General features: G+C 70.7%; 110 protein-coding genes, 4 tRNA genes and 1 pseudogene (1 of these 115 running past the window's edge). 64 read left to right on the forward strand and 51 right to left on the reverse strand.

Annotated elements, in window-relative coordinates:
• The 8 genes in view from ACIO6U_RS27865 to nuoN are tightly spaced (at most 13 nt apart) and all read left to right on the forward strand, a layout consistent with a single transcriptional unit that may run on beyond the window.
• On the forward strand, positions 1-449 hold the 3' end of the coding sequence (locus ACIO6U_RS27865) for an NADH-quinone oxidoreductase subunit G (RefSeq protein ID WP_401309068.1). 2,050 nt of this gene lie to the left of the window's left edge; only the last 449 of its 2,499 coding nucleotides appear in the window; its start codon lies off the left edge, out of view; it ends in the stop codon at positions 447-449.
• Entirely contained in the window at positions 446-1,870 is a 1,425-nt protein-coding gene (gene nuoH, locus ACIO6U_RS27870) for an NADH-quinone oxidoreductase subunit NuoH (RefSeq protein WP_355340441.1), read from the forward strand. The genes ACIO6U_RS27865 and nuoH overlap by 4 nt, the downstream gene beginning before the upstream one ends.
• The gene (gene nuoI / locus ACIO6U_RS27875) at positions 1,863-2,564 is read left to right on the forward strand and encodes an NADH-quinone oxidoreductase subunit NuoI (protein ID WP_355340438.1); all 702 of its coding nucleotides are present in this window, start codon (positions 1,863-1,865) and stop codon (positions 2,562-2,564) included. Before nuoH ends, nuoI begins: the two co-directional genes overlap by 8 nt.
• The gene (locus ACIO6U_RS27880; RefSeq protein WP_391050388.1) at positions 2,561-3,511 is read left to right on the forward strand and encodes an NADH-quinone oxidoreductase subunit J; all 951 of its coding nucleotides are present in this window, start codon (positions 2,561-2,563) and stop codon (positions 3,509-3,511) included. The genes nuoI and ACIO6U_RS27880 overlap by 4 nt, the downstream gene beginning before the upstream one ends.
• Positions 3,508-3,807 (forward strand): NADH-quinone oxidoreductase subunit NuoK, encoded by a 300-nt coding sequence (nuoK, locus tag ACIO6U_RS27885; RefSeq protein ID WP_355340432.1) that lies wholly within the window; start codon positions 3,508-3,510, stop codon positions 3,805-3,807. Before ACIO6U_RS27880 ends, nuoK (ACIO6U_RS27885) begins: the two co-directional genes overlap by 4 nt.
• 13 nt (positions 3,808-3,820) lie before the next feature.
• Positions 3,821-5,725: an NADH-quinone oxidoreductase subunit L gene (nuoL, locus tag ACIO6U_RS27890; RefSeq protein ID WP_355340429.1), complete on the forward strand. Its 1,905-nt coding sequence runs from the start codon at positions 3,821-3,823 to the stop codon at positions 5,723-5,725.
• Positions 5,726-5,731: 6 nt separating this feature from the next.
• Complete coding sequence (locus tag ACIO6U_RS27895; RefSeq protein ID WP_355340426.1) at positions 5,732-7,351, forward strand: NADH-quinone oxidoreductase subunit M; 1,620 nt, start codon at positions 5,732-5,734, stop codon at positions 7,349-7,351.
• Positions 7,348-9,018, forward strand: a complete 1,671-nt coding sequence (nuoN, locus tag ACIO6U_RS27900) for an NADH-quinone oxidoreductase subunit NuoN (protein WP_355340423.1) — start codon at positions 7,348-7,350, stop codon at positions 9,016-9,018. The genes ACIO6U_RS27895 and nuoN overlap by 4 nt, the downstream gene beginning before the upstream one ends.
• 118 nt (positions 9,019-9,136) lie before the next feature.
• Here nuoN and egtD read toward each other — a convergent pair whose 3' ends face one another.
• The 4 genes and pseudogenes from egtD to egtA all read right to left on the reverse strand — a co-directional run bounded on the left by egtD (position 9,137) and on the right by egtA (position 13,959).
• Positions 9,137-10,129: an L-histidine N(alpha)-methyltransferase gene (gene egtD / locus ACIO6U_RS27905; RefSeq protein WP_391050443.1), complete on the reverse strand. Its 993-nt coding sequence runs from the start codon at positions 10,127-10,129 to the stop codon at positions 9,137-9,139.
• A 108-nt stretch (positions 10,130-10,237) separates the two neighbouring features.
• Positions 10,238-11,011 (reverse strand): annotated as a pseudogene (gene egtC / locus ACIO6U_RS27910) (ergothioneine biosynthesis protein EgtC); the annotation flags it as partial.
• Positions 11,011-12,369 (reverse strand): ergothioneine biosynthesis protein EgtB, encoded by a 1,359-nt coding sequence (gene egtB / locus ACIO6U_RS27915; protein WP_401723269.1) that lies wholly within the window; start codon positions 12,367-12,369, stop codon positions 11,011-11,013. The gene egtB and the pseudogene egtC, both read right to left, overlap by 1 nt.
• Before the next feature lie 315 nt (positions 12,370-12,684).
• Complete coding sequence (egtA, locus tag ACIO6U_RS27920; protein WP_401723272.1) at positions 12,685-13,959, reverse strand: ergothioneine biosynthesis glutamate--cysteine ligase EgtA; 1,275 nt, start codon at positions 13,957-13,959, stop codon at positions 12,685-12,687.
• Between the two features lie 570 nt (positions 13,960-14,529).
• Here egtA and ACIO6U_RS27925 point away from each other — a divergent pair.
• The 6 genes from ACIO6U_RS27925 to ACIO6U_RS27950 all read left to right on the forward strand — a co-directional run bounded on the left by ACIO6U_RS27925 (position 14,530) and on the right by ACIO6U_RS27950 (position 20,736).
• On the forward strand, positions 14,530-15,549 hold the full coding sequence (locus ACIO6U_RS27925) for a polyprenyl synthetase family protein (RefSeq protein ID WP_355340417.1): 1,020 nt from the start codon (positions 14,530-14,532) through the stop codon (positions 15,547-15,549).
• A 296-nt stretch (positions 15,550-15,845) separates the two neighbouring features.
• On the forward strand, positions 15,846-17,165 hold the full coding sequence (locus ACIO6U_RS27930) for an outer membrane lipoprotein carrier protein LolA (protein WP_391050390.1): 1,320 nt from the start codon (positions 15,846-15,848) through the stop codon (positions 17,163-17,165).
• 158 nt (positions 17,166-17,323) lie between these two features.
• A complete protein-coding gene (locus ACIO6U_RS27935; RefSeq protein ID WP_401723276.1) occupies positions 17,324-18,334 on the forward strand; it encodes an ABC transporter ATP-binding protein in 1,011 nt (336 codons plus the stop codon).
• A 181-nt stretch (positions 18,335-18,515) separates the two neighbouring features.
• Positions 18,516-19,406 (forward strand): ABC transporter permease subunit, encoded by an 891-nt coding sequence (locus ACIO6U_RS27940; protein WP_355340408.1) that lies wholly within the window; start codon positions 18,516-18,518, stop codon positions 19,404-19,406.
• Between the two features lie 42 nt (positions 19,407-19,448).
• A complete protein-coding gene (locus tag ACIO6U_RS27945; protein ID WP_391050393.1) occupies positions 19,449-20,312 on the forward strand; it encodes an NAD-dependent protein deacetylase in 864 nt (287 codons plus the stop codon).
• A gap of 16 nt (positions 20,313-20,328) precedes the next feature.
• Positions 20,329-20,736: a DUF4259 domain-containing protein gene (locus ACIO6U_RS27950; protein ID WP_401723281.1), complete on the forward strand. Its 408-nt coding sequence runs from the start codon at positions 20,329-20,331 to the stop codon at positions 20,734-20,736.
• A 307-nt stretch (positions 20,737-21,043) separates the two neighbouring features.
• On the opposite strand, the gene ACIO6U_RS27955 is transcribed toward ACIO6U_RS27950, so the two are convergent.
• Positions 21,044-21,244: a DUF397 domain-containing protein gene (locus ACIO6U_RS27955; RefSeq protein WP_401723284.1), complete on the reverse strand. Its 201-nt coding sequence runs from the start codon at positions 21,242-21,244 to the stop codon at positions 21,044-21,046.
• The gene (locus ACIO6U_RS27960; RefSeq protein ID WP_355340399.1) at positions 21,241-22,116 is read right to left on the reverse strand and encodes a helix-turn-helix transcriptional regulator; all 876 of its coding nucleotides are present in this window, start codon (positions 22,114-22,116) and stop codon (positions 21,241-21,243) included. Before ACIO6U_RS27960 ends, ACIO6U_RS27955 begins: the two co-directional genes overlap by 4 nt.
• Before the next feature lie 356 nt (positions 22,117-22,472).
• On the opposite strand from ACIO6U_RS27960, the gene ACIO6U_RS27965 reads away from it, so the two are divergent.
• Positions 22,473-22,925 carry an ATP-binding protein gene (locus ACIO6U_RS27965; protein ID WP_355340396.1) on the forward strand — a complete coding sequence of 151 codons (453 nt, stop codon included), beginning with the start codon at positions 22,473-22,475 and terminating at the stop codon, positions 22,923-22,925.
• A gap of 72 nt (positions 22,926-22,997) precedes the next feature.
• Here ACIO6U_RS27965 and ACIO6U_RS27970 read toward each other — a convergent pair whose 3' ends face one another.
• From ACIO6U_RS27970 to ACIO6U_RS27985, 4 genes are all read right to left on the reverse strand, one after another.
• Positions 22,998-24,413 carry an Ig-like domain-containing protein gene (locus ACIO6U_RS27970; protein ID WP_391163483.1) on the reverse strand — a complete coding sequence of 472 codons (1,416 nt, stop codon included), beginning with the start codon at positions 24,411-24,413 and terminating at the stop codon, positions 22,998-23,000.
• Between the two features lie 145 nt (positions 24,414-24,558).
• Positions 24,559-25,515 carry an EamA family transporter RarD gene (rarD, locus tag ACIO6U_RS27975; RefSeq protein WP_401723288.1) on the reverse strand — a complete coding sequence of 319 codons (957 nt, stop codon included), beginning with the start codon at positions 25,513-25,515 and terminating at the stop codon, positions 24,559-24,561.
• Between the two features lie 145 nt (positions 25,516-25,660).
• Positions 25,661-27,790, reverse strand: coding sequence for an acyltransferase family protein (locus ACIO6U_RS27980; RefSeq protein ID WP_401723291.1), 2,130 nt, complete (start codon positions 27,788-27,790; stop codon positions 25,661-25,663).
• A 190-nt stretch (positions 27,791-27,980) separates the two neighbouring features.
• Positions 27,981-28,862, reverse strand: a complete 882-nt coding sequence (locus tag ACIO6U_RS27985; RefSeq protein ID WP_355340384.1) for an NAD(P)H-binding protein — start codon at positions 28,860-28,862, stop codon at positions 27,981-27,983.
• A 100-nt stretch (positions 28,863-28,962) separates the two neighbouring features.
• Here ACIO6U_RS27985 and ACIO6U_RS27990 point away from each other — a divergent pair, with 100 nt between their 5' ends.
• The 5 genes from ACIO6U_RS27990 to ACIO6U_RS28010 all read left to right on the forward strand — a co-directional run bounded on the left by ACIO6U_RS27990 (position 28,963) and on the right by ACIO6U_RS28010 (position 33,055).
• The gene (locus ACIO6U_RS27990; RefSeq protein ID WP_391163476.1) at positions 28,963-29,331 is read left to right on the forward strand and encodes a winged helix-turn-helix transcriptional regulator; all 369 of its coding nucleotides are present in this window, start codon (positions 28,963-28,965) and stop codon (positions 29,329-29,331) included.
• Positions 29,332-29,658: 327 nt separating this feature from the next.
• A complete protein-coding gene (locus ACIO6U_RS27995) occupies positions 29,659-30,177 on the forward strand; it encodes a toxin-antitoxin system HicB family antitoxin (protein ID WP_401309109.1) in 519 nt (172 codons plus the stop codon).
• 81 nt (positions 30,178-30,258) lie between these two features.
• A complete protein-coding gene (locus ACIO6U_RS28000) occupies positions 30,259-31,113 on the forward strand; it encodes a DUF4097 family beta strand repeat-containing protein (protein WP_355340375.1) in 855 nt (284 codons plus the stop codon).
• A gap of 167 nt (positions 31,114-31,280) precedes the next feature.
• Positions 31,281-32,267, forward strand: coding sequence for an ATP-binding cassette domain-containing protein (locus ACIO6U_RS28005; protein ID WP_401723491.1), 987 nt, complete (start codon positions 31,281-31,283; stop codon positions 32,265-32,267).
• Positions 32,264-33,055 (forward strand): ABC transporter permease, encoded by a 792-nt coding sequence (locus ACIO6U_RS28010; RefSeq protein WP_355340372.1) that lies wholly within the window; start codon positions 32,264-32,266, stop codon positions 33,053-33,055. Before ACIO6U_RS28005 ends, ACIO6U_RS28010 begins: the two co-directional genes overlap by 4 nt.
• Before the next feature lie 74 nt (positions 33,056-33,129).
• Here the strand turns inward: ACIO6U_RS28010 and ACIO6U_RS28015 are convergent, their stop codons facing one another.
• The 3 genes from ACIO6U_RS28015 to ACIO6U_RS28025 form a co-directional block, all read right to left on the reverse strand.
• Positions 33,130-34,194 carry a 2-oxoacid:ferredoxin oxidoreductase subunit beta gene (locus ACIO6U_RS28015; protein ID WP_355340369.1) on the reverse strand — a complete coding sequence of 355 codons (1,065 nt, stop codon included), beginning with the start codon at positions 34,192-34,194 and terminating at the stop codon, positions 33,130-33,132.
• On the reverse strand, positions 34,187-36,142 hold the full coding sequence (locus ACIO6U_RS28020) for a 2-oxoacid:acceptor oxidoreductase subunit alpha (protein ID WP_391050402.1): 1,956 nt from the start codon (positions 36,140-36,142) through the stop codon (positions 34,187-34,189). The genes ACIO6U_RS28015 and ACIO6U_RS28020 overlap by 8 nt, the downstream gene beginning before the upstream one ends.
• Before the next feature lie 206 nt (positions 36,143-36,348).
• Positions 36,349-37,008, reverse strand: a complete 660-nt coding sequence (locus tag ACIO6U_RS28025; protein WP_355340363.1) for a response regulator transcription factor — start codon at positions 37,006-37,008, stop codon at positions 36,349-36,351.
• 159 nt (positions 37,009-37,167) lie between these two features.
• Between ACIO6U_RS28025 and ACIO6U_RS28030 the strand changes: the two genes are divergently transcribed.
• Positions 37,168-38,136 (forward strand): zinc-binding dehydrogenase, encoded by a 969-nt coding sequence (locus ACIO6U_RS28030; RefSeq protein ID WP_355340360.1) that lies wholly within the window; start codon positions 37,168-37,170, stop codon positions 38,134-38,136.
• A gap of 258 nt (positions 38,137-38,394) precedes the next feature.
• Here the strand turns inward: ACIO6U_RS28030 and ACIO6U_RS28035 are convergent, their stop codons facing one another.
• On the reverse strand, positions 38,395-39,726 hold the full coding sequence (locus ACIO6U_RS28035) for a sensor histidine kinase (RefSeq protein ID WP_401723299.1): 1,332 nt from the start codon (positions 39,724-39,726) through the stop codon (positions 38,395-38,397).
• Between the two features lie 213 nt (positions 39,727-39,939).
• The gene (locus ACIO6U_RS28040) at positions 39,940-41,136 is read right to left on the reverse strand and encodes a sensor domain-containing protein (protein WP_355340354.1); all 1,197 of its coding nucleotides are present in this window, start codon (positions 41,134-41,136) and stop codon (positions 39,940-39,942) included.
• 227 nt (positions 41,137-41,363) lie between these two features.
• On the opposite strand from ACIO6U_RS28040, the gene ACIO6U_RS28045 reads away from it, so the two are divergent.
• From ACIO6U_RS28045 to ACIO6U_RS28120, 16 genes are all read left to right on the forward strand, one after another.
• Positions 41,364-41,753: an NADH-quinone oxidoreductase subunit A gene (locus ACIO6U_RS28045; RefSeq protein ID WP_188283994.1), complete on the forward strand. Its 390-nt coding sequence runs from the start codon at positions 41,364-41,366 to the stop codon at positions 41,751-41,753.
• The gene (locus tag ACIO6U_RS28050; RefSeq protein ID WP_355340351.1) at positions 41,744-42,352 is read left to right on the forward strand and encodes an NADH-quinone oxidoreductase subunit B family protein; all 609 of its coding nucleotides are present in this window, start codon (positions 41,744-41,746) and stop codon (positions 42,350-42,352) included. The genes ACIO6U_RS28045 and ACIO6U_RS28050 overlap by 10 nt, the downstream gene beginning before the upstream one ends.
• Positions 42,349-43,611 carry an NADH-quinone oxidoreductase subunit C gene (locus tag ACIO6U_RS28055; protein WP_401723302.1) on the forward strand — a complete coding sequence of 421 codons (1,263 nt, stop codon included), beginning with the start codon at positions 42,349-42,351 and terminating at the stop codon, positions 43,609-43,611. The genes ACIO6U_RS28050 and ACIO6U_RS28055 overlap by 4 nt, the downstream gene beginning before the upstream one ends.
• A complete protein-coding gene (locus ACIO6U_RS28060; RefSeq protein ID WP_401723305.1) occupies positions 43,559-44,566 on the forward strand; it encodes an NADH-quinone oxidoreductase subunit H in 1,008 nt (335 codons plus the stop codon). The genes ACIO6U_RS28055 and ACIO6U_RS28060 overlap by 53 nt, the downstream gene beginning before the upstream one ends.
• A 1-nt stretch (position 44,567) precedes the next feature.
• Positions 44,568-45,242 (forward strand): NuoI/complex I 23 kDa subunit family protein, encoded by a 675-nt coding sequence (locus tag ACIO6U_RS28065; protein ID WP_401723308.1) that lies wholly within the window; start codon positions 44,568-44,570, stop codon positions 45,240-45,242.
• Complete coding sequence (locus tag ACIO6U_RS28070) at positions 45,239-45,913, forward strand: NADH-quinone oxidoreductase subunit J (protein WP_401723311.1); 675 nt, start codon at positions 45,239-45,241, stop codon at positions 45,911-45,913. Before ACIO6U_RS28065 ends, ACIO6U_RS28070 begins: the two co-directional genes overlap by 4 nt.
• Positions 45,913-46,329, forward strand: a complete 417-nt coding sequence (gene nuoK, locus ACIO6U_RS28075) for an NADH-quinone oxidoreductase subunit NuoK (RefSeq protein WP_401723313.1) — start codon at positions 45,913-45,915, stop codon at positions 46,327-46,329. The genes ACIO6U_RS28070 and nuoK (ACIO6U_RS28075) overlap by 1 nt, the downstream gene beginning before the upstream one ends.
• A complete protein-coding gene (locus ACIO6U_RS28080; protein ID WP_355340333.1) occupies positions 46,326-48,320 on the forward strand; it encodes an NADH-quinone oxidoreductase subunit L in 1,995 nt (664 codons plus the stop codon). The genes nuoK (ACIO6U_RS28075) and ACIO6U_RS28080 overlap by 4 nt, the downstream gene beginning before the upstream one ends.
• A gap of 7 nt (positions 48,321-48,327) precedes the next feature.
• On the forward strand, positions 48,328-49,893 hold the full coding sequence (locus tag ACIO6U_RS28085) for an NADH-quinone oxidoreductase subunit M (protein ID WP_355340330.1): 1,566 nt from the start codon (positions 48,328-48,330) through the stop codon (positions 49,891-49,893).
• Positions 49,893-51,485, forward strand: coding sequence for an NADH-quinone oxidoreductase subunit N (locus ACIO6U_RS28090; protein WP_401723317.1), 1,593 nt, complete (start codon positions 49,893-49,895; stop codon positions 51,483-51,485). Before ACIO6U_RS28085 ends, ACIO6U_RS28090 begins: the two co-directional genes overlap by 1 nt.
• A 196-nt stretch (positions 51,486-51,681) precedes the next feature.
• Positions 51,682-52,539, forward strand: a complete 858-nt coding sequence (gene htpX / locus ACIO6U_RS28095) for a zinc metalloprotease HtpX (protein ID WP_188284004.1) — start codon at positions 51,682-51,684, stop codon at positions 52,537-52,539.
• Positions 52,536-52,928: a YccF domain-containing protein gene (locus ACIO6U_RS28100; protein WP_391163459.1), complete on the forward strand. Its 393-nt coding sequence runs from the start codon at positions 52,536-52,538 to the stop codon at positions 52,926-52,928. The genes htpX and ACIO6U_RS28100 overlap by 4 nt, the downstream gene beginning before the upstream one ends.
• A 161-nt stretch (positions 52,929-53,089) precedes the next feature.
• Complete coding sequence (locus tag ACIO6U_RS28105; RefSeq protein WP_355340319.1) at positions 53,090-53,995, forward strand: MarR family transcriptional regulator; 906 nt, start codon at positions 53,090-53,092, stop codon at positions 53,993-53,995.
• Positions 53,996-54,162: 167 nt separating this feature from the next.
• Positions 54,163-54,618 (forward strand): peroxiredoxin, encoded by a 456-nt coding sequence (locus ACIO6U_RS28110; protein ID WP_355340316.1) that lies wholly within the window; start codon positions 54,163-54,165, stop codon positions 54,616-54,618.
• A 134-nt stretch (positions 54,619-54,752) separates the two neighbouring features.
• Entirely contained in the window at positions 54,753-55,418 is a 666-nt protein-coding gene (locus tag ACIO6U_RS28115) for a hemerythrin domain-containing protein (RefSeq protein WP_355340313.1), read from the forward strand.
• Positions 55,419-55,600: 182 nt separating this feature from the next.
• A complete protein-coding gene (locus ACIO6U_RS28120) occupies positions 55,601-56,320 on the forward strand; it encodes a hypothetical protein (protein ID WP_401723322.1) in 720 nt (239 codons plus the stop codon).
• Between the two features lie 119 nt (positions 56,321-56,439).
• Here the strand turns inward: ACIO6U_RS28120 and ACIO6U_RS28125 are convergent, their stop codons facing one another.
• The 4 genes from ACIO6U_RS28125 to ACIO6U_RS28140 form a co-directional block, all read right to left on the reverse strand.
• Positions 56,440-57,921, reverse strand: coding sequence for a WXG100 family type VII secretion target (locus ACIO6U_RS28125; RefSeq protein WP_401723325.1), 1,482 nt, complete (start codon positions 57,919-57,921; stop codon positions 56,440-56,442).
• 3 nt (positions 57,922-57,924) lie between these two features.
• Positions 57,925-58,659: a hypothetical protein gene (locus tag ACIO6U_RS28130; protein WP_401723327.1), complete on the reverse strand. Its 735-nt coding sequence runs from the start codon at positions 58,657-58,659 to the stop codon at positions 57,925-57,927.
• Positions 58,656-58,970, reverse strand: a complete 315-nt coding sequence (locus ACIO6U_RS28135) for a hypothetical protein (protein ID WP_401723330.1) — start codon at positions 58,968-58,970, stop codon at positions 58,656-58,658. The genes ACIO6U_RS28130 and ACIO6U_RS28135 overlap by 4 nt, the downstream gene beginning before the upstream one ends.
• Before the next feature lie 174 nt (positions 58,971-59,144).
• Positions 59,145-59,633 (reverse strand): YajQ family cyclic di-GMP-binding protein, encoded by a 489-nt coding sequence (locus tag ACIO6U_RS28140; RefSeq protein ID WP_188284013.1) that lies wholly within the window; start codon positions 59,631-59,633, stop codon positions 59,145-59,147.
• Between the two features lie 248 nt (positions 59,634-59,881).
• On the opposite strand from ACIO6U_RS28140, the gene ACIO6U_RS28145 reads away from it, so the two are divergent.
• Together ACIO6U_RS28145 and ACIO6U_RS28150 are read left to right on the forward strand one after the other, a co-directional pair.
• Positions 59,882-59,963 (forward strand) — tRNA-Tyr (locus tag ACIO6U_RS28145).
• 204 nt (positions 59,964-60,167) lie between these two features.
• On the forward strand, positions 60,168-60,356 hold the full coding sequence (locus tag ACIO6U_RS28150; RefSeq protein WP_401723333.1) for a hypothetical protein: 189 nt from the start codon (positions 60,168-60,170) through the stop codon (positions 60,354-60,356).
• Between the two features lie 17 nt (positions 60,357-60,373).
• On the opposite strand, the gene ACIO6U_RS28155 is transcribed toward ACIO6U_RS28150, so the two are convergent.
• The 23 genes from ACIO6U_RS28155 to ACIO6U_RS28265 all read right to left on the reverse strand — a co-directional run bounded on the left by ACIO6U_RS28155 (position 60,374) and on the right by ACIO6U_RS28265 (position 73,816).
• Entirely contained in the window at positions 60,374-61,738 is a 1,365-nt protein-coding gene (locus ACIO6U_RS28155; protein WP_401723336.1) for a tyrosine-type recombinase/integrase, read from the reverse strand.
• A 69-nt stretch (positions 61,739-61,807) separates the two neighbouring features.
• Positions 61,808-61,981 carry a helix-turn-helix transcriptional regulator gene (locus ACIO6U_RS28160; RefSeq protein ID WP_401723494.1) on the reverse strand — a complete coding sequence of 58 codons (174 nt, stop codon included), beginning with the start codon at positions 61,979-61,981 and terminating at the stop codon, positions 61,808-61,810.
• 236 nt (positions 61,982-62,217) lie between these two features.
• The gene (locus ACIO6U_RS28165; RefSeq protein WP_401723339.1) at positions 62,218-63,540 is read right to left on the reverse strand and encodes a DUF3631 domain-containing protein; all 1,323 of its coding nucleotides are present in this window, start codon (positions 63,538-63,540) and stop codon (positions 62,218-62,220) included.
• Positions 63,537-64,442 (reverse strand): bifunctional DNA primase/polymerase, encoded by a 906-nt coding sequence (locus ACIO6U_RS28170; protein WP_401723342.1) that lies wholly within the window; start codon positions 64,440-64,442, stop codon positions 63,537-63,539. Before ACIO6U_RS28170 ends, ACIO6U_RS28165 begins: the two co-directional genes overlap by 4 nt.
• A 91-nt stretch (positions 64,443-64,533) precedes the next feature.
• On the reverse strand, positions 64,534-64,896 hold the full coding sequence (locus ACIO6U_RS28175; protein ID WP_401723344.1) for a hypothetical protein: 363 nt from the start codon (positions 64,894-64,896) through the stop codon (positions 64,534-64,536).
• A gap of 17 nt (positions 64,897-64,913) precedes the next feature.
• Positions 64,914-65,231, reverse strand: coding sequence for an RRQRL motif-containing zinc-binding protein (locus ACIO6U_RS28180; protein ID WP_401723347.1), 318 nt, complete (start codon positions 65,229-65,231; stop codon positions 64,914-64,916).
• Positions 65,232-65,233: 2 nt separating this feature from the next.
• Positions 65,234-65,428: a hypothetical protein gene (locus ACIO6U_RS28185; RefSeq protein WP_401723350.1), complete on the reverse strand. Its 195-nt coding sequence runs from the start codon at positions 65,426-65,428 to the stop codon at positions 65,234-65,236.
• A gap of 2 nt (positions 65,429-65,430) precedes the next feature.
• Entirely contained in the window at positions 65,431-65,664 is a 234-nt protein-coding gene (locus ACIO6U_RS28190; RefSeq protein WP_401723352.1) for a hypothetical protein, read from the reverse strand.
• Complete coding sequence (locus ACIO6U_RS28195) at positions 65,664-65,843, reverse strand: hypothetical protein (RefSeq protein ID WP_401723355.1); 180 nt, start codon at positions 65,841-65,843, stop codon at positions 65,664-65,666. Before ACIO6U_RS28195 ends, ACIO6U_RS28190 begins: the two co-directional genes overlap by 1 nt.
• Positions 65,840-66,139 (reverse strand): hypothetical protein, encoded by a 300-nt coding sequence (locus tag ACIO6U_RS28200; protein WP_401723357.1) that lies wholly within the window; start codon positions 66,137-66,139, stop codon positions 65,840-65,842. The genes ACIO6U_RS28195 and ACIO6U_RS28200 overlap by 4 nt, the downstream gene beginning before the upstream one ends.
• Positions 66,139-66,774, reverse strand: coding sequence for a hypothetical protein (locus ACIO6U_RS28205; RefSeq protein WP_401723360.1), 636 nt, complete (start codon positions 66,772-66,774; stop codon positions 66,139-66,141). Before ACIO6U_RS28205 ends, ACIO6U_RS28200 begins: the two co-directional genes overlap by 1 nt.
• An 89-nt stretch (positions 66,775-66,863) precedes the next feature.
• Positions 66,864-67,181 carry a hypothetical protein gene (locus ACIO6U_RS28210; RefSeq protein WP_401723363.1) on the reverse strand — a complete coding sequence of 106 codons (318 nt, stop codon included), beginning with the start codon at positions 67,179-67,181 and terminating at the stop codon, positions 66,864-66,866.
• Between the two features lie 18 nt (positions 67,182-67,199).
• Complete coding sequence (locus tag ACIO6U_RS28215) at positions 67,200-67,391, reverse strand: hypothetical protein (RefSeq protein ID WP_401314669.1); 192 nt, start codon at positions 67,389-67,391, stop codon at positions 67,200-67,202.
• Entirely contained in the window at positions 67,391-67,687 is a 297-nt protein-coding gene (locus tag ACIO6U_RS28220) for a hypothetical protein (protein WP_401723366.1), read from the reverse strand. The genes ACIO6U_RS28215 and ACIO6U_RS28220 overlap by 1 nt, the downstream gene beginning before the upstream one ends.
• Positions 67,687-67,908, reverse strand: coding sequence for a hypothetical protein (locus ACIO6U_RS28225; RefSeq protein WP_401314666.1), 222 nt, complete (start codon positions 67,906-67,908; stop codon positions 67,687-67,689). The genes ACIO6U_RS28220 and ACIO6U_RS28225 overlap by 1 nt, the downstream gene beginning before the upstream one ends.
• A 1-nt stretch (position 67,909) precedes the next feature.
• A complete protein-coding gene (locus ACIO6U_RS28230; RefSeq protein ID WP_401314664.1) occupies positions 67,910-68,275 on the reverse strand; it encodes a hypothetical protein in 366 nt (121 codons plus the stop codon).
• A 90-nt stretch (positions 68,276-68,365) separates the two neighbouring features.
• Positions 68,366-68,587: a hypothetical protein gene (locus ACIO6U_RS28235; RefSeq protein WP_401723369.1), complete on the reverse strand. Its 222-nt coding sequence runs from the start codon at positions 68,585-68,587 to the stop codon at positions 68,366-68,368.
• A gap of 56 nt (positions 68,588-68,643) precedes the next feature.
• A complete protein-coding gene (locus ACIO6U_RS28240) occupies positions 68,644-68,871 on the reverse strand; it encodes a hypothetical protein (protein WP_401314660.1) in 228 nt (75 codons plus the stop codon).
• Between the two features lie 211 nt (positions 68,872-69,082).
• Entirely contained in the window at positions 69,083-71,356 is a 2,274-nt protein-coding gene (locus tag ACIO6U_RS28245) for a hypothetical protein (protein WP_401723372.1), read from the reverse strand.
• A 62-nt stretch (positions 71,357-71,418) separates the two neighbouring features.
• A complete protein-coding gene (locus ACIO6U_RS28250) occupies positions 71,419-71,865 on the reverse strand; it encodes a hypothetical protein (RefSeq protein WP_401723375.1) in 447 nt (148 codons plus the stop codon).
• A gap of 207 nt (positions 71,866-72,072) precedes the next feature.
• Positions 72,073-73,203, reverse strand: a complete 1,131-nt coding sequence (locus ACIO6U_RS28255) for a hypothetical protein (RefSeq protein WP_401723377.1) — start codon at positions 73,201-73,203, stop codon at positions 72,073-72,075.
• The gene (locus tag ACIO6U_RS28260) at positions 73,200-73,430 is read right to left on the reverse strand and encodes a hypothetical protein (RefSeq protein ID WP_401723380.1); all 231 of its coding nucleotides are present in this window, start codon (positions 73,428-73,430) and stop codon (positions 73,200-73,202) included. Before ACIO6U_RS28260 ends, ACIO6U_RS28255 begins: the two co-directional genes overlap by 4 nt.
• Positions 73,427-73,816 carry an RNA polymerase sigma factor gene (locus ACIO6U_RS28265; protein WP_401723382.1) on the reverse strand — a complete coding sequence of 130 codons (390 nt, stop codon included), beginning with the start codon at positions 73,814-73,816 and terminating at the stop codon, positions 73,427-73,429. Before ACIO6U_RS28265 ends, ACIO6U_RS28260 begins: the two co-directional genes overlap by 4 nt.
• Before the next feature lie 790 nt (positions 73,817-74,606).
• Between ACIO6U_RS28265 and ACIO6U_RS28270 the strand changes: the two genes are divergently transcribed.
• Together ACIO6U_RS28270 and ACIO6U_RS28275 are read left to right on the forward strand one after the other, a co-directional pair.
• Positions 74,607-75,389, forward strand: coding sequence for a GntR family transcriptional regulator (locus ACIO6U_RS28270; RefSeq protein WP_401723384.1), 783 nt, complete (start codon positions 74,607-74,609; stop codon positions 75,387-75,389).
• The gene (locus ACIO6U_RS28275) at positions 75,386-75,898 is read left to right on the forward strand and encodes a GNAT family N-acetyltransferase (protein WP_401723387.1); all 513 of its coding nucleotides are present in this window, start codon (positions 75,386-75,388) and stop codon (positions 75,896-75,898) included. Before ACIO6U_RS28270 ends, ACIO6U_RS28275 begins: the two co-directional genes overlap by 4 nt.
• Here the strand turns inward: ACIO6U_RS28275 and ACIO6U_RS28280 are convergent.
• On the reverse strand, positions 75,895-76,107 hold the full coding sequence (locus ACIO6U_RS28280; RefSeq protein ID WP_401723390.1) for a hypothetical protein: 213 nt from the start codon (positions 76,105-76,107) through the stop codon (positions 75,895-75,897). The genes ACIO6U_RS28275 and ACIO6U_RS28280 overlap by 4 nt on opposite strands.
• A gap of 150 nt (positions 76,108-76,257) precedes the next feature.
• Here ACIO6U_RS28280 and ACIO6U_RS28285 point away from each other — a divergent pair, with 150 nt between their 5' ends.
• Positions 76,258-76,491, forward strand: a complete 234-nt coding sequence (locus ACIO6U_RS28285; RefSeq protein ID WP_401723393.1) for a GntR family transcriptional regulator — start codon at positions 76,258-76,260, stop codon at positions 76,489-76,491.
• 50 nt (positions 76,492-76,541) lie between these two features.
• Here ACIO6U_RS28285 and ACIO6U_RS28290 read toward each other — a convergent pair whose 3' ends face one another.
• The 3 genes from ACIO6U_RS28290 to ACIO6U_RS28300 form a co-directional block, all read right to left on the reverse strand.
• Positions 76,542-77,720: a hypothetical protein gene (locus ACIO6U_RS28290; protein ID WP_401723395.1), complete on the reverse strand. Its 1,179-nt coding sequence runs from the start codon at positions 77,718-77,720 to the stop codon at positions 76,542-76,544.
• Between the two features lie 447 nt (positions 77,721-78,167).
• A complete protein-coding gene (locus ACIO6U_RS28295) occupies positions 78,168-78,827 on the reverse strand; it encodes an NAD(P)H-binding protein (RefSeq protein WP_401309184.1) in 660 nt (219 codons plus the stop codon).
• 10 nt (positions 78,828-78,837) lie between these two features.
• Positions 78,838-80,115 (reverse strand): amidohydrolase family protein, encoded by a 1,278-nt coding sequence (locus ACIO6U_RS28300; protein ID WP_355340286.1) that lies wholly within the window; start codon positions 80,113-80,115, stop codon positions 78,838-78,840.
• A gap of 488 nt (positions 80,116-80,603) precedes the next feature.
• On the opposite strand from ACIO6U_RS28300, the gene ACIO6U_RS28305 reads away from it, so the two are divergent.
• The 8 genes from ACIO6U_RS28305 to ACIO6U_RS28340 all read left to right on the forward strand — a co-directional run bounded on the left by ACIO6U_RS28305 (position 80,604) and on the right by ACIO6U_RS28340 (position 86,367).
• Positions 80,604-80,676: transfer RNA gene (locus tag ACIO6U_RS28305), tRNA-Thr, on the forward strand.
• Positions 80,677-80,721: 45 nt separating this feature from the next.
• Positions 80,722-80,794: transfer RNA gene (locus ACIO6U_RS28310), tRNA-Met, on the forward strand.
• 86 nt (positions 80,795-80,880) lie between these two features.
• Positions 80,881-81,045 (forward strand): 50S ribosomal protein L33, encoded by a 165-nt coding sequence (gene rpmG / locus ACIO6U_RS28315; RefSeq protein ID WP_004571794.1) that lies wholly within the window; start codon positions 80,881-80,883, stop codon positions 81,043-81,045.
• 190 nt (positions 81,046-81,235) lie between these two features.
• Positions 81,236-81,748, forward strand: coding sequence for a MaoC family dehydratase N-terminal domain-containing protein (locus tag ACIO6U_RS28320; RefSeq protein WP_391163447.1), 513 nt, complete (start codon positions 81,236-81,238; stop codon positions 81,746-81,748).
• Positions 81,745-82,173, forward strand: coding sequence for a MaoC family dehydratase (locus tag ACIO6U_RS28325; protein ID WP_355340280.1), 429 nt, complete (start codon positions 81,745-81,747; stop codon positions 82,171-82,173). Before ACIO6U_RS28320 ends, ACIO6U_RS28325 begins: the two co-directional genes overlap by 4 nt.
• A gap of 110 nt (positions 82,174-82,283) precedes the next feature.
• Complete coding sequence (locus ACIO6U_RS28330) at positions 82,284-82,841, forward strand: helix-turn-helix domain-containing protein (RefSeq protein ID WP_355340277.1); 558 nt, start codon at positions 82,284-82,286, stop codon at positions 82,839-82,841.
• A 116-nt stretch (positions 82,842-82,957) separates the two neighbouring features.
• On the forward strand, positions 82,958-84,403 hold the full coding sequence (locus tag ACIO6U_RS28335) for an MFS transporter (RefSeq protein ID WP_355340274.1): 1,446 nt from the start codon (positions 82,958-82,960) through the stop codon (positions 84,401-84,403).
• 908 nt (positions 84,404-85,311) lie between these two features.
• Positions 85,312-86,367, forward strand: a complete 1,056-nt coding sequence (locus ACIO6U_RS28340; protein ID WP_391050447.1) for a UDP-N-acetylmuramate dehydrogenase — start codon at positions 85,312-85,314, stop codon at positions 86,365-86,367.
• Positions 86,368-86,397: 30 nt separating this feature from the next.
• Here the strand turns inward: ACIO6U_RS28340 and ACIO6U_RS28345 are convergent, their stop codons facing one another.
• Both ACIO6U_RS28345 and ACIO6U_RS28350 read right to left on the reverse strand, forming a co-directional pair.
• Entirely contained in the window at positions 86,398-87,519 is a 1,122-nt protein-coding gene (locus ACIO6U_RS28345) for an adenosine deaminase (protein WP_391050417.1), read from the reverse strand.
• 100 nt (positions 87,520-87,619) lie between these two features.
• The gene (locus tag ACIO6U_RS28350; protein WP_355340268.1) at positions 87,620-88,858 is read right to left on the reverse strand and encodes a pyridoxal phosphate-dependent aminotransferase; all 1,239 of its coding nucleotides are present in this window, start codon (positions 88,856-88,858) and stop codon (positions 87,620-87,622) included.
• Between the two features lie 333 nt (positions 88,859-89,191).
• Here ACIO6U_RS28350 and ACIO6U_RS28355 point away from each other — a divergent pair.
• From ACIO6U_RS28355 to tuf, 14 genes are all read left to right on the forward strand, one after another.
• Positions 89,192-89,264, forward strand: a tRNA-Trp gene (locus ACIO6U_RS28355).
• 106 nt (positions 89,265-89,370) lie between these two features.
• Entirely contained in the window at positions 89,371-89,649 is a 279-nt protein-coding gene (secE, locus tag ACIO6U_RS28360) for a preprotein translocase subunit SecE (RefSeq protein WP_355340710.1), read from the forward strand.
• A 74-nt stretch (positions 89,650-89,723) separates the two neighbouring features.
• Positions 89,724-90,647, forward strand: coding sequence for a transcription termination/antitermination protein NusG (gene nusG / locus ACIO6U_RS28365; RefSeq protein WP_401723403.1), 924 nt, complete (start codon positions 89,724-89,726; stop codon positions 90,645-90,647).
• Between the two features lie 160 nt (positions 90,648-90,807).
• Positions 90,808-91,242: a 50S ribosomal protein L11 gene (gene rplK, locus ACIO6U_RS28370; protein ID WP_355340262.1), complete on the forward strand. Its 435-nt coding sequence runs from the start codon at positions 90,808-90,810 to the stop codon at positions 91,240-91,242.
• Positions 91,243-91,343: 101 nt separating this feature from the next.
• Positions 91,344-92,069, forward strand: coding sequence for a 50S ribosomal protein L1 (gene rplA, locus ACIO6U_RS28375; protein WP_355340259.1), 726 nt, complete (start codon positions 91,344-91,346; stop codon positions 92,067-92,069).
• Positions 92,070-92,422: 353 nt separating this feature from the next.
• A complete protein-coding gene (rplJ, locus tag ACIO6U_RS28380; protein ID WP_355340256.1) occupies positions 92,423-92,989 on the forward strand; it encodes a 50S ribosomal protein L10 in 567 nt (188 codons plus the stop codon).
• A gap of 84 nt (positions 92,990-93,073) precedes the next feature.
• Positions 93,074-93,457: a 50S ribosomal protein L7/L12 gene (rplL, locus tag ACIO6U_RS28385; protein ID WP_355340253.1), complete on the forward strand. Its 384-nt coding sequence runs from the start codon at positions 93,074-93,076 to the stop codon at positions 93,455-93,457.
• A gap of 584 nt (positions 93,458-94,041) precedes the next feature.
• Entirely contained in the window at positions 94,042-97,527 is a 3,486-nt protein-coding gene (gene rpoB, locus ACIO6U_RS28390; RefSeq protein WP_355340250.1) for a DNA-directed RNA polymerase subunit beta, read from the forward strand.
• A 125-nt stretch (positions 97,528-97,652) separates the two neighbouring features.
• The gene (locus tag ACIO6U_RS28395; RefSeq protein ID WP_355340247.1) at positions 97,653-101,552 is read left to right on the forward strand and encodes a DNA-directed RNA polymerase subunit beta'; all 3,900 of its coding nucleotides are present in this window, start codon (positions 97,653-97,655) and stop codon (positions 101,550-101,552) included.
• 72 nt (positions 101,553-101,624) lie between these two features.
• The gene (locus ACIO6U_RS28400; RefSeq protein ID WP_366823801.1) at positions 101,625-102,089 is read left to right on the forward strand and encodes a DUF1707 and DUF4190 domain-containing protein; all 465 of its coding nucleotides are present in this window, start codon (positions 101,625-101,627) and stop codon (positions 102,087-102,089) included.
• A gap of 250 nt (positions 102,090-102,339) precedes the next feature.
• A complete protein-coding gene (gene rpsL / locus ACIO6U_RS28405) occupies positions 102,340-102,711 on the forward strand; it encodes a 30S ribosomal protein S12 (protein ID WP_014144289.1) in 372 nt (123 codons plus the stop codon).
• Between the two features lie 2 nt (positions 102,712-102,713).
• Positions 102,714-103,184 (forward strand): 30S ribosomal protein S7, encoded by a 471-nt coding sequence (rpsG, locus tag ACIO6U_RS28410; RefSeq protein ID WP_093713199.1) that lies wholly within the window; start codon positions 102,714-102,716, stop codon positions 103,182-103,184.
• A 38-nt stretch (positions 103,185-103,222) separates the two neighbouring features.
• Positions 103,223-105,352: an elongation factor G gene (fusA, locus tag ACIO6U_RS28415; protein WP_355340239.1), complete on the forward strand. Its 2,130-nt coding sequence runs from the start codon at positions 103,223-103,225 to the stop codon at positions 105,350-105,352.
• Positions 105,353-105,536: 184 nt separating this feature from the next.
• The gene (gene tuf, locus ACIO6U_RS28420; protein ID WP_355340236.1) at positions 105,537-106,730 is read left to right on the forward strand and encodes an elongation factor Tu; all 1,194 of its coding nucleotides are present in this window, start codon (positions 105,537-105,539) and stop codon (positions 106,728-106,730) included.
• Positions 106,731-106,817: 87 nt separating this feature from the next.
• Here tuf and ACIO6U_RS28425 read toward each other — a convergent pair whose 3' ends face one another.
• The 3 genes from ACIO6U_RS28425 to ACIO6U_RS28435 all read right to left on the reverse strand — a co-directional run bounded on the left by ACIO6U_RS28425 (position 106,818) and on the right by ACIO6U_RS28435 (position 111,827).
• On the reverse strand, positions 106,818-108,680 hold the full coding sequence (locus tag ACIO6U_RS28425) for a PIG-L family deacetylase (protein WP_401723413.1): 1,863 nt from the start codon (positions 108,678-108,680) through the stop codon (positions 106,818-106,820).
• A gap of 679 nt (positions 108,681-109,359) precedes the next feature.
• Complete coding sequence (locus ACIO6U_RS28430; RefSeq protein ID WP_401723415.1) at positions 109,360-111,126, reverse strand: hypothetical protein; 1,767 nt, start codon at positions 111,124-111,126, stop codon at positions 109,360-109,362.
• Positions 111,123-111,827, reverse strand: coding sequence for an ATP-binding cassette domain-containing protein (locus ACIO6U_RS28435; RefSeq protein WP_391163439.1), 705 nt, complete (start codon positions 111,825-111,827; stop codon positions 111,123-111,125). The genes ACIO6U_RS28430 and ACIO6U_RS28435 overlap by 4 nt, the downstream gene beginning before the upstream one ends.
• Between the last annotated feature and the right edge of the window lie 170 nt (positions 111,828-111,997).

Here is a 111,997-nt window from a genome sequence, read left to right on the forward strand (position 1 = left end):
TGGCCGACGTGCGGGGCGCGCGCTCCGAACTCGACCGGCTCGCCGGGTGGGACGGCCCCTGGGGCAGCTCGCCGCTGGAGTCCGCCGGATCGCTGCCCCGCCCCGAGGCGGGCCAGGCGCTGCTGGCCGGACACCGGCTGCTGCTCGACCAGGGCCGCCTCCAGGACGGGGACGACGCGCTGGCCGGCACCCGGCACGCGGCCGTCGCCCGGCTGTCGGCCGCCACCGCCGCCGAGGCCGGTGTCACCGACGGCGACCCGCTGACGGTGACCGGGCCCGCGGGCGCGGTCACGCTGCCGCTGGTCGTCACCGCGATGCCCGACCGGGTGGTGTGGCTGCCGCTGAACTCCGCGGGGAACGGCGTCGCCTCCGACACCGGTGCCCGTACGGGCCAGGTCGTCTCCGTCGGCGGCGCCGCCGCGGTCACGCAAGAGGAGGGCACCCGATGAGCGCGCCACTGACCCAGCTCGCCGCCACCACGGAGAATCTCTCCTGGTTCGGCAACGACATCTGGTGGCTGATCATCCTCAAGGCGGTCTTCTGCTTCGCCTTCGCGATGCTGACCGTGCTCGTCGCCATCGTGTGGGAGCGCAAGGTCGTCGCGTGGATGCAGTTGCGCATCGGCCCGAACCGGCACGGCCCCTGGGGCATGCTCCAGTCCCTCGCCGACGGCATCAAGCTGATGCTGAAGGAGGACATCGTCGTCAAGCGGGCCGACAAGGTGGTGTTCATCCTCGCGCCCGTCGTGGCGGCCATCCCGGCCTTCATGGCGTTCGCGGTGATCCCCTTCGGCCCGGCCGACAACGAGGTGTCGATCTTCGGCCAGCGCACCGCGCTCCAGCTCACCGACCTCCCGATCGGCCTGCTGTTCATCCTGGCCACCGCGTCGGTCGGCATCTACGGCATCGTGTTGGCGGGCTGGTCGTCCGGCTCGACGTACCCGCTGCTCGGCGGCCTGCGCGCGTCCGCGCAGATGATCTCGTACGAGATCGCGATGGGCCTGTCCTTCGCGGCGGTCTTCCTCTACTCCGGCTCCATGTCGACGTCGACGATCGTCGAGGCGCAGCACGACCGCTGGTACGCGATCCTGCTGCCCGTCTCGCTGATCATCTACATCATCGCGATGGTCGGCGAGACCAACCGCGCGCCGTTCGACATGCCGGAGTCCGAGGGCGACCTGGTCGGCGGCTTCAACACCGAGTACAGCTCGATCAAGTTCGCGCTGTTCATGCTCGCCGAGTACGTGAACATGGTGACGGTCTCCGCGGTCGCGACGACGCTCTTCCTCGGCGGCTGGCGCGCCCCCTGGCCGATCAGCACGGTCTGGATCGGCGCGAACCACGGCTGGTGGCCGATGCTCTGGTTCATCGTCAAGGTCCAGTTGCTGCTGTTCTTCTTCATCTGGCTGCGCGGCACCCTGCCCCGGGTCCGCTACGACCAGTTCATGAAGCTGGGCTGGAAGGTCCTCATCCCGGTCTCCATGGTCTGGCTGATGCTGGTCGCCGCGGTCCGCGCGATGCGCAACGAGGACTACGACTTCACGAAGATCGTCCTGTACATCGGCGGTGTGGTGATCGCGCTGCTGCTGATCTCGCTCATCGCGGACGTCTTCAGGGACCGCGAGGAGAAGAAGGCCGCCGTCCGCGGCGGCGGCGCGCTCGCGCCACCGGACCGCTTCGACCCGATGGCGGGCGGCTATCCCGTACCGCCGCTGCCGGGTCAGGAGGCGGAGCGGGTGCCGCGGCGCCCCAGCCGGGCGGCACAGCCCCAACTCGTGGGTGCCGCCAGCGCGTCCGGCGTGTCCGGCGCGGCGGAACCGGACGTCCAGGATGCCCCCGAGCAGGAGAAGAAGGAGGACGGCGATGCCTGAGTTCCTCGGCCCGGTCGCAGGCTTCGGCGTGACCTTCAAGGCCATGTTCAAGAAGCGGCTGACCGAGCAGTACCCCGAGTACAAGAAGCCCACCGCCCCGCGTTTCCACGGCCGCCACCAGCTCAACCGGCACCCGGACGGCCTGGAGAAGTGCGTCGGCTGCGAGCTGTGCGCGTGGGCCTGCCCGGCGGACGCCATCTACGTGGAAGGCGCGGACAACACCGAGGAGGAGCGCTACTCACCCGGTGAGCGCTACGGCCGCGTCTACCAGATCAACTACGCCCGCTGCATCCTGTGCGGCCTGTGCATCGAGGCGTGCCCGACGCGCGCGCTGACGATGACCAACGAGTACGAACTGGCCGACCGGACCCGCGAGTCGCTGATCTTCACCAAGGAACAGCTCCTGTCCGGGCTCGAGGAGGGCATGGTCGACTCGCCGCACTCGATCTTCCCCGGCATGGACGAGGGCGACTACTACCGCGGCGCGGTCACCGAGGCCGCGCCCGGCACCGTACGGCAGGTCGCGGTCTCCAAGGGCGAGAAGCCGGACGAGACGGTGCGGACCGACGGCGCCACCGCGGCGGACGCGCCCGACGCGCCCGAGACGGGCTTCACCAGGACCGACGCCGAGGGCGCCGCGGTCGCGCCCGCCCCCGGCGGCGGCACGCCCGCGGGAACGGGGGACGAGGCATGATCGCCGCGACCTCCCAGCTCGCCACCTCCCAGCTCGCCGCCGCCGCGTCGCAGACCTCCACCGGCGAGGCCGTCCAGTTCTGGATTCTGGGCACGGTCGCCGTGCTCGGCGCGCTCGGCACCGTCCTGATGAAGAAGTCCGTGCACAGCGCGCTGTCGCTGGCCGGGACGATGATCGTGCTCGCGATCTTCTACCTGGCGCAGGGCGCGTACTTCCTGGGCGTCGTGCAGATCGTCGTCTACACCGGCGCGATCATGATGCTCTTCCTCTTCGTCGTCATGCTGGTCGGCATCACCGCCGCCGACTCGCTGAAGGAGACGCTCAAGGGCCAGCGCTGGATGGCCGCGGCCTGCGGTCTCGGCTTCGGCATCCTGCTGATCGCCGGGATCGGCAACGCCTCGCTCGACACCTTCGCCGGTGTCGGCCAGGCCAACTCCGCGGGCAACGTGCCCGGTCTGGCCCGGCTGATCTTCACCAAGTACGTGTGGTCCTTCGAGATCACCGGCGCGCTGCTGATCACCGCGGCCATCGGCGCGATGGTGCTCACGCACCGCGAGCGCACCGAGGAGCGGCGCACCCAGCGCGAGCTGTCCGAGGCGCGCGTGCGCGGCGGCGTACAGGTCACCCCGCTGCCCGCGCCCGGCACCTACGCCCGGCACAACGCGGTGGACATCCCCGCGCTGCTGCCCGACGGTTCCATCTCGGAGCTGTCGGTCAGCGCCACGCTGCGGGCCCGCGGCCAGATCCGTGACGTGTCCGCCGACGCCCTGCACCGGCTCGCCGAGCTGGACCAGCGCACCGAGGAGTACCTGGAGCGCGAGCCGGAGCGTACGGCGGTGGAGCGCAAGGCCGAACGGGCCGAGCGCGAGACCGTACGCGAGGCCGACCGGGAAGCCGCACGAGAGGCCGACCGGGCTTCCGACCGGGCCGAGGAGGGTGCCAAGTGAATCCGGCCAACTACCTGTACCTGTCGGCGCTGCTGTTCACCATCGGCGCGGCGGGCGTACTGATCCGGCGCAACGCGATCGTGGTCTTCATGTGCATCGAGCTGATGCTGAACGCCTGCAACCTGGCGTTCGTCACCTTCTCGCGGCTGCACGGCAACCTCGACGGCCAGGTGATCGCGTTCTTCACGATGGTGGTCGCCGCCGCGGAAGTCGTGGTCGGCCTGGCGATCATCGTGTCGATCTTCCGCTCCCGCCACTCGGCTTCGGTCGACGACGCCAATCTCATGAAGCTGTAGAGGGGCTGCGACAGTGGAGAACCTGATCGGACTGCTCGTCGCGGCGCCGCTGCTGGGCGCGGGCATCCTGCTGACCGGAGGCCGGCGGCTCGACCGCTTCGGCCACCTGCTCGGCACGCTGCTCGCCCTGGCGTCGTTCGCGCTCGGCGTGGTGCTGTTCGCCAACATGCTGGGCAAGGACGCCGACGCGCGTGGCCTGCACTCGCACCTGTTCACCTGGGTGCCGGTCGGCGGTTTCCGCGCCGATGTCGGCTTCCAGCTCGACCAGTTGTCGATGACGTTCGTGCTGCTGATCACCGGTGTGGGCACGCTGATCCACATCTACTCGATCGGCTACATGGAGCACGACGAGCGCCGCCGCCGCTTCTTCGGCTACCTCAACCTGTTCCTCGCGGCGATGCTGCTGCTGGTGCTGGCCGACAACTACTTCCTGCTGTACGCCGGTTGGGAGGGCGTCGGCCTCGCCTCGTACCTGCTGATCGGTTTCTGGCAGCACAAGCCGAGCGCGGCGACCGCGGCGAAGAAGGCGTTCCTGGTCAACCGGGTCGGCGACATCGGCCTGTCGGTGGCCATCATGCTGATGTTCACCACCTTCGGCTCGTTCGCCTTCGCGGACATCCTGCCGCGGGCCGCGGACGCCTCGACCACGCAGCACGCCACGATCACCGGCATCGGCTTCATGCTGCTGCTGGCCGCGTGCGGCAAGTCGGCCCAGGTGCCGCTCCAGTCCTGGCTCGGCGACGCGATGGAGGGCCCGACCCCGGTCTCGGCCCTGATCCACGCCGCGACCATGGTGACCGCGGGCGTCTACCTGATCACCCGCTCCGGCGCGATCTTCAACGCGGCACCCGACGCGCAGACCGCCGTCGTCACCGTCGGCGCGGTCACGCTGCTGTTCGGTGCGATCGTCGGTTGCGCGAAGGACGACATCAAGAAGGCGCTCGCCGGATCGACGATGTCGCAGATCGGCTACATGATCATGGCGGCCGGGCTCGGCCCGATCGGTTACGTCTTCGCGATCATGCACCTGGTCACGCACGGCTTCTTCAAGGCCGGGCTGTTCCTGGGCGCCGGTTCGGTCATGCACGGCATGAACGACGAGGTCGACATGCGGCGTTACGGGGGCCTGCGCACGTACATGCCGGTCACCTTCGTCACCTTCGGTCTCGGCTACCTGGCGATCATCGGCTTCCCCGGCCTGTCCGGCTTCTTCTCCAAGGACAAGATCATCGAGGCGGCCTTCGCCAAGGGCGGCGCCGAGGGCTGGATTCTCGGCTGCTGCGCCCTGCTGGGCGCCGCGATCACGGCCTTCTACATGACGCGCGTGATGCTGATGACCTTCTTCGGCGAGAAGCGCTGGGTGCCGGACGCCGAGGGCCACGAGCCGCACCCGCACGAGTCGCCCAAGTCGATGACCATCCCGATGATCATCCTGGCCTTCGGCTCGGTCCTGGCCGGTGGGCTGTTCAGCATCAACTCCTCCTTCGTGAAGTGGCTGGAGCCGGTCACCGGGCACGCCGAGGGCGACTCGCCGATCAGCGCGGGCACCGTCACCGGCGGCACGATGGTGGCGCTGGTCATCGGCGTCGGCATCGCCTGGATGCTGTACGGCCGCAGGTCCGTCCCCGCCGTCGCGCCGCGCGGCTCGCTGCTGACCCGGGCGGCCCGCCGCGACCTGCTCCAGGACGACTTCAACCACGTCGTCCTCGTCCGCGGCGGCGAGCACCTCACCCGCTCGCTGGTCTACCTCGACCACTCCCTGGTCGACGGCGTCGTCAACGGCACGGCCGCCTCGGTCGGCGGCCTCTCCGGCCGCCTCCGCAAGCTCCAGAACGGCTACGTACGGTCGTACGCCGTCTCGATGCTCGGCGGCTCCGCGGTGCTGGTCGCCGCGACTCTTCTCATGAGGGCGGTCTGATAGCTCATGTCCTTTCCCCTCCTCACGGTCACCGCCGCGCTGCCCGCGGTAGGCGCTGTCGTCACCGCGGCCGTGCCCGCGGCGAAGAGGACCGCCGCCAAGTACACGGCGCTGGTCTTCTCGCTGGGCACGCTCGGTCTGGCCATCGCCGCGCTGGTCCGCTTCGATCCGGGCGGCGACCGCTATCAGCTCACCGAGTCGCACGCCTGGATCAAGAACTTCGGGCTCCGCTACGACCTGGGCGTGGACGGCATCGCCGTCGCCCTGATCGCCCTGACCGCGCTGCTGATCCCCTTCGTGATGCTGGCCGGCTGGCATGACGCCGAGCCTCTGGAGACCGCGGCTCCCAGCGGCTCCGCCGCGGGCAACCCCCACCTCAAGTGGCGTCCCACGCAGGGCTTCTTCGCGCTGATCCTGCTGGTCGAGGCCATGGTGGTGCTCTCCTTCGAGGCCACCGACGTCTTCCTCTTCTACATCTTCTTCGAAGCCATGCTCATCCCGATGTACTTCCTCATCGGCGGCTTCGGCGACCGGGCGCACGCGGCCGGTGAGGAAGAGGCGGCACGGCAGCGGTCGTACGCGGCGGTCAAGTTCCTGCTGTACAACCTGGCGGGCGGCCTGATCATGCTCGCCGCGGTGATCGGCCTGTACGCGGTCACCGCCAAGCAGCTCGGCACCGGCACCTTCTCGCTCCAGGAGATCCTGGCCGCGCGCGGTTCCGGGAAGCTGCACATCGAGACGTCCACCGAGCGCTGGCTGTTCCTCGGCTTCTTCTTCGCCTTCGCGGTGAAGGCGCCGCTGTGGCCGCTGCACACCTGGCTGCCGAACGCGATGGGCGAGTCCACCGCGCCGGTCGCCGTGCTGATCACCGCGGTCGTCGACAAGGTCGGCACCTTCGCGATGCTGCGCTACTGCCTCCAGCTCTTCCCCGAGGCGTCCAAGTGGGCGACCCCGGTGATCCTGGTCCTGGCCGTGATCGGCATCATCTACGGCGCGCTGCTCGCCGTCGGCCAGCGGGACATCAAGCGGCTGATCGCGTACGCCTCGATCTCGCACTTCGGCTTCATCATCCTGGGCATCTTCGCGATGACCACCCAGGGGCAGAGCGGCGCCGCGCTGTACATGGTCAACCACGGCATCTCGACGGCCGCGCTGATGCTGGTCGCGGGCTTCCTGATCACCCGGCGCGGCTCGCGGCTCATCGCCGACTTCGGCGGTGTGCAGAAGGTGGCGCCGGTACTGGCGGGCACCTTCCTGATCGGCGGCCTCGCCACCTTGTCGCTGCCGGGCCTGGCGCCCTTCGTCAGCGAATTCCTCGTACTGGTCGGCACGTTCAGCCGCTACCCGGTGCTCGGCATCATCGCCACGCTGGGCATCGTGCTCGCCGCGCTGTACGTGCTGGTGCTCTACCAGCGCACGATGACCGGCCCGGTCAAGGCCGGGATCGAGGGCATGTCCGACCTGAAGGTACGTGAACTGGTCGTCGTGGCACCGCTGATCGCGCTGCTGCTCTTCCTGGGCGTGTACCCGAAGCCGGTGACCGACATCCTCAACCCGTCGGTCAAGCACACGCTCTCCGACGTGCACAAGACCGATCCCAAGCCCGCGCTGGAGGCGAAGAAGTGAGCGCAGCAGACAAGGGAGCCGTAGGTGTGGGCGCCGTCCACAGCTTGTGGACGACGGCCGCTCCGGTCGCCGACAAGATCCCGAAGCCGGACATCGAGTACGCCCAGCTCTCGCCGGTGCTGATCGTCTTCGGCGTGGCGATGGTGGGCATCCTCCTTGAGGCGTTCCTGCCGCGCCGCTCCCGTTACACCGCGCAGCTCGTCCTCGCCGTGGTCGGTCTCGCGGCGGCCTTCGCCGCCGTGGTCGCGCTCGCCGAGAAGGGGTACGGCACCACGAAGGCGCATGTCGCCGCGATGGGCGCGGTCGCCGTGGACGGTCCCGCGCTCTTCCTCCAGGGCACGATCCTGCTGGTGGCGATCGTGGCCGTCTTCACCTTCGCCGAACGGCGCCTGGACCCGAAGGCGCACGGCAACAACGTCGACTCCTTCGCGGCCCAGGGTTCCGCCGTCCCCGGCGGCGAGCAGGAGAAGGCCGCGGTCAAGGCCGGTTTCACCACCACCGAGGTCTTCCCGCTGCTGCTCTTCGCGGTCGGCGGCATGCTGGTCTTCCCGGCGGCGAACGACCTGCTGACGCTCTTCGTCGCCCTCGAGGTCTTCTCGCTGCCGCTGTACATCCTGTGCGCGCTGGCCCGCCGCAACCGCCTGCTGTCGCAGGAAGCCGCCGTCAAGTACTTCCTGCTCGGCGCCTTCTCCTCGGCCTTCCTGCTCTTCGGGATCGCCCTGCTCTACGGCTACTCGGGCACGGTCACCTACGGCGGCATCGCCTCGGTCATCGACGGCACCGCCCCGATGACCCCGGCGCTCGCCAACAGCACCGGCAATGACGCGCTGCTCCTGATCGGCTTCGCGATGGTCGCGGTCGGCCTGCTCTTCAAGGTCGGCGCCGTCCCGTTCCACATGTGGACCCCGGACGTCTACCAGGGCGCGCCGACCCCGGTCACCGGCTTCATGGCCGCCGCCACCAAGGTCGCCGCCTTCGGCGCGCTGCTGCGGCTGCTGTACGTCGTCCTGCCCGGACTGCGCTGGGACTGGCGGCCCGTCATGTGGGGCGTCGCCATCCTCACGATGCTGGCGGGCGCGATCATCGCCGTCACCCAGACCGATGTGAAGCGGCTGCTGGCCTACTCCTCGGTCGCCCACGCCGGGTTCATCCTGGCGGGCGTGATCGCCACCGACAAGGAGGGCGTCTCCTCCGTCCTGTTCTACCTCGCCGCGTACTCCTTCGTGACCCTCGGCGCCTTCGCCGTCGTCACGCTGGTGCGCGACGCGGGCGGCGAGGCCACGCACCTGTCGCGGTGGGCCGGTCTCGGGCGGCGCTCGCCGCTGGTCGCGGCCGTCTTCGCCGTGTTCCTGCTGGCCTTCGCGGGCATCCCGCTGACGTCCGGTTTCGCGGGGAAGTTCGCGGTGTTCAAGGCCGCGGCGCAGGGCGGTGCGATGCCGCTGGTCATCGTCGGTGTCATCTCGTCGGCCATCGCGGCCTTCTTCTACATCCGCGTGATCGTGCTGATGTTCTTCAGCGAGCCGAAGGCGGACGGTCCGTCCGTCGCGGTGCCGAGCCCGCTGACGTCCACCGCCATCGCCATAGGGGTGGCCGTCACGATCGTGCTGGGTCTGGCCCCCCAGTACTTCCTGGATCTCGCCGACAAGGCGGGCGTGTTCGTCCGCTGACCGTCTCCTCGCCGCCGCCGCGCCCCCGGGTGCCCCCTCAAGGGGCCCCGGGGGCGCGGCGCGTGGGGGGCGTGCGGGCACCCGGCCACCGGCCGTTGCCCCGGGGGACGGGGCGGGGTCAGTTGGGGACGGCGAGGAGGAGGGCGAAGCGGGACTGGGGGTCGGTCCACCAGTGGCGGACGGTGAAGCCGCCTTCGTGGAGTTCGGCCGTGAGGGAGTCGCGGCGGAATTTGCAGGAGATCTCGGTGCGCAGGTGCTCGCCGGGGGTGAAGCCGGTGGTGAGGTCGAGGTCGGGGATCTTGACGGTCTGGGCGGTACGGGAGCGCAGGTGCATCTCGATCCGCTCGTGGTCGGTGTTCCACAGGGCGACGTGGTCGAAGGCGTCGGGGTCGAAGTCGGCGCCGAGCTCGCGGTTGAGCACGTGCAGGACGTTCTTGTTGAACTCGGCGGTGATGCCCTGCGAGTCGTCGTAGGCGCGGACCAGGACGTCCGGGTCCTTGACCAGGTCGGCGCCGAGGAGCAGGACGTCGTCGCTGGTGAGGGAGAGGGACAGCGTCCGGTAGAAGGCGCGGCGCTGGGCCGCGTCGAAGTTGCCGATGGTGCTGCCGAGGAAGGCCAGCAGGCGCGGGCCCGGCTCGTCGGACAGCGCGAGACCGCTCTCGAAGTCGGCGACGGTCGCGGCGACGCGCAGCCCCGGGTAGTCGCGGACGATCGCCTCACCGGCCTCTTCGAGGGCGGACGCGCTGACGTCCAGCGGCGCGTAGCGCGACAGCGTGCCGCCCGAGGTCAGCGCGTCGAGCAGCAGCCGCGTCTTGCGGGAGGAGCCCGAGCCCAGCTCGATCAGGGTCGCGGCCCGGGTGAGCTGCGCGATCTCGGGGGCCCTGCGGGTCAGGATCTCCTGCTCGGCGCGGGTCGGGTAGTACTCCGGCAGCCGCGTGATCTGCTCGAAGAGATCGCTGCCGCGCTTGTCGTAGAACCACTTGGGCGGCAGGGTGCGCGGCGCGGTGGTGAGCCCGCCGAGCACGTCGGCGCGCAGTGAGGTCGTGAAGTAGTCGGCGGGCAGCCGGTCGTCGAGGGTGAAGCGGCTGCCACCCGTGCGGCTCTCGTCCATGCTGCTCTCCTCCATAAGGGGCGGGTGCGGGTCCTCGCGTGTGCGGTCCTTGCCTCGGGCGTCCTCGCGGTCGGTACGGACAGGGGTCGGCGGGCGCAGCGGGATGATCCGTACGCCCTCGGTGGTCGCCAGCAGCAGCGACCGGTCCGGGACTTCGTGCCAGTCGCCCGGAGCGTCGTCCGGCTCCGAGGCGACGAGCACGGACCTCCCGGAGGCCACGGCCTCCGCGGACCCCGGCACATCGCGGCCGGTACGGAACCACAGCGTGTCCCCGTACGCCGTGGCCGCGATCGTCCGGCCGTCCGTGAGCAGCAGATTGAGCCGCGCGGTCGGCCGGGCGGCGGCGACCTCACGTACGACGGAGGCGAGCGCCCCGCCCGGCGGCTGGCCCTGCCGCAGCCGCCGGGTGAGCAGCGCCCACAACAGCGCCGAGTCGCTGTGGGACGCGAGGCCCAGCAGTTCGGCGGAGGTCAGATCGGTCGGCAGCCGCTCCCAGTCGGCGACGGCGCCGTTGTGGCTGAACAGCCAGCGGCCGTCACGGAAGGGCGCGGCGGCCGACTCGTCTTGGGTGGTGCCCGCGGTCGCGGACCGTACCGCCGCCAGGACGGCGCCGGCCCGGATCGTCCGGGCCAGCTCGGTGAAGTTGGCGTCCGACCACACGGGTACGGCCCGCCGGTAACGGGCGGGGAGCGGAAAGCCCTCGTCACCCTCCTCGGGCGAGGGCTCCAGCGGGTACCAACCCACGCCGAAACCATCCGCGTTCACCGTGCCGTGCCGTTGGAGCCGCGGCTGCCACGACTGCTCGTACAGTCCGCGCGACGGCTCGGTGAGCAGCCGGGCCAGCGTCAACGGCGGCCCGACGTACGCGAGATGACGGCACATCAGCCGCGCCCGGCTTCCGGGGACGGGGACGCGGACGGAGACGTGGACGCCGACCCGGACCCTGCCCCGGCCCCCGGCCCCGACGCGTCCCGCGCCGTCCTGAACCCGGAGAAGATCTGCCGCCGGATCGGATAGTCCCAGTTGCGGAACGTCCCGCGCGCCGCCACCTGGTCCGCGCCGAACGACCCGCCGCGCAGCACCTTGTAGTCGGGACCGAAGAAGACGTCGGAATACTCCTTGTACGGGAACGCCTCGAAGCCCGGGTACGGCGCGAAGTCCGAGGACGTCCACTCCCATACGTCGCCCAGGAGTTGACGCGCGCCGCAGGGCGCCGCACCGGCCGGGTAACTGCCCGCGGGCGCGGGCCGCAGGTGCGTCTGGCCGAGATTGGCGTGCTCGGGACCGGGATCGGCGTCACCCCACGGGTAGCGCAGCGAGCGCCCGGTCGCCGGGTCGTGCCGCGCCGCCTTCTCCCACTCCTCCTCGGTCGGCAGCCGCCGCCCGGCCCAGCGGGCGTACGCGTCGGCCTCGTACCAACACACGTGCACGACCGGCTCGTTGACCCGTACGGGCTCGGTCCGGCCGAAGACGCGCCGGGTCCAGACGGAGGCGCCGTCGTCGTACGACCAGAAGAGCGGCGCTTCGAGGCCCGCGTCCTGGACGTGCCGCCAGCCCTCCTCGGTCCACCAGCGGGCGTCCTGGTAGCCGCCCGCCGCGATGAAGGCGAGGTAGTCGCCGTTGGTGACCGGCACGGTGTCCAGCCAGAAGGCGGCGACGTCCACGGTGTGCTGGGGGCGCTCGTTGTCCAGCGCCCACGGCTCGGTGCTGGTGCCCATCGTGAACGGGCCGCCGGGGACCAAGACTTCGGCGGGCAGCACGGCCGCGTCCGCGGGCGCCTGCGGAGGCTCGGGGGCCTCCAGGACGGCCGGGCCGCTGCGGAGCTGATGGGTGGCGAGCATCGTCTCGTCGTGCTGCTGCTCGTGCTGGGCGAGCATCCCGAAGACGAAGCCGTCCGCGAGCAGCCGTTCCGCCCGCTCCCGCTTCAGGGACGGCGAGTCGTTGGGCGAGGTGTCGACGGCGTCCAGTACGCCGACGGTCTCGGCGCGTACCTCCGCCACGTACGCCCTGGCCTCGTCGGGGCCGAGCAGCGGCAGCGCGGGACGGTCGGCGCGCGGGTGCTGGAAGGCGTCGTAGAGCTGGTCGAGGTCCGGCCGCAGGCCCGGCCTGCCGCCGGCCTCACGGACCAGCCACAGCTCTTCCTGGTTGCCGATGTGCGCCAGGTCCCAGACCAGCGGGGACATCAGCGGCGAGTGCTGCGCGGCCAGATCCGCGTCGTCCACGCAGTCGGTGAGGGCCATGGTCCTGCGCCGGGCGGTCTCCAGCGCGGCGAGCGCCCGCGCCTTGACATCAAAGCCGCCGGAGCCGCCTGAGCCACCGGAAGCCCCGGACCCGTTGGAAGCCCCGGACCCGCCGGAAGCCCCGGACCCGCCGGACCCGTCAGCACCGCCCGAAGCACGCGAAGCGCCCGAAGCGCCCGATGCCGAGCCAGGCGTGGCGGAAGCGGCCGAAGTGCTGGATGCGCCAAAAGTGAGGGAAGTGCCGGGTGAGGCACTGTTTTCGGCCGTGTTCCGGCCGTCGGTACGAGGGTTTGTCACGACATGCCTTCCGGAGGGTCAGACGCGGCGCAGCGCGTCCAACTGGTCGTGGGCGGGACATCGTCCGCGTTCTGGATAGCGTTCGGCGAAGTCGGCGACGGCCAGCCGCAGGGCCGCCGGCGCGTCGGTACGCGCCAGCGCACCGGCAGCGGCGTCGAAACAGGCCCGTACGGCCTCGCCGATGACGGGGTCGGCGGGGCCGACCCGGGCGGCGCGCCGCCACATCTCCTCGGACGGCATCGGATCGCCGTCCTCGCAGAGCGGCTCGGTGGCCGCGTGGGCGGCCTCGGCGGCGACGGGGTCGTCCAGCAGTGTCGCCGTCAGCACGGTCGGGACGATCCAGTCGTCGCCGTCCTGCGCGTCGGTCATCCGCAGCTCCAGCCAGCCGCGCGGGCGGACCGGCGGGAAGAGCGTGCTGAGGTGGTAGTCGAGGTCGTCCACGGTCGGCGCCCGCACGCCCGGCGCGCCCCGCAGCCATGCGCGGAAGGTCAGGTCGCCCGGCACCGACCAGTCGGGCTGGGCGGCGTCCCAGACGCCGCTGCTGTCGGTGGGCCCCTCGCGTACGCACAGCAGGCGCGCGTCGAGGGCGTACCGCGTCCACGCGGCACGGGGGTCCTCGTCGTGCCCCGGCTGCCGGGTGCGGCTGGGGTCCATCCGGCTCCAGACCGCCTGCCGGGTGGAGACCCAGCCGGTCGGCGTACCGCCCTGGACCGGCGAATTCGCGAAGGCCGCGACCAGGACCGGGCCGATCCGGTGCGCCAGCTCCCAGCGGAAGCGGTAGCCGGAGGTGCCCGCGGAGTCGTCGCCCGCGTCGAGGTTCACCTGAAGGGCGGCGGTGCGCCGCATCATCGTGCGGCCCCACGGGCCGTCGCGGTCGAAGAAGCTCTCCATGGCCCGGTAGCGGGGATGGTCGAGCACGCGGGGAGGGTCGCGGAACGGGTCGAGCCCGCGTCCCACGAGGACGAGTCCCGCCTCGTCGGTCGCCTGTCGCAGTGCCGCGAGATCGGCGGCCATGGAGTCGACGCAGGCGGCGAGGGTGTCGGCGGGCCGGGAGCTGAGCTCCACCTGGCCGCCCGGCTCACGGGTGAGCCTGCTGCCGCTGGGCAGCCCGCCCGGCTGTTCGACGGGCGCGAGGGCCGCGTCCAGCCGGTCGACGGATATCAGGGACAGCGGATCGGAGCGGTCGTGGACCAGCCACTCCAATTCCACACCGGTGCGTGCGGGCGGACCCGTTTTGAAGCAGACCCCGCGCACGTGGGCCTCCGCCTCGTCTTCCCGCAGGTCGGCTGCCATCGATCCACCTCCTCTCTTTCCTTGGGGGGTTTCCCCGGGGATTACCCGTGGGGTCTACCCCGAAGCGAGGACATGTCACCTGTTGCTGCCGCGAGTGTAGTTGACCATGTTGCGGGACCGTCTTACGTAATGGTGAACGTTCTTCGGTCAACCGCCCGAATCGGCCATCATCCCTTCCGGGCGGTCTTTACGTCGCTAAAACCGGCATTACGGATCATAACCGGCCAGGTCGGAGACGGCCTGGTGTAGTGCCGGAGCGGGGGTAGCCGAGGGGCAGGGACGGGGATAGCCGAGAAGCAGGGGCGGGGGAAGCCGAGGGGCAGAGCGGGGGAAGCCGCGCCGCCGGAGTGGGGAATCGGTGCGGCCGGAGCGGGGAACCCGTGAGGAAGCCGCGGCGAATACGGGGCGAATCCGGGGGGAATTCCGGAACCTCGCTTCCGGTACGCCGCGACCCCGCTTCCAGGGCGATGCCCCGGCGGTGATCCACAGCCGACCGGCTACGCTGCCCGTGTAGACAGTGCCGCCCCTCAGACCCCGCCAGAAGCCAGATCAGCGACAGGAGTACCCCTCGTGACCGTCGTCGGGCCCTTCGGGCTGAGCGTGTGGGACGAGGCCCTCGAGGCCGACGTCCAGGCCGGTCTCTCGGCCGTCGAAGAGGGCCTGCTGGAGGCCACCAAGAGTGATGTCCCGTTCATCACCGACGCCGCGCGCCACCTCCTCAAGGCGGGAGGCAAGCGCTTCCGGCCACTCCTGGTGATGCTCGGGGCCCAGTTCGGCGACCCGCACGCGCCCCGGGTGGTCCCCGCGGCCGTCGTGGTCGAGCTGACCCACCTGGCCACGCTCTACCACGACGACATCATGGACGAGGCCGAGGTGCGCCGCGGCGTGCCCAGCGCCAACGCCCGCTGGGGCAACTCCGTCGCCATCCTGACCGGCGACTTCCTCTTCTCCCGCGCCTCGCACATCCTGGCCGACCTCGGCCCCGAGGCCGTACGCGTCCAGGCGGAGTCCTTCGAACGGCTGGTCACCGGCCAGATCCTGGAGACGGTCGGGCCGCGCGACGGCCGCGACCCGATCGACCACTACCTGGACGTCCTCGCGGGCAAGACCAGTTCGCTGATGGCCGTGTCCGGGCGGTTCGGCGCGATGATGTCCGGCGCGGACGAGACGGTCGTGCACACCCTCACCCAGTACGGCGAGCGGATCGGCCTGGCCTTCCAGCTCGCCGACGACCTCCTCGACATCACCAGCGACAGCCACGAGTCCGGCAAGACCCCGGGCACCGACCTGCGCGAGGGCATCGCCACGCTGCCGATCCTGCACGTACGCCGTCTGTACCAGCAGGCCGCGGGCGGCGTCTCGGCCACCGACCGCCGCCTCAACCAGCTCCTCGACGGCGACCTCACCGACGACGCCCTGCACGGCGAGGCCCTGAGCCTCCTGCGCGGCCACCCCGCGCTCGAACAGGCCCGCCGCGACACCCTCCGGTACGCCGACGAGGCGCGCGCCGCCCTCGCGCCGCTGCCGGAGTGCACGGCGAAGCTGGCGCTGGCGGCGCTGTGCGACATCGTGGTGCACCGGGCGGGCTAGCCCCCGCGTCGGGCTCCCGCGTCGGGCCCCGGCGTCGGGCTGCATCGGCGACGTGCACCGGCCGGTGAGGTCGGATCGCCGGCGTCCCCTAGGTGGCGCCCTGCGCCGACCCGAGTACGGCGTCGGGGTCTGTCATCCCGGGGACGTACACAGGGTTGCATCCGTCGGCTGATGTGGCGGGTTGGCCGTTTTGGTGTGATGGAGACGTCCACTTCACGGCGGACCGGGCGACAATGGCCCGGGGAGCGGACGAGTGCGAGGCAGTGAACCGCCGCGACGACGGAGGTAGAGACGCGATGGCACGGATCCAACCGGCACAGTTTCCGGAGCACCCGGAATCGGACGAGCCCGGCAGGGGGCGGGGACGCAAGGCCATGCGGTACGCGGTGCCCGTCGCGGTGGCGGGGGTGGCGGCGGCGACCATCAGCCTCGTACCCGCGCTCGCGGACACCGGCAGCCCGTCGCTGCCCACGCTGACGGCGGAGCAGTTGCTCACGAAGGTCGCGGCGTCCGACACCCAGACGGTGTCGGGCTCGGTGAAGGTCAGTACGGACCTCGGGCTGCCCGACGTCCTGTCCGGCGGCGCGGCGAGCAGCCTGTTCGGCGGCGCCGCGAGCGCCGCGGGCCCGTCCGGCAAGGACGGCAAGGGCTCGGCCGCGGCCCCGCAGGCCCAGCTCACCCAGCTCCTGGCCGGTTCGCACACCCTGCACGTGGCGGCGGACGGCCCCGACCGGCAGAAGGTCTCGATCATCGAGCCCACCGCCGAGTACAGCCTGATCCACAACGGCACCGAGGTCTGGGGCTACGACAGCGGGTCCAACGAGGCGTATCACGCGACCGCCCCGGCCGACGCCAAGGGCGGCGCCGACAGCAGGGCCCGGTCCCAGGACTTCCCGGCCACCCCGCAGGCCGCCGCCCAGCAGGTGCTCAAGGCCGCCGACGGTACGGCCTCGGTCACCGTGGACGGCACCGCGCGCGTCGCGGGCCACAGCGCGTACCAACTCCTGGTCACCCCGCAGCACGCGGACAAGACCACGGTCGGCGCGATCCGTATCGCCGTCGACTCCAAGACCGGCGTCCCGCTGAAGTTCACGCTCTCGCCCAAGGGCGGCGGCAAGGCCATCGTGGACATCGGCTTCACGAAGGTGAGCTTCGGCAAGCCGTCCGCGTCGACCTTCACCTTCACCCCGCCCAAGGGCACGAAGGTCACCGAGGCCGGCAAGGAGTCCGACGCCGTCACCAAGGGCCAGAAGGGGTTTGACGGTGTCACCGGCCTGCCCGGCTTCGACGGTGTCAACGGCACCGGTCACACCTCCGGCGGCGAGCCCACCGTCATCGGCAAGGGCTGGGACTCCATCGCCGTCATCACGTCGCCCGGCGGCCTGCCCTCCGGCGCCGACAAGAACGCGCACGGCAAGGGCGGCGGCGACGCCCAGTCCCTGCTCAACAGCTTCGGGCGGCACGTCACCGGTGACTTCGGCTCCGGCACCGTCTTCCACACCCGCCTGGTCAACGCCCTCCTGACCGACAAGGGCACCCTGTACGTGGGCGCGGTGACGCAGTCCGCGCTGATGGACGCGGCGAACGCGGCGAACGCGGCGAACGCGGCGAAGTAGCGTCGCTCGCACGCCAGTCGGCGGGTGCCCGTCCCCGTCCGGGGGGGCACCCACCGGGCGCGGGCGGAAGCGGGTCCGGGCCCAGGCCCGGAGCCGGGAGTTCCGGCCGGGCGCGGCGTGCGCCGTACACTTCCCAGTCCCCGTCGCAGAGGAGCGCGATGCAGCAGCCGCAGGCCGCCGGGCCGAACGGGCCGAGCGCGTACGACGCGGTGACCGTGCCCGCGGCGGACGCCGCCGACGTGGTGATCGAGACGCGCGGCCTCGCGAAGCGGTACCGCGGCACGCTCGCCGTGGACGGCCTGGACCTGCGGGTGCCGCGCGGCAGCGTCTTCGGTTTCCTGGGCCCCAACGGCTCGGGGAAGACGACGACGATCCGGATGCTGATGGGCCTGATCGCGCCGACGGCGGGCACGGCGCGGGTGCTGGGCCGCCCGATGCCGGGCGCACAGCGCACGGTGCTGCCCAAGGTGGGCGCGCTGATCGAGGGCCCGGCCCTCTACGGCTTCCTGTCCGGCCGGGACAATCTGCTGCGGTACGACGCGGCCGACCCGACGGCCGACCCGCGTACGCGCCGGGCCAGGGTGGGCTCCGCGCTGGACCGGGTCGGGCTCACGGCGGCGGGCCCGAAGAAGGCGAAGGCGTACTCGCTGGGCATGAAGCAGCGGCTCGGACTGGCCGCCGCCCTGCTCCAGCCGCGCGAGCTGCTGGTCCTCGACGAGCCCACGAACGGGCTCGATCCGCAGGGCATGCGCGAAATCCGCTCCCTGGTAAGGGAGCTGGCCGCCGACGGCACCACCGTCTTCCTCTCCTCGCACCTGCTGGACGAGATCGAGCAGGTCTGTACGCACGCGGCCGTCATGGCGCGCGGCCGGCTCCTCACGCAGGGGCCGGTGGCCGACCTCGCGGCCGGTACGCGCGGGCGGCTCGTCGTCACCACACCGGACCCGGCGGAGGCGGCCCGCGTGCTCACCGAACACGGCGTCGGCGCCCTCCTCACCGACGGTCAACGCGTCAGCGGCGAACTGCCCCCCGACCCGCCGGACCTCGCCGACCTCAACGCCGCGCTGGTCGCCGCGGGCGTCCGCGTCCGCGGCTTCGGCCTCGAACGCGCCTCCCTGGAGGACGCGTTCGTCGCCCTGACAGGAGAGGGCTTCGATGTCGCGGGCTGAAACGGAGCCGGCCGCTTCGAGCGCCGACCAGAACCGGCCTGCGACCGGCCCGCGACCTGAGCCGACCCGCGCCCCGGGCCCGGCCGGCCCGGAGCCCGCATCGCCCCCGGAGCCCGCCGCCCGGCCCTCCGGGCCCGCCACCGATCCCCCCGGGACCGAAGCCGGAGCCGCCGCGGGCACCGTGGCCACCGAGCCGCCGTCCGGGCCGCGTACGCCCCGGCTGCTCTGGAGCTTCGGGCTGTTCCGGTCGGAGCTGGTCACCGTGTTCCGGCGGTGGCGGACGCTGGCGCTGTTCGCGGTGCTGGCGGGGGTGCCGCTGCTGGTCGGCGTGGCGGTGCGGATCGAGACGCGTAACGGGGGGTCGCTCGGCGGGGGCGGGGGGCCGGACGGGAACGGCAACGGCCCGGCGTTCATCGAGCAGGTGAGCAACAACGGCCTGTTCCTGACGTTCGCCGCCCTGGCGGCCACGCTCCCGTTCTTCCTCCCGATGGCGATCGGGGTGATCGCGGGCGACTCGATCGCGGGCGAGGCCAGCGGCGGCACGCTGCGCTATCTGCTGGTGGCCCCGGCGGGCCGCACCCGCCTGCTGCTCGCCAAGTACGCGTCCGTGCTGGCCTTCTGCCTGGCGGCCACCCTGGTGGTCGCCGTCTCGGCGCTGATCGTCGGCTTCGCGCTCTTCCCGGTCGGAGACGTCACGCTGCTGTCGGGCACGACGATCTCCCTCTCGGACGGCATGCTGCGCTGCCTGCTGATCGCGGTCCTGGTCGCGGCCTCCCTGGTCGGCATCGGCGCGCTGGGCCTGTTCATCTCGACCCTCACCGACAGCGGCATCGGCGCCATGGCCGCCACCGTCGGCCTGCTCATCACCGTCCAGATCATCGACAACATCCCCCAGCTCCACGCCTTCCAGCCCTACCTCTTCCCCCACTACTGGCTCAGCTTCGCCGACATCCTCCGCGACCCCGTCACCTGGACCGGCATCGCCAAGAACCTCGGCCTCCAGGCCCTCTACGCCGCCGTCTTCGGCTCGGCCGCCTGGGCCCGCTTCACCACCCGCGACGTGACGGCCTAGGACAGGCCCCTAGCGCCCGTCAGGCGGGCGTACGCTGCCGGTATGGAGACCGGGGTCGGCAGGGGGCTGGGGGAAGGCGTGGACGTGCTGGCCGGGTTCCTGGCCGGGCGGCCGGCCGTGGTGCTCAGCGGGGCGGGGCTGTCGACGGAGTCGGGGATTCCGGACTACCGCGGGGTGACGGGGCGGCGGCGGACGTCGGCGCCGATGACGTATCAGGAGTTCGTCGGGGAAGAGGCGGCCAGGCGCCGGTACTGGGCGCGCAGCCACCTCGGGTGGCGGACGATCGCGCGGGCGCTGCCGAACGACGGGCACCGGGCGGTGGCGCGGCTCGTGCGGGCGGGCGCGGTGACCGGGGTGATCACGCAGAATGTGGACGGGCTGCACGCGGCGGCCGGTACGGCGGAGGCGATCGACCTGCACGGCAGGCTGGACCGGGTGGTGTGCCTGGACTGCGGCGACCTCAGCGACCGTACGCGGCTGGACGAGCGCCTGGACGAGGCGAACCCCGGCTTCCGCGCCACCGCCGTCGCCCACACCAACGCGGACGGCGACGCCGAACTCCCGGCGGGGAGCACCGAGCGGTTCCGGCTCGTGCCCTGCGAGGTCTGCGGCACCGGCACGCTCAAGCCGGACGTGGTCTTCTTCGGTGAGAACGTGCCGCCCGAGCGGGTCCACCGCGCCTTCGCCCTGGTCGACGCCGCCCCCGCCCTGCTCGTCCTGGGCTCGTCCCTCACCGTGATGTCGGGGCTGCGCTTCGTCCGCCGCGCCGCCCGCCAGGGCACCCCGGTGGCGATCGTCAACCAGGGCCCCACCAGGGGCGACGATCTGGCCGCGCTCACCCTCGACCTGCCCCTCGGCCCCACCCTCAGCGCCCTGACGGAGGCGCTGGGCGCGGCGGCCGTCTGAGCGGCGGGAGAAGGACATGGGCACCTGGCACGTCGGCCCCTTCGACAACGACACCGCGTGGGACCTCAGCGACACCCTCGACGAGGCGAGCCCCGACGCGCGCCCCGGCATCGTCCGCGACGCCCTCATCCGCGTGATCGACACGACGGGCGACCTCGACGCGGACATCTCCGAAGAGGCCGTGGCCGCCGCCGCGCTGGTCGCCGCCCAGTGCCCCGGCGGTGAGCCCATCGACCCCGACTACGGGCCGAAGCGGCCGCTCGCGGACCTCACACCGCTGCGCGCCACGGCCCTCAGGGCCCTGGACCGGGTCGTCACCGAACCCTCCGAGCTGCTGGAGCTCTGGGACGAGCCCCCTGACGGCCCCTGGCGGGCGACCGTCACCCGCCTCCAGCACACGCTCACCCCTCAAGCGCCCACCTGATGCCGTAACCCGGCCCGCTCAGCGGCCCCCAGTGCTCGTCATCGACACCGACGGCTCGGGCACCGACCCGGCCGACCGGGGCCACCGCCTCCTGGGAGCCCTGCCAGGGGAACAGCGGTGACCACCCATCTGCGGGCGCCCGCAGCCCCGTTGGTGACGGCGCACGCCAAACGCGTCGTCGCCGATACCGGGGTCCTGAACCATCCGTACTTCCGCACGCTGGTCGACGGCAGCATGCCGTTGGCCCGCCGACATGGCGAAGGCCCCCGGTGGCGACTCCGGGGGCCTTCGCGTGGCGCGTGGTGCCTTAGTGAGCGAACTCGCCGTTTCGCGTACTCGCGAGGAAGGCGGTCCACTCGGTGGGCGTGAAGTAGAGGCTCGGACCGGCCGGGTCCTTGCTGTCCCGCACGGCCCGCCCTCCGCCGGCCGTGGCGGCGACCTCCACGCAGTTGTTTTCCGCCCCGGAGTACGAGGACTTCCGGAAGGGCCCTATTACCTTAGGGGTCACTTTGTGTCGTCCTTGCTTCTCTGTAGTGCGCCTCGGATGAGCCGCGCGCTTGCATCCGGGGCCAGTGCTGCCGATCGTAGTTGATCAAATGCGAGAGCGTAAGCGGTCAAATCCTCGGCGGCTTCCAGGATGGAGGCCCCCCGGAGATTGTCCAACGTGACTGCCTCGACCACGGGTTCGCTGTCGAAGGAGAAGCTCGAAAACGCGGCGGGCATTGACGCCTTGACTCCGGCTGAAATCGATAGCACCTGTAGCGTCACGTTCTGCCTTTGGCCGACCTCAAGAATATGGGCCAATTGCTGTTGGTAGACCTCGGGTTTGACGATCGAGTGGATGATCACCGGTTCCCAGATGATGACCGTGTAGTTCGCCGAGCCCTCGACCTCGTCGATTTTTACCTGGCGGTCCTGCCGCACCTTGACGAGCTGCGAGACCCGCTCCGGGTCGATGAAGTGCGGAGCACTTGTGATCACCGCCTCCGCGTACGCGGGGACTTGGAGCAGTCCGGGGATCAGGTTGGGCTGCCACTCGCGGATGTACGTCGCGTCATCCTCAAGCGAGATGTGGTCCAAGTAGTCCGCGCGTAGGTGCGCAGCGTGCTCCAGCCACCAACCGCGCCGGTTCGACCCCTTGGCCAACTCTTCGAGCCGAGAACGCACTTCGGGATCGGTCACGCCGTACGCGTCGAGGAGCAGGCGCAGTTCGATGACGCGGGTGCTGATGTGGCCGGTTTCGATGCGGCTGATCTTGCTGGCGCTGACCGCGATCACCTCGGCGGCCTGTGGTTGATCGAGCTGAGCTGCGGTTCTGTACTTTTTCAGGGCCGACCCGAGTCGCCTGCTGCGCACGGTCGGCCGTCCCCCTGCGGGCATGGGTCGGCTCCCTCCTCGGCACGCCCGGTCACGTACCGGGCACAACTCTAGGGCCACGCGACGCCGTTGACGCACCGGATTGCACGCGTGCGCCTGTTCTGGTTGCGGCGCGGCCAATTCCGTGCCTACTCTCGTACTACGCGCTACTTCGCACCGCGATGCGGCGCGGTGCTTGGCGCTGCCAAGTACGTACCGATTCCCGTCGCGTGGGTGCCGCGCCCCGCGACGGGTGGCGAGGACCCCCGTGCGGCGCCACTCCCCGTGGGCGCCCGGGTGAGTCCTCCGTCGGGGCCCCCGACGTGGCGACAAGGGGGCCCCGACGTCAATGGGATTCGGCGACGAGGGAAGGCACGGCCATGCACCGAGAACCACCTGGACAGTCCGACGAATCGGCGGGCGAGCCGCCCGGTGCCGAATCCCGAACGGTCGCCCGGTTGTGGCCGCGTACGCCGCGTTCGGTGGGGCGGGCGCGGCACGAACTGGAAACGGCCCTCAAGGGCTGGGGACTGGAAGACCTCACGGATTCCGCCGTGTTGATCCTGTCGGAGTTATTCACGAACGCCGTCGTGCACGCGCGGGTCGCCGGGCGCGATGTGCAGACGCGGTACGTGCGGACGCCTGGCGGTGTGCGGATCGAGGTGCACGACGCGGGGGACGGGCGGCCCGAGCCACGGGTCGCGGCGGAGAGCGACGAGGACGGGCGCGGGCTCGCGCTGGTCAACGCGGTCGCGGGACCCGGGCATTGGGGCGTCGGGGAGCGGGACGGCGTCGGGAAGATGGTCTGGGCGGAGTGCGGCCTCGGGCGGTGACGCGCGGGTGAACGTGACCGCGCCCGCCGGGAACCGTACCGGCGGGCGCGGAGCCGTACACGAAGGCAGGGGTCAGCGGCGGCGCTTCCGCGCGCGGGTGGCGGTCACCGCGAGGGCCCCGGCGGCGACGAGGCCGCCCGCGACCATGGCGAGGGGACCGTCGGCGCCCGAGGCGGCCAGTTCGGGGCCGGTCTGCTGCGGCTGCGGGTGGTTGGCCGGGGGAGCGGGGTGCGGCTTGGGCGGCGTCGGCGTCGGCTTCGGCCTGGTGACGTCCACGCTCACCTTCACGAACTTCGGCTGCCCGTCCTTCGCCGTCACCTTGTAGATGAAGGAGTCCTTGCCCGCGTAGCCCTTGTCGGGCGTGTAGACGAGGTGGTCTCCCTCGACCGCGACCTTTCCGTGGTCCGGCGGCTCGGGGACGGTGACCGGGGTGTGGGGCGCGCGGTCGGGGGTGACCGGGACCCGGACCGGGCCGCCGTTCCCGGGGACGGTCACCGGCGGCGCGGGCTCGGGCGTACAGCCGATCCGGAAGTCGGCGCCGCGCACGTCACCGCCCGAGGTGTCGGCGGTCCGGCTGGTCGCGCCGGTCGCCGTGTACCCGGCGGGCACCGGCAGCACGACCCGGAAGCGGCCGGTGGCCACGCCGGAGAAGGAGTACGCGCCGTCGGCGTCGACGGCCGCCGCCACCGGCTGGCCCGCGCTGTCGAGCACGGCGGCGCCGGTCGCGGTGCGCAGCCGTACCGACGTGCCGGGCGGGATGCCGCAGTCCGAGGCGACCGTGCCGCTGATGTCGGCGTCCGGGGCGGCCATCCAGATCTGGTAGACCGGCGATCCGCTGAGCACGCTGTAGGTGAAGGAGACCGAGGTCACCGGGGCCGTGGGGCGGAACCAGCCGGAGGCGCCGTTGGTGTCGAGCACGTTGCCGCGCAGCGTCGAGGTCGCGGGGTCCCAGGTGGGCACGTCGGTGTTCGGGCCGGAGCCGCACGAGGACGGCTTCGGCGTGCCCACGCAGTAGTTGAAGGTCGACTGGAAGCCGAGCTGCGCCGCCGTCAGCCGTACACCGCCCGCGCCGGTCGCGCTGATCCGCACCTGGTCGGCGTCGATGTCGCCGAGGGTGAAGCCCCAGCCGACCGGGGTGGCGGCGGCGAAGGTGACGGTGGTGAGCGACGGCCGGCCGTTGGTGCCGCCGGTCGAGGGGCGCAGGGCGAGGTAGTTCTGCCCGCGCGAGCTGCCGTACTCGGCGCCGAAGGGGGTGGAGCCGTTGAGGAAGGTCGAGGTGCCGCCGGGGATGGACGGCGAGCTGCTGTCGGTGCTGAAGGTGGCGTCGGGGAAGCCGGTCACGGGCACGTGCAGCACCTCGGGACTCCAACTCCCGTAGGCGGAGCCCGCCGCCACGGCCGGGCTCGCGGCCAGCGGGATCATGACGGCGGCCGTGGCCGCCGCGGCCAGCCCCCGGGCCGTTCTCGTGGTGAGTCTGTTGGCCGGCATGCGCACGACGCGTTCTCCTGCACTTCGGGCGGCCCGGCGCCTGACCGCCGGACCAGTACGTCCTTCGCATGACCCATCGTCAGATCACCCAATCGGCGGCGGTGTCCGTGTCACCCGAGTGGATGTCGTCGCTCGCCCGTACGGCTCAGCCGGGCAGCGGGGAGTCGGTCGCCTCCGGGGACTCCACGACCTCCGGGGCCTGGCGCGCCGCGCGCGCTTCCGTACGCCCGCGGTGTGCGCCCCTGATCGCGTCCCAGGTGAGCAGGACGAGCGCCGCCCACACCATCAGGAAACCGGCCCAGCGCTCGGGGGGCATCTCCTCGTGGAAGTGGAGCACGCCGATCAGGAACTGGAAGACCGGCGTCAGATACTGCATGAGGCCGATGGTGGACAGCGGGAGCCGGGTCGCCGCCATGCCGAAACAGACCAGCGGCCCCGCCGTGACCAGACCGCAGGCGGCCAGCAGGGCGGCGTGGCCGGGGCCGTGGTGGGTGAAGGTCGAGTCGCCGCGCGCGCCGAGCACGACGAGGAAGACCAGCGCGGGCAGGAACTGCACCGAGGTCTCGGCGGCCAGCGACTCCAGGCCGCCCATGTTGATCTTCTTCTTCGCCAGGCCGTAGACGCCGAAGGAGAAGGCGAGCGAGAGGGCGATCCACGGCAGCCGCCCGTATCCGACGGTGAGGACGACGACGGCCAGCGCGCCGACGCCGACCGCCGCCCACTGCACCGGGCGCAGCCGCTCGTGCAGGACGAGGACGCCGAGCGCGATGGTGACCAGCGGGTTGATGAAGTAGCCGAGCGAAGCCTCCACCACATGGCCCGCGTTGACGGCCCAGATGTACAGGCCCCAGTTGACGGAGACGAAGACGGCGGCGACGGCGATCAGGCCGAGCCGCCCGGGCTGCCTGACCAGTTCGGATATCCACGCCCAGCGGCGCATCGCCAGCAGGATCACGGCGACCACCACCAGCGCCCACACCATCCGGTGGGCCAGGATCTCCAGCGCTCCCGCCGGTTCGAGCAGCGGCCAGAACAGCGGGAACAGGCCCCACATGCCGTAGGCCGCGAAGCCGTAGACCAGTCCCGCGCGCCGCTCGTTCATCCCGACCCCTTCCCGTACCGCCCCGGCCGTACGACCCGCCGTCGGCGCGCGACGTGACGACGGTAGCGGCAGCCGCCCCGGCCTGTCATGTCCGTTCCACTCCACGGTCATGACAGGCCGGTGGCCGGGGCCGGGCGGCACCGCCTTACGGCAGGAGGGCGGTGAGGCGGCGGCCGAGGACCGGGGCCAGCGCGTCGGCGTACGTCTCGGACATGTGGCTGTCGTCGCGGTAGACCAGGGTGTCGCCCGCGAGCACCGGGCAGGTGCCGTCCGTGGCGCACAGCCAGGGCGCGGGGTCGATCACGGCGGCCCCGGCCGCCGTCGCCGCCGCCCGTACCGCGCCCTGCCGCGCCGGGTCCCGGAGCGCGTCGGGCAGCCGGCTCGCGCAGTGGCCGAGCCGCAGCGGGTGGGCCGCCGCGCACTCGACGGCGTCGGAGGCGGGCCAGGGGGTGTCGAGCAGGGCGGCGACCCGCGCGCCCGAGGCCGCGAGCGCGGTGAAGGTGGCGCGGAAGCCGTCCGTCCACTGCCGTACGGGATCGGCGGCCGGGTGCAGCGGGCGGCCCGCGTCCGAGGACGAGACGAGGACGAGACCGGGGCGGAGCGCGGCGATCCGGGCGACCGCCGCGCGGCGCCAGGTGTCGCAGACGGCGGGGCCGCCCTGGTAAACGGTCGTCACCGTCGCGGCGTTGCACGACGCCTTCGTCAACGACACCAGTTTCCAGTGCCGTTCGCGCGCCAGCCGGTCGAGCGCGGGGAACCACTGGGCGGCGTGCGAGTCGCCGAAGAGGACGACGGTGGTGGCCGCGGACGGGTCGCCGTAGACGCACGGGGGTGTGCTCGTACGCGCGTAGCCCGCGTGGCAGCCGTCCCGGTAGACCGCCGAGCGCACCGGCTTGACCTCGGCCAGGGGCGGGGTGAGATTGCTCGGCAGGCTCGGACCCGAGGTCCGCAGGAGCTGCCCGAGCCGCAGCGCGGGGTCGCGTGCCGCCGTCAGCTCCCGCCGCAGGTCGGGCGCGGGTCTGCCGGAGTCGACCGCGGGCGGGAAGTGGGCGGCGGTCAGCACGGCCACCGCGGCACCCGCCGACAGCCCGCCGCCGAGCCGCAGCGCCAGGGCCGGACGGCGGCGGAAGGCGGCGTGGAACCGTATCGGGTTCTCCACCAGCCGCAGCGTCGCCCAGGCCAGCGCCAGCGCGACCGCGCACAGGGCCAGGGCGAGACCGGTGGAGGGCGCGGTGTTCAGCGCCGCGGGTCCGATGACCAGCAGGGGCCAGTGCCACAGATACCAGCCGTAGGAGAGGCCGCCGAGCCGGGCGACCGGCCGCCGGGCGAGCAGGAGTCGGGCGCCGTAGCGGGCGGGGGAGGGGGTGTGGGTCGGGGAGCGGCCGGGGGCGTGGGCCGGGGAGGAGCCGGGGGCGTGGGTCGGGGAGGGGCCGGGGGATCGGCCGCCCGCGAGGACGAGGAGGGTGCCGACGACCGGCAGGAGCGCGTAACGGCCGGGGAAGGGCGTGGCGTCGTCGTACGTCAGCGCGGCCACGACGATGCCGGTCAGGCCCGCCCAGCTCAGGGCCGCCGCGAGGGGGGCTCGGAGGGCCAGTCGGTGCGCGCCGAGGGCGAGCAGCGCGCCCGCGCCCAGCTCCCAGAAGCGGGCGGGGGAGCCGAAGTAGGCCCAGGAGGGGGAGGAGCGGGTGAGGGCGAGACTCAGCGCGAAGGAGGCCGCGCAGAGGGCGGTGAGGGCCAGGGCCGCCGGGAGCGCGGGGCGGCGGCGCCACCGCAGGCACAGGACGAGCAGCAGCGGCCAGAGCAGATAGAACTGCTCCTCCACCGCCAGCGACCAGAAGTGCTGGAAGGGGGAGGGCGGCTCGCTCGCGCCGAGGTAGTCCGTACCGGCTGCGGCCAGCCGGAAGTTGACGGCGTAGAGCGAGCTGCCGAGCGCGTCCCCCGCGTACTGCGCGAAGCGGATCTTCGACAGGAAGAGCCGGCAGCCCGCGAGCGTGCAGAGCACGACGAGGGTCGCGGCGGGCAGCAGGCGCACCGCGCGGCGGGCGTAGAAGTCCCTGACCGATATGCGGCCGGTGGCGCGGGACTCGCGGGTCAGCAGCGAGGTGATCAGGAAGCCCGAGACGACGAAGAAGACGTCGACGCCGACGTATCCGCCCGCGACCGCGCCGACGCCCGCGTGCGCGAGGACGACGAGGGTGACCGCGACGGCGCGCAGCCCCTGGATGTCCAGGCGCGGCGGGTCCCGCGGGTGCGGCGGTGCGGTGGCCGTGGTCACGGTGGGGTCCTCGGGGCGCTGCGTCGAGGCCGCCCCGCCGTCTGTCACGAGGACGCGCCGTCCCGCGAAGACAAGCAACGCTCCGGGGCGGGGGCGTGAACGGGGGAGGTCCCCGGCCGGAACAGCCGGGGACCTCTGTCGTGTGCGGGGGTGGTGCAGGCCGCCGGGGTCAGGCCGGGTCAGGCCGGGGTCACGCCTTGGGCGTGTCCTTGGGCGTGTCCTTGAGGGTGGCGGCCAGGGTCTCGCGGATCGGGGTCGTGGGGCGGCCGATCAGCCGGGACAGCTCGCCGTTGGTGCGCGCGAGCAGGCCGCGCTCGATGGCGTGGTCCACGTCGACCAGGATGGCCGCGAAGTCCGCCGGGACGCCCGCGCCTTCGAGGATCGACTGGCGCGTCTCGGCCGGGACGTTCTTGTACGTGATCTCCCTGCCGGTCAGCTCGGCGACCAGCGCCGCGTACTCGGCGAAGCTCCACGCCGTGTCGCCGCTCAGCTCGTACGCCGTGTTCTCGTGGCCCTCACCGGTCAGGACGGCGGCGGCCGCGGCGGCGTAGTCGGCGCGGGCCGCGCTCGCGACCCGGCCGTCGCCCGCGTTGCCGATGACGGCGCCGTGCTCCAGGACCGGGGCCAGATTCTCGGTCTGGACCTCGCTGTACCAGCCGTTGCGCAGGAACACGTAGGGCAGGCCCGAGGCCAGGATGTACGTCTCGGTCGCCTTGTGCTCGTCCGCCAGCTTCAGGTCGGCGTCCGGGCCGCCGAGGATGCCGGTGTACGCCAGCAGCGCCACGCCCGAGGCCGCCGCCGCGTCCACGACGGCGCTGTGCTGCGCGATGCGGCGGCCGACCTCGCTGCCCGAGATCAGCAGGACCTTGTCGCCCGCGTGGAAGGCGTCCTTCAGCGTCTCGGGGTGGTTGTAGTCCGCGATCCGCAGCTCCACGCCGCGCTCCGCCAGGTCGGCGGCCTTGGCCTCGTCCCGCACGACGGCGGCCACGTCCGTGGCCGGGACCTGCTTGAGCAGCTCGTCGATGACGAGGTGGCCGAGGTGCCCGGTGGCTCCTGTGACGACGATGCTCATGTCTTTTTGCTCCCTGTTTGCGGTGGTCCGGTGTCTTCGGCTCCACCGTACGCCGGGCACTAACTCTTGGAAAGTACCCACCTTGAAGTAAGGTACCGACATGGACGTAAGTTGCCCCGAGCGGCTCATTCTCGAACACGTCACCTCCCGGTGGGGGGTTCTTGTCCTGTGCGAGCTGCTCGACGGGGCGGCGCTGCGCTTCAGTGAGCTGCGGCGGGCCGTCGGCGGGGTCAGCGAGAAGATGCTCACCCAGACGCTGCGCACGCTGGAGCGGGACGGCTTCGTCCTTCGCCGGGCTCTGCCCGTCATCCCGCCGCACGTCACCTACTCCCTCACCCCTCTCGGCCGTGAGGCCGCCGGTCAGGTCCGCGCCCTCTCCGTCTGGACGGCTGCCGCCGTCCCCGCCGTCCTCTCCGCCCGCACCGCCTACGACGCCGCCCACCCCCCGGTCGGCTCGCCGACCCTCTAAGACTCGCCGCGCCCTACCCGGCCCGCCCCCCACCGGGCTTTCAGCCCGAACGCAACCGGGCCTGCCCGACTGGGGCCGGTTTTTTGGCGGTGCCATGGTCGTGGCTGGTCGCGCAGTTCCCCGCGCCCCTGAAGACGGGCCCTTGCGTGTGGTGAACGCGCCGGGGGGGGGTGGGCCGGTTTTTGGTGGTGCCATGGTCGTGGCTGGTCGCGCAGTTCCCCGCGCACCTGAAAGCAAGCCCTTGCGTGGGGGGTGGTGCCACGTGGTGCCAGGGTGGTGTCAGGGAGGGGGTTGCGGGTGGTGCCAGGGTGGTGCCACTATGGCGTCATGGACCTGACGCCGTATGTCGAGAATCTGCGCCGCGAGCTGGCGGTGGCCGCCGAAGCCGGAGGCGAAGAAGCGAGGGAGCTTGCGGAGCGCCTGACGGCACCGCTGGAGTCGGCGACGCGGTTGACGATGCTGAATGTGCTGTCGGCGGCGATGGACGAGATCACGCGGGACCTGGCACCGGGCTCGGTGGACGTGCGGCTCCGGGGCCTGGACCCGGACTTCGTGGTGACGCGGCCGTACGCGCAGGAGGAGGCCCCGGCACAGGCGCAGGCCCCGGCGCCGCCCGCACCGGTCGAGGGCGACGACAGCAGCACCGCCAGGGTGAATCTGCGACTGCCGGGCCACCTCAAGGCGCGGGCCGAGGAGGCCGCGACCAGGGAGGGCCTGTCGGTCAACGCCTGGCTGGTGCGAGCCGTCTCGGCGGCGGTCGGCGACGGCGGCGGCCAGCCGCGTACGACGGAGAAGACCCGTACCACCAGAACCGTCGGACAGAGCTTCAAGGGCTGGGTCCGCTAGCCGCGAAGCACGAGAAGCACGAGAAGCCCACCGCCTCCCACCTGCGGAGACGTCACAACGACCCAAGAGGACGGGACAACCATGCCTTCTTTCACCCCCTTCGACACCCCGGAACCCATCTCGGTGACGAGCACCGTGGAAGCCGGATCGATCCAGTTCACGGCCGAGGACCGCCTCGACACCCTCGTGGAGGTACGGCCCCGCGACCCGAAGCGGGACCAGGACGTCAAGGCGGCCGAGCAGACCGAAGTGCGCTACTCCGGCGGCCTGTTGACCATCAGGACCCCCAAGGGCCGCCGCCTCATCGGGCCTTCGGGCGCCGTGGACGTGGCGGTCGAACTGCCCACGGGCTCGGCGGTCGAGGTGACCGGCGCGTGGGCGCAGGTGCACGGCGAGGGCAGGCTCGGCGAGGTGCGGGTGAAGGTCTCGGTGGGCGACGTGCGGTTCGACACGACCGGGCCGCTCAATCTGGCCGTGTCGCACGGCAGCGTCACCGTGGACCGGGTCGAGGGCCCGGCCGAGATCGCCACCAGCTCCGGGAGCCTGCGGATCGGCACGGTCGACGGGACCGCCGTGCTGAAGAACTCCAACGGCACCACGACCCTCGCCGCCGTCACCGGCGAACTGCGGGTCAGCGGCACCAACGGCGGCATCGACATCGCCCGCGCCGAGGCGTCGGTCACCGGCACCACGTCCAACGGCCACCTGCGCGTCGCCGAAGTCGTACGCGGCGAGGTCCAGTTGGAGACCTCCAACGGCCCCATCGAGGTCGGCGTCCGCGAGGGCACCGCCGCCTGGCTCGACGTCAGCTCCAGCCACGGGCAGGTGCGCAACAGGCTCCCCGCCTCCGAGGCCCCCGGCCAGAGCGAGGACACCGTCTCGGTCCGCGCCAGGACCAACTGGGGCAACATCGAGATCCTCCGCGCGCGCGGCTGACCCGCCCGCCCTCCCTCGCCACGTACGGCCCGACGCACCGGGCCACTTCACCGCGCACCGCCGATCGCCCACCCTTCACCGCGCACCGCGCATCCTTCACCGCCCGCCCCCCACCCCGCTCCTCTCACCACGCCCCGAAACGGGAGAGCTCCATGCCTTCTTCTGTCATGCCCATGCCCAGAAATGCCCGGGGCGCCGACCCGCGCCCGCCCGCCGTCTCCACCGCCGACCTGCGCAAGTCCTACGGCGACAAGACCGTCCTCGACGGCATCGACCTGCGCATCCCGGCGGGCACCGTCTTCGCGCTGCTCGGCCCCAACGGCGCGGGCAAGACCACCACCGTGCAGATCCTGTCCACCCTCATCTCCGCCGACGGCGGCCACGCCCAGGTCGCGGGCCACGACGTGGCCGGCTCACCGGACGGCGTCCGCGCCGCGATCGGCGTCACCGGACAGTTCGCCGCGCTCGACAACCTGCTCACCGCCGAGGAGAACCTGCTCCTCATGGCCGACCTGCTGCACCTCGGCAAGGCCGAAGGGCGGGCGCGGGCCCAGGAGTTGCTGGCCCGCTTCGACATCGCCGACGTCGCCAAGCAGCGCGCCGCGCTCTTCTCCGGCGGTATGCGGCGCCGCCTGGACCTGGCCATGACGCTGGTCGGCGACCCGAAGGTGATCTTCCTGGACGAGCCGACGACCGGCCTCGACCCGCGCAGCCGCCGCACGATGTGGGACACCGTGCGGTCACTGGTCGCGAGCGGCGTCACCGTCTTCCTCACCACGCAGTACCTGGAGGAGGCCGACCAGTTGGCCGACCGTGTCGCCGTGCTCGACGGCGGCCGGATCGTCGCCGAGGGCACCGCCGACGAGCTGAAGGCGCGTATCCCCGGCAGCCACGTACGCCTGCGGTTCACCGACCCCGAGCAGTACGAACGGGCCGCCGCCGCCGTCCCCGGCGCGGTCCGCGACGACGGGGAGCTGGCCCTGCGCGTGGCGGGCGACGCCGGACTCGACGCGCTGCGCTCGCTGCTCGACCGGCTCGACGCCGCCGGCGTGCGTACCGCCGACTTCTCCGTGCACACCCCCGACCTGGACGACGTCTTCCTCGCCCTGACCGGCGACGGTTCCGCCCCTCACCCCAAGGAGACCTCGCGATGAGCAGCACCCTCACCTACGCCGTGCGCGACTCGACGACGATGCTGCGGCGCAATCTGAAGCACGCGATCCGCTACCCGGCGGTCGGCTTCGGCACGGCCGCGATGCCCATCCTCATGCTGCTGCTGTTCGTGTACGCCTTCGGCGGGTCGATCGGCGCCGGACTCGGGGCGGGCGGCGGCCGGAGCGTGTACCTGGAGTATCTGACGCCCGGCATCCTGATCATGGCGGTGGCCGCCGGGGCCATGTCCACGTCGATCGCGGTCTGCACCGACATGACCGAGGGCATCATCAACCGCTTCCGCACGATGAACATCTCGCGGGCCTCGTTCATGACCGGCCATGTCGTCGGCAGCGTCATCCAGACCATGACCAGCCTCGTGCTGGTCATGGGCGTGGCGCTCGCGGTCGGCTTCCGGCCCGACGCGAGCCCGCTGGAGTGGCTGGCGGCGGCCGGGCTGCTCGCCGCCGTCGCCTTCGCGGTGACCTGGCTGTCGGCGGCGCTCGGCCTGATCTCCAAGACGGTCGAGTCGGCGAGCAACAAGCCGCTGCTCGTCCAGTTCCTGCCGTTCCTGGGCTCGGCCTTCGTACCGGCCGACTCGATGTCCCCCGGTCTGCGCTGGTTCGCCGAGTACCAGCCGTTCACGCCGATGACCGAGACCCTGCGCGGGCTGCTGACCGGCTCGGCGATCGGCCACGACGCCTGGATCTCGCTCGCCTGGTGCGCCGGTATCGGCCTGGCCGGGTACCTCTGGTCGCGCTCGCTGTTCAACAGCGGGACCACGCGGTGAGCACGGGAGAGACGGACGAGGGCGGGGCGCGCACCGATGAGGGTGCGCGCCCCGCCCTTGTGCGGTCCCGTGCCTCAGCCGACGACGGTCCAGGTGTCCCGCCCGGTCAGCAGCCCGGCGAGGTCGCCCTTGCCCTGCTGCACCACGGCCTTTTCGAGCTGGTCCGACATCTCCGTGTCGTACACCGGGCGCGTCACGTCCCGCAGCACACCGATCGGCGTGTGGTGGAGCGTGTCGGCGTCCGCCAGCCGCGACAGCGCGAAAGCGGTCGTCGGGGACTGGGTGTGCGCGTCGTGGACGAGCACTCCCGCGCTGCCCTCCACGGTCACGTCGATCACCTTCAGGTCACCGGTCGCCGGGTCGCGTACGACGCCCTTCGAACCGAGACCGTCCTCGGCGGGGGCGCCGAAGCGGATCGGCTGCCCCTGCTCCAGCCGGATCACGGCGTCCTGCGCGGTCTCGCGCTCCTTCAGGACGTCGAAGGCGCCGTCGTTGAAGATGTTGCAGTTCTGGTAGATCTCCACCAGCGCCGTGCCCTCGTGCTCGGCCGCCGCCCGCAGCACCGACTGGAGGTGCTTGCGGTCGGAGTCGATCGTGCGGGCCACGAAGGACGCCTCGGCGCCGATCGCCAGCGACACCGGGTTGAAGGGCGCGTCCAGCGAACCCATCGGCGTCGACTTGGTGATCTTGCCGACCTCGGAGGTGGGGCTGTACTGACCCTTGGTGAGCCCGTAGATCCGGTTGTTGAACAGCAGGATCTTCAGGTTCACATTGCGCCGCAGCGCGTGGATCAAGTGATTGCCGCCGATGGAGAGCGCGTCGCCGTCACCGGTGACGACCCACACGCTCAGGTCGCGGCGCGAGGCGGCGAGCCCCGTCGCGATGGCCGGGGCGCGGCCGTGGATGGAGTGCATGCCGTAGGTGTTCATGTAGTACGGGAAGCGGGACGAGCACCCGATCCCGGACACGAACACCACGTTCTCGCGGGCCAGGCCCAGCTCCGGCATGAAGGACTGGACGGCGGCCAGGATCGCGTAGTCCCCGCAGCCCGGGCACCAGCGCACCTCCTGGTCCGACTTGAAGTCCTTCATGGACTGCTTCGCCTCGGCCTTGGGCACCAGCGACAGCGCCTCAATCATTCGCACTCTCCTCCACGAGGGCCTTCGCGAGCTGTTCCGACTTGAACGGCAACCCGGTGACCTGCGTGTACGAACGGGCGTCGACCAGATACTTGGCGCGCAGCAGGTGGGCGAGCTGGCCGAGGTTCATCTCGGGCACCACGACCTTGTCGTACGCCCGCAGGACCTCACCGAGGTTGGCCGGGAAGGGGTTGAGATGGCGCAGATGGGCCTGCGCGATCGTGCCGCCCTCACGCCGGATGCGGCGCACGGCCGCGGTGATCGGCCCGTACGTCGAACCCCAGCCGATGACCAGGGTCCGCGCGGCGCCCTCCGGGTCGTCCACGATCAGGTCGGGCACCTTGATGCCGTCGACCTTGGCCTGCCGGGTGCGGGTCATGAAGTCGTGGTTGGCCGGGTCGTACGAGATGTTGCCGGTGCCGTCCTGCTTCTCGATGCCGCCGATGCGGTGTTCGAGGCCGGGCGTGCCGGGCACCGCCCACGGGCGGGCCAGCGTCTCCGGGTCGCGCAGATACGGCCAGAAGTCCTCGGTGCCGTCCTCGGCCGTGTGGTTGGGCCCGGTCGCGAACTGCACCCGCAGGTCGGGCAGATCCTGGACGTCGGGGACCCGCCACGGCTCCGAGCCGTTGGCGAGATAGCCGTCGGAGAGCAGGAAGACCGGGGTGCGGTACGTGACCGCGATCCTGGCCGCCTCCAGCGCCGCGTCGAAGCAGTCCGCCGGGGTGCTGGGCGCCACGATCGGCACCGGCGCCTCGCCGTTGCGCCCGTACATCGCCTGGAGCAGGTCGGACTGCTCGGTCTTGGTGGGCAGCCCGGTCGAGGGGCCGCCGCGCTGGATGTCGATGATCAGCAGCGGCAGCTCCAGGCTGACGGCGAGCCCGATCGTCTCCGACTTCAGCGCCACACCGGGACCCGAGGTGGTGGTGAGGGCCAGCGACCCGCCGAAGGACGCGCCGAGCGCCGCGCCGATCGCGGCGATCTCGTCCTCGGCCTGGAAGGTGCGCACGCCGAAATTCTTGTGCTTGGACAGCTCGTGCAGGATGTCGGACGCCGGGGTGATCGGGTACGAGCCGAGGAAGAGCGGCAGTTCGCTCTGCCTGCTCGCGGCGATCAGGCCGTACGACAGCGCCAGATTCCCGGAGATGTTGCGGTAGGTGCCCGCGGGGAAGGCGCTGGAGGCGGGCTGCACCTCGTAGTTGACCGCGAAGTCCTCGGTGGTCTCGCCGAAGTTCCAGCCCGCGCGGAAGGCCGTGACATTGGCCTCCGCGATGTCCGGCTTCTTGGCGAACTTCCTGCGGAGGAAGGACTCGGTGCCCTCGGTCGGCCGGTGGTACATCCACGACAGCAGGCCGAGCGCGAACATGTTCTTCGCCCGTTCGGCGTCCTTGCGCGCCAGGCCGCTGTCCTTGAGCGCCTCGACGGTGAGCGTCGTCAGCGGCACCGGGTGGATCGCGTACGCCTCCAGGGACCCGTCGTCCAACGGGTTGGCGGCGTATCCGACCTTCGCCATCGCGCGCTTGGTGAACTCGTCGGTGTTGACGATGATCTCGGCGCCGCGCGGCAGGTCGGCGACGTTCGCCTTCAGCGCGGCCGGGTTCATCGCGACCAGCACGTCGGGCGCGTCGCCGGGCGTGAGGATGTCGTGGTCAGCGAAGTGGAGCTGGAACGACGACACGCCCGGCAGGGTGCCTGCGGGGGCCCGGATCTCGGCCGGGAAGTTCGGCAGCGTCGAGAGATCGTTCCCGAAGGACGCGGTCTCCGAGGTGAAACGGTCCCCGGTGAGCTGCATTCCGTCCCCGGAGTCACCGGCGAACCGGATGATCACCCGGTCGAGGCGTTTCGTCTCTTTCGCCGGTTTGCGCTGTTCGCCCAGGACATCGCCGATCACCGGCGGATGCGCGGGCTGCTCCGTGGGCACGGGGCTGCTGCTGCTGACCTGGCTGGTCACTGAAACGGACCTCCCTAGAGGCGGCGGCTCACCGGTCATCGTACGTCGGTAAGGGTCGCCTTCCCCGTACGTCCCGGAATGTGGATGCGGGAGCGCGGCCCCGACCTGCGGACTGCCGGACATGTGTGTGGCATGTGCAGGTAACGGCGCGGTGCCCGTGAGGCCCGCGCCGTCAGGCGTCTGCTGTGAGACAGAGTGTCAACAGATCAGGAGTTCAGATAGGTGAGCACCGCCAGGACACGACGGTGATCCCCGTCACTCGGCGCCAGGCCCAGCTTCAGGAAGATGTTGCTGACGTGCTTCTCCACCGCGCCGTCGCTCACCACGAGCTGTTTGGCCACCGCCGAATTCGTCCGGCCCTCCGCCATCAGCCCCAGCACCTCGCGCTCGCGCGGCGTCAGCCCCGCCAGCACGTCCTGCTTGCGGCTGCGGCCCAGGAGCTGCGCGACCACCTCGGGGTCCAGCGCCGTGCCGCCCTCGGCGACCCGCACCACCGCGTCCACGAACTCGCGGACCTCGGCCACCCGGTCCTTGAGCAGATACCCCACCCCGCGGCTGCTGCCCGCCAGCAGCTCGGTCGCGTACTGCTCCTCCACGTACTGCGACAGCACCAGCACGCCCACGCCGGGGTGGTCCCGGCGCAGCTGCACCGCCGCCCGCACCCCCTCGTCGGTGTGCGTCGGCGGCATCCGTACGTCCGCCACCACCACGTCGGGGGCCGCGCCCTCGTCCGCCAGCTCCCGTACGACCTTGATCAGCGCCTCGGCGTCACCGACGCCGGCCACCACATCGTGACCGCGATCGGTCAGCAATCGGGTCAGTCCCTCCCGAAGCAGCACCGAATCCTCGGCGATGACCACCCGCACCCTGTCCTCCACCCGTTCCAGCCCCCCACATCCGACCCTGTCTTCCCCAGCATCCCAGCAACGACGCGCTGATGGGGAATACGGTTCCGGTGGGCAAGGTTGCGCCCGGAAGGTCGGCGGGGGTCGCGCGTCAGCGGCTCACAGGCAAGAGGAGAGCGTGTGCGCGCGGTCGGATTCGACGTCAACGGTGGCCCGGAAGTGCTCCGGCCGGTGGAAATCCCCGTCCCGGAACCGGGCCCCGGGCAGGTGCTGATCCAGGTCGCGTACGCGGGCGTCAACCACGGCGAGGTGCTGCACCGGCTCGGCGACTACGGTCCGCCGGACGGGATCGCCGTGCCCGGCCTCGAGGTCTCCGGCGAGATCGCCGCACTCGGCGCGGGCGTCACCGGGCTCGCCGTCGGCGACCCCGTCGCCGCCTATCTGCCCGACGGCGGCGGATACGCCGAGTACGCGGTCGCGCCCGCCGACTTCGCCTTCCCGCTCGACGGGATCTCCCTCCGGGACGGGGGCGGGGCGGCGCTCGTCCTCACCACCGCGTACGGGGTGCTCGCCGGGGCCGCGCGGCTCACCGCGGGGGACACCGTCCTCATCCACGCCGCCGCGGGCGGGGTCGGCTCGGTCGCCGCGCAGATCGCCCGCGCGCTGGGGGCCGCCGCCGTGTACGGGACGGTCCGCACGGCCGAGAAGGCCGAGTACGCGAAACGTTTCGGCTACGACGCGGTGCTGCTGCGCGAGACCTTCGCCGAGGAGCTGGCCGCCGCCCGCACCGAGATCGACGTGCTGCTCGACCCCATCGGCGGGGGGACGCGGCTGGCCGGGCTCTCCCTTCTGGCCCCCTTCGGCCGTCTGGTCGCCTACGGCGAGGCCGCCCGGCAGCCCGACCTCACGCTGCCCGTGCTCCCCTTCTCCGAGCGCAACCGCGCTCTCACCGGCTACTCCATCCACGACCTCGCGCTCCGCGCCCCGGCCGTTCTGCGCGGCCACGCCCTCGCCGCCCTCTCCCTCCTGGCCTCCGGAGCCATTCGGCTCGACATCACCGCCGAGTTGTCGCTTGCCGCGGCCTTCCAAGCCCATCAGGCCCTCCAGGCCGGCACCAACCGCGGCAAAGTCCTCCTCACCCTGACCTAGCCGCCCCTGCCGGGCGGACGCCGATCTCTGCGGTTCCTTTGCCGGGGGCGCGGGGGACTGCGCGCTCAGCCCGCGTGGTGGTGCGCCTTTGAGAACCGGCTCCGGTGGGGCGGATGCGGTTGTTTTCGGGCTGAAGGCCCGGTGGGGGCGGGCGGCGCAGTTCCCCGCGCCCCTGAAAAGATCGGCGGACCGCCTCTTGGAGGGGCGAGCCGTTTTGGGCGGGGCGCGGGGAGGGGTAAGGGGACCGGCCCGGAGGGGTTAGACGCGCCAGGGGAGTTCGGTGGTGATGTGGGTGGGGCCACCGGGCGGCGAGGCCACGGCGAGGACACCGTCGACGGAGTCGAGCCGCTCGGCGAGCCCGGCGAGCCCGGACCCACCGGACACGGCGGCGCCCCCGCGCCCGTTGTCGGACACCTGCATCATGAGCCGGTCGCCGACCCGCCACACCTCCACGGTCGCGCGCGAAGCGCCACTGTGCTTGCTGACGTTCTGCAGCAGCTCGGACACCGTGAAGTAGGCGATGCCCTCAATGGCCGGCACCGGCCGCGCCGGCAAATCGACGGTCACGGCGACCGGCACGGTGCAGCGCGACGCGACCGACGACAGGGCCGCGTCCAGCCCGCGGTCGGTGAGGATCGCCGGGTGGATGCCCCGCGCCAGATCCCGCAGCTCCTGAAGCGCGATCTTCACCTCCCCGTGCGCCTCCTCGACCATCACGGCCCCGGCCGACGGATCTTCGAGCAGCTTCTCCTTGGCCAGGCCCAGGTCCATCGCCAGCGCCACCAGCCGCGCCTGCGCGCCGTCGTGCAGGTCGCGCTCGATGCGCCGCAGGTCCGCCGCCGCCGTGTCGACCACGACCCCGCGGTCCGACTCCAGCTCGGTGACCCGCTCCGCCAGCCGCGAAGGCCCGAGCAGACCGCTCACCAGAATCCGGTCCACGTGCGCCATGCCCCGGTAGACCCACGGGCTGCTCAGCACGAGCGCGCCGCCGACCACGACGCACAGCAGCATGTCGGCCGGGGTGTGCAGCCACCAGCCGTGCCCGTGCCCGTCGCCGTACATCTGGAGGCCGTCCTGCCCGAAGTAGACCGGGAAGACCCAGCGCCACAGCGGATACGTCAACAGGCCCCAGCCGTACGTGAAGAAGCTGATGGCGACGGAGAAGGTGAAGATCCCCCACGGGAAGTGGACCAGGGTGTAGGCGGCGTGCCGCCAGTTGACGCCGCTGCCGAGCTGCGCACCGAGCCGGGACAGGAAGCCGCCGTTCCTGCCGCGCACCGGCCGCGGGTCCTCCACGTCCAGCCAGAGCAGCGACCGCGCGCGGGCCCGCTCCACGGCGCCGATCGCGCGGCAGCCGCCGAGCGCGAGCACGAGCACCGGCAGCCCGATGAAGGTGACCACCAGCCCGGCGCCGAGCGAGAACATCGTCACGGTCCAGACGAAGCCGATGATGCACATCGGCAGATTGAGCAGCAGGTAGGCGAACTCGCGCCAGGCGCGTGCCTCGACCGGCGCGCGCAGCGCCGTCGGCAGGCGGTGCTCGCGCTCGCGCTCGTGCGCGCGCTCGGCGGGCGGGAAGCCGTAAGCCATGGTCGGTCCGTCCTCTCTGCTTTTCTCCGTGACTCCATGCTGGCCGGTGCGTGCACCCATCCCCATGGTGCGGATCGGCGTCTTGGGGGTGGGGCTAGCCCTACCGCCCCGGCTTCCGCGCTCAGCGCCCCGCCCGGTACTTGACTCCGCTCAGCGCCTGGCCGCGCTCAGCGCCCCGCTCGGTGCTTGACTCCGCTCAGCGCCTGGCTCCGCTCAACGCCTGGCCCCGGCCTTGCGGAACTCCCGGTCGCGCCACGGCAGTTCGGCCGTGACCACGGTCGGCCCCGCCTCCGGTGAGCTGACCACGAAGAGCCCGTCCACCGACCGCAGCCGTTCGCCGAGCCCGGCCAGACCCGTACCGCCCGACACGTCCGCGCCGCCGCGCCCGTCGTCCCGTACCTGCACCATCAGCCGGTCGTCGGCGCGCCACACGTCCACCGAGGCGTGCCGTGCCCTGCTGTGCTTGCTGACGTTCTGCAACAGCTCGGAGACCGTGAAGTACGCGATCCCCTCGATCGCCTCCGCGGGCCGCGCGGGCAGGTCCACGGTCACCGCGACCGGCACGGTGCAGCGCGACGCGACCGACGACAGGGCCGCGTCCAGGCCGCGGTCGGTGAGGATCGCCGGATGGATGCCGCGCGCCAGATCCCGCAGCTCCTGAAGGGCCACCTTCACCTCGCCGTGCGCCTCGCCCACCATCTTGGCCGCCGCCTCCGGGTCCTCCAGCAGCTTCTCCTTGGCCAGGCCGAGGTCCATCGCCAGCGCCACCAGCCGCGCCTGCGCGCCGTCGTGCAGGTCGCGCTCGATGCGCCGCAGGTCCGCCGCCGCCGTGTCGACCACGACCCCGCGGTCCGACTCCAGCTCCTCGATCCGCCGCTCCAGCTCGTCCGACGGCTGGAGCAGCCCGCGGACCATCGCCCGGTCGACCATCGTCAGCCCGCGCGCCAGGAACGGCAGCACCGGCCACAGCACGAACAGCGAGACCAGCGTCAAGGTGAAGGTGAGGATGCCCCACGGCAGCCGGATGCCGTAATAGAGGGCGTGCCGCCACGCCACCGGGTCCTTCAGCGACGCCCACAGCCACGGCAGGAAACCGAAGGTGCCCCGCTTCAGCGGGCGCGGCTCGTCGATGTGCACGCCCAGCAGGTCGCGCGCCCGGCTCCGCTCCACCCGCCCCAGCAAACGGCACCCGGCGAGTCCGTACGCCAGCAGGGGCAACCCGATCACCGTCACCGACAGGCCGAGGCCCACCGTCACGACCGTCACGACGTAGACGAAGCCGATGATCGACACCGGCAGATTCAGCAGCAGATACCCAATCTCCCGCCACGTCACGCGGTCGTACGCGAAGCGCACGGGTGGCAGCGGGGCGGGGGCGGCGGGCTGACGGGACGCGGGCGAGGTGTTCATGAGTCCAGCCTGCCGGGGAAGCGGCGGGGCGCGCCATGGGGTGCGTAGGTCAGGCGGCGGTGGGGTTATCCCCCGGTACGGGCGAGGGCGTGCGACGGGGCCGCCGCCGATGCGCGCACCGGTGCCCGCACGGGGGGCGTGCGCCTGTGAGGCCAGGGCCTAGACTCCCTCCCGTATAGATCGTCTAAAGAGATCCACAAGGATCGCTGGACACCACCGGTCAACGAGTGAACGAGGGGCGGACGGACGTGGACTACTTCCACGGCTACTCGGTCGTCGGCCTGGTCGCGGTCGTCGGTGTGCTCTTCGTGACCGTCGCCTTCGCGTCCGGCCGCCTGCTGCGGCCCGTCGTGCCGACGCGCGAGAAGATGCTCACGTACGAGTGCGGGGTCGACCCGGTCGGCGAGGGCTGGGCGCACACCCAGGTCAAGTACTACGTGTACTCCTTCCTCTACGTCATCTTCGCGGTCGACGCGATCTTCCTGTTCCCGTGGGCCACGGTCTTCGCCGCGCCCGGCTTCGGCGCGACGACGCTGGTGGAGATGTTCGTCTTCATCGGCTTCCTCGCGATCGGGCTGCTCTACGCATGGAAGAAGGGCGTCCTCGAATGGACGTGAACCCGCAGGCGATTCCCGAGGCCCCTGCGCAGGACCTTCCCGAGCCGCGCCGTCTCGGCGTGCTGTCCCGGCTGGCGCCGGAGCCGATGAAGGTGGTGCTCAACTGGGGCCGCCGCTACAGCCTGTGGGTCTTCAACTTCGGCCTCGCCTGCTGCGCCATCGAGTTCATCGCCGCGTCGATGTCCCGACACGACTTCATCCGGCTGGGCGTCATCCCCTTCGCGCCGGGACCGCGCCAGGCCGACCTCATGGTCGTCTCCGGCACCGTCACCGACAAGATGGCGCCCGCCGTCAAGCGCCTGTACGAGCAGATGCCCGAGCCGAAGTACGTCATCTCCTTCGGCGCGTGCTCCAACTGCGGCGGCCCCTACTGGGACTCGTACTCCGTCACCAAGGGCGTCGACCAGATCATCCCCGTCGACGTCTATGTGCCCGGCTGCCCGCCGCGCCCCGAAGCGCTCCTCCAGGGCATCCTCAAGCTCCAGGAGAAGATCGCGCGCGAGTCGCTGGCGGAGCGGTACGGCTCCGCCGCGGGCCCGCGCCCGTCCGTCGCCGCCTTGACGAGCGGCCTCGTCACTCCGCCGGAGGGGCCGAGGTGACCGGTTGGCTGCCGCGGGAGGCCGCGGAGATCTTCGGCGAGGGCGCCGTCGCGCAGGAGGCGTACGACCTCCTGACCGTCGATGTGCCGGCCGGTGAGTGGGTCGCCTCGCTCACGGCCGCGCGGGACGCCCTCGGCTGCACGTACTTCGACTGGCTGAGCGCCGTCGACGAGCCCGGCACCGGCTTCCGGGTCTGCGCGCACGTCGTCGCGCTGGACGGCGGCGTCCGGCGGCTGCTGCTGCGGACGACCGTGCCGCACGACGCGCCCGTCCTCGCCACCGCCACCGGCGTCTACGCGGGCGCGGCGTGGCACGAACGCGAGACCCACGAGATGTTCGGCGTCGACTTCACCGGGCACCCGGGCCTCGCGCCGCTCCTGCTCCCCGACGAGTTCGAGGGGCACCCCCTCCGCAAGGACTTCGTCCTCGCCGCCCGCGTCGCCAAGGCGTGGCCCGGTGCCAAGGAGCCCGGCGAGTCCCACGACGGCGGCCCCAAGCGCCGCCAGATGCAGCCCCCCGGCGTCCCCGATCCCAACGACTGGGGCCCCCAAAAAGGCCAACTCCCCCCGCCCCCCGCCCGCCCCGCCCGCGGCCCCCGCCCAACGGCCCCCCCGGCCGACCGCCCGGCGCGTACAACCCCGTCGGCCGACCGCCCGGCCCGCCGCACCCGCAGCGTGACCGAAGGCTCCACCAGCCAAACCCCTGCCGGTAGCCCCGCCAACCAACCCCCTGCCGGGGCCCCCTCCGGCGACACCCCCGCGCCCCCACGCAAGCGCGTCCCCGACGCCCCATGGGAACAACCCCCGGGCGCCACCCCCGCGGGGCGCGGCGACGCTGCGCCGACCAAGAAGCCCACCGCAAGCGAACCGCCCGCCCCAGGCGGCACCTCCGCCGTTGGCGGCGAGCCCGCGCAGTCGGCGAAGCCTGCCGCTGGCGGCAGCTCCGCTGCGGGTAGCGAGCCCGCGTCGTCTGAGACGCCCGCTGCAAGCGAGAAGCCCGCCGCAGGCGAATCGCCTGCCGCAGGCGAGAGGCCCACCGCAGGTGGCACCCCCGCTCGGGGTGGTGAGCCTGCGTCGTCCGACGAGGCCGCCGCAGGCGAATCGCCCGCTGCAAGCGAGACGCCCGCCGGAAGCGAACCGCCCGTCGTAGGCGAGAAGCCCGCCGCAGGTGGCACTCCCGGCCGGGGTGGGGGGTCCGCGTCGTCTGATGAGCGCGCCGCAGGCGAAGACGGTGGGCGGGGAGGTGAGGGGCGTGGGTGACGTAGTGGACGTCGGGCTGCGGCTTGTGGGCGTGCTCGTTGTGTTCCTGGTGTTTCCGCTGGTGGTGGGGCAGGCGGAGCACAAGGTGATGGCGCATATGCAGGGCCGATTGGGGCCGATGTATGCGGGCGGGTTCCACGGGTGGGCCCAACTGGTGGCGGACGGAGTGAAGTTCGCGCAGAAGGAAGACGTGGTTCCGGCCGACGCGGACCGGCGGATCTTCCAACTCGCCCCCGCCGTCGCGCTCCTGCCCTACCTCGTCGTGCTGATCGCGATCCCGGTGGGACCGCACGGCTTCGTCGGCCAGGCGCTGGACGCGGGCCTGATCTTCGTCCTGGCCATGATGGGCATCGGCGTGCTCGGCTCGCTGATGGCGGGCTGGGCGTCGGCGAACAAGTTCTCCCTGCTCGGCGGCCTGCGCACGGCGGCGCAACTGATGGCGTACGAACTGCCGATGCTGCTCACCGCCGCGTCGGTCGCGATGGCGGCGGGCACGCTGTCACTGCCGGGCATCGTGGGGGAGTACCACTGGTGGTGGACCCCCTGGCAGCTCATCGGCGGCCTCGTGTTCTTCACGGCGGGCCTCGCCGAGCTGCAACGGCCCCCGTTCGACATGCCGGTGGCCGACTCCGAGATCATCTTCGGCGCGTACACCGAATACACCGGCCTGCGCTTCGCCCTGTTCCTGCTCGCCGAGTACGCGGGCATCGTCGTGCTGTGCGCCCTGACCACGGTGCTGTTCCTCGGCGGCTGGCACGGCCCCTGGTCCGGCAGCGTCGGCTGGCTGTGGACGCTGGTCAAGACCGGCCTGCTGGCCTTCGTCGTGATCTGGCTGCGGGTCAGCTACCCGCGCCTTCGCGAGGACCAGCTCCAGAAACTCGCCTGGACCGTACTCATCCCGCTCGCCCTCGCCCAGATCGCCCTGACCGGCGTCGTCAAGGTGGTGATCTCCTAGCATGGCCATCCCCGGAACCGGCCTCGCCAAGGGCCTGGCCGTCACCCTGCGGACGATGACGAAGCGTTCCGTCACCGACCAGTACCCGGACGCGCTGCCCGCACTCCCGCCGCGCTCGCGCGGTGTGATCGCGCTGTTTGAGGAGAACTGCACGGTCTGCATGCTGTGCGCCCGCGAGTGCCCCGACTGGTGCATCTACATCGACTCCCACAAGGAGACGGCACCGGCCGCCGCCCCCGGCGGGCGCGAGCGCAGCCGCAATGTGCTGGACCGCTTCGCCATCGACTTCTCGCTGTGCATGTACTGCGGCATCTGCATCGAGGTGTGCCCCTTCGACGCGCTGTTCTGGTCGCCGGAGTTCGAGTACGCCGAGACCGACATCCTCGAACTCACCCACGAGCGCGACAAGCTGCGCGACTGGATGTGGACGGTGCCCGCGCCTCCCGCGCTCGACCCGGCCGCCGAGGAACCCAAGGAGATCGCCGCCGCCCGCAAGGCCGCCGACAAGCTCATCGCTGCCCAGGCCCAGGCCCAGGCCCAGGCCCAGGCAGAAGCCCAGGCCCAGGCGGAGGCGCAGGCCCAAACAGGGGCCCAGCCGCAGGCCCCGACGGCGACCGACCCGGCGACCGACCCGGCGACCGAAGGACCCTCCGCGCCGGGGGAGGGCGACTCGTGATCGTCCACGAAACCATCCACAGCCAGGGCGGCTTCCTCTCGCCCACCGGCGTCGAGATCGCCTTCCTCCTCATCGGCCTCGTCACTCTCGGCGCGGCCGTCCTGACCGTCACCACCCGGCAGCTCGTGCACGCGGCCCTGTGGCTGGTCGTCGCCCTCGGCGGCCTCGCCGTCGAATACCTGCTGCTCACGGCCGAGTTCATCGCCTGGGTACAGGTGCTGATCTACGTCGGCTCCGTCGTCGTCCTCCTGCTGTTCGGACTGATGCTGACCAGAGCGCCCATCGGCCGCTCGCCGGACGCCGACTCCGAGAACCGCTGGGTCGCCCTCGGGGTCGCCGTCGCCGCCGCGGTCACCCTGGTGTGGGTGGTCGTGGACGCCTTCCGCTCGACCTGGATCGACCTGCACGGCGTGGTCCAGGGCTCCTCGCACGCCACCGGGCAGACCCTGTTCCGCTTCTGGGTGCTGCCCTTCGAGGCGCTGTCGGTGCTGCTGCTCGCCGCCCTCGTCGGCGCGATCGTCCTCTCCCGCCGCGAGACCGCCGAGGACCGCGCGGGCACCGGGACCGCGAAGGACATCGGGACCGCTAAGGGCGCCGGGACCGGCACGGGCGGCCGCACCCCCACCGGCACCCCCACCGGCACCCCCACCGGCCAGGGCAAGGAGAACTGATGCACCTCGTCTACCCGGCCGTCCTCGCCGCCCTCCTCTTCTGCGTCGGTGTCTACGGCGTCCTCGCCCGCCGCAACGCGATCCTCGTCCTGATGTCCGTCGAGCTGATGCTCAACGCCGTCAACCTCAACCTGGTCGCCTTCGACGTGTGGCTGCGCGACACCCTCCACTCCGGCCAGGCCCTCACCCTGTTCACCATCACGATCGCCGCCGCCGAGATCGGTCTCGGCCTGGCGATCGTGCTGCTCGTGTACCGCAACCGCGGCAGCTCCGACATCGACCGGCTCACCGACCTCGCCGAGCCGCCCGAGCACGCGTCGTCCGAGCACGCGTCAGCCGAGCACGCGTCGTCCGAGCACACCGCGTCCGACCCGGACGGCACGGCCGCCGACAAGAAGGCCGAGGCCGCCGCGTGACCCTGACCGCCCTTGCCGCGCTCGTCCCCCTCCTGCCCTTCCTCGGCGCGGTCACCGGACTCCTGCTCGGCCGGCGCGCACCCGGCTTCGTACGCCCGCTGGCCGTACTGCCCACCGCCACCGCCTTCGTGCTGGCCGCGGTCGTCGCCGCCCGCCAGGGCACCGGCGCGCCGACCGACGCCGTCCACAAGCTCACCGACACCGGCTCCGCGCCCGTCTACCTCGCCCTGCACCTGGACGGCTTCGCGGTCCTGATCGCCGTCCTCGTCGGCCTCGTCGCCACCTGCGTCCAGCTCTACTCCACCGCCTATCTGCGCGACGACCCGCGCTATCCCTCGTACGCCGCCCTCGTCTCGCTGTTCACCGCCGCCATGTTCCTGGTCGTCTACTCGGGCGACCTGATGGTGCTGCTGGTCGGCTGGGAGATCATGGGCATCTGCTCGTACTTCCTGGTCGGGCACTACTGGGAGACCGAGGCCGCCAGGACGGCGTCGATCAAGGCGTTCCTGGTCACCAAGCTCGGCGACGTCCCCTTCCTCATCGGAGTGTTCGCGCTCGCCGCCGACGCCGGGACCTTCCGGATCAGCGGCATCCTCGCCGCCGCGGCGGACGGCCGGCTCCACCACCCCACGGTGATCGCGCTGCTGCTGCTCGCCGGGGTCGCGGGCAAGTCCGCGCAGTTCCCGCTGCACACCTGGCTGCCCGACGCGATGGCCGGTCCCACCCCGGTCTCCGCGCTGATCCACGCCGCCACTATGGTCGCCGCCGGCATCTATCTGGTGGCCAGGCTGCTGCCGGTGTTCACCGCGTCCGCCGCCGCGTTGGCCGTCCTCGCCGTGATGGCCGCCGTCACCATGATCGGCTCGGGGCTGGCCGCCCTCGCCCAGGACGACATCAAACGCGTCCTGGCGTACTCCACCATCGGCCAGCTGGGCTACATGGCGGGCGCCCTGGCCGTCGCCGACCGCGACGCCGCCGTCTTCCACCTCCTGTCGCACGGCGCCTTCAAGGCGCTGCTCTTCCTCGGCGCGGGCGTCGTCATCCACGCGGCGGGCACCAACTCGCTCACCGCGATGTCCCGCATGGGCTCGCTCGCCAAGCGCGTCCCCGACGCCATGTGGACGATGGGCATCGCCCTCGCCGCCCTCGCGGCCCTCCCTCCGCTGTCCGGCTTCTTCTCCAAGGAGTCCGTGCTGCGCGCCGCCGAGCACGCCTCGGCCGGGCACACCGCGCACGTCCCCTCGGCCGTCGGCTGGACCGTCTTCGTCGCGGGCCTGACCGCCGCCGTCCTGACCGCCGGATACGCCACCCGGCTGTTCCTGCTGGCTTTCCGCGGCAGCGGCCCCGAGGCCCCCGACCACGGCAGGCAGCCGGTCGTGATGACCTCCGTGCTGTGGGTGCTGGCCGTCCCCACCATCGCCTTCGGCGGCCTCGCCTACCGCGAGCTGCCCGACTGGTTCGGCGGCGCCCCGCTCGGCCCCACCCTGATCACCTCCGTCCTCGGCACCGGCCTGGCCCTGGTCGGCGTCCTGATCACCTACGGCGCCTGGAAGGCGGCCACCGCCACCCGGCTCGCCGTCCCCGTCGGAGCCGTCGTCACCGCCGACGGCGACCCCGGCGCGGAACCCGCCCTCGTCGAGGCCGAGGCCACCGCCACCCACGAGGCGATCTACGGCGACATCGCGTCCGCCGACGACCCCGGCGACCCCGGCCGTCTGCTGCTGGGCAGGCTGCACCGCCACGCGGCCCACGGCTTCCACCTCGACGCCCTCTACACCGCGCTGTTCGTCCGCCCGGTGCTGGCCGCCGCGCAACTCGTCCGCTTCCTGGACCGCGAGGTCATCGAGACCTACGTCCGCGGCGCGGGCGGCACCCCCCGGCTGCTCGGCGCGGCCGTCCGCAAGGCCCAGACCGGAAACGTCCAGACCTACCTCAGCGCGCTGCTGGCCGGTGCGGTCGTCCTCGCCGTCCTCGTCGCCGTCGGAGGCTGAGCCCGAAGTGAACGACACCGCCCTCCAGTACGTCCTCGCGGCACTCCTCGTGCTGCCGCTGCTCGGCGCGGTCGGCGCCCTGCTCCCGCCGCCGCCCGGCCTGAAGGGCCGTGACCCCGGCCAGGCCGTCCTGCGGCACGGCGTCACCGTCACCGGCGCCGTACTCGTCCTGGCGATCGTCCTCGCGGCCGGCTTCGACCACGACCACCCCGCCAGGACCCAGGCCACCACCGACCTCAACTGGATCCCCGCGCTCAAGATCCATCTCCACCTCGGCGTCGACGGCATCTCGCTCCCCCTCCTCGTCCTGACCGCGCTGCTGACCTTCCTCTGCGCGCTCTACAGCTACTTCAAAATGCCCGCGGGCCCCGGCCCCAAGGCGTTCGTCGCCCTGCTGCTGCTCCTGGAAGCGGGCACGCTGGCGACCTTCGCCGTGCTCGACCTGATGCTGTTCTTCCTCGCCTTCGAGACGGTCCTCATCCCGATGTACTTCCTCATCGCCCGCTGGGGCGGCGGGGACCGCGAGCGATCCGCACTGCGCTTCATCGTCTACACCCTCCTCGGCTCCGTGATCATGCTGCTCGGCCTGCTCCTCATCGGCGTGAAGGCGGGCACATTCGACATGGTGGCACTCGCCACTGACAACGGGTCATCACTCAGTCACTCCACGCAACTGATCGCGGTCCTCGCGATCGGCCTCGGTCTGGCCGTGAAGGCCCCGATGTGGCCGCTGCACAGCTGGCTGCCCGACGCCCACACCGCCGCCCCCACCGTCGGATCGGTGCTGCTCGCGGGCGTGCTGCTGAAGATGGGCACCTACGGCCTGGTCCGGATCGTCCTGCCGATGGCCCCCGACGGCATCCACACCTTCGCGCCCTACCTGGCCGCCTTCGCCGTCGTCGGCATCGTCTACGGCTCGCTCGCCTGCCTCGCGCTGGCCCGCCGGGGCAACGGCGGCGACCTCAAACGGCTGATCGCGTACTCCTCCGTCGGCCACATGGGCTTCGTCCTGCTCGGCATCGCCTCCCTGACCCCCACCGGCGTCAACGGCGCGCTCTTCGCCAACATCGCCCACGGCCTCATCACCGGCCTGCTGTTCTTCCTGGTCGGCGCCCTGAAGGACCGATACGGCTCCAGCGACCTCGACACCCTCGCCGGCGCCACGGGAGCCGCGCTCTACGGCAAGGCGCCGCGGCTGGGCGGCCTGGTCGCCTTCGCCGCCGTCGCCTCCCTCGGACTGCCGGGCCTGGCCGGATTCTGGGGCGAGATGCTGTCGATGTTCGGCGCCTTCAAACCCGCCGCGGGCCTCAGCCGCCCCGCGTATCTGACCTTCACCGCCGTCGCCGCCTTCGGCACCCTGCTCACCGCCGCCTACCTGCTGGTCGTGGTCCGCCGGGTCTGCATGGGCGACCGCGAGACCGTCGACGCGCAGCCCGCGCTCGCCGACGTCCAGGCGTACGAATTCGCCGCCTGGACGCCGCTCGCCGCGCTCACCGTCCTGGCCGGACTGTGGCCCGCCGTCCTGCTCGGCCTCACCGATCCGGCCGTGCACACCCTCCTCGGAGGCAACTGATGCCGTCCCTCGTGCAGTCCGTCGACTGGACGGCGCTCGCCCCCGCCGCCATCCCGGCGGTCCTCGCCCTCGTCGTCCTGGTCGCCGACCTCTTCCTGCCCAAGGCCCGCAAGGAACTGCTGGCCTGGACCACCGTCGCGGGGCTCGTCCTGGCCGCACTGGCCCTGATCCCGCTGCGTGCGGGCCGCCACGCCACCTTCTGCGTGACGGTCGTGCACCCCGGCACCGCCGCCGACCTCCCCGCGGGCGGCGGCGGGTGCTCGTACGCGGCCGACCACTTCACCCTGGTCATCCAGGCCCTGGTGCTCGGCGGCGCGCTGCTCACGGCCCTGCTGTCGGTCAACACCCAGGACGACCTCCCGGCGGGCGAGTACTGGTTCCTGCTGCTCGCCTCCGCCTCCGGCGCCGCGCTGCTGCCCGCCTCCCGCGACCTGGCGACCCTGATCGTCGCCCTCGAGGTCGCCACCCTGCCCGCCTTCGCGCTGGTCGGCCTGCGGCGCGGCGACAAGCTGTCCAGCGAGGCCGCGCTCAAGTTCTTCCTGTCCTCGGTGACCGCGACCGCCGTCTCACTGCTCGGCATCAGCTTCGTCTACGCGGCCACCGGCACCATGCACCTGGCCGCCGTCGCCGACGGCCTCACGCACGCGCCCGCGCAACTCGTCACCGTGGCGAAGGTCGGCGCGGCCCTCACTCTGGTGGGGTTCGCCTTCAAACTCGCCGCGGCCCCCTTTCACTTCTGGGTGCCCGACACCTACGCGGGCGCGCCGCTGCCGGTCGCCGCGTATCTATCGGTGGTCGGCAAGGCCGCCGGTTTCTCCGGCCTGATCCTGGTGTCGGTCATCGCCTTCAAGCCCTACCACGACGTGTGGGGCCCGGCCTTCGGCGTACTGGCCGCGCTCACCATGACCGTCGGCAACGTCGGCGCGCTCCGGCAGCGGCCCGGCGTGCCGCGCGGCGCCGTACGCCTGCTGGCCTGGTCGTCCATCGGTCAGGCGGGTTATCTGCTGGTGCCGCTGGCCGCCGCGTCCTCCGCCGCCGACCCGGCGCACGAGATCGGCACCACCGTCGCGTACGCCCTGATGTACGCGGTGGTGAACCTCGGCGCCTTCGCCGTGGCCGCCCTCGTCTCGCGCACCGCCCCGCAGGGCCGGCTCAGCGACTACCGGGGCCTGTACGCGACCCGCCCGCTGGCCGCCCTCGCGCTCGGCTTCTTCCTGCTGTGCCTGGCCGGACTGCCGCCGGGCGTCATCGGCCTGTTCGCCAAGGTCGCCGTCTTCTCCTCCGCCGTCGGCACCCAGCACGGCTGGCTCGCGGTGATCATGGCCGTCAACGTCGTCATCGCGCTCGTGTACTACCTGCGCTGGACGGCGCTGCTCTTCACCCGCCCCGAGGGCGCTCCCGAGCAATCCCCGAGCGCGGTCACGACCGGCGGAGCGAGCGGCGTCACGACCGGCGGCGCGCTCGCGGCCGTACCCGTCACCCGTACGCCCGTCGGCCTCGTCGCCGCCATCACGCTGACCGCGCTGGCCGGGGTCGCACTGTCCGGCGCGCCGCAGCTCGTCCTGCGGTACGCGCAGGGCTCGCTGTTCTGACCGGGCCCTCCCTCCGGCCCTCTGACCAGCACGTCCGTCCCCGGCCCCGACCGGCCGGGGGCCGTATCCGTACGCCCCGCGCCGGTAGCGCTGCGTGCGCATAAGGGAACTAGCGGCGCTCGGGTGGCGTTGTTGTGGGCAGGAGGTTCTCCTAGGGGGAGAGGTTCCCCCCGACGCACACTTTGGAGGGCGCACCGTGCACCGCCGGCACAACGGGTTGAAGACCGCCGTACTCCTCGGCGGTCTGTCGGCCCTCATCCTGGTCATCGGCAGCTTCTTCGGCCGGACCGGACTCATCGTGGCCCTGGTCATCGCGGTGGGGACGAACGCGTACGCGTACTGGAACAGCGACAAGCTGGCTCTACGCGCGATGCGCGCCCGCCCCGTCAGCGAATTCGAGGCGCCCGAGCTGTACCGGATCGTGCGCGAGCTCTCGACCACCGCCCGCGAGCCCATGCCCCGGCTGTACATCTCGCCCACCGAGGCGCCGAACGCCTTCGCGACCGGCCGCAATCCGCGCAACGCGGCGGTCTGCTGCACCCAGGGCATCCTGGCCATCCTCGACGAGCGCGAGCTGCGCGGCGTCCTCGGCCACGAGCTGAGCCACGTCTACAACCGCGACATCCTCATCTCCTCGATCGCGGGCGCGCTCGCCTCCGTGGTGATGTTCCTGGTCAACTTCGCGTGGCTGATCCCGATCGGCCGCTCCGACGACGACGAGGGCCCCGGCATCCTCGGCATGCTGCTGCTGATGATCCTCGGCCCGCTGGCCGCCTCGGTCATCCAGTTGGCCGTCTCCCGCTCGCGGGAGTACGAGGCCGATGCCTCGGGCGCGCGCCTGACCGGCGACCCGCTGGCCCTGGCCTCCGCGCTGCGCAAGCTCGAAACGGGCACACAGCAGCGGCCCCTCGCGCCCGAACCGCGCCTGGAGACCGCCAGCCATATGATGATCGCCAGTCCATTCCGCGCGGGCGACGTCTCCAAGCTCTTCTCGACCCATCCCCCGATGGCAGAACGCATCTCCCGCCTCGAAGACATGGCAGGCCACCGGTGAAGACCATCCTGAACGTCATCTGGCTCATCCTCTGCGGTGTGTGGATGTTCCTCGGCTACGTCCTGGCAGGGGCAATCCTCTGCGTCACGATCATCGGCATCCCGTTCGGCATCGCCGCCTTCCGCATCGGCGTCTACGCGCTCTGGCCGTTCGGCTACACCGCGGTCGAGCGCCGGGACGCGGGCACGGGCTCCTTCGTCGGCAATGTGCTGTGGGTGATCCTCGCGGGCTGGTGGCTGGCCCTCGGTCACATCGTCACCGGCGTGCTGCTCTGCGTCACGATCATCGGCATCCCGTTCGGCATCGCCAACTTCAAGCTGATCCCGCTGTCGCTCATGCCCCTGGGCAAGGAGATCGTGCCGACCGACCGGCCGTTCGCCTCGCGCTGAGCGCCTTCTGGCCGTCCGCCGCGCCGAGCGCCTTCGGGCCGCCCCTCGGGCCGAGTGCCTTCGGGCCGAGTGCCTTCGGGCCGAGCGCCTTCCGGCCGTACGCCGTACCTGACGGCCGGTCAGGTGGCCGTCCCTGCTACCCTCACCTGCGGAGGTGCCGGGTGGACGACTACGCGCTCAGTGTCGAGACGGCGGACGCCGAACTGCCGCCCGCCCTCGCCGTCTACGCGGCGCATCTTCTGCGCCGCGCACACATCCGTGCCAACCGGGTCGCCGATCACCTCGCCCCGGAGTTCGGCGTCGCGGCGGGCCAAGGCGCCTCAGGCGCGCGCGACTTCCAGATACTCGACGCGCTCGACGCCCCCGTCACGTACTCCCAGCAGGATCTCGGCGAGCGGCTCGGCATCAACCGCACCACCATGGTCAAGCTGATCGACCGGCTGGAGCAGGCGGGCCAGGTCACCCGCGCCCGCAACCCCGGCGACCGCCGCTCGTACGTCCTCGCCCTCACCGACGACGGCCGCAGCGCCGTCAAGGCCATGGAACCCGCGATGGCCGCGGGCGACGACCACCTCACCGCGGCCCTGACCGCCGCGGAACGCGTCCGCCTCGACGCGCTGCTGAGCACCCTGCTGGCCCGTACCCCGCCCGAGCGCGGTGTACGGCGTACGAGCCCGCTGATCGCCCAGGCCCACCATTTCGTACGGCGCCGGATCGAGGACGCGCTGACCGACGTCGGCCTCCAGGCGCGGCATTTCGGCGCGCTCACCGTCCTGGCCGACGAGGCGAGTTCGCAGCAGCGGCTCGCCCGGCGGCTCGGCATCAGCGAGCAGGCGATCCTCCAGATCGTCGACGACCTGGAGAGCGCGGGCCGGGTGGTGCGCGAGCGCGACCCGCGCGACCGGCGGCGGTACGCGCTGCGGCTGACCGACGCGGGGCGCGACGCGCTGGCCACCGCCCGGCGGGCCGTCGAGGCCGCCGAGACCGACATGGGCACGAGGCTCGGCACCGACGGCCGGGCGGAGTTGAAGGCGCTGCTCACGAAGATGCTGCGCGCGGACGTCTGACCACCGGCTGTCGCGCGCGGGCCGCCCGTACCGCCGTACCGTTTCCGCCCCCGACGCCCCTCGCGGACCGTGTCCCCCGACCCGCATACCCGACCCGCATACCCGACCCGCATACCCGGTCCGCATCCCCGACCGCATTCCCGACCGCATCCCACCGAGGAGACGTCATGGCCATTCTTCACGTCGGCGCCAAGGCACCGGACTTCACCCTTCCCGACCAGACGGGCAAGCCCGTCACGCTCAGCGATGTGCTGGGCGAAAAGGTCGTGGTGCTGTACTTCTACCCGAAGGACAACACCAGCGGCTGCACCACCGAGGCGTGCAGCTTCCGTGACAGCTACGAGAGCTTCACCGACGCGGGCGCCGAGGTGATCGGCGTCAGCTCCGACTCGGTCGAGACGCACGAGAAGTTCGCCGGCCGCCACGAACTGCCCTTCATCCTGCTCGCCGACACCGACAAGGCCGTCCGCAAGCAGTACGGCGCCACGAGCCTGGGCGTCGTGCCCGGCCGCGTCACCTTCGTCATCGACCGCGAGGGCGTCGTCCGGCACGCGTTCTCCTCGATGATGAACATCGGCGGGCACATCGGGGACGCGCTGAAGGTGGTCAAGGAGCTTCAGTAGCCGCTCGGTTCGGCCCGGAAATGGTTCAACTCCCGGATAGATATGCGGATTGACGATTCGGCAGGCTGACTATAGCCTCGGTGTGGCGATTCCTCCTGATCCACTGGTTCACCTAGTTCCAGGGAGACACGTTGATGACCACTCCGCACCAGCCGGGCGAGACCGTCGATCTGACGATGATGTACGCCTTCCACGACGGACTGCGGCGCGACGTGGCGATCATCGCCAAGTCCGCCGCCGTCACGGGCGACGACCCGTCCCGGCTCACCGCCACCCACTTCGGGTGGGATCTGTTCAAGCGATTCCTGACCATCCATCACACGGCCGAGGACGACGTCCTGTGGCCGAAGCTGCGCGGTCAGTTCGCCGACCGCCCCGACGACCTCGAACTCCTTGAGGCGATGGAGGCGGAACACGACCGGATCGACCCGCTGATCGCCGCGATCGACGCGGCGCTCGCCGACGAACAGGGCGGCCACACCGCCCTCGGCGACGCCGCCGACGCCTTCGCCACCGAACTGAACGCCCACCTCAGCCACGAGGAGAGCGACGCGCTGCCGCTCATCGAGCGCGAACTGTCCCCGGCCGACTGGGCCTTGTTCGCCGACAGCCAGCGCAATCAGATCGGCCTCGGCCTCGCGCCGCGCTACATCCCGTGGCTGCTCGACGGCGCCACCCCCGAGCGCGTCGCCGAAGTCCTGGCGATCTTCCCCCCGCCGCTGGCCGCCCAGTACCGCACGGCCTGGAAGCAGCAGTACGCTGAACTCAACCCGTGGGCGGCCGATTACGGCAAGCCGTGACGTACCGCGCCGTCGGTTCAGCCCCTCGGCCCGGCCCGTCGCTTGAGCCCCTCGGTCCAGCCCGCGGTTCGGCCCTCGCTTGCGCCCGCACTCGAGCCCGCGCCGCCGGAGACCCGCACTGCTAGGGTCGAACGCCGACGGCCGGACCCGATGGCCGCACCCACACCCGAGGGGGAATTCCCGTGCCTGCTGGGGCCTACGAGGGTGCGCCGCGCGACGACGTGACGTACGAGAGCGGGACGTACGACGGCGTGACGTACGAGGGCGCGGTCGCGGAACCGGCGACGCGCGAGTGGTGCGCGCGGTCCCGCGGGCGGCTGCGGGCGCTGCTGATCGTCAGCGCCGCGGGCATCCCCGGCTGGGCCCTGGTCTTCGCCTTCCTCGACGTCTTCCTCGACATCGACGTCACCTGGCTCGCGTACGTCCTCATGACGGCCTCGATGCTCGGCCTCGGCTGGTGGGCCCTGATACAGCCGCGCTACAAGCGGTACTGGCGGGTCCTTCAGGTCTACCCCTGGCAGCGCCTGGACGGCGTCGCCCAAGTGGCCGATAACGGCGTGCCGTTCTTCCGGCTGCCCGTGCCCGACAACCCGGACAAGGACGTGAGCATCCGGGTCCGCTTCCCCGACGTCCGCCGCTGGCGGCGGGTGCTCGGAGAGAACGCCAAGCGCGAGGTCTGGTTCGCGGGCGACCCCAGGATCGGGGGAGTGCTCGCGCTGCCGGGGCCGCGCGGGGTGAGCCTGGTCAGGCAGGGCGGGGCCGCCGGAGCCGCCGAGCGGACCGATGAGGCCCGCGGCGGCGGCCCGGCGATCCGGGACATCGGCGATGAGGCGCTGCGCCGGGCGCGGGCCGCCGGTTTCGGCGACCCGCGGTACGACGTGGCCGTACGACGCGGCTCGTAGCGGTCGCGGGCCCCGGTCTGTCCTGCCTCTGGTCTGTCCGGCCCCCGGTCCGTCCGGCCCCCGGTCTGTCCGGCTCCTGGCGGTGAACCGGACCCGGCCCGCTCGGGTGAACGTCCCGCTCAGTGCCGGCCGGTGCGGTAGCCGCCGCCCGAGTTGCCGAAGCCGGTGAGCGTGCCGAAGCCGATGTTCTCGATGGTGAAGTCCTTGCCGAAGACCGTGCTCTTGACGGTCTCCTTCGTCACCGACGTCACCAGCCCCTTCGTGGCGCCGATGAGCGTCTTTCCGCGCTGCGTCAGGCCGTTCATGTCCATCGACAGGTGGCCCAGCGCCCGGCGTTCGGCGCCCGACATCGCGGAGATCGGGCCGCTGTAGTAGAGCCGGGGGATCTTGGCGAAGCCCTTGTCGACCAGCGGGGAGAGCCCGGCGCCGATGGTGTTGCCCGCGACGTTGGCCAGGAAGTTCTTCTTGACGTTCGTCCAGCCGCCGTTCATGGCGTCCTTGAGGGTGTCCTTGCCCAGGCCCTTGGCGAAGCCGAAGGCGACCTTGCGGAATCCGCTGAGGTCTTCCCCGTACTTCCACACCTTGATGACGTTCTGGTACTTCCGCTCGGCCTGGAGGATCTTCACCGCCCACTTCAGCTTGCCGATCTCACCCGCCTTGACCAGCATGCTGACCTTGCCCATCACCGGGATGCAGTCCAGCGCGGCGAACAGCAGATCGCCCCAACCCGCCTTGCCCTGAATGAATTTCACCAAGGTGTCGGCGAAGACCAGCAAGGCCGCGGCCAGCACGATCCAGGCCAGCGGGCCGCCGATGAACAGCAGCAGGATGCCGCCGATGGCGACGATCACCTTGAGGATCGGGAGGATGACGCTCCACGCCTTGACCAGGAAGTCCCCGAGCTTCTGGTACCACTTCTTGTTGTGGATGCCGACGTCGGAGGCGTGGTCGAGGTCCTTCTTGAGGACGTCCACCGCCGTGCCGTGGTTGGTCCCGGCGTCCTGCGCCTTCTTGCGCAGCTCGGCCAACTGCTGCTGAATCCCGGAGACCTGGCCCGCGACCTGGTCCTTGTGGGCGTCGGCCTGCTGGGCGTTGCGGACCGCCTGGCGGACCTTGTCCGGGTCGGGCGGCGGTACGTTCCCGCCGGCGCTTCCGGCTGACCCCTTGGAGCCGTCGAGCTTCGCCTTGGCGTCGCCCGCCGTGGTCGCGTCGACCTGCGCGCGGGCCAACTCGGTCTGCTTCGCGGCCAGATCGTTGCGCAACAGGCGCGCCTGGGACAACGCGCCGTCAGCGGTGGACTGTTCGGTCTCCACCGAGTCGGCGAAGGTCACCAAGGCGTCGCCGGCCGCGCCGTAGGAGTCGTGGAGCTTGCCCAACTGTCCGGGCAGCTTGCCTATTTGACCGCGGAACGCCTCGGCGGCCTTGCCGTTCCACTCGGCGAGCGCCTGGTCCTTGGCCGCGCTGCTGAGCAGCGAGTGCACGGTCGCCACGTCCTCGGCGAAGGTCTGGAAGCGCCTGCCCTCGGCCCTGATCTCGTAGACGTCACCGGGAGTCGGGTCGCTGTCGAGGTCGAGATTGTGCCAGTCGGTGGGTCGGGTCACGGCTCAGCTCACCCTCTCGGCGGACCCGGCGGAGGGGTCGTCGTCGGCGTACACGAAGCGGAAGGTCTCGGTGATGCCGTCGAACAGCTCCAGCATCGGCTCGGCGAGGGCGAGTTGGGAGGTCGCCCCGCTGATCACCGCGACCCGAGGGTCGCCGCCGGGGAACGGTACGAAGGTCTGCATCAGCACCATCCGGACCGTACGGTCGTCGTCCGGCAGCTCGATGTCGTCGATCCCCTCGCTGCGCGCGGCGGAACCCGCGTCCGGCAGCTCCACCAGCTTGATCCGGCGCCACGGGTCGGTCGGCCTGCGGCCCGCGGCGACCGGCTTGAGCGCCGCCACCAGCGCCGCCAGATTGCCGCCCGTCCCGCCTGCCCCGCCTGCCCCGCCGCCGGGCCGATCGCCGTCCGCCGTGCCGTCCGCCCGGTCGTCGGCTTCCAGGACCGCGATCGTGACGCTCGCCGTCAGCGGTGCCTCGTCGCTCAGGTCGGCCAGGGCGCCGAAGTACAGCACCCCGGTCTGCCACGCCTCGTCCGCCGTACGGGTCAGCGTGCGGATGAGCGCCGTCCTGGAGTCGGCCAACTCCGGCCGTTCCTGAACCCGTTCGCGTACGACCTCACGTATCGACGCGTCCCGCGTGGCCGGATGGATGTCGAACTCGTACCAGGAGCTGGGCACCAGGATGTTCACCCCGCGCACCGGCGACGTGCCGGAGGGGGCGGAAGAGGACACGGTCACGGCTGACCGCCGCCCTCGTGCTTGGCCAGCGCGTCCTTCAGCTCCTGGTCGGTCTTGGTGAGCTCGTCCACGACGGCCTGCGCCATCTTCGCGACGCTCTCCAGACCGCTGTCGATCTCCTTACGGCCGTCCTTCCAGCCGTGCATGAAACCGTCGAGCGCGTCATGCGCCCTGGACGAGCCCAACTCCCCGTTGCCGAGGACGCGATCGACCTGCCCGGTGTCGTCCATCCGCGTCTTGACCGATCTCAGCGCCGTCGCCAGGTCACTGAGCCCGATCAGACTTATCGTCAGATCTCCTTTGGCGGACATGCCTGGTACTTCCCCGTTCCCCGTTGCCTGTCTTGGCCAGGCAGCCTATCGCCGGGGGCGCGGGCGCCACAGGGATTCGGCGTCCACGGGGATGGGGGCGGCCACGGGGATGCGGCGTCCGCAGGGGAACCGGCGGGAGGGCCGCGACGCGGGCCGCGGCCTCCCGGCGTGGAATCAGCGGTAGTTGACGAACTGGAGGGCGAAGTCGAGGTCCTTGCCCTTGAGCAGGGCCTGGACGGACTGGAGGTCGTCGCGGCTCTTGGAGCTGACGCGCAGCTCCTCGCCCTGGACCTGGGCCTTGACGCCCTTGGGACCCTCGTCCCTGATGATCTTCGCGACCTTCTTGGCGTTCTCCTGGGAGATGCCTTCCTCGATCGAGGCGAAGATCTTGTACTCCTTGCCGGAGAGCTGCGGCTCGCCCGCGTCCAGCGCCTTCAGCGAGATTCCCCGCTTGACCAGCTTGGTCTCGAAGACGTCCAGGATCGCCTTGACGCGCTCCTCGGAGTTCGCCTCCATCAGGATCTTCTCGCCCGACCAGGCGATCGAGGCCCCGACGTTCTTGAAGTCGTACCGCTGCGAGATCTCCTTGGCGGCCTGGTTGAGGGCGTTGTCGACCTCCTGCCGCTCGACCTTCGAGACGATGTCGAAACTGGAGTCGGCCATCTTCAGTGGGCTCCTTGGGTATCGCTTGTCTGTCTTCCATCACATCCGCGGCCCGATCCCCGGACCACCATCCCCAAAGACTAGGGCCTGTCGTGTGGATCTCCGCGGGGAAGGAGCGGTGTCCGGTGCGCGCGGACACAAGGCGGAGGCGGTGATCAATCCGGTGGCGAACCACCCCTCCGGATCGGGTATCGTTTACGTCGTCGCCACGGCACCCCGCACCCAGCGGATCCGCGGCTTCATCCCATGGCGGTATGCCCGAGTGGCCAATGGGAACGGACTGTAAATCCGTCGGCTATGCCTACCGTGGTTCGAATCCACGTGCCGCCACGCTGCCTGAGGGGCCTGTGACCAGCATCTTCGCTGGACACAGGCCCCTCAGTCGTTCTCGACGTTCGAATGATCGAAAAGTGGCTTAAGTGCCACTCTGTCTCACCTTGGATCGCGTGCTGACCGGCGGGTGTGGGGCATGCGTGGGGCGGGCGGACCGCACACTGCTGTGTCGGAATGGTGAGACCTGACGGGGGGCATTGCATGAGCAAGAGGCGGTATGTGGCGCGGGGTGTCCCGGGTGGATACCGCATCTGGGACAACAAGGGGCGACGCTGGTGGGGCGACCTCTATGAGCTGTGCCCGGACGACCTCACGGCAGAACTCAACGGCGGGGCCGACCCCGGCAAGATCACCGCACTCATGAAGCGCTACCGGGCGTTGAAGCGGTAGCCGTCCCACCTGATCAGTTACCGCCAGCGCTTCAGGGCGGCGTCGATCCGGTCGTTCGCCATGCTGGTGGCTCCGTCCAGGCACTTGGCGTAGACCTTGAGCAGCACGGCGACCGAGTGGCCGGCCCGGCGTGCGACCTCGACAGGGTCGACGCCGGAGTTCAGCCACAGCGACACGCACGCGTGGCGCAAGTCATACGGGCGGGCACCGAGAGGCGACGCCAGTTGGTCCGGCGTGAACGACTGCTTCCGGGCCCGCGCCCACACCTCGCCGTACCCGCTTTCCTGGACGATGCCCCCGCGTGCGGTCTGGAACAACCGGCCGTCGGCGGTGGTGCCGTACGTGTCCAGATGGCGCCTGAGCGTGGTCACCAGGACCGGCGGAATCGGGACGTGCCGCACGTCTTTCTGCGGCCTCCACTTCAGGCCGCGTTCGTCGTGCGCCGTCCCGGAATCCGTCCAGGAGCTGCCGACGCGCGGCCGGGAACCATCCAGGTGGAGAGTTCCCCAGCCTTTGAGCGGCAATTCGCAGTTGGTCCGGCGCAGCCACACAGCTTCGCCTGGCCGCAGAGCCGCGTGGTAGAGGACCGCGAAGAACGCCTCCAGGTGCTTTCCGCGGTCGCCCTGCTCACTCACCGCCTTGAGGAGCAGGCGGGCTTGCCGGGGATTGACCACACTCCCAGGATCGATCTCCTCATTTGGCGTGGGCAGCACCCATTGCACCTGGGGGAGTGGATTGACGACAAGCCGCCGGGCCTCCACGGCGAAGCCCAGCGAGTTGTGGAAGATGGCGCGCTTCCTACGGACCACCGAGGCTGCCGCGGGCTGTCCGTCGAGCCGGAGCGTGAAGCCGTTCAGCACCTTCCGCAGCAACAAGGGATCGTCCAGCGAACTGACGGGCATCGTGTGGCCTTCCACCCAGGTGAGGACGCGTTGAGCATCCGTTGGCGTGTCCTCCCGCCAGCGGTTCATGTTGAAAGCCCAGCAGTACAGGGCCCGGCGCAGTTCCCGGGGCTCCGGCATGCCGCGGTGAGTCGTCACGAGAGCCGGGGTGGCACTGGCCATGGCCTCGGCCAGCGTCGTGCGGGTCTTGGCCGGTGCCGCGGGCCACTTCATCTCGATGTAATCGCGTGCGTGCTGGTACCAACTCACGTCGTTGCGCCGTCGCAACTCCGAGACCGGCACACCGCTGGCCTCGTCAAACTGCTCGCCGTTCCTTACCGCGGTGAGCAATTCCGCGCGACGGCCGTCGGCAAGCGTCTTGGTGCGGAAGCTCTGCGAATGCGGGGTGCCGCCGACCTTCCAGCGAAGTTCGGCTGTGGACTGGCCGCGATCCTTGCGTTGACGTACAGCCCAGATCCGGACGTTAAAGGTGTAAGCCACAGGTTCCCTTTCCGGGGCATGAAAAGGGGCCCGCCGCGATGTGCTGCGGCGAGCCCCCTCGGGTTGGGGTCAGTACGCGGGGGTGTCGAGGCCGTCCCACCACGCATCCAGGTCCGAGCGGCGGACCCGGAGGTGACCATTCGGGAGCTTCACGAGCCGGGGCGCTTTCCCCTTCGCCCGCATGCGGTAGAAGGCGGCGCGCGACATGTCGATTTCTTCGAGGACTTCCGGAAGCTTGAGCATCTTCGGTTGACGCGGTGACACGGTGACTCCTCCGGCGGAAGGGCGAAACGTGCACTTGCCGCAGGGGGAGGGGGCACCCCCCTCCCCCTGGAAGTCCGCTACATCCGCTACATCCGCTACATCGCAGGTCAGGAGCATGGTCGATGTAGCGGATTTTTTGGGTGTAGCGGATTGGTCCGCTACACCCGGCGGTGGGTGTAGCGGATTGAGGGTTGTTGTAGCGGGGGGGTAGCGGATTAGGCAGTCGTTTCCGCTACACCGTTGTCGCTTGTCAGGGGCAGTTTCTCGGGGTGTGTAGCGGATGTAGCGGATTCTGCGGGGGGAGGGGGGCAGTAGCGTGCCCACGCGTCGCGGAGGTCCGCGGCGTAGTAGCCCTTGACGACGCCTTCGCCCTGGCGGATATTGCGGGCCTTGATGGGCTGGTTGTCGGCGGTGACGTACTCGGAGAGATGCTTAGACAACTGCCGTGATCCCAGGGGTTTGCCGTCGACGTCAGCCCACGGCGCTTCGTCCATTCCGGTGAGGGCGGCGAGGATCTGGGTCGTGGGAAGCCGGTCGGCGCCGTTGAACACGGTGCGCAGATCGGTCAGCAGCCCGATTCCCAGGGATGCCTTGGTGCCGTTGGCTGCGGCGGCCACCAGTTCTGCGCAGGCTTCGCGGGCCCGCTCAGGCCAGTCGCCCCCCGCTGCGTCGGCGACGGCGAGCAGGGGTTCCCACACGTCGGCGGGCCGGTCGTTGACGCCGTCGGGCATCAGGGGGAACGCGCCGTTGACGCGGTCGCGTACGGTGTCGGCCCAGTCGGCGAGGCGGTCCCGCAGCGCGTGGCCTTCGGGTTCGTGGATGCGGGTCCGAAAGGCTTCCACGTGCTCGTTAGGGGCCCTGCGGCGCATCCGGATGACGACCGAGCGGTGCAGGATCGTGTCCGGCAGCCAGCCGAGACCGGCGACGGCGACGGCCGCGTATACGGGGAAGGGCTGCACGGTTTGGGTGTCGCCGACGGCCACACATCGGTAAGAGACTCCGATGCGGCGGTGACCGGCGTTGATCAGGCCGCGCAGTTCCTCGTTGTCGCCTGCCTTGGGGCCGAAAACCGTGTCGATCTCGTCAAAGAGGATCGTGGGGCGTCCGGACTCCATGGACACCGCGCGGAACAGTGCGGCCGGGGAGGCGTTGACGGCCGCCATCGGGTTGGGGACCAGGGTGCCGCAGATCTCCAGACCCCGGGTCTTGCCTGATCCCGGTTCGGGGGACAGGAATGCGAGCCGGGGTGTGGAGTCGAAGCAGTCCAGCAGGTGCGTGTGGGCGTTCCACAACACGACGGCGACGTAGGCGGCTTGGGTGGGGAGAGCGTTGAACCGGCGGTGGAACGACTCCACTTCGGCGAGCAACGCGGCGCCGTCGATCGCCTGCGGGTTAGGGCGAACAGCATTGTGGACGCCCTGGCGGGCGGCGTCCTTCGGCGCGCTACTGCCGGTTGTGGCGTCGGCCGGATGAGCGGGGGCGGCCTGCTTGGGGGTGTGGGTGGGGCTTTTCAGGGCGGGGGTGGGTTCGGTGGTCATGCCGTCTCCCGGGGTCGGGCGGTGCGGATGGACCAGTCCAGGGCGCTGCGGATCGTGGCGCGGCACTCGGCAGCCGGTAGTCCGGCCGCCTCGCCCCCGCCCTGAAAAGCCGCTTCTACGGCGGCGCGGTCGAGGTCGCCCCATGCCACGAATCGGCCCACCGCCCGCACCGCGCGCAGCAGCTCGGCGTTCCGCCCACCTTCACGGGTCGCGGCAACCGCAGCGGTCTCCCGTTCCAGGACTAGAGCGGCAAGGCGCGGCGCGTCCCGGACGGACCGGGTCAGGCATTGTGCCGTGACGGGCTTGGCGCGGGCCATGAGGGCGGTGAGGAGCCAATCGGGCAGCGCTGCAAACGGCACGTCGTCCGCGACGGCGTACGAGCCGTCAGACGTGCGGCTGCCGGGGGCAACGACAAGCCCGCCCCACGCGCGGGTGTCGACCTTGTCCGCGAGGGTGCCCGCGCTGTTGGCCAGCCGGATGCCGGGCGGCGGACGGAAGTACAGGTGCTGCCCGCCGCGTGCGGTCCGGACGCGGTAGGTGGTGGGCGCCACGTGCCCGGCGCGCTCGCAGAGCGCCAAGAAGTTGGCCGCGCCGTCAGGCGTGTCCTTCTTGTCTGCGGGCTTGAGCGTGTCGAGGTCGACTACGACCAGCCCGGCCGGGCCGGTGGCGATGCCGACGTTAAACGCCCCCGCGGCCCAGCAGCGGTGGATGCGGTCGGGGTCGGTCGTGGCGCGCTGCTCGAACGTGCGGTGCCCGTCCGTGCAGTCGCCGGTTCGGGGGCAGCGGGTCTCGCCGTGCAGCGCGGGGTTCTTTCGCCCCGGGTAGAGAGGGACGACCGGCCAGCCGCGTTCGGCGGCGTCCAGCGCTGCGGAGAGCAGCGCCGTACGGGGTGGTTGGGTCATGCTGGGAAGGCTCCTGTTCGTTCACGGACGGATCGGAGGGCCGGGACGGCCGTGCTTCTTTGGCGAGACGGGACGGCCGTCCCAGGCGTCATTACCGGTGAGACCGGCACCATGCGGCGTACTCCTGCCGGACGTAAGCCCGTGGGTCGCTGCCCCACGTCGGTGAGCTGGCCGGGATTGGCCCGGTTGTGGTGCCGTCTGCGGTGTCCGCTTGGACCAGCTTCCGCGCGGTGTCCGTGGCGGTCTCGATCGCCTTGGCCGCGACGGCGGGCGCATATTCGGCGGCTTCCTGGAGTGCGATGCGGTCCAGCACCGCGGCTTTGCGCACGAGTTGTTCACGGACGGCGTCGGGGGTGCGGCCGGTCGGTCGCGTGAGTTTGCGGGTGAGGGCGAGGACGTTGCTGATCTCGCGCACGATGGGCGGGGCTTGTGCGTAAGCGGAGGGTTCTGTCACGGGCTCTCCTTGAGGATTCAGAGCGCAGTGTCGGCGCAGGGCACGCAGGTGCCGAGCGATGTGGGGATGCAGTAGCCGCGGTCGGTGCGGCAGTTGGGGCAGGTGCGGCGGGCTCGCATCGCGGCGGCCAGGGCGCGGGCCCGGCCCGGCGTCATCGGCCGGACCGGGACCGCGTGGGCCGCGTCGTAGAGCAGGGCGAACCGCTTGCCGCGCCGCCAGCGCAGTTCGGCGACCGGGTCGGCCCCGCCGGGCCGCAGCCCCGCCGCCCGGAGTTGGCGGCGGGTCAGCAGTCCGTCAGGGGCCAGTCGGTAGCCGTAGACCGGGATGGCGGTCATGGTCAGGCATCGTCTTCGTAGCGTTCGATGCCTTCCTGGTATCCGGCGAGGTAGTACGTCCGGACGCTGGTGAAGGGGTGCGGGATGTCCGGGGTGGCGTGCAGGTCCCCGCCGTAGGCGTTGGTGTAGTTGGCGTGGTCCCAGCCGTGCGAGCGGCCGGCCTCGGTTGCTTCCTGCTCCAGGTGACTGCTGGCCATGGTCACCAGTCCCCGAAGGTGCAGACCGGGCCGCACGCGGCACGGGAGTGCGGGCCGCCGGGGGCGAAGTGGGCGCGGATGGCCGCCGCCCGTTCCGTGTCGTCGGCCTGCTCGCGCTCGCGGCGCGACGGAGCCCAGCGGACGGGTTCGGCTCCGGCGGCGAGTTCCTGGCAGCGGGGGCAGCCGTCGACCTTCCGGCCGAAGACCACCTGGTGCGTGTGTTTGGTGACGGCCATCAACGCACCACCTCGTACCGGTCGACGTGCACGCGGCCTTCGTCCTGGAATCCGCCGAGCGCGGCGGCGGCGATGACCTTGGCGAACAGGTCGGGGGTGCCGCCGTTGGCGAGTTGGACGGTGGTGACGCGGTGGTCGCTGGTGATGGTGTCGGTCCAGTGGACGTTGTAGGAGGTCATCGCACCCACACCTCCACCCAGCCCGCCACCGGGCCACGCCCGGCGTGGTGGGTGAGGTAGTCGCGCAGCTTCTCCAGCGCCATGCGGTGGGGGGCGTTGACCTGGTGGATGACCGTCCCCCGGTCGGTGAGCCCGTTCCATACGCCGTCGGGGACGGCGCCGGTGGTCACGAACGATAGACCGGCCTGCTCGTCGGCCCACCAGGAGGCGATGGTGCGCGCGGCGCCGTCACTGATCAGGCCGGGGGTCGTACGGCAGTGGGTGAAGACGGCATGCTCGTCGGCGTAGGCGCTCATCAGCGGCCCCCTCGGGCTCCGGTGGCGGCGTCGCGAACGACGGCCAGGACCTGGTCGCGGTTCGTGGTGAGGGCGTCGTTCCACACCCAGAACGGCTCGCGGATGCCACGCGCGGTGAGGGTGTTCTGGATGTGGCGACCGGCTTCGACGGCGGTGTCCTGGCTGCCATAGCCGAGCCGGTAGAGCGTCTTCTGCGCGCCGAGCACGCAGACCGCGCCCCCCGTGGTGCGGGTGCGGCGGCCGGTCTTGGCCCAGCCCCAGCGCTCCAGCACCAGCGCGGTCAGCTCCAGGTGCTCCGCGACGGTGATGCGCAGCCGCTGCACGCCTTCGCCGCGGCGGGCGGGGTGCAGGGCTAGTAGTCGGTCGGGCAGGATCCGCCAGATTCCGCCGGGCAGCACCGCGCCGGTCTCCGGCCGGGCGGCCGGTCCGGTGGGGAGGGTGGCCAGCGCCTCGCGGACCAGCTCGTCGGTGGTCGCGGTGACCAGCGGGTGGGCGGTGCGTTTGCGGGCGGCAAGGTAGTGCTCGATGTCAGCGACCAAGCCGTGCGCGAGCTCGTCGACCAGCTCGTCGGCGAGCAGTCCCGCCAGCTCATCGGCTGGACTTCGGCTTGCCCGGTCGTGGGTGCGTGTGGTCATCTCGGTACTGCCTCCGAGTCGTCGTGTGCGGGTCGGATGGGAAGGGGCGCCCCGGTTGCTGTCCAGGCGGAGGGGCGCCCCGGTCGGATCTAGCGCCAGATCCACGGCTCACGGTTCTTGGCGGCGGTGTCGGCGGCGTCGGCGAGCTGGTGGGCGAACTGGCCCCAGTCGTCGGGCATGAGGTGGCTGCACGCCGCGAGCTTGAGGACGTCCGCCATACGACCGGCCTCAGCCCAGGTGATCTCGAACGGCCCGGTCGCGCGCTGGACCCGGTCGAACAGCGGCAGCACGACACGCCAGTCGCGGGCGCTCGACACGTGCGCGACCTGGCTGCCGAGGTTGGTGAGCTGCGTCGCCGAGCGGTAGACGATCTCGCCGTACGGCGCGTGGCTGATGCTCCAGCCCATTTGATGTGTCCTTCCTGGTCAGAGGGTGGTGGGGTCGGTCAGGGCCCGGCGGGTCCTGTCGTAGGCGACCGCGTCGGCCAGGGCTTGGCGGCCGTAGCGCTGCGCGAGCTGCGCGACCATGACCCGGCTGGTGCCGGAGTCGCCGTGCTCGGCGACGATCGCGTTCATCTCGCGGATCAGCGCGGCGAGCACCGCGGGCGGCGTCGTCATCAGATCCACCGCCACGGCTCGCGCCGGTCGGCCGCGGTACGCGCGGCCGCCGCGATGTCCTCGGTCATCCGGACGTGCATCGGGTGCATGTAGACGCTGAGGGCGGCGTCCTCCAGGCGGTCCGCGATGTCGCCGACCTTCGCGGCCGGGACGGCGAAGGTCGCGGCGGTGTCGAACAGCTCCTTCTCCACAAACCGCCAGTCGTGGTCGGGCATCGCCAGGTGCAGCTCGACCGCCCAGTCGGTGATCTGGTCCTCGGTGTAGGTCTGCGCCAGGTGCTGGATCGTCCAGGCCATCAGTGCTCCACCGCCCACGTGCCGTCGCAGCTCACCGCGTGGTCGGCGGCGGCCTGCTTGAGCTGGACCGTGGACACACGGTCCCGGCCCCTCTCGCGGCGGGTGCCGTCGCTGCCGGACGTGCCGCACTCGCACACCCACGAGCCGGAGCTGCCGCGCCTGCCGGTACGGACCGTCACCGTGACGGTGGCGGTGCCGGTGACCGTCTCGGTCGACTCCATCTCAGACCCCCGCCGGAACCGCACGCTGGACCGCCTCCTCCGGGTCCGGCCCGGACACCGACGACGCCGCGTACTCCGCGAACGTCTTGATGCCCGCCGGCCGGACCGCGTGGATCGGCCCGTACGACAGCCACACCCCGGCGGCGGTCAGGTGACCGCACCTCGGCTGCCCGCTGATCAGCGACCGCCCGCTGAAGGTCCACTCCTGGAGCAGGCGGCCCTTGCCCCACGCGAAGTGGCAGTCCAGCACGCTGTAGTACGTGCGGCCCGGCTCGACCGTGGCCGCGAACTCGCGGGCCTCCCTCTGCGCGCCGCGCCCGGCGATGGCGCCCGCCATCGCGTTGTCGATTTTGTCGAGCAATCCCATGTGCTCTCCCCAGATGCGAACCGGACCGGGCGGGCTGCCCGGTCCTGCGCCCGGCACGGCGACAGCGCCGCCGTGCCGGACACAGGACCGTCAGACCTGGATGGCCGCGCACCTGGCCGCGTGGTCCGCCGCGCGGTTGAACATTCCCTGGAGCTCCGAGGCGCTGTTGGCCGGGGGGTTGCTGTACGACAGGCAGCCGTCGCAGGCCCAGCGGAAGTCCCCGTTCCCATAGATCTGCACGAGCTGGCCGGAGGCCGTCCTCCAGGCGGTGCCTGTCGGAGTGCCGAACTCAGCCGGTATGCGCGTATTCACCAGTTCTCCTCTGTCGGTTCGTACGGAACATCAGGACGGTGCTGCTGCACGGGGCGTCAGACCTGGACGCCGGTGCAGCCGTCGGCGTGCGCCTGCGCCTCGGGCTCAATGCGCTCGGTGAAGTTCGGGTTGACCGGCTCCAGATGCAGGCAGCCGGTGCAGAACCAGCCCTGACTCTTCGCGTTCCGGATGTTCTGGATCCGGTGGACCAGGGCTCCCGAGCGGGTCTTCCAGGCCGTGCCGGTCGTCGTCGTGTCCGCGGGCCAAGCGGGGCGGGTCGCCATGAGTGCTGTCTCCTTTGTCAGGTTTGCGGGGTGGTCGGGAGGGTGGTCACCCCCCGGTCGGTGCCTGGTTTGCCCCGGTTTACGGGGTGGTCGGAGGGTGGTCGCACCTGGTCGGCCGACCGGGCGGGCCCGGTCTCCGACCGGGGGGCAACCTGGGGCATACCGGGCACCGACCGGGGGGTGACCACCCTGCCGACCGGGTAGAACGTCCCTATTTGCCGTGCTGGATGAGAGCGGTGCCGATCTGCTCTCGGAAGTAGCCGTTGGGGTTGGCCATGCCGTCTATCGGCCCGAGCTTGCGGGTGCCTCCGGCCCCGGCGTCGCGCAGCTTCGCCTGGAGCTGAGCACCGGTCAGACCCTCGTAGCGGGGCCGGGAGGCGATGGTGAGCAGCTCGACCAGGCGCTCGGTGCGGGCCCGGTCGACGCCCGCTCCGTCCAGCACGCCGAGGCAGTCGAGCAGCAGGTTGCGCGCGGCGGCGACGGCCGGGTCGACGTGGCCGTGGAGGGACGCGTCGCCGGTCAGCGTCCCGGCCGCGATCCGCAGGTCCCGGCCGCGCAGGCAGATGTCCTTGAAGTCGGGCAGGTCGATCACGTCGGCCTTCAGGGTGACGTGGCCTTCCTCGCCGCCCTGGTCCAGGACGACGACGCCCTTGCTGTCCTCGGTGAGCATGTGGGGCGCGGCACCGGCCGCGACCGCGTCGTCACCCAGGACCATCTTGGCGCTGCGGTCGCCCTTGACCCGGCACGATGCGCGCTTCGCGCAGACCTCGCGCAGCGCGGTCGGCACGGAGTTGGCGTCCGGGCGCTGCGTGATGAACACGCCCATCCCGCCGACGAACCTGGTCACCCTCACGTACCGGGCGAAGGACTCGACCAGCACGTCCTTGCCCGACCGGGTCGGGGTGCGGCCGGGCTTGTCGGGGTCGGCGTCGTCGTCGACCGCGACGCGGATCAGCGCGGCGCCGTCCAGCAGCTCCTGGAGCTCATCGACCACCAGGAGCACCGGACCCATCCCGGCCGCGGCGAGCTCCGGGGTGATCTTCCCCTCCGGCGCCTTCTCCGGGTCGCTCTCGTAGAGCTTCTCCAGCTCGCTGCCCCGGTCCTGCATCTCGCCGATCGTGGACTCCATCACGTCCAGGACGTCGCGGATGATGTCCGGGGTGGCGCCCGCGATCCAGCGGTGCGCGACGTGCTTGAGCGGAGCCCAGTCCGGCCCGGTCTTACCCGTCACGACGATGATGCGGACCGTGGGGTCCAGCGCGGCCGCGGCCGCGACCAGCCGGGCGAAGTAGCTCTTGCCGTAGCCCATGAGGCCGCCGACCATCAGCGACGACCACAGCAGGTGCATGACCTGCCGCAGGCCCCGGGCGTCGGCGCCCAGCGGCACGCCCTGGTTCCAGAAATCCCACTGCGCCGCGTCGACCAGCTCCGAGCGCGTCTTGCCCTTGCCGTGCGGGGAGTCGGAGTTGGCCACCCACAGCCGGAACCGGCCCTCGTGGCCGTCGTCGCCGGTGTCCTGCGTGACCTCGATCCGCACCTTCTTGATCCGCAGCGCGGACGCCAGCTCCTCGACCCGGCCGGTCGCGGCGGCGGCCTTGACCCCGCGCGGCAGCTCCACGGTCGCCGACCAGCCCGGACCGTCCTCGTGGAGCCCGCCGATCACGTGCGTCTCCTCGACCTGGTCGCCCCGCACGATCCCGGCCTTCACCAGCGCCTTGACCAGGTCCAGCTCACCGCGCACCCGCGCCGCGTCCCGCTTGACGAAGTCGACCGCGGTGAAGAACGGCGGCAGCGCCTTCTCCCCCTGCGGGCCCGGCACGCCCGGACCGTCGCCGGGCCCGTCGTCGGCGGCGGCCTGCTCCTGGCCCTGGTCGTCGCCCTGCTTCTTCTCCTCTTCCCGGGGCTTGCCCGCGATCCACACCGCCGCGAGTGCCGCGATCAGCTCCAGCGGCGCCATCAGCGGCTTGTGCGCGGTGAGCGTGAGCACCCCGTACCCGGAGGCCAGCACGATCCCGATCCGGGTCAGGCGGCGCCGCCACTTCAGCCGGTCGATGTCGCGGCGGGTGATCGCGTCCGCCACCAGGTCCGGCCCGGCCTGCGCCACCGACCCCAGTGCGATACCGAGTCTGGCCGCGTCGGTCGCGTCGCCCTCGTCGGCCTCCTCGGTGATCGCCCGCCGCAGCTTGCGCAGGTCACGCTGCTGCTCGCCGATGGCCTTCTCGTTGCGCCGGTCGCGGTCGACCGCGACCTCGGCCAGCGCGGTCTCCAGGTCGTCCATCTCGGACGCCATCAGCCACGCCGCGCCCGCCGACTGAAGCCGCGCGTACCCGGTGCCCATCCGGGCGACCGCCGGAACCCACCAGCCCGCAGGCGGTAAAGCGTCGGGCTCGTGGTCGGGCAGCGGCGGGATACCGAACGGCGACGGCGAACCGGACGGCGGCGCCGCGTCCGCCGGAACCGGCGCCTTCGTGATGTCGAGTGCCATGTGGTGCCTCCAAATCCGGGTTGATCAGGAGCGGCGGCCCCGGCCGGGGCCGCCGCGAGACATCAGGACAGGCCGCCACCGAAGCTGGCGACGGAGGTCACCACGGAGCTGACGGCCGTCTGCGTCATCGCGCCGAGCGCGCCGCCCGCAAGCAGCACCCCGAGCGCGAAGGAGCAGAGCATCCAGCCGAAACGGTGATTGGCCTTCTTGATCGCGTAGAACACTCCGGCGCCGAGCAGCAGGATCGCGGTCCCGCCGACACCGACCGCCGGGCCGCTCAGCGACTGCGTGGTCACCTGCTCCGGGTCGTTGGGGTAGGTCGCGGGGTTGGTGCCGGTCGGCTGATCCAGCGGCGCGAACGGCCGGGTGTCACTGGCCGCGACGGCGGCGACGGCCTGGTGGTGGTCGACGGTGCTCAGATCGGCCGCCGTGGCGGTACCCGCCAGCCCCAGGACGGCGATGGCCGCGGCCGAGACGGTGATCGTGCGGAGCGTGGTCGTGGTGTTCATCGGGGTGTTGTTCCTTCCGGATCGAAGTGCTCGGGTCAGTCGTCGTCTTGGGGCTTGATCGGGTTGTGATCGGCCTGGCCGCACCAGTCACAGGACGTGGCGGCGGCCTGCCGGACCCGCTGCGCGGCGCTCATTTGCCGCTGCCGTTCTCGCTGCGCTTGTTGGCCTCGCGGACCTTGTCGGAGAGCTCCTTGCGCTCCTTTTCCGTCACGACTCGCTCACCGCCTCGACTGCTGCGGCGGCCTTGGCCGTACGGCTCATCTCGCGGCGCGCTCCGGCGGCGTACTCGACGTCACCGGGGCGGCGCGTAGGGGGAGTTCCGCCGTTGCGTTTCCGGCCGTCCACGCCCGGCTTGCGCGGCGCCTTGAGAGCGCCCGAACCCGAGGGGGGCATTTGGGATTTGACCTGCGGGTTCGCGTCCTTGTCCGGCCCGTCCAGCGGGCCGTTCTGGGCCAGTCGTACAGCGCGGCGCGCGGCCCTGCGGGCGGCGATGGTTTCGGCGGTCGCGCCGACCTCCGCACCATGGATCTCATCCCACGCGCGGCCGTACGTCTTCTCGGTCGGGACCAGCTCACCGAGGGCGGCAGCAAGGTATTCCGCCCGTTCCCACACCGCGACATCCTTGGCCGCGCGAGCGGTGTTGACGACCTTCGCCCGGCGGGTCTCCGACCTGGCGGCGCGGGCCTCGGCACGGCGGGCCCGCCTCGACGGCCGGGCCTCCTTCTTCGCGATACGGCCGTGCTCGTGCAGGTCCCAGATCAGCGGCCCGGCCAGCGAGCAGAACGCCCCGCCGAGACCGGTCGCGGCCCCGTACGTCGCACTGCCGTGCAGGAAGTTCACCGTGGCGGCGAACAGCGCGCCGCTCCCGGCGAGCAGCCGGTACAGCCAACTCGGACGGTCGTGATCGATCGCGTCCTGCGCGCCCGCCAACAACGCCCACGCGATGCCTTCCACGACCAGCGGCGCCGCCAGAAGGAACGGCGCCGACGGGTCGTAGAACGCCATCATCTGCAACGGGAGGCTAACGACTACGCACGTGATGGCGATCGACAGCGCCGCCTTGCGCCACGTGGCGGCGGACTTCTCACGGCGGACGCGCAACGCCGTCTCCTCGCGGGCCGCGTCCTCCCGGGCCTTCCGGGCGGCGGCGGCCTCCGCGAGCGACGCATCAATGTCGGCCTGGGCCCTGGCAGCAGCCTTCTCCTGAGCGAGCGCCTGCTTCGCGCGCTCCGCCTCATTCCGGATCCGCGCCGCTTCGGCGTCAGCCTCCATCTGCGCAGCGCGGGCCAGGCCCTCCGCGTAGGTCTCGCCTTCAGGGCGAAGCTCGGTGACGGTCATTTCGCCACCGCTTCGCGGTGCCGGTGCAACGCGAACGCCCCCAGCACCATCCCGACCAGCAGCGGCTGAGCAGCGACCCACACCGCGACGGTCGTGGCCAGCACAGCCACGACGACAGGGAGCGCGGGAACCAAGAGCAGCAGTCCCACCAGGACGGCCAGAGCGATCCGCCGCTGCGCGCGGCTGGTCTTCTTCGCCGCCTCGATCAAACCGGGCAGGGCCTTCACGCCGCCACCGCCTCAGTCGCCGCGACGGCCAGGCGGGCGAACACGCCACACCGGATCAGCGTCACGTCGTCGGCCGTCGGCATCGTCGGCGTCGGGTACGCGCGGGTACGGACGGCGGTCGGCGCGAGTTCGCGGGCGGACCGGGCCAGGCGGCGGTGGTTGATGACCGCGGTCCAGGCCAGCCGCGACAGCCAACCGAACTCGTCGGCGCCGTCGAACGCGTCGACCTGCTCGGCCGCGTACAGCCACGTCAACGCGGCAACGTCGTCGGCCTGGTGCCAGTCGTACCGGCCGAGCCGGGCCCGCAGTACGCGGACCAGGCGCTCATGGTGCGCCTCGAACAGATGGGTAAGTCGTGTGCGCTGAGCTGGAGTAACGTCAAGCATGGGTCGTGCTCCTCTCGCCAGAAGTGCGGCCTGAAAGCACGGCCCCGGCGTTGCATCGCCGGGGCCGTGCGCCGTGTGCGAGCCAAATTCGCGGCTCCCCTCGACCCGGCCTGTACGAGACAGGCCGGGGAGGCAACCGGCCGCGACGCGCATGGCGCCACGGAGGCTGATCCGAGCGAGGCGACGCCGACACACGTGCCGAAGCCGCCTCGCGCAGAGGTCATGCGATGACGCGGTGGGCAGTTGCGCCGTGCCGGTCCCGCACGACGAACGCCCATGTATGTAAGCGACCCACCTGCGGGTCTCCTCTCGGTGGTGCGGAGCTCGGGTGATCCGTAGCCGCCCCGCCCACCGACCGAAAGGCCGGGGACTTCGGTACGGCCCCTGCCCACCCCCGGATGACTCGGTGGACAGCGCCCCTTTTCTTGCCCCGGGGAGGTAGGTGGCCCCGGACCGCCAATCCACGGACGGCACGTGCGGCCCGGATCACTCCGAGCGGCCTCCCGAACCCCCAAACCGAAGGGTTGGAAGCGACCTCATCGACCACCCGAGAGAGGGCGGCTGAGGCGGCACACTGTTCAGTTCTCAACCAACGAGCGCTCCCCTCCCGACCCCGTTTCCAGGACGATCAGGCGCGCTTGGTTGGCGATGCCGCAGCGCCGCCAACCGATGTAGCTATTGTCCGTACAATGGCTACAGTCAGGATGTTTGCAGAATCACGCAGGGGGCGTCAAGCCCATTGGCTACATTGACTGGACAATGGCCACGACCTGCGGCTTTGATGGGAGGCGTGACCGTGAACCGACTCGGGCGAAACCCGATGTACCAGCAGATTGCGGACGTACTCCGCGCGCAGATCGACACGGGCGGGCTTGAACCGGGCGCGAAGCTGCCGACCGAGGCAGAACTCCGAGATGAGTACAGCGTCTCGCGCGAAACCGTCCGCAAGGCGCTCGGGATCCTCGTCAACGAGGGGCTGGTGGTGTCGGCCCGTCCGCAGGGTCACTTCGTACGGCGGCGTCAGCCGATGGTGTTCCGGCCGCAGGCGGAGTTCCGGGAACGTCCTTACACGCCTGAGATGGACGCATTCGTCACCGAGTACTCCGCAGAGGACCGCGAGCCGCGACAGGAGATCGAGGTCGCCATCGTGGAACCGCCGACGGACGTGGCCAAGAGGCTCCAACTCGCTCCGGGCGACCTGGTCGCGGTGCGCAAGCGGGTCCGGTACCTCGACGGGGAGCCGTTCAACACGAACGACAGCTACTTCCCGCTGAGCATCGTGCGCGACTCCGAGATCATGCGGCCGGAGAGCATCAGCCGCGGTGCCAACGAGGTGCTTGCCGAGCTGGGGCACCGCCAGGTGCGCGCGCTGGACGAGATCTACGTCCGGATGCCGGTCCCGGACGAGGTGCACCGCCTCGACCTCGGTCCCGGCACCCCCGTCGGCATCCACATGACGACCGGCCACACCGTGGAAGGACGGCCGGTACGTGTCGCGGTCACGACGCTGCCCGGCGACCGGCACGTCATCTCGTACGAGCGTCGGCGCGAGATGACAGACGAGGAAGCATGACGGACCTGCACATCAGGGCCGCCCGCTTGGACGAACTCGACCAGGTGGAAGACCTCCTCCGGGAGGCTTCCGCCTGGCTCGCCTCGCGCGGAATCGACCAGTGGCAGTTCCCGCCGCACCGCGACCGCATCACGGCGGCCTTGGAGCACGGCGAGGTCTTCCTCGCGCTTGTCGATGACGAGCCGGTCGCCACACTCCAGGTTGACGCCCACGCCGACCCGGAGTTCTGGACGGCCGAAGACGAACCGGCGGACGCGCTTTACGTACACCGGATGGCCGTCAGCCGACAGTCCGCCGGGACCAGGATCGGGAGCACACTCCTCGACTGGGCAGCCGAACGCGCCGCTGCCGCGGGCAAGACGTGGCTACGGCTCGACGCCTGGAAGAACAACCCCGGACTGCACCGCTACTACGAAGCCGAGGGCTTCGCCCTGGTCCGCGTCATCGACCTTCCGCACCGAGGGTCCGGAGCCTTGTTCCAACGACCGGCGGCGCCGCAGGCTGGCTAGTCGCGGACCTCTCGGTAGGCCCGCCACAGGGCGGCGGCCGTGTCGCACTGGAACGCCGACCGTGGGCACTCCTCGCAGTCCCGCCCGTGGTCGACGTAGGCCCTGTAGGCGGCAAGCTCCTTGCCCTCGAACGCGACGCCGGACGCCACCGCAAGAGGCTTGGGCCCATCACCTGTGTCCGGCCATCGCCCACCGCTACGCTCACCCATGTCGACTCCTCGCAGTCGGCCATCCCCCGGACCGGCTGCACGGTCGCGGGGGTTTTCCCTGCTCAGACCGTACTGCTATACACCGCCCCATGGTGCACCATACGGCCATCTACGGATGCCCGGCGCGGAGTGCCGCCGTATGTTCCGATCATGAGCGGAGACTTCCCGCAGTACGTCTACGTGCAGGTCGCCGACCAGGTGGAAGCCGAGATCAGGTCCGGCAATCTCCCCGTCGGCGCCCGCCTGCCGAACGAGCGGGACATGGGCGCGCAATACGGCGTAGCCCCCGGCACTGCCCGCCGCGCCGTCGCCGAGCTCCGCGACCGCGGCCTGGTCGTCACCCTGCCCAACAAGGGCACCTTCATCGTGGCCGCTCAGGACTGACCCACAGGATTCTGAGCTAGTTGAGGAACGGCTCAACCTACCCCGCGGGTTCACTCAAGATGAGGGCCCCCGAGGAAAAGTCCGAGCATGAGTGCCCCCTCAAGCGCAGTGAAGAGAATGAGAAGCTGCGCGCGCTCTTCCGGCGTACCCTCATCTGCGTGCTTGATCTGTTGCAGCTTGTTCCGCACTGCAACGAGAGTTCGGGCAATCATTTCGTGAACGAGAGTGGGTCCTTCTCCATCGTCGTACTTCGTCTTTTCGCGAATGACGGGGCCACCCCCGTAGACAAAGCACAATGATTCGCCAAACTTCGTAGGCTTCCTCTTGTTCTGATTTTCATCAAAGAAAGTAAGATCTGGATTATCGGGAATGTTGGAATCCACCCACGCCAGTACCGAATTTGGCGGGAACGCCTCCCTCATGATTCTATCGAGTAGCTCAATGAGTGAGTTTGCGGCTTGCGAGGTACCATCATCGGAGTATTCAAGAGCGGCTCGCGCTCCTTGGATTTTCCTGATGAGCGGTGAATTCGCGCGTTCTACGCGCTTAGCGGATGCTTGTTTAACTACGGCGCGAAACTGGAGGATGAGGTCTGATGCGCCGTTCTTGGGCCAAGTGGCAAGGTCGACCTCAGTTGCGCCGGTGACTTCCATCGGGAGACTTGAGAGGACTTTCTCTCCGATAATCCCGTCGAGAGTAATTATCGCGTCTACGGCGTTTACTGCCAACAGATCCGCCTTGTTTTTCGCGCGAACCTGCTCTTTCGATAGAATTCCGGTAGAGTCGCTCCATGCGACAGCGAATGGCATGATAGCTCGGACAGCTCGCCTGAGGGCCAGAGCTACGACGGCAGCGTCCTCTTTAAGGGCGTTTGTAAGTAGGCGGTACTGCGCTGCGCCCAGCAGGCGTTTTGTGAACTCTCGGTAAGTGTTGTTCTTGTATTTTTCAACCCATACTTTCGATTTCCCGTCTTTGATGTCTTCCATGACACTCGTGAGGCCATCATCCAGGGCCTCTATTCCGGTGGTTTCGAGATAATTTTCTACGCGTTCCGTCCAAGGCGTAGGGTTGTTTGAGTCTGTGAACAATATGCAAATCGCTACGATCAAATCCGCACCAAGGATTGTCGCTTCGTCAATTCGGAGAGCGGAAAGGATCGACGGATCAAGCGTGCGGGCAAACGCGGCGAACCGTGACTGGCTAGTAACATCAAGATTCGACTCTTGCACGGCGGCTCGCCTCGCTTCGACTGAACATATGCTCACCTTGAAGATACTGGCGAAGGCGTGGTCTAGGCAGCGATTTTTGCGGTGCCAGAGATTTCAGCAGCCTGGTTCGTTTCGTGGTCGGACCGGGGCGGCCGCTCAGCGCCGTGCGCCAGGCCCGTCCCAGCCCTGGTCGGTACGCTCCTAGCCCGGCTCGGACGGTGGATCACAGCACTCGAAAGCGTGTGAGTGTGTCCTCAAAGTGCAGGCGTGGGGTTCCTCTGGGGCGCGACGTCCGATCTGAGGTATCCGGCCAGGTCAGGGGCCGTCGCCCGCGCAGTCTGTAAATCCGTCGGCTATGCCTACCGTGGTTCGAATCCACGTGCCGCCACATCATGAGAACGGCCCCCCGGCCTGCTGAAGAGCAGGGCGGGGGGCCGTTTTGGTGTGTGTGCGGGGGAGGGGGAGGGGTTAGGGGAGGGCGGCGGTGCGGAGGGCTTCGGGGATGGTGTCGGTGCCGGAGACGAGTTCGAGGGTGAGGCCGGCGGTCGAGGGGGTCAGCAGGAGGCCGGCCAGGACGGCGGCGACGTCGTCGCGGGGGATGGAGCCGCGGCCGGTGGAGGGGGCGAGACGGACGCGGCCGGTGCCCGGGTCGTTGGTCAGGGCGCCGGGGCGCACGATCGTCCAGTCCAGGTCCGTACGCGCGCGGATGTCGTCGTCGGCCGCGCCCTTGGCGCGCAGGTACTCCGTGAAGACGGGGTCACCCCCGCTCGCCCGGGCGTCGGCGCCCATCGAGGAGACCACCAGATAGCGCCGTACGCCCGCCTGTTCGGCCGCGTCGGCGAAGAGCACGGCCGCCGCGTGGTCGACGGTGTGCTTGCGGGCGGCCCCGCTGCCCGCACCCGCGCCCGCCGCGAAGACGGCCGCCTCGGCGCCCTCCAGGACGGCGGCCACCTCCGCGACCGTCGCCGATTCGAGGTCCAGGACGACCGGCTCGGCGCCCGCCGCCCGCAAGTCGTCGGCCTGGGCCGGGTTACGGATCAGCCCGACCACACTGTCACCGCGCTCGGCGAGCAACCGCTCAAGCCGCAACGCGATCTGTCCATGTCCACCAGCGATCACCATGCGCATGGACGTGACGCTACGCCTCGCGGTGCGACTGACGCGGGAGGTCGAGCGCGGCCTCGCTCGCCGAGTCGCAGTATTCGCGCACCGCGCTCGTCCGCGAGACCACCCGGCCCCGGTGGATGACGATCCGGCTGTACGCCAGGGAGAGCACCGCCTCGACACCCTCCCCGCGCACCGCCAGCAGCTCGGCCGGGAAACCGGCCTCGACCCGTACCTCCGGCAGCCCGAGCACGGCCCGCGCCCGGCCGCTGACCGCCGCGTACGCCTGCGCCGCGCCGCACTCGCCGTAGGAGGCGAGCAGGAAGGCGGCCTCCAGCGGATCGCCGCGGCCGACCGGATTGGCCAGGTCGCCCAGCGCCCCGCTGCCCGCCGTGACCCGGACGCCCGCCGCGCGCAGCCGGCGGACCGGGGTGTGCGGACCGCCGCCGCGGCGTACGGAGTCCAGCGCGCCGCAGCCGCCCTGGGGGAGCGCGGTGACCGAGATCCCGGCGGCGGCCAGCCGCTGCGCGGCGGAGTCGATCGCCTCGGGCGGCAGCGCGCCGAGACCGTGGCACGGGCCGAGGGTGACGCCCGGCCGCAGACCGCCCGCCATCGCGGCGAGCCGGGCCAGCCGGGCCGGGTCGTCGGCGGCGGTGTGCAGGTCGACCGGGAGCCCGAACTCGGCGGCGAGCGAGAAGACGGCCTCGGCGTACCCGCTCGGGTCCGGGTCCAGATCGGGGCAGCCGCCGACCACCGCGGCGCCCATCTTCAGCGCGTCGCGCAGCATCGCGAGCCCGTCCGCGCCCGCCGCGCCGGTCAGCAGCCGCGGTACGGCGACGGTGTGCAGGTCGACGAGCCCGCGCAGCGCCCGCCGCGCCTGGAGCACGGCTTCGAGCGCCTGCAACCCCTGGACGTCACCGATCCGCACATGGCTGCGCAAAGCGGTGGCGCCGTGGCCGAGTTGGAGCAGCGCGGCCTCGGTGGCGCGCCGCTGCACATCGGCGGGGTCGTCGGACGGCGGCCCCGCGGCGCCCGCGGTCAGCGCCAGGTCGAGGTGGGCGTGCGGCTCGGCGGGCGCGGGCAGCAGCAGATATCCGCGCAGGTCGATACGGGTGCCGTCGGCCGGACGGCGCGACCCGTCGGCGGTACGGCCCGCGGCGGGCGCGAGGCTGCCGGCGGTGCCCACGGCCTCGATCCGGGGGCCGCTGAGCCGTACGTCCACGGTCCGGCCGTCGGTCAGCCGGGCGCCGCACAGCAGCAGGGTGGCGGTTTCTGCGGCGGTGCGGGCACTGTCGCGAGGGCTGTCGGTCATCGCGCTCCTCCGGTGCGTGCAGGGCGGGCGGCGGGAGGCAAGATCACGCAAAGCCGAGCTTAGGGGTCAGCACGGCACACACCTGACAGGAGGGCATTAGTCGTACCGGTGGGGGTCGTGAGACGGGGCACGCGGTACGGCCGGCGCCGCGCGGGGGAGCGGACGCGCTCACGTTCCGGGGCGCCCGGAACTCGTACGCGCCGGCGCGCGGTTCGCGGGTGCGGGCGGACGCGGTGCCGCGCGGAGAGTGAGCGCGGGTACGGCTCCTGGCAGGCGCGGCCCGGGCGGTCGCGGCGGCGCGGGCGGACCCTCGTGGCGGCGGTGCGAACAGGCCCTCGTACGGGGCCCGTCGGCCACCCGGCGCGCGGCGGCCGGGAGGTGATCACGTCCTGATCAGGGGGTGGGCGTGACGCCCCGCGACGCCCGATGTGCCCTGCCCGATACGGATTTCACGTATCGCGGCGGACCGTGTAATGTCTTCCTCGCTCGCCCCAATAGCTCAGTCGGTAGAGCGTCTCCATGGTAAGGAGAAGGTCTACGGTTCGATTCCGTATTGGGGCTCAGATGGATCGGTTCCCCGCCGCCAGGCGGGGACCAGTTCGTCAAAGCGGCGTAGCTCAGTCGGTAGAGCAAGCGGCTCATAATCGCTGTGTCACCGGTTCAAGTCCGGTCGCCGCTACTCACCGTAGCCGATTGTGGGATCGGTCCCTCAGTCGGCTACTATTCTCATGTTCAAATCACCCCCGTTCGTCAAGGAGCACTCACGTGGCCGCCACAGACGTCCGCCCGAAGATCACGCTGGCCTGCGTGGAGTGCAAGGAGCGGAACTACATCACCAAGAAGAACCGGCGCAATGACCCGGACCGTCTTGAGATGAAGAAGCACTGCCCGCGTTGCAACGCGCACACCGCGCACCGCGAAACGCGCTGACTCCAGGCCGTAGCAGTACCGCGAGGCCGTCCCCGTCACCGGGGGCGGCCTCGACGTATTGCCCGGTGGGAGCCGTACGGATCAGCTGAACCGTTACGCCACCGCCAGCGACCCCCCGCGCCCGTACGACTTCCGTACGTATGTCGTACGCTGCCCCCGATCCCGCCCGCTTCCCGCACCGGAGGTGCCGATGGCTCTGGACCAGTCCTTCGTGGGGCGGAGCTATCCGCCCACCGCCGCCTATGAGGTGGGCCGGGAGAAGATCCGCGAATTCGCCGAGGCGGTCGGGGACACCAACCCCGCGTATATGGACGCGGACGCGGCCAAGGCGCTCGGGCACCGCGATGTGATCGCCCCGCCGACCTTCGCCTTCTCGATCACCTTCAAGGCCGCGGGCCAGGTCGTCCAGGACCCGGAGCTGGGCCTCGACTACAGCCGGGTCGTGCACGGCGACCAGAAGTTCGCGTACACGCGCCCGGTCATGGCCGGTGACCGGCTCTCGGTCACCTCCACCATCGAGGCGATCAAGTCCCTGGCGGGCAACGACATCATCGACATCCGCGGCGAGGTCCACGACGAGTCCGGCGAGCACGTGGTGACCGCCTGGACGAAGCTGGTCGCCCGCGCGGCGGAGGACGACCCGCGCAGCGGCAGCGGGAACGGCTCGGGGAACGCTTCGGCGAACGCGGAGGGCGCGGCATGACGGCGACGATCGGTTACGCGGATGTCGAGGTCGGCACCGAACTGCCCGCGCGGACCTTCCCTGTGAGCCGCGCCACGCTCGTGCAGTACGCGGGCGCCTCCGGTGACTTCAACCCGATCCACTGGAACGAGAAGTTCGCCCGCGAGGTCGGCCTGCCCGACGTCATCGCGCACGGCATGTTCACCATGGCCTCGGCGATCCGGGTCGTCACGGACTGGGCCGGCGACCCGGGGGCGGTCGTCGAGTACGGCGTACGGTTCACCAAGCCCGTCGTCGTGCCGAACGACGAGCAGGGCGCGCTCATCGAGGTGACCGCGAAGGTCGCCGCCAAACTGGACGACCAGCGGGTGCGGGTCGACCTCACCGCGACGTCCGCGGGCCAGAAGGTGCTGGGCATGTCCCGTGCCGTGGTCCGGCTCGCCTGAGACGTAGAAGCGCAGGTAAGGGGTGCCCATCCAGGTGGGTGCCCCTTACGTTTGCCCGTGTCTCCCGTACCGCGGTTGACAGGTTAGTTATGGACCACTAACTTACTCGTATGGTCAGGATGAGCGCAGAGGAGAGGCGCGAGAGCGTCATCCGCGCGGCGATGAGCGAATTCGCCCGCGGCGGCTACAACGGCACGTCAACCGAGACGATCGCCCGCCGGGTGGGCGTCTCGCAGCCGTATCTCTTCCGCCTCTTCCCGAACAAGGAGGCCATGTTCCTGGCGGCGGCCACCTACTGCCTGGAATCGACGCGCCAGGTCTTCGCCGATGTGGCCGAGGACGAGACGGACCACGAGGGCAAGCTCAAGGCGATGGGGAACGCGTATCAGACGCTGATCTCCGACGACCCCGAGCGGCTGCTGATGCAGATGCAGATGTATGTCGCGGTCGCCGCCGCCGAGGCGTCCGGGGACCACGAATTCGGCCGTTCCATCCGTGAGGGGTGGGAGGCGCTGTGGGAGACCCTGCATCTGGAGCTGGGCGCGGATGTCGAGCAGACCACGCAGTTCCTCGCCTACGGAATGTTGATCAACACCCTGGTGTCGCTGGGCTTCCCGGCCGACCACCGCATCTGGGAAGGGCTGTACGAGACGGCCCGTCCCGAGTGAGGCGCCGCGCCTTTCGGGGCGCGGAGCCATCGGTTTTTTCTGTCCGCTGAAGTTAGTCATCCATAACTAACCGTACGGCTCGAAGCCGTCGCAGTACGCACTCCACAGGGGGAGTCATGACCCAGCAAGCAGCAGAAGGCCGCAGGCCAGGCACCGCCGCCTGGGCTCTGATCATCACCAGCGTCGCCGGATTCATGGCGGCCCTCGACAATCTCGTGGTCACCACCGCGCTGCCGTCCATCCGCAAGGACCTCGGCGGGGCGCTGTCCGACCTCGAATGGACGGTCAACGCCTACACGCTCACCTTCGCCGTCCTGCTGATGTTCGGCGCGGCGCTGGGCGACCGCTTCGGCCGCCGCAAGCTCTTCCTCACCGGCCTCACGATCTTCACCGGCGCCTCCGCCGCGGCGGCCCTCGCGCCCACCATCTCCATGCTCATCGCCTTCCGCGCGCTCCAGGGCGTCGGCGCCGCGATCATGATGCCGCTCACGCTGACGCTGCTCACCGCGGCGGTCCCTGCCGAGCGGCGAGGCGCCGCGTTCGGGATCTGGGGCGCCGTCAACGGCCTCGCCGTCGCCAGCGGGCCGCTCATCGGCGGCAGCCTGACCGAACACATCTCCTGGCAGTGGATCTTCTGGCTGAACGTTCCGCTCGGCATCGCCCTCATCCCGCTGGCCCGGCTGCGCCTCAACGAGTCCACCGCGCCCGGCGCCCGGCTCGACCCGCGCGGCACCGCGCTCATCAGCCTCGGGCTGTTCGGCGTCGTCTACGCGCTGGTCAACGCCACGACCAAGGGGTGGACCAGCGGGCCGGTGCTCGGCGGCCTCATCGGCGGCGCGGCGCTCGTCGCGGCCTTCATCCGGCACGGGGCGACCTCGCCGAACGCCATGCTGCCGATGCGGCTGTTCCGCAGCCGCGGGTTCTCGGCCATCAACGCGGCCAGCATGCTGATGTTCACCGGGATGTTCGGGTCGATCTTCCTGCTCAGCCAGTTCCTGCAGAACGTCGTCGGCTACTCGCCGACCGAGGCCGGGCTGCGCATGCTGCCGTGGACCGGTATGCCGATGATCGTCGCGCCGATCGCCGGGATTGTCTCCGACCGGATCGGGGGGCGGCCGGTGGTCGCGGCCGGGCTCGCCCTTCAGGCGATCGGGCTCGGGTGGTTCGCGACGATCATCTCGCCGGACGTCTCCTATCTGGCGCAGCTTCCCGCGCTGATCATCAGCGGGGCCGGGATGGCGCTGTTCGTGGCGCCGGCCACGGCGTTGGTGATGGGGAGTGTGCGGGGGGCGGAGCAGGGGATCGCGTCGGGGGCCAACAACGCGCTGCGTGAGGTGGGGGGAGCGCTGGGGATCGCGGTGCTGGGCTCGATCTTTTCCGCGCAGGGCGGGTACGGGTCGGCTGACGCCTTTGTCGACGGGTTGACGCCTGCGCTGTGGGTTGGTGCCGCCGTGCTCGGTGTCGCCACGGTCGCGGCCCTCCTCCTTCCCCGCCGTCCCTCTCCCACCTCCCTCGACTCCACCCCGTCCTCCTCCCCCCGCGACCTCCAGCCCACCGCCTAGCCCTTTCCTGACCGTCCTGGCCCTCTTGACCCCCGTGCCCGGCTTTTTTGGGTGCGGGGGTCAGCCCTTTCTTCCACCGCCCTGTCCCTGGTGTCGGTCCCGGGCCGGGGCACCTCCTCGAGCTGCGTGCTGCCTGCTCCTTTCCCATTCGTCCACGCCCTGTCGGCACGCAAATCTGCGGGGGCACCCCGCCCCGTCCCCTCCGGCCCATCGCCGCCTGACGGTCCCCCGTGGGTGGGGGCTGCGAGGGGGGCGGTTCGCCGTGGGGTGGGGGCTGGGAGGGGGCGGTTCGCCGTGGGGTGGGCGGAGGGGGGTGGGTGGGTTCCGGGCCCTCCGGTACGGCTGCGGGTGACGGTTCGTGGTGGGCGAGGGGTGCGGGGAGGGGGGCGGTTCGCCGTGGGGTGGGCGTCGGGGGCGGTGGCACTGGCTCGTTCGGTACGGGCGCGGGTGGTGTTCGTGGTGGGTGGGGGGCGGCCCTTTTGGTACGGGTGCGGGTGGCGGGGCGTGGGGAGTGGGGGGCCTTTGGTTGGCGGGCGGGGGGCTCGGGGTCTTCACTTCTCGGGGGGCGGTCCTTTCGGATTGGCCGGGGGGAGTTGCGCAGGGCCCGGTTCCCATCCACCCCCCTGCCCGGCCACCCCCACGGACCGTCGGGCGCCGACGGGCGGGGAGGGGTCGGTGCGGGGTGCCCCCGCAGGGGGACGAACGGAAAGGGGCTGGACGTCATCGAAGTGCGGGCACGTTCGTCGCCCGAGGAGGTGCCCCGGGCCGGGACCGACCAGGCACAAGCGGCACCCGCAGACGAAGAAAGCACCCGCACGGGTGGGCGGGTGGGCAAAGACGCCCCCCACGCAAGCGGGCCGGGAAAAGAAGGGAGGGGGCGGGCCCCCTAGGGTGAGGGGGTGGACGTAATGGAGAAGGCGCCGCTGGCCCCGTTGACAACCTTCCGCGTAGGCGGCCCCGCGCACCGCCTGATCACGGCGGCCTCGGACGCCGACGTCATCGCCGCCGTCGCCGCGGCGGACACCACCGGCGACCCCCTCCTGATCGTCGGCGGCGGCAGCAACCTCGTCGTCGGCGACCGCGGCTTCGAGGGAACGGCGCTACGGATCGCCACCCGCGGCGTGACCCTCGACGGCACCTCGCTTGAGGTCGCCGCGGGCGAGACCTGGAGCGACGTCGTGGCGCGGACCGTCGCCGCCGGCCTGGCCGGAATCGAGTGCCTGGCGGGCATCCCCGGCTCGGCGGGGGCGACGCCGATCCAGAACGTCGGCGCCTACGGCCAAGAGGTGTCGACGACGATCACCGAGGTCGTCGCGTACGACCGCCGGACCCGCGAGACGGTGACGCTGGCGAACGACGCGTGCGCCTTCTCGTACCGCCACAGCCGCTTCAAGGCGGAGCCGCACCGCTACGTCGTGCTGCGCGTCCGCTTCGGACTGGAGGACGCGGGCGGGCTCTCCGCCCCGGTGAAGTACGCGGAGACGGCCCGAGCCCTGGGCGTGGAACCCGGCGACCGGGTGCCCCTGGAGAAGGCGCGGGAGACGGTGCTGGCGCTGCGCGCGGGCAAGGGCATGGTGCTGGACGAGGCCGACCACGACACCTGGTCTGCGGGCTCCTTCTTCACCAACCCGATCCTGACCGCCCCGGAGCACGCCGCGTTCCTGGAACGGGCGAAGGAGCGGCTCGGCCAGGACACGGCGCCGCCGTCGTACCCGGCGGGCGAGGCCGGTCAGGGCCTCACCAAGCTCTCGGCGGCCTGGCTGATCGACAAGGCGGGGTTCACCAAGGGGTACGGCAGCGGCCCGGCGCGGATCTCCACCAAGCACACGCTGGCGCTGACCAACCGCGGCGGCGCGACCGCCGAGGATCTGCTGGCGCTGGCCCGCGAGGTACGCGACGGCGTCCACGCGGCGTTCGGCGTGACGCTGGTCAACGAGCCGGTCCTGGTGGGCGTCAGCCTGTAGACCCGACAACCCTCCCGGCAGAGCCCGGCGTCAGCCTGTAGACCCGACGACCCTCTCGGCGGAGCCCACCGCACCCTCGGCGGAGCCCACCGCCCCCTCGGGAGAGCCCACCCCCTCACGAGAGCCCCCGGCCCCCTCCGGTGTCGCCTCCCACTCGGCGATCCCCGCCAGCAGCCGCCGGCGTACGTCCTCCGGCGCGCGGGAGCCCCGTACGGACTGCCGGGCCAGCTCGGCCAGTTCGGCGTCGGTGAAGTCGTGCGAGGCGCGGGCGATCTCGTACTGGGCGGCGAGCCGGGAGCCGAAGAGCAGCGGGTCGTCGGCGCCGAGCGCCATCGGCACGCCCGCCTCGTACAGGGTGCGCAGCGGTACGTCCTCGGCCTTCTCGTACACGCCGAGCGCGACGTTGGAGGCCGGGCAGACCTCGCAGGTGATGCCCTTCTCGGCGAGGCGGCGCAGCAGCCGCGGGTCCTCGGCGGCGCGGACCCCGTGCCCGATACGGCCCGCGTACAGGTCGTCGACGCAGTCGCGGACGCTGGAGGGCCCCGCCAGCTCCCCGCCGTGCGGGGCCGCGAGCAGGCCGCCGTCGCGGGCGATGGCGAAGGCGCGGTCGAAGTCCCGTGCCAGACCGCGCCGTTCGTCGTTGGAGAGCCCGAAGCCGACCACGCCGCGGTCGGCGTACCGGACGGCGAGCCGGGCCAGCGTACGGGCGTCCAGCGGGTGCTTCATGCGGTTGGCGGCGACGACCACGGCCATGCCGACCCCGGTGTCCCGCGAGGCGGTGTGCACGGCGTCCAGGACGATCTCCATCGTGGGGATCAGCCCGCCGAGCCGCGGCGCGTACGAGGTCGGGTCGACCTGGATCTCCAGCCAGCCGGAGCCGTCCGCCGCGTCCTCCTCGGCGGCCTCGCGGACCAGCCGCTGGATGTCCTCCGGGGTGCGCAGGCAGGAGCGGGCGATGTCGTACAGCCGCTGGAAGCGGAACCAGCCGCGCTCGTCGGTGGCCCGGAGTTTGGGGGGTTCGCCCGAGGTCAGCGCCTCGGGGAGGTGCACGCCGTGCCGGTCGGCCAGTTCCAGGAGCGTGCCGGGGCGCATGGAGCCGGTGAAGTGCAGATGCAGATGTGCCTTGGGGAGCTGACGGACCTCGCGTGCCATTCCAAGATCCTGCTATACGACAGCCCCCGTCCGGTACCACTTTCTCCGAACGGGGGCTTGCCCGAATGCAAAAACGGATCGCCGCAGCGTCCTAAGGGGCTCAGTCCTTCGCCTCGCCCAGCAGCTTCTGGAGCCGCGAGACGCCCTCTTCCAGGTCCTCGTCGCCGAGCGCGTACGAAAGCCGCAGGTAGCCGGGGGTGCCGAAGGCCTCACCGGGCACGACCGCGACCTCGGCCTCGTCCAGGATCAGCGCGGCCAGCTCGACGGAGTCGGCCGGGCGCTTGCCGCGGATCTCCTTGCCGAGCAGCGCCTTCACCGACGGGTAGACGTAGAACGCGCCCTCGGGCGTCGGGCAGACGACGCCGTCGATCTCGTTGAGCATCCGCACGATGGTGCGGCGGCGGCGGTCGAAGGCGGTCCGCATCTCGGCGACCGCGTCCAGGTTCCCCGAGACGGCGGCCAGCGCGGCGACCTGCGCGACGTTGGAGACGTTCGAGGTGGCGTGCGACTGGAGGTTCGTCGCGGCCTTGACCACGTCCTTCGGGCCGATGATCCACCCGACCCGCCAGCCGGTCATGGCGTACGTCTTCGCCACGCCGTTGACCACGATGCACTTGTCGCGCAGCTCGGGCACGGCCGTCGGCAGCGAGGTGAACGTCGCGTCGCCGTACACCAGGTGCTCGTAGATCTCGTCGGTCAGCACCCACAGGCCGTGCTCGACGGCCCAGCGGCCGATCGCCTCGGTGTCGGCGGCGCTGTACACGGCGCCGGTGGGGTTGGACGGCGAGACGAACAGCACGACCTTGGTGCGCTCGGTGCGGGCCGCTTCGAGCTGCTCGACCGAGACCCGGTAACCGGTGGTCTCGTCCGCGACGACCTCGACCGGCACGCCGCCCGCGAGCCGGATCGACTCGGGGTAGGTGGTCCAGTACGGGGCGGGCACGATGACCTCGTCACCCGGGTCGAGGATCGCGGCGAACGCCTCGTAGATGGCCTGCTTGCCGCCGTTGGTGACCAGCACCTGCGACGGCTCGACCTCGTAGCCGGAGTCGCGGAGCGTCTTGGCGGCGATGGCGGTCTTCAGCTCGGGCAGACCGCCGGCCGGGGTGTAGCGGTGGTACTTCGGGTTGCGGCACGCCTCCACCGCGGCTTCGACGATGTAGCCGGGCGTCGGGAAATCGGGCTCTCCCGCGCCGAATCCGATGACCGGGCGCCCGGCGGCCTTGAGGGCCTTGGCCTTGGCGTCGACGGCCAGCGTCGCGGACTCGGAGATCGACCCGACGCGGGCCGACACCCGACGGTCGGTGGGAGACTGTACGGGGGGAGTAGCTGCGCTCATGACTGCATGGTCCCAGACGCGGGGGAGGCCCGGCACCCAGGTTTGCGGACCTGTCCGGACTGTGAACACACCCGGTGCGCGCCGGGGGTCCGCGGCCCCGTCGGCACCCGACCGGCACCTGACCAGCGCCTCGCCGGCACCCCGCCGGAACCTCCTCGGCACCCCACCGGCACCCCGTCGACGCCGCGTCAAAACGTCAACGGAACGCGGCCGGAACCTGATCGGACGCAAGGCGTTCGACGGAGGGCCGCGAAACACGTACACTCATCCGTCGATGGCCTTCCCACCGGCACCGCGGTTCCGCAATGCTGCGGTACGTTGGGGGAGTCGCAAAGGGTCGTAGCTCAATTGGTAGAGCACTGGTCTCCAAAACCAGCGGTTGTGGGTTCGAGTCCCTCCGACCCTGCTCCACACGTCACCCGACGGACGTGGGCAGGTAAAGCACTCGCCGTACCGCGCGACGGGCGCGACACGGCCACGACCCGGAGTCAGGTGAGGACGTAGTGACTGAGATCACGGACTCCATCGAGGCCCCTGAGCCTGACACGTCCGAGGACGACGAGACTCGCAAGCCCCGCCGCGGCGGCAAGCGCGGCAAGAAGGGCCCCCTCGGTCGGCTGGCGCTCTTCTACCGCCAGATCGTCGCGGAACTCCGCAAGGTCGTCTGGCCGAGCCGCAACGACCTGATCACCTACACCACAGTGGTGATTGTCTTCGTTGTCGTCGTCATCGGTCTCGTCAGCGTGGTTGACTGGGGATTCTCGAAGCTCGTCTCGTACGTCTTCGGCTGATCCCGCGGTGGGCGCCGGTCCACGGGCGCCTGTCCGCATGTTCCACCCCTTGAAGTCAGGAAGAAGCAGTCACCGTGTCTGACCCGAACGTGTACGACGCCGACGAATCCGTTGAGGGCGACGACACCGCGCTCGACATCGTCGAGGCCGCCGACGGCGAGATCGACCAGGCCGAGGCTGCCGACCTGAACGCCGGCGAAGCCGCCGAGCAGGCCGCCGTCCACGAGGACGAGGATGAGGAAGCCGCCGAGGCCGCCACGGACGAGGCGGACGACGACGAGGCGGACGACGAGTCCGACGAGGACGTGGCGGTCGCCGACGAGGACGAAGCGGCTGAGGACGAAGCGGACGAGGACGACGGCGAGGCCGCCGTGTCCGAGCCGGTCGTGGACGCGGTCGCCGCCTTCCGCGAGGAGCTTCGCACCCTGCCCGGCGAGTGGTACGTGATCCACACCTACGCCGGTTACGAGAACCGCGTGAAGTCCAACCTGGAGCAGCGCGCCGTCTCGCTCAACGTCGAGGACTACATCTACCAGGCCGAAGTGCCCCAGGAAGAAGTCGTCCAGATCAAGAACGGCGACCGCAAGACCATTCGGCAGAACAAGCTCCCCGGCTACGTGCTGGTGCGCATGGACCTGACGAACGAGTCGTGGGGCGTCGTCCGCAACACCCCCGGTGTCACCGGCTTCGTCGGCAACGCGTACGACCCGTACCCGCTGACCCTCGACGAGATCGTGAAGATGCTCGCCCCGGAGGTGGAGGCCGCGGCCGAGGCCGCCGCCATCGCCGAGGGCACCGCCCAGCCGCGCAAGGTCGAGGTCCAGGTGCTGGACTTCGAGGTCGGCGACTCGGTCACCGTCACCGACGGCCCCTTCGCGACGCTCCAGGCGACGATCAACGAGATCAACGCCGACTCGAAGAAGGTCAAGGGCCTGGTCGAGATCTTCGGCCGCGAGACCCCGGTCGAGCTGAGCTTCGACCAGATCCAGAAGAACTGAGACTTTTCCAGCGGCCCCCGTTCGACGGATTTCCGTCGGCCGGGGGCCGCTGTGTCCCCCGGCCACCGGCCGGTTTCAGGATGCGGGCCAATACCCGCTAAAGTGGTGCGGTATGCCTGTACGCAGGCACGAACACTCTCAACAGGACCCGGAGAGAGCAATGCCTCCCAAGAAGAAGAAGATCACGGGGCTGATCAAGCTCCAGATCAACGCCGGCGCGGCCAACCCGGCGCCGCCGGTCGGCCCCGCCCTGGGCCAGCACGGCGTGAACATCATGGAGTTCTGCAAGGCCTACAACGCGGCGACCGAGTCGCAGCGCGGCATGGTGATCCCGGTGGAGATCACGGTCTACGACGACCGTTCCTTCACCTTCATCACCAAGACGCCGCCGGCGGCCAAGCTGATCCTCAAGGCCGCGGGTGTCGAGAAGGGCTCCGGCGAGCCGCACGTCAAGAAGGTCGCCAAGCTCACCCGCGACCAGGTTCGGGACATCGCCACGACGAAGCTCCCCGACCTGAACGCGAACGACCTGGACGCCGCCGAGAAGATCATCGCCGGCACCGCCCGCTCCATGGGCATCACGGTCGAGGGCTGACGCCCGAGCGACAGAGGCGAGGGCTGACGCCCCGCCGGTTCATCTGTGGCAGGGCCTGCTCGGCCCGTACCACGACTCCCCTTCACCAACAGGAGCAGTAAGTGAGCAAGCGCAGCAAGTCCCTTCGCGCTGCCGACGGCAAGATCGACGCGGAGCGCCTGTACGCCCCGCTCGAGGCCGTCCGGATCGCCAAGGACACCGCGACCACCAAGTTCGACTCGACCGTCGAGGTCGCCTTCCGCCTGGGTGTCGACCCGCGCAAGGCCGACCAGATGGTCCGTGGCACCGTGAACCTTCCGCACGGCACCGGCAAGACCGCCCGGGTCCTGGTCTTCGCGACCGGTGACCGTGCTGCGGCCGCGGAAGCCGCGGGAGCCGACATCGTCGGCTCCGACGAACTGATCGACGAGGTGTCGAAGGGCCGTCTGGACTTCGACGCCGTCGTCGCCACCCCGGACCTCATGGGCAAGGTCGGCCGTCTGGGCCGCGTGCTCGGTCCCCGTGGCCTGATGCCGAACCCGAAGACCGGTACGGTCACCCCGGACGTGGCGAAGGCTGTCACGGACATCAAGGGCGGCAAGATCGAGTTCCGCGTCGACAAGCACTCGAACCTGCACTTCATCATCGGCAAGGTCTCCTTCGACGAGACCAAGCTGGTGGAGAACTACGCGGCGGCCCTGGACGAGATCCTGCGTCTCAAGCCGTCCGCCGCCAAGGGTCGTTACATCAAGAAGGCCGCCGTGAGCACCACCATGGGCCCCGGCATCCAGGTCGACCCCAACCGCACCCGCAACCTCCTCGTCGAGGAGGACCCGGCGTCCGTCTGATGACGACGCGGGGCCACGCGTAAGGCGTGCGGCACCATCCGAAGTCCGGCCTCCGTGCACACCGCACGGGGGCCGGATTTGGTGTTGTCAGGACCCGTCCCGTACGCTTCCCGAGAAGCCAAAGACCGCTGGTCGTTGCCGTGCCCCGAAAAGGGCGTGGCGGCCGAAGGATCCGCTAGCTGCGGATGGCCCGCGCAGGTGATCGTGGATGAACTCCGGAAGAGATTTCCGCCGAGCGGAAGTCGATTCCGTCGAGTCACGCCCCGTGCGCCTGCGCCGGGGCGTTCGTTTTTGCCAAGTCCCCTCCTTCAATTCCGTGCGGTCCGCAATCACCCGGAAGGAGGCCGAGACTCATGGCGAGGCCCGATAAGGCTGCCGCGGTTGCCGAGTTGACGGATCAGTTCCGCTCCTCGAACGCCGCTGTGCTGACCGAGTACCGCGGTCTCACCGTGGCGCAGCTCAAGACGCTGCGCCGTTCGCTCGGTGAGAACGTCACGTACGCCGTGGTGAAGAACACGCTGACCAAGATCGCGGCCAACGAGGCCGGGATCAGCACGCTCGACGACCTGTTCGCGGGTCCGTCGGCCGTCGCCTTCGTCGCCGGTGACCCGGTCGAGGCGGCGAAGGGTCTGCGCGACTTCGCCAAGGACAACCCCGCTCTCGTCATCAAGGGCGGTGTCCTTGACGGCAAGGCGCTGTCCGCCGACGAGATCAAGAAGCTCGCGGACCTCGAGTCCCGCGAGGTTCTGCTCGCCAAGCTGGCGGGCGCCATGAAGGCCAAGCAGTCGCAGACTGCCGCGCTCTTCCAGGCGCTGCCCTCGAAGTTCGTCCGCACCGCGGAGGCGCTTCGTGCCAAGCAGGCCGAGCAGGCAGAGCAGGGCGGTGCCGGTACGCCGGCTCCCGCCGAGGCTGCGGAGTAACCACTCCCGCAGTCCAGCGGGCTCCGAGTACGCCCGCCGACATCGACAACCGGCACCAGCCGAATTAGTGGAAGGACCGCCATCATGGCGAAGCTCAGCCAGGCCGAGCTGCTCGAGCAGTTCGAGACCCTCACCCTCATCGAGCTCTCCGAGTTCGTGAAGGCCTTCGAGGAGAAGTTCGACGTCACCGCCGCCGCCCCCGTCGCCGCCGCCGGTGTCGCCGGTCCGGCCGCCGTCGCGGACGCCGCCCCGGAGCAGGACGAGTTCGACGTCGTCCTCACCGCCGCCGGTGACAAGAAGATCCAGGTCATCAAGGTCGTGCGTGAGCTGACCTCGCTCGGCCTGAAGGAGGCCAAGGACCTCGTGGACGGCGCCCCGAAGCCCGTCCTGGAGAAGGTCGACAAGGCTGCCGCCGACAAGGCCGCCGAGTCCCTCAAGGCCGCCGGCGCCTCGGTCGAGGTCAAGTAACACCGAGCGGCACCCAGCAGTCCCCGTACGGCCCGCACAGGGCCGGACAGCCGTAGGGCGGTCACCCATCCGGGTGGCCGCCCTACGGCGTTCCCGCGTCCTTGTGGCGGGGCGGTGCCACCGTCCGGATAAGGTGATCGTTCCCGCACGGGACCTGCTCCGGGAGCCATCCGGCAGGGGGGCCGGGAGCGGGGCTGTGAGCATCTCTGCCAGGCCAGGGCCTTGACGAACCGCACGCGGCGCGCAATTCTCAGGACGCGTCGACACTTCGATCCGGGTTGGATGCATGGATCGGGGGAGATGCGGGAATGCATGGCGCAGGCGCGGATCCGGTTCCGAGGCGGGATCCGCAGGACGGACGAGGGGGCGATGATTCGGTACTCCGAATCTCTGCTCTGGACATCAGTGTGCCGAGTGGCTACACTGACCCTTTGCGCTGCCTGTTAGCTGCTGCCTGGCCCGTCACCAGGAGCATGCCCACGTCTGAGCACTGCTGAAGAAGTCCGCCATCAGGGCTTTCTTCTTACGCTCAGGGGCGGACCGGTATGCGCGTAGTGAGTCCGAGCCCTCGGAAGGACCCCCTCTTGGCCGCCTCGCGCAACGCCTCGACCACCAATTCGAACAACGGCGCAAGCACCGCCCCGCTGCGCATCTCTTTCGCGAAGATCCGTGAACCGCTCGAAGTTCCGAACCTCCTCGCGCTCCAGACCGAGAGCTTTGACTGGCTGCTCGGCAACGCCGCGTGGAAGGCCCGTGTCGAGGCGGCCCTGGACAGTGGGCAGGACGTCCCCAGGAAGTCGGGTCTGGAGGAGATCTTCGAGGAGATCTCGCCGATCGAGGACTTCTCCGGGTCGATGTCGCTCACTTTCCGTGACCACCGATTCGAGCCTCCGAAGAACTCGCTGGACGAGTGCAAGGAGCGCGACTTCACGTACGGCGCCCCGCTCTTCGTCACCGCCGAGTTCACCAACAACGAGACCGGCGAGATCAAGTCCCAGACGGTCTTCATGGGTGACTTCCCGCTGATGACCAACAAGGGCACCTTCTGCATCAACGGCACCGAGCGTGTCGTCGTCTCGCAGCTCGTGCGCTCGCCGGGTGTCTACTTCGACAGCCAGATCGACAAGACGTCCGACAAGGACATCTTCTCCGCCAAGATCATCCCGTCCCGGGGTGCCTGGCTGGAGATGGAGATCGACAAGCGCGACATGGTCGGTGTCCGCATCGACCGCAAGCGCAAGCAGTCGGTCACCGTCCTGCTCAAGGCGCTCGGCTGGAGCACCGAGCAGATCCTGGACGAGTTCGGCGACTACGAGTCGATGCGCGCCACCCTGGAGAAGGACCACACCCAGGGCCAGGACGACGCGCTGCTCGACATCTACCGCAAGCTGCGTCCGGGCGAGCCGCCGACCAAGGAGGCCGCGCAGACCCTGCTGGAGAACCTCTACTTCAACCCCAAGCGCTACGACCTCGCGAAGGTCGGCCGCTACAAGGTGAACAAGAAGCTCGGCAGCGACGCGCCCCTGGACGCCGGTGTGCTCACCACCGACGACATCATCGCCACCATCAAGTACCTGGTGAAGCTGCACGCCGGTGAGACCGAGACCACCGGGGAGAACGGCTCCTCGATGGTCGTCGAGGTCGACGACATCGACCACTTCGGCAACCGCCGCCTGCGCAACGTGGGCGAGCTGATCCAGAACCAGGTCCGTACCGGCCTGGCCCGTATGGAGCGCGTGGTCCGCGAGCGGATGACGACCCAGGACGTCGAGGCGATCACGCCGCAGACCCTGATCAACATCCGGCCGGTCGTCGCCTCCATCAAGGAGTTCTTCGGCACCAGCCAGCTCTCCCAGTTCATGGACCAGACGAACCCGCTGTCCGGCCTGACCCACAAGCGCCGCCTGTCGGCGCTGGGCCCCGGCGGTCTGTCCCGTGAGCGGGCCGGCTTCGAGGTCCGCGACGTGCACCCGTCGCACTACGGCCGCATGTGCCCGATCGAGACCCCCGAAGGCCCGAACATCGGCCTGATCGGCTCGCTCGCCTCCTACGGCCGGGTCAACGCGTTCGGCTTCGTCGAGACCCCGTACCGCAAGGTCGTCGAGGGCGTCGTCACCGACGACGTCGACTACCTGACCGCGGACGAGGAAGACCGCTTCGTCATCGCGCAGGCCAACGCGCCGCTCACCGAGGACCTGCGGTTCGCCGAGTCCCGCGTGCTGGTCCGCCGCCGCGGCGGCGAGATCGACTACATCCCCGGCGACGACGTCGACTACATGGACGTCTCGCCGCGCCAGATGGTGTCGGTCGCGACCGCGATGATCCCGTTCCTGGAGCACGACGACGCCAACCGCGCGCTCATGGGATCGAACATGATGCGCCAGGCCGTGCCGCTGATCAAGGCGGAGGCGCCGCTGGTCGGCACCGGCATGGAGTACCGCTGCGCGGTCGACGCCGGTGACGTCATCAAGGCGGACAAGGACGGTGTGGTCCAGGAGGTCTCCGCCGACTACGTCACCATCACCAACGACGACGGCACGTACACCACGTACCGCGTCGCGAAGTTCTCCCGCTCCAACCAGGGCACGTCCTTCAACCAGAAGGTCGTCGTCAACGAGGGCGACCGGGTCGTCGTCGGCCAGGTGCTCGCCGACGGTCCCTCGACCGACGAGGGCGAGATGGCCCTCGGCAAGAACCTCCTGGTGGCGTTCATGCCCTGGGAGGGCCACAACTACGAAGACGCGATCATCCTCAGCCAGCGGCTGGTCCAGGACGACGTCCTCTCCTCGATCCACATCGAGGAGCACGAGGTCGACGCCCGTGACACCAAGCTCGGCCCGGAGGAGATCACCCGGGACATCCCCAACGTCTCCGAGGAGGTCCTCGCGGACCTCGACGAGCGCGGGATCATCCGGATCGGCGCCGACGTCGTCGCCGGCGACATCCTGGTCGGCAAGGTCACGCCCAAGGGCGAGACCGAGCTGACCCCGGAGGAGCGCCTGCTGCGCGCGATCTTCGGCGAGAAGGCCCGTGAGGTCCGTGACACCTCGCTGAAGGTGCCGCACGGCGAGACCGGCAAGGTCATCGGCGTCCGGGTCTTCGACCGCGAGGAGGGCGACGAACTGCCGCCCGGTGTCAACCAGCTCGTGCGCGTGTACGTGGCGCAGAAGCGGAAGATCACCGACGGCGACAAGCTCGCCGGCCGTCACGGCAACAAGGGCGTCATCTCGAAGATCCTGCCGGTCGAGGACATGCCGTTCACCGAGGACGGCACCCCGGTCGACATCATCCTCAACCCGCTCGGCGTCCCGTCCCGCATGAACCCGGGACAGGTGCTGGAGATCCACCTCGGCTGGCTCGCCAAGCAGGGCTGGGACGTCTCCGGTATCGGCGAGGAGTGGGCGCGTCGCCTCCAGGCGATCGACGCGGACGTCGTCGCCGCCGGCACCAACGTCGCGACCCCGGTCTTCGACGGCGCCCGCGAGGACGAGATCCGCGGTCTGTTCGAGTCCACCATCCCGAACCGCGACGGCGACCGCATGGTCCTGCCGTCCGGCAAGGCGCGGATGTTCGACGGCCGCTCCGGCGAGCCGTTCCCTGAGCCGATCTCGATCGGCTACATGTACATCCTCAAGCTGCACCACCTGGTGGACGACAAGCTGCACGCCCGCTCCACCGGTCCGTACTCGATGATCACCCAGCAGCCGCTGGGTGGTAAGGCGCAGTTCGGTGGCCAGCGATTCGGTGAGATGGAGGTGTGGGCGCTGGAGGCGTACGGCGCCGCTTACGCCCTCCAGGAGCTGCTGACCATCAAGTCCGACGACGTGCTCGGCCGCGTGAAGGTCTACGAGGCCATCGTCAAGGGCGAGAACATCCCCGAGCCGGGCATCCCCGAGTCCTTCAAGGTGCTCATCAAGGAAATGCAGTCGCTCTGCCTCAACGTGGAGGTGCTGTCCTCGGACGGCATGTCCATCGAGATGCGTGACACCGACGAGGACGTCTTCCGCGCCGCGGAAGAACTCGGTATCGACCTGTCCCGGCGGGAGCCGAGCAGCGTCGAAGAGGTCTGACGGGCCGGTCGCCCGGTCCCTCCAGGACCGGGCGACCTCTCCCAGGACCGTTCAGACCATGTTTGACAATCGACCCCGACCGCGTTTTTTGGTCGGGTGGAACCCGAAGGCGGGATTGACGACAAGTGCTCGACGTCAACTTCTTCGACGAGCTGCGGATCGGCCTTGCCACCGCGGACGACATTCGTACCTGGTCGCACGGCGAAGTGAAGAAGCCGGAGACCATCAACTACCGCACGCTCAAGCCGGAAAAGGACGGGCTCTTCTGCGAGAAGATCTTCGGCCCGACCCGGGACTGGGAGTGCTACTGCGGGAAGTACAAGCGGGTCCGCTTCAAGGGCATCATCTGTGAGCGCTGCGGCGTCGAGGTCACTCGCGCCAAGGTGCGTCGTGAGCGGATGGGCCACATCGAGCTGGCCGCGCCCGTCACGCACATCTGGTACTTCAAGGGCGTTCCGTCACGCCTCGGCTACCTGCTCGACCTCGCCCCGAAGGACCTGGAGAAGGTCATCTACTTCGCGGCGTACATGATCACGTGGGTGGACGACGAGCGCCGCACGCGCGACCTGCCGTCGCTGGAGGCCCAGGTCTCCGTCGAGCGCCAGCAGGTCGAGCAGCGCCGTGACTCCGACGTCGAGGGCCGGCAGAAGAAGCTGGAAGCCGACCTGGCCGAGCTGGAGAACGAAGGCGCCAAGGCCGACGTCCGCCGCAAGGTCCGCGAAGGCGCCGAGCGCGAGATGAAGCAGCTCCGCGACCGTGCGCAGCGCGAGATCGACCGGCTCGACGAGGTGTGGGCCCGCTTCAAGAACCTCAAGGTCCAGGACCTGGAGGGCGACGAGCTGCTCTACCGCGAGCTGCGCGACCGCTTCGGTACGTACTTCCAGGGTTCGATGGGTGCCGCGGCGCTGCAAAAGCGCCTGGAGTCCTTCGACCTGGAGGAGGAGGCCGAGCGCCTCCGCGAGATCATCCGTACCGGCAAGGGCCAGAAGAAGACCCGGGCGCTCAAGCGCCTCAAGGTCGTCTCCGCCTTCCTCCAGACCACCAACAAGCCCAACGGCATGGTGCTGGACTGCGTCCCGGTGATCCCGCCGGACCTGCGTCCGATGGTGCAGCTCGACGGTGGCCGCTTCGCGACCTCCGACCTCAACGACCTGTACCGCCGTGTCATCAACCGCAACAACCGCCTGAAGCGGCTTCTCGACCTCGGCGCCCCCGAGATCATCGTGAACAACGAGAAGCGCATGCTCCAGGAGGCCGTCGACGCGCTCTTCGACAACGGCCGTCGCGGCCGCCCGGTCACGGGCCCCGGCAACCGTCCGCTGAAGTCGCTGTCCGACATGCTCAAGGGCAAGCAGGGCCGCTTCCGGCAGAACCTGCTCGGCAAGCGCGTCGACTACTCCGCCCGTTCGGTGATCGTCGTCGGCCCGCAGCTCAAGCTGCACCAGTGCGGCCTGCCCAAGGCCATGGCGCTGGAGCTCTTCAAGCCGTTCGTGATGAAGCGCCTGGTGGACCTGAACCACGCGCAGAACATCAAGTCGGCCAAGCGCATGGTCGAGCGCGGCCGTACGGTCGTGTACGACGTGCTCGAAGAGGTCATCGCCGAGCACCCGGTGCTGCTCAACCGCGCACCGACCCTGCACCGTCTGGGCATCCAGGCCTTCGAGCCGCAGCTCGTCGAGGGCAAGGCCATCCAGATCCACCCGCTGGTCTGCACCGCGTTCAACGCGGACTTCGACGGCGACCAGATGGCCGTGCACCTCCCGCTGTCCGCGGAGGCGCAGGCCGAGGCCCGCATCCTGATGCTGTCCTCGAACAACATCCTCAAGCCGGCCGACGGCCGTCCGGTCACCATGCCGACCCAGGACATGGTGCTCGGTCTGTTCTTCCTGACCACGGACTCCGAGGAGCGCGAGGTCATCGGGGAGAACCGGGCGTTCGGTTCGACCGCCGAGGCGATCATGGCGTTCGACGGCCGTGAGCTGTCGATGCAGGCGCCGGTCGACATCCGCTTCCCGGTGGGCACCGTCCCGCCGCGCGGCTGGGTGCCGCCGGAGCCCACCGAGGGCGAGGAGCCGTACCAGCTCGGCGACACGTTCCGGCTGCGGACGACCCTGGGCCGCGCGCTCTTCAACGAGCTGCTGCCCGAGGACTACCCGTTCGTGGACTACGCGGTCGGCAAGAAGCAGCTCTCCGAGATCGTCAACGACCTCGCCGAGCGCTACCCGAAGGTCATCGTGGCGGCGACGCTCGACAACCTGAAGGCGGCGGGCTTCCACTGGGCGACCCGTTCCGGTGTCACCGTGTCCGTCACGGACATCGTGGTGCCCGAGGCCAAGAAGGCGATCATCGCCTCCTACGAGGCCCAGGACGAGAAGGTCCAGAAGCAGTACGAGCGCGGTCTGATCACCAAGGACGAGCGCACTCAGGAGCTCATCGCGATCTGGACCAAGGCGACCAACGAGGTCGCCGTGGCGATGAACGCGAACTTCCCGAAGACCAACCCCATCTTCATGATGGTGGACTCCGGGGCCCGCGGAAACATGATGCAGATGCGTCAGATCGCGGGTATGCGTGGCCTGGTGTCGAACGCCAAGAACGAGACGATCGCCCGTCCGATCAAGGCGTCCTTCCGTGAGGGCCTGTCCGTGCTGGAGTACTTCATCTCCACCCACGGTGCCCGTAAGGGTCTGGCCGACACCGCGCTGCGTACCGCCGACTCGGGTTACCTGACCCGTCGTCTGGTGGACGTCTCGCAGGACGTGATCATCCGCGAGGAGGACTGCGGCACCGAGCGCGGTCTGAAGCTGCGGATCGCCGAGCGCGGCGCGGACGGTTCGCTGCGCAAGACGGACGACGTCGAGACCAGCGTGTACGCCCGCATGCTCGCAGAGGACGTCGTGGTGGACGGCAAGGTCATCGCGCCCGCCAACGTCGACCTCGGTGACGTGCTGATCGACCAGCTCGTGCGGCACGGTGTCGAGGAGGTCAAGACCCGCTCGATCCTCACCTGCGAGTCGACCGTCGGCACCTGCGCGTACTGCTACGGCCGTTCGCTGGCCACCGGCAAGCTCGTCGACATCGGCGAGGCCGTCGGTATCATCGCGGCCCAGTCGATCGGTGAGCCCGGCACCCAGCTCACGATGCGTACCTTCCACACCGGTGGTGTGGCCGGTGACGACATCACGCAGGGTCTGCCGCGTGTCGTCGAGCTGTTCGAGGCCCGTGTCCCGAAGGGTGTCGCCCCGATCTCCGAGGCGTCCGGCCGGGTGCGGATCGAGGAGACCGAGAAGACGAAGAAGCTCGTCGTCACCCCGGACGACGGTGCCGAGGAGATCGCCTACCCGATCTCCAAGCGCGCCAAGCTCCTGGTGGGCGAGGGCGACCACGTCGAGGTCGGCCAGAAGCTGACCTTCGGTGCCACCAACCCGCACGACGTGCTGCGCATTCTGGGCCAGCGCCAGGTGCAGATCCACCTGGTGCAGGAAGTCCAGAAGGTCTACAACTCGCAGGGCGTGTCGATCCACGACAAGCACATCGAGATCATCATCCGGCAGATGCTGCGCCGGGTGACGATCATCGAGTCCGGCGACGCGGAGCTGCTGCCCGGCGAGCTGGTCGAGCGCGGCCGGTTCGAGACCGAGAACCGGCGTGTGGTCTCCGAGGGCGGTCACCCGGCCTCGGGTCGTCCGCAGCTCATGGGTATCACCAAGGCCTCGCTGGCCACGGAGTCCTGGCTGTCGGCCGCCTCCTTCCAGGAGACGACCCGGGTGCTGACCGACGCGGCGATCCACGCCAAGTCGGACTCGCTGCTGGGCCTGAAGGAGAACGTCATCATCGGCAAGCTGATCCCGGCCGGTACGGGCCTCGCCCGCTACCGCAACATCCGGGTGGAGCCGACCGAGGAGGCCAAGGCCGCGATGTACTCGGCCGTCGGCTACGACGACATCGACTACAGCCCGTTCGGCACCGGCTCCGGCCAGGCCGTTCCGCTGGAGGACTACGACTACGGCCCGTACAACGGCTGAGTTTCGTCCCGTTGCTGTCACACAGGGCGGCCATCCCTCTCGGGGATGGCCGCTCTGCGGCATTATGGATACATGCTTGCCGGGGATGCGGACAGAGAGCGCGCGGTGAACGTGCTGAACGAGGCGTTCACCGAGGGGCGGTTGAAGCAGGAAGAGTACGAGGACCGGTTGGGGCGTGCCTACGCGGCGCGTACGTACGGGGACTTGGACCGGCTGACAGCGGACATTCCGCGGCCGTCCTCGCCGTATCCGGTGCCTCCGACGTTCGGGGCGCCGCAGCCGTTCCGGTACGCGCCGCCGGTGGCGCCCGTGCCGAAGACGAACGGGGCGGCGATCGGGGCACTGGTGTGCTCATTGGTCGGGTCGCCGATCTTCGGGATGGCGTCAATCGGCGCGGTCGTGCTCGGGCACACCGCGAAGCGGCAGATCCGCGAGCGCGGTGAGCAGGGTGACGGGATGGCGACCGCCGGGTTGGTGATCGGTTATCTCGGGCTGGCTTTCTGGGCGCTGATCTGGGTGGTGGCAATCTTCGAGTAGTCACCGGCCTGCGCGTTTGCATTTGTTTTGACCGCAGCCGATGCGGTAGGTACGCTCTGACCTTGTGCCTGGGGTGTGCCCGGGTCCTCGCGCGTGCCATGCGACCGCGAGAGGGCACCGAGGCCGCGTCACCCGACATACGCACTTCTCCGTTGGTTCGGATTCGTGTGGGGTCCGCGACACACCCGACCGCGTGGGTCGGTCCCCAGGTTAGATTTATCGAGATCGGCACACAGAAACCGGAGAAACGGTGCCTACGATCCAGCAGTTGGTCCGAAAGGGCCGGCAGGACAAGGTCGAGAAGAACAAGACGCCCGCGCTGAAGGGTTCCCCGCAGCGTCGTGGCGTTTGCACGCGTGTGTACACGACCACCCCGAAGAAGCCGAACTCGGCGCTGCGCAAGGTCGCGCGCGTACGGCTGACCAGCGGTATCGAGGTCACGGCTTACATCCCGGGTGAGGGCCACAACCTCCAGGAGCACTCGATCGTGCTCGTGCGCGGCGGTCGTGTGAAGGACCTTCCGGGTGTTCGTTACAAGATCATCCGCGGTTCCCTCGACACGCAGGGCGTCAAGAACCGTAAGCAGGCTCGTAGCCGCTACGGCGCCAAGAAGGAGAAGTAAGCATGCCTCGTAAGGGCCCCGCCCCGAAGCGCCCGGTCATCATCGACCCGGTTTACGGCTCCCCGCTGGTGACGTCGCTCGTCAACAAGATCCTCCTGCACGGCAAGCGCTCCACCGCTGAGCGCATCGTGTACGGCGCCCTTGAGGGCCTTCGTGAGAAGTCGGGCAACGACCCGGTCATCACGCTGAAGCGCGCGCTGGAGAACATCAAGCCGACCCTTGAGGTCAAGTCCCGCCGCGTCGGCGGTGCGACCTACCAGGTGCCGGTCGAGGTCCGTCCGGGCCGTCAGAACACGCTGGCGCTCCGCTGGCTCGTCGGTTACTCCCGCGCCCGTCGCGAGAAGACGATGACCGAGCGTCTGATGAACGAGATCCTCGACGCCAGCAATGGCCTGGGTGCTTCCGTGAAGCGCCGCGAGGACACGCACAAGATGGCCGAGTCCAACAAGGCCTTCGCGCACTACCGCTGGTAGTCACCACCCACATCGAAACCGAGAGAAGACTGAGCCACATGGCCACCACTTCGCTTGACCTGGCCAGGGTCCGCAACATCGGGATCATGGCCCACATCGACGCGGGCAAGACGACGACCACCGAGCGGATCCTGTTCTACACCGGTGTTTCCTACAAGATCGGTGAAGTCCACGACGGCGCAGCCACCATGGACTGGATGGAGCAGGAGCAGGAGCGCGGCATCACGATCACGTCGGCCGCGACGACCTGTCACTGGCCGCTCGATGATGTCGACCACACCATCAACATCATCGACACCCCCGGTCACGTCGACTTCACCGTCGAGGTGGAGCGTTCGCTCCGCGTCCTCGACGGCGCCGTCACGGTGTTCGACGGTGTCGCCGGTGTGGAGCCGCAGTCCGAGACGGTGTGGCGTCAGGCCGACCGTTACGGCGTGCCCCGCATCTGCTTCGTCAACAAGCTCGACCGCACCGGCGCGGAGTTCCACCGCTGCGTCGACATGATCGTGGACCGCCTCGGCGCGGTGCCGCTGGTCATGCAGCTCCCGATCGGCGCGGAAGCCGACTTCAAGGGCGTGGTCGACCTCGTCCAGATGAAGGCGCTGGTCTGGTCCGCGGAAGCGACCAAGGGCGAGATGTACGACACCGTCGACATCCCGGACACCCACGTCGAAGCGGCCGACGAGTGGCGCGGCAAGTTGCTCGAGGCCGTCGCCGAGCACGACGACGCCATGATGGAGCTGTACCTGGAGGGCCAGGAGCCCGACCAGGACCAGTTGATCGCGGCCATCCGCCGGATCACCCTGGCCTCCAAGGGGACCAAGGACTCCGTCACCGTCACCCCCGTGTTCTGCGGCACCGCGTTCAAGAACAAGGGCGTTCAGCCCCTGCTCGACGCGGTCGTGCGCTACCTCCCGTCGCCGCTGGACGTCGAGGCCATCGAGGGCCACGCCGTCGGCAACGCCGACGAGATCATCAAGCGCCGGCCGTCCGACGAGGAGCCGTTCTCCGGCCTCGCGTTCAAGATCATGAGCGACCCGCACCTGGGCAAGCTCACCTTCGTCCGGGTCTACTCGGGCCGCCTGAACGCGGGTTCGGCTGTGCTGAACTCCGTCAAGGGCAAGAAGGAGCGCATCGGCAAGATCTACCGCATGCACGCGAACAAGCGTGAGGAGATCGAGTCGGTGGGCGCGGGCGACATCATCGCCGTCATGGGCCTGAAGCAGACCACCACCGGTGAGACGCTGTGCGACGACAAGAGCCCGGTGATCCTGGAGTCCATGGACTTCCCGGCGCCGGTGATCCAGGTCGCGATCGAGCCCAAGTCCAAGGGTGACCAGGAGAAGCTGGGTGTCGCCATCCAGCGGCTCTCGGAGGAGGACCCCTCCTTCCAGGTCCACTCGGACGAGGAGACCGGCCAGACCATCATCGGCGGTATGGGCGAGCTGCACCTCGAGGTGCTGGTCGACCGTATGCGGCGCGAGTTCAAGGTCGAGGCCAACGTCGGCAAGCCGCAGGTCGCGTACCGCGAGACCATCCGCAAGACGGTCGAGCGCATTGACTACACCCACAAGAAGCAGACCGGTGGTACCGGTCAGTTCGCGAAGGTGCAGATCATGCTGGAGCCGCTGGAAGGCGGCGACGCGACCTACGAGTTCGTCAACAAGGTCACCGGTGGCCGCATCCCCCGCGAGTACATCCCGTCGGTGGACGCCGGTGCGCAGGAGGCCATGAAGTTCGGCATCCTGGCCGGCTACGAGATGGTGGGCGTCCGCGTCACCCTGATCGACGGCGGCTACCACGAGGTCGACTCCTCCGAACTGGCATTCAAGATCGCCGGTTCGCAGGCGTTCAAGGAGGGTGCCCGCAAGGCGAGCCCCGTGCTCCTCGAACCGATGATGGCCGTCGAGGTCACCACGCCCGAGGACTACATGGGCGATGTCATCGGCGACCTCAACTCCCGCCGTGGCCAGATCCAGGCCATGGAGGAGCGCAGCGGCGCCCGTGTCGTCAAGGGCCTGGTTCCGCTGTCGGAGATGTTCGGCTACGTCGGTGACCTGCGGTCCAAGACCTCGGGCCGGGCCAGCTACTCCATGCAGTTCGACTCCTACGCCGAGGTTCCGCGGAACGTCGCCGAGGAGATCATCGCGAAGGCCAAGGGCGAGTAACGCCTGAAATCCTCAGCGCGTTTCACCCTTTAGGCTTGACAGCAGGCTTCGGGGCAATCCGCCGCAAACCGGAAGGTGTGTACCGGACGGTGCGCGGCGGGTGCCCCGGCAGTCCGCATTCCAGCAAAGATCACCTGGCGCCGATGAAGCAAGGCGTACAGATCCACTCCCCAGGAGGACCCCAGTGGCGAAGGCGAAGTTCGAGCGGACTAAGCCGCACGTCAACATCGGCACCATCGGTCACATCGACCACGGTAAGACGACCCTTACCGCGGCGATCACCAAGGTGCTGCACGACGCGTACCCGAACCTGAACGAGGCCTCGGCCTTCGACCAGATCGACAAGGCTCCTGAGGAGCGCCAGCGCGGTATCACCATCTCGATCGCGCACGTCGAGTACCAGACCGAGTCGCGTCACTACGCGCACGTCGACTGCCCCGGTCACGCGGACTACATCAAGAACATGATCACCGGTGCGGCGCAGATGGACGGCGCCATCCTGGTGGTCGCCGCGACCGACGGCCCGATGCCGCAGACCAAGGAGCACGTGCTCCTGGCCCGCCAGGTCGGCGTGCCGTACATCGTCGTCGCCCTGAACAAGGCCGACATGGTGGACGACGAGGAGATCCTGGAGCTCGTCGAGCTCGAGGTCCGTGAGCTGCTCTCCGAGTACGAGTTCCCGGGCGACGACCTGCCGGTCGTGCGCGTCTCCGCGCTCAAGGCGCTTGAGGGCGACAAGGAGTGGGGCGAGAAGCTCCTCGGCCTCATGGAGGCCGTGGACACCGCGATCCCGACCCCCGAGCGTGACGTCGACAAGCCGTTCCTGATGCCGATCGAGGACGTCTTCACGATCACCGGTCGTGGCACCGTCGTCACCGGCCGCATCGAGCGTGGTGTGCTGAAGGTCAACGAGACCGTTGACATCATCGGCATCAAGCAGGACAAGACCACCACCACGGTCACCGGCATCGAGATGTTCCGCAAGCTGCTCGACGAGGGCCAGGCCGGTGAGAACGTCGGTCTGCTCCTCCGTGGCATCAAGCGCGAGGATGTCGAGCGCGGCCAGGTCATCATCAAGCCCGGTTCGGTCACCCCGCACACCGAGTTCGAGGCCCAGGCCTACATCCTGTCGAAGGACGAGGGTGGCCGTCACACCCCCTTCTTCAACAACTACCGTCCGCAGTTCTACTTCCGCACCACGGACGTGACCGGCGTCGTGACCCTCCCCGAGGGCACCGAGATGGTCATGCCGGGCGACAACACGGCCATGAGCGTCCAGCTCATCCAGCCGATCGCCATGGAAGAGGGCCTGAAGTTCGCCATCCGTGAGGGTGGGCGCACGGTGGGTGCCGGTCAGGTCACGAAGATCAACAAGTAGTGGCTCGCGGCTCGCTCTGAGCCAACGAGGGTGCCCCGGATCGCTTCCCGCGATCCGGGGCACCTTTGCGTTGCGCCCGGCCAGGCCCTAGAAGGCGAGGGACTGGTGGAAGACGCGGGGGGTGGCGGGGAGGGTGTAGCGGAGTGACAGGGGGCCGGAGGGGGTGAGGGCGGCGGAGGGGAGGCCGCCGGGGGCGGGGAGGGACGGGAGGGGGGCGTAGGCGACGGCGCCGCCCGGCTTGGACTGGGCCCAGTGGTGGACGGTGGTGTGGCCGGAGGCGAAGACGTGGATACGGCCACGGCGGTCGGTGACGACGGCCAGCCCGTCCTGGACCTCGGCGCCGCCGAGATCGCGCCAGGGGCTCCAGACGCCGGCGGTCAGCACCCGGGTGCTGACCCCCTTGGCCGCGTTGCGCGCGAAGAGGTGCACGCTGCCGTCAGGGGCCGCGACGGCGACCGGCGCACCGGTCCTGCGCGTACGGTCCGGGTGCGTCTCGGGACTGCCGAGCGAGGACCAGCCCCCGTCGCGCCACATCACGATGTCGCGGGTGTTCGGCCCGCCGTGCCCCTCCAGGACGGCGAAGCGCAGCGCGAACAGCAGGGTGCCGCCGTCGCGGGTCCGTACGCAGGACAGCGCCGGGGCCAGCGTCCCGCCGCCGAGATCCTGGGGCGGCCCCCAGACCCCGCTGCCCGGCCGGGTCTCCTCGCGCCGCACCGCCCGCGTACCGAGCACTTCGTACGCGGCCCCGCCGACCACGATCCGGCGCGCCCCCGGATAGCGGCGGTGCGTCGAGCGGATCCACCCCTTGGGGTTGGCCAGCGGCTCGTTCTCGCCCTGGCCGTAGTCACCGCAGCCGCCCGGATTCCCGCAGCGCCACGCCTGGTTGCCGCCGTACTGGAAGAGGAAGCGCGCCTTGAGCGCCACGGTCGCGGGCGGCAGGTTGTACGGCCAGTGGTGGTTGTAGTAGCCGCGGTACGCGGTGGTGCTGAAGGCGGGCACCGCCCGGCCGGGGCCGTTCGCCGACTCCGACACCCACTGCGCCATCGCCTTCCAGGTGAACAGCGCCGTCGCGGTGTGGTCCCGGTGGTCGGAGAAGCCGGGCTGCTCACTGGCGGCCGGATGCCGCTTGTCGTGCACCTGGATGTCGGGGTCCGGGTCGAGCGTCCTGATCTCCGTCGGGCGGAAACGTTCCATCAGCCCGGCCAGGACGTCCACCAGCTTCTGGTGGGTGTACGTGCCGCGGCCGTTGGCGGGCGCGGGCGCGTTCTGCGCCACCACGTACGACAGTACGGTGCCCGGCACCTCCCACATCATCGGCAGGCTCGCGCTGGAACTCAGCTCGTGCATCGACACCTGGAGGAACACCAGGCGCGCGTGCATCGCGCCGTGCCGCAGCTCGTCCACCTCCGCGTGCAGACCGCCGCCGACGTCGATCACGTCGGTGGTCCACCGGGTGAAGTGCGGCAGCCCCAGCATCGTCGCGTACGCCTGCCGCAGGCCCTGGTGGCGGGAGGAGGAGTACGCGGCCTGGTCCCTGCGGTGGCGCCTGCGCGGGCCGAACGGTTCGTGGTTGACGCCTGTCGACTCGCCCGCCGTCACGTACACCGACACCACGGGCGTGCCCGCCTGGAGCGAGTGCAGCGTGTCCGGGTTCATGAAGAACAGGTCGTCGTCCGGGTGCGCCATCACCTGGAGCACCAGCGGGTCGCCCTGCGGGCGGTACGGCTGCGTCGCCAGCGGGTCCGCCGGGGCCGGGAGCCGGCGCGGGGCGGTGTCCTGGGCCTGGGAGGTGCAGCCGCTCAGGGCCGCTGCCGCGGCCGTCGCTCCCGCCGTCGCCACCGCTGCCGTCAGCAGGGAGCGGCGGGAGGGGTGGTCTGGGCTGTGGTGGTCCTTCACGCCCGCTAAGAGCCGCTTCGCGGCGGTCAGGTTGCCTCCCTCCTCCGCCGACACCTCGCGCAGGACGGTGCCTCGTCAGGGGCGCGGGCAACCCACCACCGGCCGGTGGTCCGGGGACAACCGGTCTGCCCCGCTGGGGCGGGTGGTGACGTGCGGCGGCGTGGTGGCTGGTGGCGCAGTTCCCCGCGCCCCTTAAAGGATCGGCTCGCCGTCCGGGCGAAAGACGGTGCGCCCCGTCAGAGGCGAACCCCTCACCGGCGGGTGGTCCGGGGACAACCGGTCTGCCCCGCTGGGGCGGGTGGTGAGGTGCGGGAGCGTCGTGGCTGAGCGCGCAGTTCCCCGCGCCCCTTGAAGATCGGCTCGCCGTCCGGGCGAAAGACGGTGCGCCCCGTCAGAGGCGAACCCCTCACCGGCGGGTGGTCCGGGGACAACCGGTCTGCCCCGTTGGGGCGGGTGGTGACGTGCGGGGGCGTCGTGGCTGGTGGCGCAGTTCCTCGCGCCCCTTGAAGGATCGGCTTGCCGTTCGGGCGAAAGGGGGTGGGCCCCGTCAGGGGCGCGGGGAACTGCGCGGGTAACCCACCACCGGCCGGTGGTCCGGGGACAACCGGTCTGCCCCGCTGGGGCGGGTGGTGAGGTGCGGGGGCGTCGTGGCTGAGCGCGCAGTTCCTCGCGCCCCTGAAGACCTGGCCCTGCGCGAGGGCGCCGGCTTTTTTTGGGGGACCCCCCGGAGGGGTCAGTGGCGGATGAGGCGGTCGGCGGCGCGGGTGGTGAGGAGGAGAAGGAGGGCGGTGAGGAGGGCGGTGGGGAGGAGGAGCTGGGCGGCGGAGCCGGGGTGGAGGCCGTGGACGAGGGGCGGGTCGAGGAGGAGGGCGAGGGCGGTGACGGAGACGAGGGGCCCGGCGGCGTACCAGGCGAGGAAGATCAGCGGGCCGGGCCCGCCGACGGGGGAGCCGCCGCCGAGGAAGAGGAGCTGGGTGCGGGCGGGGCCGCGGCACGCGGAGAAGAGGGCGGCGGCGGTGAAGGGCGGGGCGCACAGGGGCATGAGCAGCAGCGCCGAGGGGGTGCCGGTCACGGCGAAGGGGACCGCGGCGAGCAGGCCGAGGAGCGCGCCGAGGACGGCGGGCACGACGGCGTGGTGCAGCATCAGCGTACGGAAGCGGAACGGCGCCCAGGCGGCCCGCCGCACATCGTCGGTCTCCAGCCGCGCCGCCTCGGCGAGCGCGCCGACCGCCATGTAGCCGAAGAGCAGGCCGAGGACGAGGCCGACGATCCGCCGCTCCCCGCCGAGGTCCACGCCGAGCCCCGCGGTGGCGGCGCCGCACGCGGTCCAGACGGCGGCCTTGCCGAGCCGCCCGGGAGCCCGCAGCAGCGCCAGCAGGTCGCGCCACTCGACGACGAAGTGCCGGCCGAGCCGCCCGCGCGGCGGGCGCAGCCGCAGCCCGCGGGCGGTGGACGCGCCGCCCGCCTCCATGATCGCCAGCTTGGCGGCGCGCAGCTCCATCGACCACATCACGGAGGACACGGTGGTGGCCGTCGCCGCCCGCTCCCTGAGCTGCGTGGTCGGCACGCGGGCCGCGTCCCCGTACGCGCGGACGGTGGCGACGGCGGTGAGCGCCACCAGCAGCACGACCGCGGCGGGCCAGCCGGGCACCGAGCCGCCGGTGGCCCGTACGACCGGCTGCGCGGCCCAGCCCCACGGCCCCGACCACAGCTCGATCCACTCCAGGACCGACGAGCGGTGGCCGGTCGCGGCCAGGACGGTCTGGGCGGTCAGCGCGCCCAGCAGCAGGACGGCGGGCGCGGTCCACCGCTGGACGGCCCGGATCAGCCGGGGCCGCCGCTCGACGGCCATGCCGAGCGCGACCGCGAGCAGCGGCAGGCACAGCGCGGCCGGGAGCACCCCGAGCAGCGCGGGGCCGATCGCCGCGCGCCCGGTGACGCGCAGTACGACGCCGCCCGCGACCCCCACCAGCAGGCCGGGGATCAGCGCGATCCCGGCGGAGAGCCGGAACCACGGGCGCAGCACCGCCGCCCGCCGTACCGGCTGGGCCAGCAGCCAGCCCACGGTCGGGCCCGGCACGACGACCGGGCCGCGCCACAGCGCGTCGCGCGCCGCGAAGAGCGCGAGGGCGACGGTCAGGGTCGTGAACAGCGCGGGCAGCCCGCGCTGGAGGTCCCGGCCGACCCCGCTGTAGTCCGCGCCGTTCTCCAGCTCCCGCAGGAAGTGCACGGCCACCCCGCTGCCGTACCCGATGCCGCCGAGCAGCACGGAGTACAGCAGGACGGCCAGGTCCCGGCCCTGTTCCCTGCGGTGTGCCCGGCGCTTGCGCTTCAGCCAGGCCAGCGTCTCGGCCGTCCGGTCGTCGTCCTCCTCGCTCCAGACCTCGTCGGGGTCCGGGTCCCCGAGGTCGGACGCGACGTCGGTCGCGACGCCGGAGTCGTCGCCGTCGTCCACCGGGTCCCGGCCGTCCGCCTGCGGCGGGATCGACGCGGCCGTCACGGGCGCAGCCCCAGCTCGCGCAGGACCGTGGCGGGCGCGCCGGAGGCGATCACACGGCCGTCCTCCAGGGCGATCATGCGGTCGGCGACGGCCTCGGCGAGGTCGGGCTGGTGGGTGGCGAGCAGTACGGCGACGCCGTCGGCCTTCTCCGCGACGAGGAGTTCGGCCAGGCGGCGCCGGGCGTCGGGGTCGAGGCGCTGTTCGGGCTCGTCGAGCACGAGCAGGTCGCGGGGGCGGACGAGGGCGGCGGCCAGCAGCAGGGACTGCATCTGGCCGGAGGAGAGCGAGCCCGGCAGGGCGTTGGCGTGGTCGGACAGCCGCCGGTCGGCCAGCACCTGGTCGATCCAGGCGGCGGCGTCGTCCACGGCGTGCGCGACGGTGACCAGCTCCAGGTGCTCGCGGACGGTCAGGTCCGGGTAGCAGGCGACGGTGTCGCCGACGACCGCGACCCTGGCGCGTACCTCGGGGTCGTCCTCGCTCATGGTGCGGCCCGCGAACAGCGCCTCTCCCGAGGTGGGCGCGTCCCGGCCGCTGGCGATCCGCAGCAGGGTGGACTTGCCGGAGCCGTTGTGGCCGAACAGGGCCGTGCAGCGGCCCGGCGCCAGGCTCAGGTCGAGCGGCAGCAGCGCCTTGCGTTCCCCGTAGGTCCTGCTCACCTTCCGCAGTCGCAGGAGCGCGCCCGCACCCTTGGTCGCCTTCATGCGGGGCCTCCGTGCCGAGGTGGGTGGATACGTCGTGACCTTAGTACGACGGGTACGGCGGCCCGGCCGCCGGTCGGCACAGCGCCGCCGCATTGGTATAGACCTATAGTGGGTCGCCCGGATAGCATGCGAGCGCAATCGCACCACCTCCGCACGGTCCCTGACTGTCT

It is taken from the genome of Streptomyces sp. NPDC087422 (genome assembly GCF_044744145.1).
Classification (GTDB): domain Bacteria; phylum Actinomycetota; class Actinomycetes; order Streptomycetales; family Streptomycetaceae; genus Actinacidiphila.

Excerpts from the sequence above, each read along its gene's own strand:
- nuoH (WP_355340441.1), top strand. The coding sequence starts at position 446 with ATGAGCGCGCCACTGACCCAGCTCGCCGCCACCACGGAGAATCTCTCC.
- nuoI (WP_355340438.1), top strand. The coding sequence starts at position 1,863 with ATGCCTGAGTTCCTCGGCCCGGTCGCAGGCTTCGGCGTGACCTTCAAG.
- ACIO6U_RS27880 (WP_391050388.1), top strand. The coding sequence starts at position 2,561 with ATGATCGCCGCGACCTCCCAGCTCGCCACCTCCCAGCTCGCCGCCGCC.
- ACIO6U_RS27895 (WP_355340426.1), top strand. The coding sequence starts at position 5,732 with ATGTCCTTTCCCCTCCTCACGGTCACCGCCGCGCTGCCCGCGGTAGGC.
- egtD (WP_391050443.1), bottom strand. The coding sequence starts at position 10,129 with ATGGACGAGAGCCGCACGGGTGGCAGCCGCTTCACCCTCGACGACCGG.
- egtB (WP_401723269.1), bottom strand. The coding sequence starts at position 12,369 with ATGGCCCTCACCGACTGCGTGGACGACGCGGATCTGGCCGCGCAGCAC.
- egtA (WP_401723272.1), bottom strand. The coding sequence starts at position 13,959 with ATGGCAGCCGACCTGCGGGAAGACGAGGCGGAGGCCCACGTGCGCGGG.
- ACIO6U_RS27930 (WP_391050390.1), top strand. The coding sequence starts at position 15,846 with ATGGCACGGATCCAACCGGCACAGTTTCCGGAGCACCCGGAATCGGAC.
- ACIO6U_RS27935 (WP_401723276.1), top strand. The coding sequence starts at position 17,324 with ATGCAGCAGCCGCAGGCCGCCGGGCCGAACGGGCCGAGCGCGTACGAC.
- ACIO6U_RS27945 (WP_391050393.1), top strand. The coding sequence starts at position 19,449 with ATGGAGACCGGGGTCGGCAGGGGGCTGGGGGAAGGCGTGGACGTGCTG.
- ACIO6U_RS27950 (WP_401723281.1), top strand. The coding sequence starts at position 20,329 with ATGGGCACCTGGCACGTCGGCCCCTTCGACAACGACACCGCGTGGGAC.
- ACIO6U_RS27960 (WP_355340399.1), bottom strand. The coding sequence starts at position 22,116 with ATGCCCGCAGGGGGACGGCCGACCGTGCGCAGCAGGCGACTCGGGTCG.
- ACIO6U_RS27965 (WP_355340396.1), top strand. The coding sequence starts at position 22,473 with ATGCACCGAGAACCACCTGGACAGTCCGACGAATCGGCGGGCGAGCCG.
- ACIO6U_RS27970 (WP_391163483.1), bottom strand. The coding sequence starts at position 24,413 with ATGCCGGCCAACAGACTCACCACGAGAACGGCCCGGGGGCTGGCCGCG.
- rarD (WP_401723288.1), bottom strand. The coding sequence starts at position 25,515 with ATGAACGAGCGGCGCGCGGGACTGGTCTACGGCTTCGCGGCCTACGGC.
- ACIO6U_RS27985 (WP_355340384.1), bottom strand. The coding sequence starts at position 28,862 with ATGAGCATCGTCGTCACAGGAGCCACCGGGCACCTCGGCCACCTCGTC.
- ACIO6U_RS27990 (WP_391163476.1), top strand. The coding sequence starts at position 28,963 with ATGGACGTAAGTTGCCCCGAGCGGCTCATTCTCGAACACGTCACCTCC.
- ACIO6U_RS27995 (WP_401309109.1), top strand. The coding sequence starts at position 29,659 with ATGGACCTGACGCCGTATGTCGAGAATCTGCGCCGCGAGCTGGCGGTG.
- ACIO6U_RS28000 (WP_355340375.1), top strand. The coding sequence starts at position 30,259 with ATGCCTTCTTTCACCCCCTTCGACACCCCGGAACCCATCTCGGTGACG.
- ACIO6U_RS28005 (WP_401723491.1), top strand. The coding sequence starts at position 31,281 with ATGCCCATGCCCAGAAATGCCCGGGGCGCCGACCCGCGCCCGCCCGCC.
- ACIO6U_RS28010 (WP_355340372.1), top strand. The coding sequence starts at position 32,264 with ATGAGCAGCACCCTCACCTACGCCGTGCGCGACTCGACGACGATGCTG.
- ACIO6U_RS28015 (WP_355340369.1), bottom strand. The coding sequence starts at position 34,194 with ATGATTGAGGCGCTGTCGCTGGTGCCCAAGGCCGAGGCGAAGCAGTCC.
- ACIO6U_RS28035 (WP_401723299.1), bottom strand. The coding sequence starts at position 39,726 with ATGGCTTACGGCTTCCCGCCCGCCGAGCGCGCGCACGAGCGCGAGCGC.
- ACIO6U_RS28040 (WP_355340354.1), bottom strand. The coding sequence starts at position 41,136 with ATGAACACCTCGCCCGCGTCCCGTCAGCCCGCCGCCCCCGCCCCGCTG.
- ACIO6U_RS28050 (WP_355340351.1), top strand. The coding sequence starts at position 41,744 with ATGGACGTGAACCCGCAGGCGATTCCCGAGGCCCCTGCGCAGGACCTT.
- ACIO6U_RS28060 (WP_401723305.1), top strand. The coding sequence starts at position 43,559 with ATGAGCGCGCCGCAGGCGAAGACGGTGGGCGGGGAGGTGAGGGGCGTG.
- ACIO6U_RS28065 (WP_401723308.1), top strand. The coding sequence starts at position 44,568 with ATGGCCATCCCCGGAACCGGCCTCGCCAAGGGCCTGGCCGTCACCCTG.
- nuoK (WP_401723313.1), top strand. The coding sequence starts at position 45,913 with ATGCACCTCGTCTACCCGGCCGTCCTCGCCGCCCTCCTCTTCTGCGTC.
- ACIO6U_RS28090 (WP_401723317.1), top strand. The coding sequence starts at position 49,893 with ATGCCGTCCCTCGTGCAGTCCGTCGACTGGACGGCGCTCGCCCCCGCC.
- ACIO6U_RS28110 (WP_355340316.1), top strand. The coding sequence starts at position 54,163 with ATGGCCATTCTTCACGTCGGCGCCAAGGCACCGGACTTCACCCTTCCC.
- ACIO6U_RS28115 (WP_355340313.1), top strand. The coding sequence starts at position 54,753 with ATGACCACTCCGCACCAGCCGGGCGAGACCGTCGATCTGACGATGATG.
- ACIO6U_RS28135 (WP_401723330.1), bottom strand. The coding sequence starts at position 58,970 with ATGTCCGCCAAAGGAGATCTGACGATAAGTCTGATCGGGCTCAGTGAC.
- ACIO6U_RS28140 (WP_188284013.1), bottom strand. The coding sequence starts at position 59,633 with ATGGCCGACTCCAGTTTCGACATCGTCTCGAAGGTCGAGCGGCAGGAG.
- ACIO6U_RS28150 (WP_401723333.1), top strand. The coding sequence starts at position 60,168 with ATGAGCAAGAGGCGGTATGTGGCGCGGGGTGTCCCGGGTGGATACCGC.
- ACIO6U_RS28160 (WP_401723494.1), bottom strand. The coding sequence starts at position 61,981 with ATGCTCAAGCTTCCGGAAGTCCTCGAAGAAATCGACATGTCGCGCGCC.
- ACIO6U_RS28165 (WP_401723339.1), bottom strand. The coding sequence starts at position 63,540 with ATGACCACCGAACCCACCCCCGCCCTGAAAAGCCCCACCCACACCCCC.
- ACIO6U_RS28170 (WP_401723342.1), bottom strand. The coding sequence starts at position 64,442 with ATGACCCAACCACCCCGTACGGCGCTGCTCTCCGCAGCGCTGGACGCC.
- ACIO6U_RS28180 (WP_401723347.1), bottom strand. The coding sequence starts at position 65,231 with ATGACCGCCATCCCGGTCTACGGCTACCGACTGGCCCCTGACGGACTG.
- ACIO6U_RS28185 (WP_401723350.1), bottom strand. The coding sequence starts at position 65,428 with ATGGCCAGCAGTCACCTGGAGCAGGAAGCAACCGAGGCCGGCCGCTCG.
- ACIO6U_RS28190 (WP_401723352.1), bottom strand. The coding sequence starts at position 65,664 with ATGGCCGTCACCAAACACACGCACCAGGTGGTCTTCGGCCGGAAGGTC.
- ACIO6U_RS28195 (WP_401723355.1), bottom strand. The coding sequence starts at position 65,843 with ATGACCTCCTACAACGTCCACTGGACCGACACCATCACCAGCGACCAC.
- ACIO6U_RS28200 (WP_401723357.1), bottom strand. The coding sequence starts at position 66,139 with ATGAGCGCCTACGCCGACGAGCATGCCGTCTTCACCCACTGCCGTACG.
- ACIO6U_RS28205 (WP_401723360.1), bottom strand. The coding sequence starts at position 66,774 with ATGACCACACGCACCCACGACCGGGCAAGCCGAAGTCCAGCCGATGAG.
- ACIO6U_RS28210 (WP_401723363.1), bottom strand. The coding sequence starts at position 67,181 with ATGGGCTGGAGCATCAGCCACGCGCCGTACGGCGAGATCGTCTACCGC.
- ACIO6U_RS28215 (WP_401314669.1), bottom strand. The coding sequence starts at position 67,391 with ATGACGACGCCGCCCGCGGTGCTCGCCGCGCTGATCCGCGAGATGAAC.
- ACIO6U_RS28220 (WP_401723366.1), bottom strand. The coding sequence starts at position 67,687 with ATGGCCTGGACGATCCAGCACCTGGCGCAGACCTACACCGAGGACCAG.
- ACIO6U_RS28225 (WP_401314666.1), bottom strand. The coding sequence starts at position 67,908 with ATGGAGTCGACCGAGACGGTCACCGGCACCGCCACCGTCACGGTGACG.
- ACIO6U_RS28230 (WP_401314664.1), bottom strand. The coding sequence starts at position 68,275 with ATGGGATTGCTCGACAAAATCGACAACGCGATGGCGGGCGCCATCGCC.
- ACIO6U_RS28240 (WP_401314660.1), bottom strand. The coding sequence starts at position 68,871 with ATGGCGACCCGCCCCGCTTGGCCCGCGGACACGACGACGACCGGCACG.
- ACIO6U_RS28245 (WP_401723372.1), bottom strand. The coding sequence starts at position 71,356 with ATGGCACTCGACATCACGAAGGCGCCGGTTCCGGCGGACGCGGCGCCG.
- ACIO6U_RS28250 (WP_401723375.1), bottom strand. The coding sequence starts at position 71,865 with ATGAACACCACGACCACGCTCCGCACGATCACCGTCTCGGCCGCGGCC.
- ACIO6U_RS28255 (WP_401723377.1), bottom strand. The coding sequence starts at position 73,203 with ATGACCGTCACCGAGCTTCGCCCTGAAGGCGAGACCTACGCGGAGGGC.
- ACIO6U_RS28265 (WP_401723382.1), bottom strand. The coding sequence starts at position 73,816 with ATGCTTGACGTTACTCCAGCTCAGCGCACACGACTTACCCATCTGTTC.
- ACIO6U_RS28275 (WP_401723387.1), top strand. The coding sequence starts at position 75,386 with ATGACGGACCTGCACATCAGGGCCGCCCGCTTGGACGAACTCGACCAG.
- ACIO6U_RS28280 (WP_401723390.1), bottom strand. The coding sequence starts at position 76,107 with ATGGGTGAGCGTAGCGGTGGGCGATGGCCGGACACAGGTGATGGGCCC.
- ACIO6U_RS28285 (WP_401723393.1), top strand. The coding sequence starts at position 76,258 with ATGAGCGGAGACTTCCCGCAGTACGTCTACGTGCAGGTCGCCGACCAG.
- ACIO6U_RS28295 (WP_401309184.1), bottom strand. The coding sequence starts at position 78,827 with ATGCGCATGGTGATCGCTGGTGGACATGGACAGATCGCGTTGCGGCTT.
- ACIO6U_RS28300 (WP_355340286.1), bottom strand. The coding sequence starts at position 80,115 with ATGACCGACAGCCCTCGCGACAGTGCCCGCACCGCCGCAGAAACCGCC.
- ACIO6U_RS28320 (WP_391163447.1), top strand. The coding sequence starts at position 81,236 with ATGGCTCTGGACCAGTCCTTCGTGGGGCGGAGCTATCCGCCCACCGCC.
- ACIO6U_RS28325 (WP_355340280.1), top strand. The coding sequence starts at position 81,745 with ATGACGGCGACGATCGGTTACGCGGATGTCGAGGTCGGCACCGAACTG.
- ACIO6U_RS28330 (WP_355340277.1), top strand. The coding sequence starts at position 82,284 with ATGGTCAGGATGAGCGCAGAGGAGAGGCGCGAGAGCGTCATCCGCGCG.
- ACIO6U_RS28335 (WP_355340274.1), top strand. The coding sequence starts at position 82,958 with ATGACCCAGCAAGCAGCAGAAGGCCGCAGGCCAGGCACCGCCGCCTGG.
- ACIO6U_RS28340 (WP_391050447.1), top strand. The coding sequence starts at position 85,312 with ATGGAGAAGGCGCCGCTGGCCCCGTTGACAACCTTCCGCGTAGGCGGC.
- ACIO6U_RS28345 (WP_391050417.1), bottom strand. The coding sequence starts at position 87,519 with ATGGCACGCGAGGTCCGTCAGCTCCCCAAGGCACATCTGCATCTGCAC.
- ACIO6U_RS28350 (WP_355340268.1), bottom strand. The coding sequence starts at position 88,858 with ATGAGCGCAGCTACTCCCCCCGTACAGTCTCCCACCGACCGTCGGGTG.
- rplK (WP_355340262.1), top strand. The coding sequence starts at position 90,808 with ATGCCTCCCAAGAAGAAGAAGATCACGGGGCTGATCAAGCTCCAGATC.
- rplJ (WP_355340256.1), top strand. The coding sequence starts at position 92,423 with ATGGCGAGGCCCGATAAGGCTGCCGCGGTTGCCGAGTTGACGGATCAG.
- rplL (WP_355340253.1), top strand. The coding sequence starts at position 93,074 with ATGGCGAAGCTCAGCCAGGCCGAGCTGCTCGAGCAGTTCGAGACCCTC.
- ACIO6U_RS28400 (WP_366823801.1), top strand. The coding sequence starts at position 101,625 with ATGCTTGCCGGGGATGCGGACAGAGAGCGCGCGGTGAACGTGCTGAAC.
- rpsG (WP_093713199.1), top strand. The coding sequence starts at position 102,714 with ATGCCTCGTAAGGGCCCCGCCCCGAAGCGCCCGGTCATCATCGACCCG.
- fusA (WP_355340239.1), top strand. The coding sequence starts at position 103,223 with ATGGCCACCACTTCGCTTGACCTGGCCAGGGTCCGCAACATCGGGATC.
- ACIO6U_RS28435 (WP_391163439.1), bottom strand. The coding sequence starts at position 111,827 with ATGAAGGCGACCAAGGGTGCGGGCGCGCTCCTGCGACTGCGGAAGGTG.